This is a genomic window from Actinokineospora sp. NPDC004072 (assembly GCF_053604195.1).
On sequence record NZ_JBSGHB010000001.1, the window covers coordinates 1 to 113,239 of the forward strand.

The 113,239-nt window shown below is 74.4% G+C and carries 104 protein-coding genes and 1 riboswitch (1 of these 105 cut by a window edge); of the genes, 50 read left to right on the forward strand and 54 right to left on the reverse strand.

The window, feature by feature from the left end:
* Window positions 1-48: 48 nt before the first annotated feature.
* The gene (locus ACWEPX_RS00005) at window positions 49-1,335 is read right to left on the reverse strand and encodes a glycosyltransferase (RefSeq protein ID WP_451894808.1); all 1,287 of its coding nucleotides are present in this window, start codon (window positions 1,333-1,335) and stop codon (window positions 49-51) included.
* Window positions 1,336-1,414: 79 nt separating this feature from the next.
* Between ACWEPX_RS00005 and ACWEPX_RS00010 the strand changes: the two genes are divergently transcribed.
* Together ACWEPX_RS00010 and ACWEPX_RS00015 are read left to right on the forward strand one after the other, a co-directional pair.
* Window positions 1,415-2,200 (forward strand): PIG-L deacetylase family protein, encoded by a 786-nt coding sequence (locus ACWEPX_RS00010; protein ID WP_451894809.1) that lies wholly within the window; start codon window positions 1,415-1,417, stop codon window positions 2,198-2,200.
* Entirely contained in the window at window positions 2,197-3,210 is a 1,014-nt protein-coding gene (locus tag ACWEPX_RS00015; RefSeq protein ID WP_451894810.1) for a lysylphosphatidylglycerol synthase transmembrane domain-containing protein, read from the forward strand. The genes ACWEPX_RS00010 and ACWEPX_RS00015 overlap by 4 nt, the downstream gene beginning before the upstream one ends.
* A 7-nt stretch (window positions 3,211-3,217) precedes the next feature.
* Here the strand turns inward: ACWEPX_RS00015 and ACWEPX_RS00020 are convergent, their stop codons facing one another.
* Window positions 3,218-3,532, reverse strand: coding sequence for a DUF1540 domain-containing protein (locus tag ACWEPX_RS00020; RefSeq protein WP_451894811.1), 315 nt, complete (start codon window positions 3,530-3,532; stop codon window positions 3,218-3,220).
* Window positions 3,533-3,721: 189 nt separating this feature from the next.
* On the opposite strand from ACWEPX_RS00020, the gene ACWEPX_RS00025 reads away from it, so the two are divergent.
* On the forward strand, window positions 3,722-4,147 hold the full coding sequence (locus ACWEPX_RS00025) for a Fur family transcriptional regulator (protein WP_451894812.1): 426 nt from the start codon (window positions 3,722-3,724) through the stop codon (window positions 4,145-4,147).
* Window positions 4,148-4,183: 36 nt separating this feature from the next.
* Window positions 4,184-6,397 (forward strand): catalase/peroxidase HPI, encoded by a 2,214-nt coding sequence (gene katG / locus ACWEPX_RS00030; protein WP_451894813.1) that lies wholly within the window; start codon window positions 4,184-4,186, stop codon window positions 6,395-6,397.
* Between the two features lie 56 nt (window positions 6,398-6,453).
* On the opposite strand, the gene ACWEPX_RS00035 is transcribed toward katG, so the two are convergent.
* From ACWEPX_RS00035 to ACWEPX_RS00050, 4 genes are all read right to left on the reverse strand, one after another.
* Window positions 6,454-8,013, reverse strand: a complete 1,560-nt coding sequence (locus tag ACWEPX_RS00035) for a hypothetical protein (RefSeq protein ID WP_451894814.1) — start codon at window positions 8,011-8,013, stop codon at window positions 6,454-6,456.
* Window positions 7,995-8,699 carry a hypothetical protein gene (locus tag ACWEPX_RS00040; protein ID WP_451894815.1) on the reverse strand — a complete coding sequence of 235 codons (705 nt, stop codon included), beginning with the start codon at window positions 8,697-8,699 and terminating at the stop codon, window positions 7,995-7,997. The genes ACWEPX_RS00035 and ACWEPX_RS00040 overlap by 19 nt, the downstream gene beginning before the upstream one ends.
* A gap of 262 nt (window positions 8,700-8,961) precedes the next feature.
* Entirely contained in the window at window positions 8,962-12,897 is a 3,936-nt protein-coding gene (locus ACWEPX_RS00045; RefSeq protein ID WP_451894816.1) for a hypothetical protein, read from the reverse strand.
* Between the two features lie 62 nt (window positions 12,898-12,959).
* The gene (locus ACWEPX_RS00050; protein ID WP_451894817.1) at window positions 12,960-13,388 is read right to left on the reverse strand and encodes a hypothetical protein; all 429 of its coding nucleotides are present in this window, start codon (window positions 13,386-13,388) and stop codon (window positions 12,960-12,962) included.
* A gap of 233 nt (window positions 13,389-13,621) precedes the next feature.
* Between ACWEPX_RS00050 and ACWEPX_RS00055 the strand changes: the two genes are divergently transcribed.
* The 5 genes from ACWEPX_RS00055 to ACWEPX_RS00075 are packed head-to-tail and all read left to right on the forward strand — an operon-like array spanning window position 13,622 to window position 19,734.
* Window positions 13,622-15,841 (forward strand): WD40/YVTN/BNR-like repeat-containing protein, encoded by a 2,220-nt coding sequence (locus tag ACWEPX_RS00055; RefSeq protein ID WP_451894818.1) that lies wholly within the window; start codon window positions 13,622-13,624, stop codon window positions 15,839-15,841.
* 56 nt (window positions 15,842-15,897) lie between these two features.
* The gene (locus tag ACWEPX_RS00060; protein ID WP_451894819.1) at window positions 15,898-16,656 is read left to right on the forward strand and encodes an ABC transporter permease subunit; all 759 of its coding nucleotides are present in this window, start codon (window positions 15,898-15,900) and stop codon (window positions 16,654-16,656) included.
* Window positions 16,653-17,879 carry an ABC transporter substrate-binding protein gene (locus ACWEPX_RS00065; RefSeq protein ID WP_451894820.1) on the forward strand — a complete coding sequence of 409 codons (1,227 nt, stop codon included), beginning with the start codon at window positions 16,653-16,655 and terminating at the stop codon, window positions 17,877-17,879. Before ACWEPX_RS00060 ends, ACWEPX_RS00065 begins: the two co-directional genes overlap by 4 nt.
* Window positions 17,876-18,883: an ABC transporter ATP-binding protein gene (locus ACWEPX_RS00070; RefSeq protein WP_451894821.1), complete on the forward strand. Its 1,008-nt coding sequence runs from the start codon at window positions 17,876-17,878 to the stop codon at window positions 18,881-18,883. Before ACWEPX_RS00065 ends, ACWEPX_RS00070 begins: the two co-directional genes overlap by 4 nt.
* Window positions 18,883-19,734 (forward strand): carbohydrate ABC transporter permease, encoded by an 852-nt coding sequence (locus ACWEPX_RS00075; protein ID WP_451894822.1) that lies wholly within the window; start codon window positions 18,883-18,885, stop codon window positions 19,732-19,734. The genes ACWEPX_RS00070 and ACWEPX_RS00075 overlap by 1 nt, the downstream gene beginning before the upstream one ends.
* A gap of 13 nt (window positions 19,735-19,747) precedes the next feature.
* On the opposite strand, the gene ACWEPX_RS00080 is transcribed toward ACWEPX_RS00075, so the two are convergent.
* Window positions 19,748-20,731: a ketoacyl-ACP synthase III family protein gene (locus ACWEPX_RS00080; RefSeq protein ID WP_451894823.1), complete on the reverse strand. Its 984-nt coding sequence runs from the start codon at window positions 20,729-20,731 to the stop codon at window positions 19,748-19,750.
* A gap of 201 nt (window positions 20,732-20,932) precedes the next feature.
* On the opposite strand from ACWEPX_RS00080, the gene ACWEPX_RS00085 reads away from it, so the two are divergent.
* The 9 genes from ACWEPX_RS00085 to ACWEPX_RS00125 all read left to right on the forward strand — a co-directional run bounded on the left by ACWEPX_RS00085 (window position 20,933) and on the right by ACWEPX_RS00125 (window position 30,456).
* The gene (locus ACWEPX_RS00085) at window positions 20,933-21,766 is read left to right on the forward strand and encodes an AfsA-related hotdog domain-containing protein (protein ID WP_451894824.1); all 834 of its coding nucleotides are present in this window, start codon (window positions 20,933-20,935) and stop codon (window positions 21,764-21,766) included.
* On the forward strand, window positions 21,763-22,422 hold the full coding sequence (locus ACWEPX_RS00090; RefSeq protein WP_451894825.1) for a methyltransferase family protein: 660 nt from the start codon (window positions 21,763-21,765) through the stop codon (window positions 22,420-22,422). Before ACWEPX_RS00085 ends, ACWEPX_RS00090 begins: the two co-directional genes overlap by 4 nt.
* Entirely contained in the window at window positions 22,422-25,019 is a 2,598-nt protein-coding gene (locus ACWEPX_RS00095) for a PEP/pyruvate-binding domain-containing protein (protein ID WP_451894826.1), read from the forward strand. The genes ACWEPX_RS00090 and ACWEPX_RS00095 overlap by 1 nt, the downstream gene beginning before the upstream one ends.
* 50 nt (window positions 25,020-25,069) lie before the next feature.
* Window positions 25,070-25,813, forward strand: a complete 744-nt coding sequence (locus ACWEPX_RS00100) for a hypothetical protein (protein ID WP_451894827.1) — start codon at window positions 25,070-25,072, stop codon at window positions 25,811-25,813.
* Entirely contained in the window at window positions 25,810-26,973 is a 1,164-nt protein-coding gene (locus ACWEPX_RS00105) for a cytochrome P450 (protein ID WP_451894828.1), read from the forward strand. The genes ACWEPX_RS00100 and ACWEPX_RS00105 overlap by 4 nt, the downstream gene beginning before the upstream one ends.
* A 94-nt stretch (window positions 26,974-27,067) precedes the next feature.
* Window positions 27,068-27,655, forward strand: coding sequence for an RNA polymerase sigma factor (locus ACWEPX_RS00110; protein WP_451894829.1), 588 nt, complete (start codon window positions 27,068-27,070; stop codon window positions 27,653-27,655).
* Window positions 27,639-28,694, forward strand: coding sequence for a hypothetical protein (locus ACWEPX_RS00115; protein ID WP_451894830.1), 1,056 nt, complete (start codon window positions 27,639-27,641; stop codon window positions 28,692-28,694). Before ACWEPX_RS00110 ends, ACWEPX_RS00115 begins: the two co-directional genes overlap by 17 nt.
* Entirely contained in the window at window positions 28,691-29,611 is a 921-nt protein-coding gene (locus ACWEPX_RS00120; protein ID WP_451894831.1) for an ABC transporter ATP-binding protein, read from the forward strand. Before ACWEPX_RS00115 ends, ACWEPX_RS00120 begins: the two co-directional genes overlap by 4 nt.
* On the forward strand, window positions 29,608-30,456 hold the full coding sequence (locus tag ACWEPX_RS00125) for an ABC transporter permease subunit (RefSeq protein ID WP_451894832.1): 849 nt from the start codon (window positions 29,608-29,610) through the stop codon (window positions 30,454-30,456). The genes ACWEPX_RS00120 and ACWEPX_RS00125 overlap by 4 nt, the downstream gene beginning before the upstream one ends.
* On the opposite strand, the gene ACWEPX_RS00130 is transcribed toward ACWEPX_RS00125, so the two are convergent.
* Window positions 30,453-31,628, reverse strand: a complete 1,176-nt coding sequence (locus tag ACWEPX_RS00130; RefSeq protein WP_451895250.1) for a PP2C family protein-serine/threonine phosphatase — start codon at window positions 31,626-31,628, stop codon at window positions 30,453-30,455. The two genes, ACWEPX_RS00125 and ACWEPX_RS00130, sit on opposite strands and share 4 nt — an antisense overlap.
* A 198-nt stretch (window positions 31,629-31,826) precedes the next feature.
* Between ACWEPX_RS00130 and ACWEPX_RS00135 the strand changes: the two genes are divergently transcribed.
* From ACWEPX_RS00135 to ACWEPX_RS00145, 3 genes are all read left to right on the forward strand, one after another.
* A complete protein-coding gene (locus ACWEPX_RS00135; RefSeq protein ID WP_451894833.1) occupies window positions 31,827-32,243 on the forward strand; it encodes an ATP-binding protein in 417 nt (138 codons plus the stop codon).
* Between the two features lie 68 nt (window positions 32,244-32,311).
* The gene (locus ACWEPX_RS00140; RefSeq protein ID WP_451894834.1) at window positions 32,312-32,863 is read left to right on the forward strand and encodes an isochorismatase family protein; all 552 of its coding nucleotides are present in this window, start codon (window positions 32,312-32,314) and stop codon (window positions 32,861-32,863) included.
* 7 nt (window positions 32,864-32,870) lie between these two features.
* A complete protein-coding gene (locus ACWEPX_RS00145; RefSeq protein ID WP_451894835.1) occupies window positions 32,871-33,764 on the forward strand; it encodes a GlxA family transcriptional regulator in 894 nt (297 codons plus the stop codon).
* A gap of 1 nt (window position 33,765) precedes the next feature.
* Here ACWEPX_RS00145 and ACWEPX_RS00150 read toward each other — a convergent pair whose 3' ends face one another.
* Entirely contained in the window at window positions 33,766-34,164 is a 399-nt protein-coding gene (locus ACWEPX_RS00150; RefSeq protein WP_451894836.1) for a DUF6463 family protein, read from the reverse strand.
* Between the two features lie 81 nt (window positions 34,165-34,245).
* Between ACWEPX_RS00150 and ACWEPX_RS00155 the strand changes: the two genes are divergently transcribed.
* Window positions 34,246-34,833, forward strand: a complete 588-nt coding sequence (locus ACWEPX_RS00155) for a TetR/AcrR family transcriptional regulator (RefSeq protein WP_451894837.1) — start codon at window positions 34,246-34,248, stop codon at window positions 34,831-34,833.
* Here ACWEPX_RS00155 and gdhA read toward each other — a convergent pair.
* Entirely contained in the window at window positions 34,826-36,166 is a 1,341-nt protein-coding gene (gdhA, locus tag ACWEPX_RS00160) for an NADP-specific glutamate dehydrogenase (protein WP_451895251.1), read from the reverse strand. The genes ACWEPX_RS00155 and gdhA overlap by 8 nt on opposite strands.
* Window positions 36,167-36,409: 243 nt before the next feature.
* On the opposite strand from gdhA, the gene ACWEPX_RS00165 reads away from it, so the two are divergent.
* The 4 genes from ACWEPX_RS00165 to ACWEPX_RS00180 all read left to right on the forward strand — a co-directional run bounded on the left by ACWEPX_RS00165 (window position 36,410) and on the right by ACWEPX_RS00180 (window position 43,019).
* Entirely contained in the window at window positions 36,410-39,400 is a 2,991-nt protein-coding gene (locus ACWEPX_RS00165; RefSeq protein WP_451894838.1) for a S8 family peptidase, read from the forward strand.
* 124 nt (window positions 39,401-39,524) lie between these two features.
* A complete protein-coding gene (locus ACWEPX_RS00170) occupies window positions 39,525-40,460 on the forward strand; it encodes a hypothetical protein (protein WP_451894839.1) in 936 nt (311 codons plus the stop codon).
* A gap of 70 nt (window positions 40,461-40,530) precedes the next feature.
* Window positions 40,531-41,709 carry a serine/threonine-protein kinase gene (locus ACWEPX_RS00175; protein WP_451894840.1) on the forward strand — a complete coding sequence of 393 codons (1,179 nt, stop codon included), beginning with the start codon at window positions 40,531-40,533 and terminating at the stop codon, window positions 41,707-41,709.
* A 362-nt stretch (window positions 41,710-42,071) separates the two neighbouring features.
* Window positions 42,072-43,019, forward strand: a complete 948-nt coding sequence (locus ACWEPX_RS00180) for a metallophosphoesterase (RefSeq protein ID WP_451894841.1) — start codon at window positions 42,072-42,074, stop codon at window positions 43,017-43,019.
* Here the strand turns inward: ACWEPX_RS00180 and ACWEPX_RS00185 are convergent.
* The 4 genes from ACWEPX_RS00185 to ACWEPX_RS00200 are packed head-to-tail and all read right to left on the reverse strand — an operon-like array spanning window position 42,979 to window position 46,936.
* Window positions 42,979-44,367: a serine hydrolase domain-containing protein gene (locus ACWEPX_RS00185; protein WP_451894842.1), complete on the reverse strand. Its 1,389-nt coding sequence runs from the start codon at window positions 44,365-44,367 to the stop codon at window positions 42,979-42,981. The genes ACWEPX_RS00180 and ACWEPX_RS00185 overlap by 41 nt on opposite strands.
* A complete protein-coding gene (locus tag ACWEPX_RS00190) occupies window positions 44,364-45,287 on the reverse strand; it encodes a hypothetical protein (protein WP_451894843.1) in 924 nt (307 codons plus the stop codon). The genes ACWEPX_RS00185 and ACWEPX_RS00190 overlap by 4 nt, the downstream gene beginning before the upstream one ends.
* A 54-nt stretch (window positions 45,288-45,341) precedes the next feature.
* On the reverse strand, window positions 45,342-45,986 hold the full coding sequence (locus tag ACWEPX_RS00195) for a response regulator (RefSeq protein ID WP_451894844.1): 645 nt from the start codon (window positions 45,984-45,986) through the stop codon (window positions 45,342-45,344).
* Window positions 45,983-46,936: a histidine kinase gene (locus ACWEPX_RS00200; protein WP_451894845.1), complete on the reverse strand. Its 954-nt coding sequence runs from the start codon at window positions 46,934-46,936 to the stop codon at window positions 45,983-45,985. The genes ACWEPX_RS00195 and ACWEPX_RS00200 overlap by 4 nt, the downstream gene beginning before the upstream one ends.
* 159 nt (window positions 46,937-47,095) lie before the next feature.
* On the opposite strand from ACWEPX_RS00200, the gene ACWEPX_RS00205 reads away from it, so the two are divergent.
* The 3 genes from ACWEPX_RS00205 (at window position 47,096) to ACWEPX_RS00215 (ending at window position 49,213) form a co-directional block, all read left to right on the forward strand.
* Entirely contained in the window at window positions 47,096-47,359 is a 264-nt protein-coding gene (locus tag ACWEPX_RS00205) for a hypothetical protein (RefSeq protein ID WP_451894846.1), read from the forward strand.
* A 26-nt stretch (window positions 47,360-47,385) separates the two neighbouring features.
* Complete coding sequence (locus ACWEPX_RS00210; RefSeq protein ID WP_451894847.1) at window positions 47,386-47,844, forward strand: CBS domain-containing protein; 459 nt, start codon at window positions 47,386-47,388, stop codon at window positions 47,842-47,844.
* Between the two features lie 85 nt (window positions 47,845-47,929).
* Window positions 47,930-49,213 (forward strand): SLC13 family permease, encoded by a 1,284-nt coding sequence (locus tag ACWEPX_RS00215; RefSeq protein ID WP_451894848.1) that lies wholly within the window; start codon window positions 47,930-47,932, stop codon window positions 49,211-49,213.
* 11 nt (window positions 49,214-49,224) lie between these two features.
* Here the strand turns inward: ACWEPX_RS00215 and ACWEPX_RS00220 are convergent, their stop codons facing one another.
* The 4 genes from ACWEPX_RS00220 to ACWEPX_RS00235 all read right to left on the reverse strand — a co-directional run bounded on the left by ACWEPX_RS00220 (window position 49,225) and on the right by ACWEPX_RS00235 (window position 53,062).
* Entirely contained in the window at window positions 49,225-50,241 is a 1,017-nt protein-coding gene (locus tag ACWEPX_RS00220; protein WP_451894849.1) for an AAA family ATPase, read from the reverse strand.
* Between the two features lie 2 nt (window positions 50,242-50,243).
* The gene (locus ACWEPX_RS00225; protein ID WP_451894850.1) at window positions 50,244-51,281 is read right to left on the reverse strand and encodes an aliphatic amidase; all 1,038 of its coding nucleotides are present in this window, start codon (window positions 51,279-51,281) and stop codon (window positions 50,244-50,246) included.
* Complete coding sequence (locus ACWEPX_RS00230; protein ID WP_451894851.1) at window positions 51,281-51,907, reverse strand: AmiS/UreI family transporter; 627 nt, start codon at window positions 51,905-51,907, stop codon at window positions 51,281-51,283. The genes ACWEPX_RS00225 and ACWEPX_RS00230 overlap by 1 nt, the downstream gene beginning before the upstream one ends.
* Before the next feature lie 87 nt (window positions 51,908-51,994).
* On the reverse strand, window positions 51,995-53,062 hold the full coding sequence (locus tag ACWEPX_RS00235; protein WP_451894852.1) for a substrate-binding domain-containing protein: 1,068 nt from the start codon (window positions 53,060-53,062) through the stop codon (window positions 51,995-51,997).
* Between the two features lie 79 nt (window positions 53,063-53,141).
* Here ACWEPX_RS00235 and ACWEPX_RS00240 point away from each other — a divergent pair, with 79 nt between their 5' ends.
* The 3 genes from ACWEPX_RS00240 to ACWEPX_RS00250 all read left to right on the forward strand — a co-directional run bounded on the left by ACWEPX_RS00240 (window position 53,142) and on the right by ACWEPX_RS00250 (window position 55,884).
* Entirely contained in the window at window positions 53,142-53,555 is a 414-nt protein-coding gene (locus ACWEPX_RS00240) for a MarR family winged helix-turn-helix transcriptional regulator (protein WP_451894853.1), read from the forward strand.
* Between the two features lie 75 nt (window positions 53,556-53,630).
* Window positions 53,631-54,908: a DUF6801 domain-containing protein gene (locus tag ACWEPX_RS00245; RefSeq protein ID WP_451894854.1), complete on the forward strand. Its 1,278-nt coding sequence runs from the start codon at window positions 53,631-53,633 to the stop codon at window positions 54,906-54,908.
* 133 nt (window positions 54,909-55,041) lie between these two features.
* Window positions 55,042-55,884 carry a hypothetical protein gene (locus tag ACWEPX_RS00250; protein WP_451894855.1) on the forward strand — a complete coding sequence of 281 codons (843 nt, stop codon included), beginning with the start codon at window positions 55,042-55,044 and terminating at the stop codon, window positions 55,882-55,884.
* On the opposite strand, the gene ACWEPX_RS00255 is transcribed toward ACWEPX_RS00250, so the two are convergent.
* Genes ACWEPX_RS00255 through ACWEPX_RS00275 form a run of 5 tightly spaced genes read right to left on the reverse strand, consistent with a single transcriptional unit; the run spans window position 55,862 to window position 60,660 of the window.
* The gene (locus tag ACWEPX_RS00255; RefSeq protein WP_451894856.1) at window positions 55,862-56,473 is read right to left on the reverse strand and encodes an ABC transporter ATP-binding protein; all 612 of its coding nucleotides are present in this window, start codon (window positions 56,471-56,473) and stop codon (window positions 55,862-55,864) included. The two genes, ACWEPX_RS00250 and ACWEPX_RS00255, sit on opposite strands and share 23 nt — an antisense overlap.
* The gene (locus tag ACWEPX_RS00260) at window positions 56,473-57,264 is read right to left on the reverse strand and encodes an ATP-binding cassette domain-containing protein (RefSeq protein ID WP_451894857.1); all 792 of its coding nucleotides are present in this window, start codon (window positions 57,262-57,264) and stop codon (window positions 56,473-56,475) included. Before ACWEPX_RS00260 ends, ACWEPX_RS00255 begins: the two co-directional genes overlap by 1 nt.
* Window positions 57,261-58,091 (reverse strand): ABC transporter permease, encoded by an 831-nt coding sequence (locus tag ACWEPX_RS00265; protein WP_451894858.1) that lies wholly within the window; start codon window positions 58,089-58,091, stop codon window positions 57,261-57,263. Before ACWEPX_RS00265 ends, ACWEPX_RS00260 begins: the two co-directional genes overlap by 4 nt.
* Complete coding sequence (locus ACWEPX_RS00270) at window positions 58,088-59,065, reverse strand: ABC transporter permease (protein WP_451894859.1); 978 nt, start codon at window positions 59,063-59,065, stop codon at window positions 58,088-58,090. The genes ACWEPX_RS00265 and ACWEPX_RS00270 overlap by 4 nt, the downstream gene beginning before the upstream one ends.
* Complete coding sequence (locus ACWEPX_RS00275; protein ID WP_451894860.1) at window positions 59,059-60,660, reverse strand: ABC transporter substrate-binding protein; 1,602 nt, start codon at window positions 60,658-60,660, stop codon at window positions 59,059-59,061. Before ACWEPX_RS00275 ends, ACWEPX_RS00270 begins: the two co-directional genes overlap by 7 nt.
* 214 nt (window positions 60,661-60,874) lie before the next feature.
* On the opposite strand from ACWEPX_RS00275, the gene ACWEPX_RS00280 reads away from it, so the two are divergent.
* From ACWEPX_RS00280 to ACWEPX_RS00335, 12 genes are all read left to right on the forward strand, one after another.
* Window positions 60,875-61,261, forward strand: coding sequence for a cupin domain-containing protein (locus ACWEPX_RS00280; protein WP_451894861.1), 387 nt, complete (start codon window positions 60,875-60,877; stop codon window positions 61,259-61,261).
* A complete protein-coding gene (locus ACWEPX_RS00285) occupies window positions 61,258-61,581 on the forward strand; it encodes a hypothetical protein (RefSeq protein ID WP_451894862.1) in 324 nt (107 codons plus the stop codon). The genes ACWEPX_RS00280 and ACWEPX_RS00285 overlap by 4 nt, the downstream gene beginning before the upstream one ends.
* Window positions 61,581-62,948, forward strand: a complete 1,368-nt coding sequence (locus ACWEPX_RS00290; RefSeq protein WP_451894863.1) for an FAD-binding oxidoreductase — start codon at window positions 61,581-61,583, stop codon at window positions 62,946-62,948. The genes ACWEPX_RS00285 and ACWEPX_RS00290 overlap by 1 nt, the downstream gene beginning before the upstream one ends.
* 61 nt (window positions 62,949-63,009) lie before the next feature.
* Window positions 63,010-64,251 carry a hypothetical protein gene (locus tag ACWEPX_RS00295; RefSeq protein ID WP_451894864.1) on the forward strand — a complete coding sequence of 414 codons (1,242 nt, stop codon included), beginning with the start codon at window positions 63,010-63,012 and terminating at the stop codon, window positions 64,249-64,251.
* Window positions 64,252-64,909: 658 nt separating this feature from the next.
* On the forward strand, window positions 64,910-65,623 hold the full coding sequence (locus tag ACWEPX_RS00300; protein WP_451894865.1) for a LuxR C-terminal-related transcriptional regulator: 714 nt from the start codon (window positions 64,910-64,912) through the stop codon (window positions 65,621-65,623).
* A gap of 330 nt (window positions 65,624-65,953) precedes the next feature.
* Window positions 65,954-67,234 (forward strand): lysine N(6)-hydroxylase/L-ornithine N(5)-oxygenase family protein, encoded by a 1,281-nt coding sequence (locus ACWEPX_RS00305; RefSeq protein WP_451894866.1) that lies wholly within the window; start codon window positions 65,954-65,956, stop codon window positions 67,232-67,234.
* Entirely contained in the window at window positions 67,234-68,778 is a 1,545-nt protein-coding gene (locus tag ACWEPX_RS00310; protein WP_451894867.1) for a class I tRNA ligase family protein, read from the forward strand. Before ACWEPX_RS00305 ends, ACWEPX_RS00310 begins: the two co-directional genes overlap by 1 nt.
* Entirely contained in the window at window positions 68,778-69,803 is a 1,026-nt protein-coding gene (locus ACWEPX_RS00315) for an NAD(P)/FAD-dependent oxidoreductase (RefSeq protein ID WP_451894868.1), read from the forward strand. Before ACWEPX_RS00310 ends, ACWEPX_RS00315 begins: the two co-directional genes overlap by 1 nt.
* Window positions 69,800-71,071, forward strand: a complete 1,272-nt coding sequence (locus tag ACWEPX_RS00320; protein WP_451894869.1) for an MFS transporter — start codon at window positions 69,800-69,802, stop codon at window positions 71,069-71,071. Before ACWEPX_RS00315 ends, ACWEPX_RS00320 begins: the two co-directional genes overlap by 4 nt.
* Entirely contained in the window at window positions 71,068-72,384 is a 1,317-nt protein-coding gene (locus ACWEPX_RS00325; protein WP_451894870.1) for an ATP-grasp domain-containing protein, read from the forward strand. The genes ACWEPX_RS00320 and ACWEPX_RS00325 overlap by 4 nt, the downstream gene beginning before the upstream one ends.
* On the forward strand, window positions 72,381-73,604 hold the full coding sequence (locus ACWEPX_RS00330) for an acyl-CoA dehydrogenase family protein (RefSeq protein ID WP_451894871.1): 1,224 nt from the start codon (window positions 72,381-72,383) through the stop codon (window positions 73,602-73,604). Before ACWEPX_RS00325 ends, ACWEPX_RS00330 begins: the two co-directional genes overlap by 4 nt.
* Before the next feature lie 62 nt (window positions 73,605-73,666).
* Window positions 73,667-74,917 (forward strand): ATP-grasp domain-containing protein, encoded by a 1,251-nt coding sequence (locus tag ACWEPX_RS00335; RefSeq protein WP_451894872.1) that lies wholly within the window; start codon window positions 73,667-73,669, stop codon window positions 74,915-74,917.
* Here the strand turns inward: ACWEPX_RS00335 and ACWEPX_RS00340 are convergent, their stop codons facing one another.
* From ACWEPX_RS00340 to ACWEPX_RS00405, 14 genes are all read right to left on the reverse strand, one after another.
* Entirely contained in the window at window positions 74,918-76,276 is a 1,359-nt protein-coding gene (locus ACWEPX_RS00340) for a DHA2 family efflux MFS transporter permease subunit (protein WP_451894873.1), read from the reverse strand. It lies immediately after the preceding gene.
* Complete coding sequence (locus ACWEPX_RS00345) at window positions 76,273-77,046, reverse strand: ABC transporter ATP-binding protein (RefSeq protein WP_451894874.1); 774 nt, start codon at window positions 77,044-77,046, stop codon at window positions 76,273-76,275. Before ACWEPX_RS00345 ends, ACWEPX_RS00340 begins: the two co-directional genes overlap by 4 nt.
* A complete protein-coding gene (locus tag ACWEPX_RS00350) occupies window positions 77,043-78,059 on the reverse strand; it encodes a FecCD family ABC transporter permease (protein ID WP_451895252.1) in 1,017 nt (338 codons plus the stop codon). Before ACWEPX_RS00350 ends, ACWEPX_RS00345 begins: the two co-directional genes overlap by 4 nt.
* Window positions 78,041-79,039: a FecCD family ABC transporter permease gene (locus tag ACWEPX_RS00355; protein ID WP_451894875.1), complete on the reverse strand. Its 999-nt coding sequence runs from the start codon at window positions 79,037-79,039 to the stop codon at window positions 78,041-78,043. The genes ACWEPX_RS00350 and ACWEPX_RS00355 overlap by 19 nt, the downstream gene beginning before the upstream one ends.
* On the reverse strand, window positions 79,036-80,031 hold the full coding sequence (locus ACWEPX_RS00360) for an ABC transporter substrate-binding protein (RefSeq protein ID WP_451894876.1): 996 nt from the start codon (window positions 80,029-80,031) through the stop codon (window positions 79,036-79,038). Before ACWEPX_RS00360 ends, ACWEPX_RS00355 begins: the two co-directional genes overlap by 4 nt.
* A 96-nt stretch (window positions 80,032-80,127) precedes the next feature.
* Window positions 80,128-80,979 (reverse strand): siderophore-interacting protein, encoded by an 852-nt coding sequence (locus ACWEPX_RS00365; protein ID WP_451894877.1) that lies wholly within the window; start codon window positions 80,977-80,979, stop codon window positions 80,128-80,130.
* Window positions 80,980-81,154: 175 nt separating this feature from the next.
* Complete coding sequence (locus ACWEPX_RS00370; protein ID WP_451894878.1) at window positions 81,155-81,928, reverse strand: ABC transporter ATP-binding protein; 774 nt, start codon at window positions 81,926-81,928, stop codon at window positions 81,155-81,157.
* Window positions 81,925-82,146: a hypothetical protein gene (locus ACWEPX_RS00375; RefSeq protein ID WP_451894879.1), complete on the reverse strand. Its 222-nt coding sequence runs from the start codon at window positions 82,144-82,146 to the stop codon at window positions 81,925-81,927. Before ACWEPX_RS00375 ends, ACWEPX_RS00370 begins: the two co-directional genes overlap by 4 nt.
* Window positions 82,143-83,186, reverse strand: coding sequence for a FecCD family ABC transporter permease (locus ACWEPX_RS00380; RefSeq protein WP_451894880.1), 1,044 nt, complete (start codon window positions 83,184-83,186; stop codon window positions 82,143-82,145). Before ACWEPX_RS00380 ends, ACWEPX_RS00375 begins: the two co-directional genes overlap by 4 nt.
* On the reverse strand, window positions 83,183-84,136 hold the full coding sequence (locus ACWEPX_RS00385) for an ABC transporter substrate-binding protein (RefSeq protein WP_451894881.1): 954 nt from the start codon (window positions 84,134-84,136) through the stop codon (window positions 83,183-83,185). The genes ACWEPX_RS00380 and ACWEPX_RS00385 overlap by 4 nt, the downstream gene beginning before the upstream one ends.
* Window positions 84,137-84,168: 32 nt before the next feature.
* A riboswitch (cobalamin riboswitch) is annotated at window positions 84,169-84,322 on the reverse strand.
* Between the two features lie 68 nt (window positions 84,323-84,390).
* Window positions 84,391-85,338: a TAXI family TRAP transporter solute-binding subunit gene (locus tag ACWEPX_RS00390; RefSeq protein WP_451894882.1), complete on the reverse strand. Its 948-nt coding sequence runs from the start codon at window positions 85,336-85,338 to the stop codon at window positions 84,391-84,393.
* Window positions 85,335-86,693 (reverse strand): sensor histidine kinase, encoded by a 1,359-nt coding sequence (locus tag ACWEPX_RS00395; RefSeq protein WP_451894883.1) that lies wholly within the window; start codon window positions 86,691-86,693, stop codon window positions 85,335-85,337. Before ACWEPX_RS00395 ends, ACWEPX_RS00390 begins: the two co-directional genes overlap by 4 nt.
* A 10-nt stretch (window positions 86,694-86,703) precedes the next feature.
* On the reverse strand, window positions 86,704-87,999 hold the full coding sequence (locus ACWEPX_RS00400) for an Nramp family divalent metal transporter (protein WP_451894884.1): 1,296 nt from the start codon (window positions 87,997-87,999) through the stop codon (window positions 86,704-86,706).
* 93 nt (window positions 88,000-88,092) lie between these two features.
* Complete coding sequence (locus tag ACWEPX_RS00405) at window positions 88,093-88,737, reverse strand: response regulator transcription factor (protein WP_451894885.1); 645 nt, start codon at window positions 88,735-88,737, stop codon at window positions 88,093-88,095.
* An 83-nt stretch (window positions 88,738-88,820) separates the two neighbouring features.
* On the opposite strand from ACWEPX_RS00405, the gene ACWEPX_RS00410 reads away from it, so the two are divergent.
* Genes ACWEPX_RS00410 through ACWEPX_RS00420 form a run of 3 tightly spaced genes read left to right on the forward strand, consistent with a single transcriptional unit; the run spans window position 88,821 to window position 89,973 of the window.
* Window positions 88,821-89,231, forward strand: coding sequence for a VOC family protein (locus ACWEPX_RS00410; RefSeq protein ID WP_451894886.1), 411 nt, complete (start codon window positions 88,821-88,823; stop codon window positions 89,229-89,231).
* A gap of 20 nt (window positions 89,232-89,251) precedes the next feature.
* The gene (locus ACWEPX_RS00415) at window positions 89,252-89,506 is read left to right on the forward strand and encodes a hypothetical protein (RefSeq protein ID WP_451894887.1); all 255 of its coding nucleotides are present in this window, start codon (window positions 89,252-89,254) and stop codon (window positions 89,504-89,506) included.
* Window positions 89,507-89,520: 14 nt separating this feature from the next.
* Window positions 89,521-89,973 carry a pyridoxamine 5'-phosphate oxidase family protein gene (locus ACWEPX_RS00420; RefSeq protein WP_451894888.1) on the forward strand — a complete coding sequence of 151 codons (453 nt, stop codon included), beginning with the start codon at window positions 89,521-89,523 and terminating at the stop codon, window positions 89,971-89,973.
* A 7-nt stretch (window positions 89,974-89,980) separates the two neighbouring features.
* Here the strand turns inward: ACWEPX_RS00420 and ACWEPX_RS00425 are convergent, their stop codons facing one another.
* The 14 genes from ACWEPX_RS00425 to ACWEPX_RS00490 form a co-directional block, all read right to left on the reverse strand.
* Complete coding sequence (locus ACWEPX_RS00425) at window positions 89,981-91,213, reverse strand: ATP-grasp domain-containing protein (protein WP_451894889.1); 1,233 nt, start codon at window positions 91,211-91,213, stop codon at window positions 89,981-89,983.
* A 12-nt stretch (window positions 91,214-91,225) separates the two neighbouring features.
* Complete coding sequence (locus ACWEPX_RS00430) at window positions 91,226-92,581, reverse strand: FAD-binding oxidoreductase (RefSeq protein WP_451894890.1); 1,356 nt, start codon at window positions 92,579-92,581, stop codon at window positions 91,226-91,228.
* 43 nt (window positions 92,582-92,624) lie between these two features.
* Window positions 92,625-92,948 (reverse strand): hypothetical protein, encoded by a 324-nt coding sequence (locus ACWEPX_RS00435; protein WP_451894891.1) that lies wholly within the window; start codon window positions 92,946-92,948, stop codon window positions 92,625-92,627.
* Window positions 92,945-94,237, reverse strand: coding sequence for an ATP-grasp domain-containing protein (locus ACWEPX_RS00440; protein ID WP_451894892.1), 1,293 nt, complete (start codon window positions 94,235-94,237; stop codon window positions 92,945-92,947). Before ACWEPX_RS00440 ends, ACWEPX_RS00435 begins: the two co-directional genes overlap by 4 nt.
* 38 nt (window positions 94,238-94,275) lie before the next feature.
* Complete coding sequence (locus ACWEPX_RS00445) at window positions 94,276-95,250, reverse strand: NAD(P)/FAD-dependent oxidoreductase (RefSeq protein ID WP_451894893.1); 975 nt, start codon at window positions 95,248-95,250, stop codon at window positions 94,276-94,278.
* Between the two features lies 1 nt (window position 95,251).
* The gene (locus tag ACWEPX_RS00450) at window positions 95,252-96,769 is read right to left on the reverse strand and encodes a class I tRNA ligase family protein (RefSeq protein WP_451895253.1); all 1,518 of its coding nucleotides are present in this window, start codon (window positions 96,767-96,769) and stop codon (window positions 95,252-95,254) included.
* Window positions 96,770-96,774: 5 nt separating this feature from the next.
* Entirely contained in the window at window positions 96,775-97,137 is a 363-nt protein-coding gene (locus tag ACWEPX_RS00455; protein ID WP_451894894.1) for a cupin domain-containing protein, read from the reverse strand.
* Entirely contained in the window at window positions 97,137-98,411 is a 1,275-nt protein-coding gene (locus ACWEPX_RS00460) for a lysine N(6)-hydroxylase/L-ornithine N(5)-oxygenase family protein (protein ID WP_451894895.1), read from the reverse strand. Before ACWEPX_RS00460 ends, ACWEPX_RS00455 begins: the two co-directional genes overlap by 1 nt.
* Before the next feature lie 125 nt (window positions 98,412-98,536).
* On the reverse strand, window positions 98,537-99,829 hold the full coding sequence (locus tag ACWEPX_RS00465) for an NB-ARC domain-containing protein (RefSeq protein ID WP_451894896.1): 1,293 nt from the start codon (window positions 99,827-99,829) through the stop codon (window positions 98,537-98,539).
* Window positions 99,830-99,964: 135 nt separating this feature from the next.
* Window positions 99,965-101,182: an MFS transporter gene (locus tag ACWEPX_RS00470; protein WP_451894897.1), complete on the reverse strand. Its 1,218-nt coding sequence runs from the start codon at window positions 101,180-101,182 to the stop codon at window positions 99,965-99,967.
* Between the two features lie 66 nt (window positions 101,183-101,248).
* Window positions 101,249-102,079: an isocitrate lyase/PEP mutase family protein gene (locus ACWEPX_RS00475; RefSeq protein WP_451894898.1), complete on the reverse strand. Its 831-nt coding sequence runs from the start codon at window positions 102,077-102,079 to the stop codon at window positions 101,249-101,251.
* A 3-nt stretch (window positions 102,080-102,082) separates the two neighbouring features.
* Window positions 102,083-102,562: an acyl-CoA thioesterase gene (locus ACWEPX_RS00480; RefSeq protein ID WP_451894899.1), complete on the reverse strand. Its 480-nt coding sequence runs from the start codon at window positions 102,560-102,562 to the stop codon at window positions 102,083-102,085.
* A gap of 53 nt (window positions 102,563-102,615) precedes the next feature.
* The gene (locus tag ACWEPX_RS00485) at window positions 102,616-103,350 is read right to left on the reverse strand and encodes a thioesterase II family protein (RefSeq protein ID WP_451894900.1); all 735 of its coding nucleotides are present in this window, start codon (window positions 103,348-103,350) and stop codon (window positions 102,616-102,618) included.
* A gap of 5 nt (window positions 103,351-103,355) precedes the next feature.
* Window positions 103,356-109,505 (reverse strand): SDR family NAD(P)-dependent oxidoreductase, encoded by a 6,150-nt coding sequence (locus ACWEPX_RS00490; RefSeq protein WP_451894901.1) that lies wholly within the window; start codon window positions 109,503-109,505, stop codon window positions 103,356-103,358.
* A 154-nt stretch (window positions 109,506-109,659) separates the two neighbouring features.
* Between ACWEPX_RS00490 and ACWEPX_RS00495 the strand changes: the two genes are divergently transcribed.
* On the forward strand, window positions 109,660-110,079 hold the full coding sequence (locus ACWEPX_RS00495) for a CBS domain-containing protein (RefSeq protein WP_451894902.1): 420 nt from the start codon (window positions 109,660-109,662) through the stop codon (window positions 110,077-110,079).
* A gap of 15 nt (window positions 110,080-110,094) precedes the next feature.
* Here ACWEPX_RS00495 and ACWEPX_RS00500 read toward each other — a convergent pair whose 3' ends face one another.
* The 3 genes from ACWEPX_RS00500 to ACWEPX_RS00510 all read right to left on the reverse strand — a co-directional run bounded on the left by ACWEPX_RS00500 (window position 110,095) and on the right by ACWEPX_RS00510 (window position 112,699).
* Window positions 110,095-110,787 (reverse strand): hypothetical protein, encoded by a 693-nt coding sequence (locus tag ACWEPX_RS00500; RefSeq protein ID WP_451894903.1) that lies wholly within the window; start codon window positions 110,785-110,787, stop codon window positions 110,095-110,097.
* Window positions 110,788-110,864: 77 nt separating this feature from the next.
* Complete coding sequence (locus ACWEPX_RS00505; protein ID WP_451894904.1) at window positions 110,865-111,533, reverse strand: Crp/Fnr family transcriptional regulator; 669 nt, start codon at window positions 111,531-111,533, stop codon at window positions 110,865-110,867.
* A gap of 104 nt (window positions 111,534-111,637) precedes the next feature.
* Complete coding sequence (locus ACWEPX_RS00510) at window positions 111,638-112,699, reverse strand: hypothetical protein (protein WP_451894905.1); 1,062 nt, start codon at window positions 112,697-112,699, stop codon at window positions 111,638-111,640.
* A 169-nt stretch (window positions 112,700-112,868) separates the two neighbouring features.
* On the opposite strand from ACWEPX_RS00510, the gene ACWEPX_RS00515 reads away from it, so the two are divergent.
* The gene (locus tag ACWEPX_RS00515) at window positions 112,869-112,994 is read left to right on the forward strand and encodes a hypothetical protein (protein ID WP_451894906.1); all 126 of its coding nucleotides are present in this window, start codon (window positions 112,869-112,871) and stop codon (window positions 112,992-112,994) included.
* A protein-coding gene (locus tag ACWEPX_RS00520; protein ID WP_451894907.1) for a Crp/Fnr family transcriptional regulator crosses the window boundary here: on the forward strand, window positions 112,991-113,239 show its start. 423 nt of this gene lie beyond the right edge of the window; the window shows 249 of its 672 coding nt (coding positions 1-249); it begins with the start codon at window positions 112,991-112,993; its stop codon lies beyond the right edge, outside the window. Before ACWEPX_RS00515 ends, ACWEPX_RS00520 begins: the two co-directional genes overlap by 4 nt.

The following is a 113,239-nucleotide window of genomic DNA, read 5'->3' on the forward strand; positions in this document are numbered from 1 at the left end:
GCGTGAAGGCGGTGAAGGCGGGCGGAGCCCGTTCACGCCCTGGCCAGTTTAGCGGCGTTTCGCTCCCCGCGAATGCGAGTCCACCCCATCGGACAGGCTTCGGGCGCGCGTTCCTGTTGAGTGGGTGGGCGCGTCGCTGTTGGTGGGTGGGGCGGTTGCTGTTTGGTGGGTGGGCGCGTCGCTGTTGGTGGGTGGGGCGGTTGCTGTTTGGTGGGTGGGCGCGTCGCTGTTGGTGGGTGGGGCGGTTGCCCTTGTGTAGCAGTCTTCGTAGGCGGCTAGGACGTTGGGCCAGGTGCAGTGGGAGGGTTCGGTGGCGTGGTTGTGGTGGGCGATGCGGTGTCTGCGGGGGTGGTCTGTGGAGAGGGTTACTAGTGCGTCGACTAGGTCGCAGGTGCTTGCGCAGAGCAAGCCTTCGCGGTCGTGGTGGATGAAGTCGGCTATGCCGTTGCCCGATCGGGCGATTACGGGGACGCCTGCGGTGCGGGCTTCCAGGGCGGCGATGCCGAAGGCTTCCAAGGGGGCCGGGGCGAGGAAGAGGTGGGCGGTGGCCAGCAGGTCCCTGATCCGGGGGCGGTCGAGTCGTCCGGTTAGGCGGATGGCGTCGGTTAGGCCGCAGCGGTCGATGTAGCGGCGGAGGAGGGGGAGGGTGGGGCCGTCGCCGACGATGGTGGCGCGGAGTCGGCCGCTGAGGCGGGTGTTGGCGGCGGCGAGCAGGCGCACCAGTTGCAGCGGCTTCTTGCGCGGGGCCAGCCTGCCGACGGCCAGGGCGCGGATCGAGCCGTCCTGGTCGGTGTCGGGGCGGGTGGTGGGGCGCCAGGTGGCCGGGTCGATGCCGTTGGGGATGACGGCGATCTCCCGGTGCGGCAGCGCCGCGCGGACGAGTCCGCCTGCGGCGCGGCTCACCGCGGTGACGACCACCCGGGCGCGGTCGTGCGGCGCAAGGCGCTGGGCGACGCGGTAGGACGCCTGGGTGAGCGGGTCCCACATGCTGTGCACGGTGACCACCAGCGGCAGGCTCCAGCGCAGGCAGGCGTGCACGGCCTGCCACGCGAACGGCGACACCGCGCCGACGTGCACGTGCACCACGCGCGGGCGCAGCTCGGCGAACAGCTGGCGCAGCCGCGCGCCCGGCCACGGGTGCACGGGCAGCTCGAACGGCAGCGGCGCGCACACCCGGTGCACCGGGGGGAGTCCGGAAGGGACACCCGACCCGGGGGTCGCGGTGATGACGGCGACCTCGTGCCCCGCCCCGAGCTGGCGGCAGGCCAGGTCGCCGACCTGCACCTCGATCCCGCCGAGCCGCGGGTGGAAGCAGTCGCTCACGTGCACGATCATCCGGGCACCTCGCGTCGGGACTCGCCGCTGATCGGGTTACCAGCGCCTGAGTATGTCGAGCGCTGGGAGACTCGACGCCGTGCGACACACCTGCGTGTTCTTTCATGCCCATCCGGATGACGAGGCGCTGCTGACGGCGGGGACGATGGCCCGGCTGGCGGCGGAGGGGCACCGGGTGGTGCTCGTCGTCGCCACCGCGGGCGAGCGCGGGCTGTCCGGGTGCGACGGTGGCGACCTCGGGCGGGCGCGCCTGGCCGAGCTGCACGCCTCGGCCCGGGTGCTCGGCTGCGCTCGCGTGGAGTCGTTGGGCTACCGCGACTCCGGGACGACCGGGGACCACCCGGACGGGTTCGCCGCGGTCGACCCGCACGCGGCCGCGGCGCGGCTCGCCGACCTGCTCCGCGACGAGGGCGCCGACCTGCTGACCGGGTACGACCCCGCGGGCGGCTACGGCCACCCCGACCACGTGCAGGTGCACCGGGTCGGCGCGCTCGCGGCCGGGCTGGCGGGCACGCCCCGGTACCTGGAGGCCACTGTGGACCGCGACGCGCTGCTGCTGGCGCTGCGCCTGGCCGGGCTGTGCCACCGCTTCCCGCCCGAGTTCGACATCCGCCGCTTCGAGACCGCCTACAGCCCCCGCTCGGCCATCACCCACCGGGTGCGGGTGGGCGCCTTCGCCGAGGCCAAGCGGGCCAGCCTGGCCGCGCACGCCAGCCAGGCGGGCGGCGGGGACGCCGAGCGGACGGTCGCCGCGCTGCTGCGCCTGCCCCGCCCGCTGTTCCGGCTGGCGCTGGGCACCGAGTGGTACGTGCAGCCCGGCCTGCCGCGGCGGCGCGTGCGCGATCACCCGCTGGCCGACCGGTGACGGTCACGACGCCGCGCGTGGTCGTCGCGGTGTGCTCGACCATCGGCGCGGTGGTGCTGCTGGTGGTGGCGCTGCCCGCGGTCGCCGGGACGGACTGGGCGGCCATCGGCCGTGTGCTCGGGATGGTGTCCGCGCCCGCGGCGGTGGGGCTGGTCGCGGTCTGGCTGGCGGGGCTGTGGTCCTACACCTACGTGCTCACCGGGTCGCTGCCCGGGCTGGGCAACGCCCAGGCGCTCGTGCTGAACCTCGCGGGCAGCGCGGTGAGCAACGTGCTGCCGCTGGGCGGGGCCGCCGGGGTCGCGGTGACCTTCGCGCTGACCCGCAGCTGGGGGCACGCCCGCGGGCCGGTGGTCGTCTCCACGCTGGTCACCGGCCTGTGGAACATCCTGTCGCGGCTCGTGCTCGGCGTGGTCGGGGTCGGCGCGCTGCTGGCCGCGGGGCCGACGTCGAACTGGGTCGGCCTGGCCACCGCCGTGGTCCCGCTGCTCGCGGTCGTCGTCGCGGTCGCGGTGCTGGGGCGGCGGCGCGTGCTGGATGCCGTCGTCGCCGGGGTGGGGCGGGTGCTGCCCCGGCGCTGGCGGCGGTCGCTGCCGGAGATGGTCGGCCGGTTCCGGCAGGACGCGGGCCGGGTGGTCGCGGCCGGGTGGCGGCGGATGAGCGCGGGCATGGCCGCCGCGACCGCGCTGCAGGGGGTGCTGTTCGCCGCCTGCCTGGCCGCCACCGGCGTGCGCCCGGGCGCGGCCCTGCTGATCGCGGCGTTCGCGCTGAGCCGGGTGCTGACCGCGGTGGCGGTGACCCCCAACGGCTTCGGCATCACCGAGCCCGCCACCGTCGGCCTGCTGATCGCCTACGGCGCGCCGCCTGCGGAGACGGCGGCGGCGGTCGTGCTGTTCACCTTCTTCACCTACCTGGTGGAGATCCCGCTGGGCGCGGTCGGCTTCCTGGTCTGGGCGCTGCTGCGGCGCTGGCGGGAGCAGGCCCCCGGGGCCGACCGCGTCCGCGGCGGGTGAGCGCCCGCTAGCCCAGCGCCGCGTCGGCGGGCCGGTAGGTCAGGCAGTTGGCCGCGTGCGAGCCCTGGCCGGGGCCGACGCGCACGCCGGACGCGGTGCACTCCAGGTCGGCGTTGTGCACGCAGTCCACGCGCGAGCAGGCGCCCACCTGGGCGATGACCTTCGGCAGGCCGCCCTTCTCCTGCAGGGGGACGAACGTGCCGCAGTCGGCGGAGCCGTCGATGCCGTTGACGGTGATCGCGTAGGCGTGGCAGCCGTCGTGGTTGTAGGAGCAGTTGGTGACCGTGCATTCGTTGACGGCGGGCATCTCCATCGTTGTCATGATCGCTCCAGGGTCCTCGGATCGCCGGTACCCAACGGACGGTTGCACCGGTCGAACAGGGCCGCAACCTGGAGATAAGCGTTGCCTAACCTTGGCTGCCAAGGGTTTCACCCGCCCGTTGCGATCGCGTCAGCGGGCGGTCAGCGGCTAAACTTGACTCATTCAAGTATGTCCGGCAGACTCCGCGGCGTGCCAGCGACCTCGGACCTCGAACGCCTGCTGCGCGGGGCGAACCTCCGCGTGACGCGCCCGCGTGTCGCGGTGCTGTCCGCCGTGCACGCCCACCCGCACGCCGACACCGACTCGATCATCGGGGTCGTCCGGGCGGCGTTGGGGGAGGTGTCCCACCAAGCCGTCTACGACGTGCTGCGCGCGTTGACTTCGGCCGGGCTCCTGCGCCGCATCCAGCCGCAGGGGTCCGTCGCGCGCTACGAGGCGCGCGTGGGGGACAACCACCACCACGTGGTGTGCCGGTCGTGCGGTGTGATCGCGGATGTCGACTGCGCGGTCGGGGAGGCCCCCTGCCTGACCGCGGCGCAGAGCCACGGCTTCGAGATCGACGAGGCCGAGGTCGTCTACTGGGGCCGCTGCCCCGAGTGCTCGGCCAGTTCCTGAGCGCCCCACCCCCCGTTGAACCCGGAGAGGATGTTCGTGTCTGACAGCCCAGACGCCGTTGTTGGAGAGTTGAACGTCGAGGAGACCGGCCAGTGCCCGGTTTCGGCGGGGCGCCGCAAGCACCCGACCGAGGGCGCGGGCAACCGCGACTGGTGGCCCAACCAGCTCAACCTCAAAATCCTGCGCAAGCACGCGCCCGCGTCCAACCCGATGGACCCCGACTTCGACTACGCCGCGGAGTTCCAGACCCTCGACCTCGACGCGCTGCGCGCGGACATCTTCGAGGTCATGACCACCTCGCAGGACTGGTGGCCCGCCGACTACGGCCACTACGGCCCGCTGTTCATCCGGATGGCGTGGCACAGCGCGGGCACCTACCGCGTGACCGACGGCCGCGGCGGCGCGGGCGCGGGCATGCAGCGCTTCGCCCCGCTCAACAGCTGGCCGGACAACGGCAACCTGGACAAGGCCCGCAGGCTGCTCTGGCCGATCAAGCAGAAGTACGGCCGCAAGATCTCCTGGGCCGACCTGATGATCTTCGCGGGCAACTGCGCGCTGGAGTCGATGGGCGCCAAGACCTTCGGCTTCGCCGGTGGGCGCGCCGACGTCTTCGAGCCCGACGAGGACGTCTACTGGGGCCCGGAGACCACCTGGCTCGGCGACGAGCGCTACACCGGCGACCGGGAGTTGGAGAACCCGCTGGCCGCGGTGCAGATGGGCCTGATCTACGTCAACCCCGAGGGCCCCAACGGCTCCGGCGACCCGCTGGCCTCCGCGCGCGACATCCGGGAGACCTTCGCCCGGATGGCGATGAACGACGAGGAGACCGTCGCGCTGATCGCGGGCGGCCACACCTTCGGCAAGACCCACGGCGCCGGTGACCCGGCCAACGTGGGCCCGGAGCCGGAGGGCGCGCCGCTGGAGGAGCAGGGCCTGGGCTGGAAGAACAGCCTCGGCACCGGCAAGGGCGGCGACACGATCACCAGCGGCCTGGAGGGCGCCTGGACGCCCACCCCGACCACCTGGGACAACAGCTTCTTCGAGACGCTGTTCGGCTACGAGTGGGAGCTGACCTACAGCCCCGCGGGCGCCAAGCAGTGGAAGCCCAAGGACGGCGCGGGCGCGGGCACGGTGCCCGACGCGCACGACCCGTCGGTCACCCACGCCCCGACGATGACCACCGCGGACATCGCCCTGCGCGTGGACCCGGTCTACGAGCAGATCTCCCGGCGCTTCCTGGCGAACCCCGACGAGTTCGCCGACGCCTTCGCCCGCGCGTGGTTCAAGCTGACCCACCGCGACATGGGCCCGGTCTCGCGCTACCTCGGCCCGCTGGTGCCGCAGGAGACGATGATCTGGCAGGACCCGATCCCGCCGGTGACCCACGAGCTGGTCGACGCGGCCGACATCGCCGCGCTCAAGGAGCGGATCCTCGCCTCCGGCCTGTCGGTGTCGCAGCTGGTCACCACCGCGTGGGCGTCGGCGTCGACCTTCCGCGGCAGCGACAAGCGCGGCGGGGCCAACGGCGCCCGCATCCGGCTGGAGCCGCAGCGCGGCTGGGAGGTCAACGAGCCCGACGCGCTGGCCGAGGTGCTGGCCGTGCTGGAGGGCGTCAAGGCGGGCTTCGGCAAGCCGGTCTCGCTGGCCGACCTGATCGTCCTCGGCGGCTGCGCCGCGGTGGAGAAGGCGGCCAGGGACGCGGGCTTCGACATCGAGGTCCCGTTCACCCCGGGCCGGGCCGACGCCAGCCAGGAGGAGACCGACGTCGAGTCCTTCGCGGTGCTGGAGCCGACCGCGGACGGCTTCCGCAACTACCTCGGCAAGGGCAACCGCCTGCCCGCCGAGTACCTGCTGGTCGACCGGGCGAACCTGCTCACCCTGACCGCGCCGGAGATGACCGTCCTGGTCGGCGGCCTGCGCGTGCTGGGCGCCAACCACCAGCGCTCGCCGCTGGGCGTGCTCACCGGCACGCCGGGCACGCTGACCAACGACTTCTTCGTCAACCTGCTCGACATGGGCACGACGTGGAAGCCGACCTCGGCGGACGCGCAGTCCTTCCACGGCTACGACCCGGTCACCGGGGAGCTGAAGTGGACCGCCAGCCGCGTCGACCTGCTCTTCGGCTCGAACTCCGAGCTGCGGGCGGTGGCCGAGGTGTACGCCAGCGACGACGCGCGGGAGAAGTTCGTCCGCGACTTCGTCGCCGCGTGGGACAAGGTCATGAACCTCGACCGGTTCGACCTCGCCTGATCCGGTAGCGCGCTGCCCAGGTCCGCCCCGTCGGGGCTGGCCTGGGCAGCGCCGTTTCAGCGGTACTGGGCGACCACTTCCGTGGTGGTCAGCTCGCCGTCGACGGTCATGGAGGTCTGGATGCTGTCCTCCGTCACCCACGACCACACGTAGCGCGCGCCCTTGCCCGGCTGGCAGACCATCCAGAGCGGTTCGACGCCGTTGCGGATCAGCTCTCCGGTGTGGACGGTGCAGACGTCCCCGGTGGCCAGGTCCATGCGCCAGGTGAGCGCGCTCTCGACGTCCTCGTAGCGCAGCGGCTCCGGCACGGCGAACACGGTCGTGGCGCGGCCGGTCCAGCAGGCGACCAGCCCGCCGCCCGGGTGCAGGAAGCACGGGTCGTAGGTCTTGCCGCCCGCCGAGCACTCCCAGGCGTCGCCCCGGTCGGTGACGGCGGACTCGAACTCGCAGTCGGCCGTGCCCTCGGCGGGCGCCACGGGCTCGGTCCACGGGTCGAACACCGGCAGGTCGGTGGCGTGCCTGGCCGGTCCGGTGGTGGTCGAGGTCGGCGGCTCGTGCGGATCGGGCGGGTCGGGGTCGAACGCGGGCTCGGCGTGGCTCAGCCAGGCGTCCACCTTCCCGGTGAGCAGCGTCCGCCCGCCCGCCACGGCGACGTCGGCGACCCCGCCGACCTCGGGCAGCCGGGTCCAGCCCGAGCCGGTGGCCGAGGTCCAGACGTAGCTGGCGCCGCTGTCGGCCGCGTGGCCCACCGCGAGGAACCCCGGGCCCCAGTCGCGCAGGTCGTCCAGGACGCGCAGGCTGTCTGCCACGACGGCCGGGTCGCCGAGCCTGCCCGGGTCGATCCCCGCCTGCCGCCACACCCCGTCCCGGCGGAACCAGAACTGCTGGCCGCTGTCGCCCGCGAACGGCGTGGTGACCACCACGACGGTGCCGCGGTTGCCCGCCATCCCCTCGACCATGCCCTCCGGCAGCCCCGGCCCGATGTCCGCCCAGGTGCGGCCGTCGGGGGAGGCGTAAATGCGCGGCGGCAGGATCCGGTGGCCCACCGGGTTGGTCGCGCTGCCCAGCCCCCAGCCGGGGTCGACCAGGAAGCCGTCCGGGGTGGCGGCCGCGGTCGGGAAGCTGTGCGCGGTGACCTCCTCGGCCCCGGGCAGGGTCCGCTGCCTGCCGAACGCGCGGCCGTCGGGGGCGTGCCAGTAGGTGAGCCCGAGGCGTTCGGGGTCGCTGGCCACCACGAGCACCCCGCGGGCCCCGGCCGCCAGGACGAGTTCCGGCTTGGCCTCGGGCACCCGGTCGAGCAGCACCGACGGCTGCCAGTGCTCGCCGTCCTCGGTGCGCCACACGATCAGCGCGGTCGCGGTCCAGCCCAGCAGGTAGGCGGCGGGGCCGTGGGCGGCGGTGTCGACCCGGGCCCGCAGCCGCGGCGGGCTCGTCGGGCGCCAGTCGCGCGCGTTCGCCGAGAACATCAGGCTCGTGCCCGCGGCGAGGAAGCCGCCGTCCCAACCGTCCACACCGGTCTGCGGGCCCGCGTCGATGCGCTGCCACGCCTGCTGCTGCGGCGGCGGGGACGCGCAGGCGGCGAGCAGGAGCAGGGGGATCAGCAGTCGGTGCGCCATACCATCATTCCGTCCAGGCACATCTCGCGCGAGCCGGTCACCGCCGCGGTGCGGAACGGCTTGCCGCCGTCGTCGAGCACGAGTTCGCCGCCCAGCGATCCGGACGTCCACCGCAGGCGCAGCCGCCACTCCGCGGTCCCGGCGGTGAGCGCGGTGATGATCAGGTGCTCCGGCTCGGACCGGTCGATGCGGTAGGGGAACCCGCGCGTCCCCCGCGCGGCGGCGACCGCGGGCCGGGGCCGGTCGAGGTCAACCTCGAACAGCCGCGGCTGCACCTCGCCGCCGCAGGTCGTGCGCAGGAACAGCGCATCAGGCGGCGGCGCGCGGCGGACGACCTCGACCTCGATCGAGTGCAGGACCACGGCGTCGTCGCCGGTGCCCTGCACGGTCACCGCCACCGCCGAGCCCGACGGCTGGATCGTGCCCGCGGGCGGGGTGAACCCCTCCTGCGGGAGGACCTGCTGGCCCTCGTCGGGGACGATCAGCCCGTAGTCGCAGTCGAAGTCGTACTCCACCGCCGCGGCGATGGGGGACTCCGGCGCAGGCGCAGGCGACGACGGCGCAGGCGGCTGCGGCAGCGGGTCGTCGCGGCTGATGACGACCGCGACCAGCCCGGCGGTCAGCAGGACGGCGACAACCGCCAGCGCGACCACGCCGCGGCGGTCGTGGGCGTCACCGATGTGCACATCGCGGGTCGAGCCGGTCTGGATGGCCGAGCCGACCTGGCCATCGATCCGGTTCCGCGTCCTGTCGTGGCTGATGGGACCAGGATAGGGCCGAACAGCCCACCTGATCTTCCCCCGATCGGGGCTTGATCACGGTCACCAGCGGGTGAAGTCGGCGCGGCGGCAGCGAACGCGGTGGGGCAGCTCGGGTCGGGCTAGGCCGGGGAGCAGGTCAAGGGCCAGCACGGCGGTGGCTGGGGTGGCGCGGCGGTCGCCCGCCGAATCATGGCCACCAGCGGGTGACGTCGTTGACTGCCGTGGCGCACTCGGCCGTGGCGCGTAGTCCGCCGTGGGTGCTGATGAGTGGTGTGGCGGCGGTGAGTGCGGTGAGCAGTTCGGGGCGGGCTAGGCCGGGGAGGAGGTGGCGGGTGTCTGTCCAGGATGCGGCTGGGTCGGCGGCTAGTACGGCGGTGACTGCGGCGGCGCGGCGGTCGCCTGGCGAGTGGGCGAGCAGGGCGCGGTGGAAGGCTGGGCTGGTGTGGCGGGCGATGGTGGCCAGGTCGCCGCTGGGGTCGGGGATGTGGGTGGGCAGCAGGTCGATCGCGGCGCGTTCCAGCCGTTCGCGCTCGGTGGGGTCGAGTCGGGGGAGCAGGCGGGCGAGCAACCGCCACGGCCAGCGGGTGGTGCCGATGTTCGGCAGCACGGCGTCGAGCAGGGCGGAGTGGTCGGGCAGGGCGTCGGCCAGCAGCGCGACCGCGTGGGCGTCGAGGCCGACCGGGACGCTGGCCGGGCCGTGCGGGTCGGGGCGGTCCACCCGGCACATGTGGGTCAGCGCCACCTGGGCCGCCCAGTCCCGGCGGTCCGGGGGCAGCCGGTGCGCCAGCGCGGCCAGCGGCAGGTGCCGGACCTGCTCGGGCAGCGCGACCGCCGCGGCGACGTGGGTGTCCACTTCGGACTGACTGAGGTGCTGGGCGAGCATGGCGATCCACTGCGCGGTCTCGTGCCCGCCCGAGATCCGGTTGCGCACCGCCTTGCGCGCCGCGGCGACGTGCTCGGGCCCGGGCCGCAGCACGGCCCAGACGTCCAGGCCGGGCCACCCCGGAACCGGACGCCACCGCGCGGCGGCCACCAGCCGGTCCACCACCTCCCGCGCCCCCAGCACCGGCCGCACCGCGGCGAGGCGGTCGAAGTAGCCGGGGTCGCCGACGGGTGGGACCGTCGGCAGCGCGGCAGCCGCGCGTCGCAGCAGGTCGACGCGCTCGGCGGGCGGCAGGACGTCGGCCAGCTCGATCACCGGCTCGGACGCGCGCTCCTCGGCGGCGGCGCGCACCCGCGGCAGGTCGGCCGACCCGACGTGGCAGGCCAGCGCCGCCAACGCCGCGACCTGCTGGCGCTGGTCGCCCACCACCTGGGCGGTGCGCAGGGCGGCGACGAGGTCCTCCTCGCCCGCGGCGGCGGTGAGCGCGTCGAGCGCCTCGGTGCGGTGCCTGCCGTCCGCCACGCCGCCGACCAGCCCCAGCGCCACCGCCCGGCTGTGCCGGTCCAGATGCGGTGCGACCGCGATCAGCGCGACGGCGCGCGCCGGGCCCGACAGCCGCTCGATGATCGCCAGCGCCTCGCCGCGGAGGTCGTCCCGCCCGTGGTGGGACAGCGCGGCCAGCGGCCCCACCTGGTCGGCCGGGGGCAACCACCGCACGACCTCCTCGACGCGCCCGACCCGGCCGCCGGGGTGCTCGGCCAGCAGCGCGACCGTCTCCGCGAGGCCGAGGGCCAGCGCGGGGCTGCGGCGCCTGAGGCCGGGGCCGGCGGGCGTCTTCGCGTCGAGCAGGTCGGCCAGCGCCTCGTCCAGCGCGATGGACCGGGCCGGTGGCGGGAGGGCGGGGAGGAGGGCGGCCAGCGCGCGGGCGCGCATGGCGGGGAGGGTGTTGAGGGATCGGGCCATGCGCAGGGCACGGGTCAGCGCGGGGCCGTCGAGGTAGCGGCCGATGGGGGTCAGGCGCACGGGGAGGGCGTCGGCGGGGATGCGGTCCAGGACCCGGTTGAGGGTGTGGGACCGGCGAGCGGGGTCGAGGGCGGCGAGGAGGCGGCCGATCGGGGGATCAGCGCCGAAGACCAGGCCGATGCCGTCGGCGGCGAGGGCGGACAGCTCCGCGGCGGCGTGGTCGGCGACCCAGTCCGGGTTCGCGCCGGACTCGGCCCAGCGCAGCGCCAAGGCGCGGCGGGCCGCCGACCACTCGTGCGTGCGGGTCATGCGCGGCTGGACGCGGGCGAGGGCCTGGTCCGAGAGGTGCGGGATCAGGTCGGCCACGGCGTTGGCGGTCGAGCGCTCCTCGTCGCCGCCGCCCAGCACGGCGTCGAGCAGCGCGTCGGCGTCGCCGCACCCGCCCAGCACCCCCAGGATGCGGGCGCGCAGCGGAATGTCCGGGATGCGGCTCATGCGGTGGAACTCGGCGGTGATCCGGCTGCGGTCGGGCTCGGCCAGCATCGGCAGCAGCCGCGCGCCCAGGGTGAACGCGCCGATGTCCCGCAGCGGGAACAGCAGGTTCCAGGCATCCGCCGCGTCCAGCGGGGCCAGCCTGCCCGCGCCGTCGACCAGGGCGGTCAGCAGGGCGACCACGCGCGCGGGGTCCTCGACCGCGGCGATCCGCCGCAGCGCGTCCACCGGCGCCCACACCCGCCGCGCCACCAGCGCCCGCACGACGGCCGGGGCGACCGGGGCCGCGCCCAGCGCCATGGCGGACGAGACGCTGGCGTCCATCAGCGCGTACCGCAGCTCCAGGCCGATGGCGGGGGCCAGCCGCGGCGCGGCCAGGTCGGCGTCCGCCGCCGCGGCCGCGATCTGCTGAGCCACGGCCAGATCGGCGCGGTACTCCCGCGGCGGGCGCAGCCCGAACCACAGGTTCGCCCCGTCGTCGGTCTCCGCCCGCAGCAGCGCGTGCAGCTCGTCGTGCTTGCCCGCGGCGGCGAGGTGCCCGACCAGGTGCCGCGTGCCGTAGCCGTCGTCCAGCCGGGGATCGGCCAGGTAGCGGGCGGTGATCCGCTCGCGCGCGGACGCGGCGGCGCTGCCGAGGCGGTGCAGCTGCAACCGGTCGCCGCTGTGCGCGTCCTGGTGCACCTGCCCGGTGAAGTAGTCGCGCACGGTGTCGTGCCAGACCGACAGCCGCAGGTCCCGGTGGTAGCCGGTGACCACGACGAGGTTCTGCAGGCTGGTCAGCGCCAGCTCGGTGACCAGCCCGGCATCGTCCACCCCGGACAGCGCGCACAGGGCGGCCAGGCCGATCGGCTCGTCGGCGCAGGCCAGGGCGCTCAGCAGCGGCACGGCGAGCGCGCCTGCCGGGTGGTCGCGCTCCAGCTCGCGCAGCCACCAGCTGTAGTACGCCCACAGGTCGCCGGGCAGCCGCGCCACCTCGCGCCCCGCGGCGACCTCGGCGAGCAGGTACCGCAGGAGCAGGAAGTCACCGGCGCACCGGTCCACCAGGCGTTCCCGGAAGCCGTCCGGATCGCCGACCCGATCGCGCAGCACCGGGTCGGCCAACGCGGTGTCGATGTGCGCGCGCAGGTCGTCGGCGGCGGTGTCCGCCCCGATGGTCGCGCCCGCGCTGCCGCCCCACCGCTCGAACAGCTCGCTGCCCTCACGCAGCGTGGCGACGACGTGCACGTTGGCGGGCAGCTCGATCGGCAAGCCGAGCGGCGCGCACCCGCGCACCGGCTCGCCGTCATCGATGCCGTCCACGAGCACGACGACCGACGTGCCCTCCCGCGCGGCGGACGCGGCGGCGTCGGCCAGCAGCTCGGCGAAGGCCGCGGGCGTCTCCGGCCCGCCGCCCAGCGGGCCGAAGCGGTCGGTGAGCTGGTCGGCCAGGGCGCGCCGGGCGCTGCGGGCCAGCCGCCGCGCGGGGTCGTGGGCGGTGAAGTGGTGGGGCCACCGCCGCTGCCGGGCGAGGTGGGCGAGCAGGGTCGTCTTGCCGACGCCCGCCTTGCCCTCGATGAGGAAGTACCCCTGGCCCGCGGTGGCGAGGAACCGGTCGAGCCGGTCGGTCAGCCACCCGCGCGGGGTGAAGGGGACGCGGTCGAGCCGGGCGAACACGTCGGCGTAGCGGTCGGGGCCGGGGTCCGGCCCGCCGGGCGCGCCGACGTTGACCACGGCGGCCTGGATGACGGTGCCCGCCACGCTGCCTGCGTGGAAGGCGTTGGACAGGGGGATGTCGTTCCCGGTCACCCGGCGAACGTAGCAGCGGATTCGGCCGAACGGGCGGCCCCGCGGCGAACGGGAAACCCCGGTCAGCCGGGAGGAGCAGTGGTCGGCACGGCGCTGGGCTCGATGAGCACCAGCTCGACCTCCCACTGGCCCTCGCACCCGCCCCGCCGCACGATCGCCTGCCCGGCCGCGTAGGACCCGGCGGTGAAGAACACCTCGGCCTCGAAGCCCTCGTTGTCCATCCCGGCAGGCCGGTAGCCCGCGGCGGTCACCGCGTCCTGGATGAGGATGGTCAGCTCGTCGATGCGGCGGTCGGACACCGCCTGGGCGCTGAGGTGGCCGTCGGCGCGCTCGACGCGGGTCACCGTCCCCACCTCGGCCAGGGACAGCCCCGCGGGCAGCAGCGCGGTCTGGTCCGGGGGAGCGGGCGTGGGCGCGGCGCAGGTCGCCGTCACCCCGGTGGAGCAACCCGTCAGCAGGACCGCAGCCGCGATCAACGCCCGTCCGATCATGGCGGCCACTGTATGTAATTCTGTGAATGTCCGCAGCTTCTCAGAAGGGTCAAATCGGATGATCGGGTGTTACCGTTTGCCATCGGCGCGTGGGCGCCCCCGTGATCTCGGAGGCAGATGTGGCCAAAGCTCGGCGAGCCCCTGTCTGGATTCTGTCCACAACGGCCGTGATGGCCTTGGTGGGCGGCAGTGCAGTCTCGATCCCCCAACAGGTGACACCCGATCTTGAACCGGTGGCCGGCCCGGTAGGCGCTGAGGAGTGGATGTTCGCCCAGCGGGCCAACCCGGACGGCACCATCCCCGACGCCGCCGTCAAGCAGGCGATCGCCCAGGCGGGCCAGATGCCCGTGGTGACCGGCGGAACCGACCAGGTGTGGCGGGAGCTGGGCCCGGGCAACATCGGCGGCCGCATCCGCGACATCGCCGCCGACCCGACGACCCGGGGCGTGGTCTACATCGCCACCGGCACCGGCGGCCTGTGGCGCACCGACAACGGCGGTGAGACCTTCACACCCTCCTGGCACGACCAGTTACCCCCATCGATGGGCGCGGTGGCCGTCGACTCCAAGGGGGTCGTGTGGGCGGGCACCGGCGAGCCCGACCACGGCGGCGGCTCGGCCTACTACGGCCGCGGCGTCTACAAGTCGACCGACCGCGGCGCGACCTGGACCGGCATGGGCCTGGCCGACGGCGACACCATCGGCCAGATCGTCATCGACCCGCGCAACGACGACCGCGTCTTCGTCGCGGTCATGGGCGCGCTGCACGACACCGAGCCCACGCGCGGGCTGTTCATGACCGAGAACGGCGGCCGGTCCTGGACCCGCGTGATCGCCCCGCCCAGCGCGTCCACCGGCGTGATCGACGTGACGATCAACCAGTCCAACCCGGACATCATGCTGGCGACCACCTGGGACAAGATCCGCGACGAGAAGTCGCGCCTCTACGGCAAGAACTCCTTCCTCTACCGCTCGACCGACGGCGGTCGCACCTGGACGAACGTCCACCAGCCCCCGCTGCCGCAGAGCAGGGACGTGGCAGGCCAGCCCGACTCGGCGACCTACGTCGGCCGCATGGGCGTGGACTTCAGCGACAGCGACCCCAACCGCGCCTACCTCATCTCCAGCACCGCGGGCGGCAACTTCAACGGCTTCTTCACCAGCACCGACGCCGGGGCGACCTGGACGCCCGTCGGCCCGACCTCCGGCGGCACGCTCCAGTCGATCAGCGGCGGGTTCGCCTGGTGGTTCGGCCGCGTCTACGTCGACCCGGTCGACCCGCTGCACGTGTTCGTCGCGGGCGTCAGCCTCGCCGAGAGCCGCGACGGCGGCCGCACCTGGACCACCTCGCGCACCCCGCACGCCGACCAGCACGGCCTGGAGTGGGACCCGTTCACCCCCGGCCGGGTGTACCTGGGCAACGACGGCGGCTTCTACTGGTCGACGGAGAACGGCGCGGCGCAGGGCCTGTGGGCCAAGACCCCGCACCTGCCGATCACCCAGTTCTACGAGATGGACGTCTCCCACCAGGACCCGTCGCGGATCAACGCGGGCGCCCAGGACAACGGCTCCATCAAGTCGTGGGGCCCGGACAACACCGTCACCGGTGACTGGTACGGCTTCGTCGGCGGCGACGGCATGATGAACCGCATCGACCCGACCGACGACCGCAAGTACTACGGGTGCTCGCAGAACGGCGGCTGCCGCGGCTTCGTCGACCGCACCGGCTTCAACATGACGATCCCCGGCGCCCGCAAGAACTGGGTGGCCCCGCTGGAGTTCAGCGGCGCCGACCCGCGCATCATGTTCGGCGCGAGCGAGTACGTCAGCCGGATCAACACCGACGCGGGCCAGCGGGTCTGGCAGCGGATCAGCCCCGACCTGACCGAGGGCACCGAGCCGCGCGCCCCGGGCTTCGGCACCATCACCGCGCTCGGCGTGACCAAGGCCGACCCGAACCTGCTCTACGCGGGCACCGACACCGGCCTGATGTGGGTCAGCCGCAACGCGATGGCCGACCCCGCGCAGGTCACCTGGGAGCGGCTGAGCAGCCCGGTGTTCCCCGGCCGCTGGGTCACCCGGATCACCGTCGACCCGCAGAACCCGAAGGTCGCGTGGGCCAGCTTCTCCGGCTGGCGCTCCGGCGACGGCTACCCGCACCTGGTGATGACCAGCGACGGCGGCCGCACCTGGGCCGACATCGCGGGCAAGAAGATCCCGCAGGCCCCGATCAACGACGTGATCCGGCACCCGTCGAAGCCGCGCTGGCTGTTCATCGCCACCGACGTCGGCGTGTACCGCACGACCAACCTCGGCAAGACCTGGGTGAAGGTGGGGCGGAACCTGCCGCTGGTGCCCGTCCTGGACATCGACATGCCCGCGACCGGCCAGGTGCTCTACGCCGCGACCTACGGGCGCAGCATCTGGACGACGTCCCTGGCCGACGCGCCCTGAGCGGGCGGCAGGACCGGACGCCCTGGCGCACCGCCGGGGCGTTCGGTCTGACCGCGTTGTTCCTGGCGCCGCTGGCGGTGATGGTGCTGGGGTCGCTGCAGCGGCCGCTGCAGGCGCCGCCGGACGGGCTGGACCTGTGGCCGGACCCGGCCGAGTGGTCCAACTACGCCGTCGTGCCGCGGTTCCTGCCGCTGGGCCCGCTGCTGCTCAACTCGCTGCTGCTGGTGGTGGTCGCGGTCCCGGTGACCGTGGTCGTGACCTCGATGGCCGGGCTGGCCATCGCCACCGCGCGCGGGAGGGCCCGGCGGTGGCTGGTCGGGATCTCGGTGGTGATGCTGCTGGTGCCCGCCGCGGCGCTGTGGGTGCCGCGGGTCGTGCTGCTGCGCGGCGCGGGCCTGGCCGACACCCCGCTGACGGTCGCCCTGCTCGCGCTCGCGGGCACCACCCCGTTCTACGTCCTGCTGTTCGCCCTGGCCTGCTCGCGCATCCCGGCGCACCTGGTCGAGGCGGCGGCGCTGGAGGGCATGAGCCCGCTGGCCGTGTGGTGGCGGGTGGCGCTGCCCATGACCCGGCCCGCGGTGGTGGCCGTCGCCGCCCTCTCCGGGTTGTACTACTGGTCCACGTTCATGGATCCGCTGACCCTGGTGTCCTCGCCTGCGAACTGGCCGGTGGCGCTGGGGCTGCGGGGGCTCAGCGAGATGGAGGCCGCCCTGTACCCGATCTACCTCGCCGCCGCGGTCGTGGTGACCGCGCCGGCGCTGCTCGCCTTCGGCATCGGCCAGCGCTCGTTCTTCTCGTCGGTGGGGCGCTCATGAGGGCCCGCGTGCTGGCGCTGGCGGTGCTGCTGGCGGCGGCGGGCTGCGCCGAGCCCGTCGACGACGCCCCGGTGCGGATCACCTTGCAGGTCCGGGCGGAGCCGGAGGAGGCCGCGGTCTACCGCAGCCTCGTCTCGGCCTACACCGGCGGGGAGGTCGAGCTGGTCGCGGTGGGCCGGTCGGACCACCTGACCCGGCTGTCGACCGCCTTCGCCTCCGGCGACGCGCCCGACGTCTTCCTCATCAACTACCGCGACTACGCGCCGTTCGTCGAGCGCGGCGCGGTGCGGCCGATCGGCCCGATGCTCGCCGACCAGGGGGTCGACCTGGGCGGGTACTACGAGCAGCCGCTGCGGGCGTTCACCATCGGCGGCGAGCTGCAGTGCATGCCGCAGAACATCTCCTCGCTGGTCGTGTACTGGAACCGGGCGCTGTTCGCGCAGGCAGGCGCCGAGCCGCCGCGGGACGGGTGGACGTGGGCGGACTTCACCGCCACCGCGCGCAAGCTGACCTCCGGTGGGGTGAAGGGGGTCGGCATCGACCCGTCGATCACCCGGGTGGCGCCGTTCATCTGGAGCAGCGGCGGCGCGATCGTCGACGACGACGCGGCCCCGACCAGGACCACGCTGCACGAGCCCGGGGCGCGGGCGGCGCTGCAGGCGATCATCGACCTGATCGGCAGCGGGGTGACGCCGACGAAGGAGGAGATGGCCGCCCAGGGGCTGGAAGAGCAGTTCATGACCGGCAAGGTGGCCATGTTCCTGAGCTCGCGGGTCGAGGTCCCGGCGCTGCGCGAGCAGCGCGGCCTCGACTTCGACGTGGCCGCGCTGCCGGTCATGGGCCAGCCCGCTTCGGTGCTGCACTCCGACGCCTACTGCATCGCGTCGTCGTCGCCGAACGCCGAGGCCGCCGCCCGGTTCATCGCCTACGCGACCGGGGAGCAGGGGCAGACGATCACCGCGCTGGGCGGGCGGACGGTGCCGTCGCTGCGCTCGGTGGCGACCTCGCCCGCGTTCCTCAGCCCGACCCGCGCGCCCGCGTCGTCGCAGGTGTTCCTGGACGCGATCCCGCACCTGCGGCACACCCCGGTCACGCCTGCGTGGCCGGAGGTGGAGGACGTGATCGGCGACCAGCTGGAGCGCGCGTTCACCGAGGGCGTCCCGCTGGACGAGGTGCTGGCCGAGATCCAGGCCCAGGCCGACCCGCTGCTAGGGCGCAGATGACGCTGCGGGTCGAGGGCGCCAGGAAGGTCTACCGGTCGCGGGGCGGGAGCCGGGTCGAGGCGCTGGCCGGGGTCGACCTGGTCGTCGAGGACGAACTGCTGGTGATCGTCGGGCCGTCAGGCTCGGGGAAGTCGACGCTGCTGCGGGCCATCGCGGGCCTGGAGCCGCTGGACGGCGGCCGGGTGCTGGTCGGCGAGCGGGACGTGACGGACGTGCCCGCCGGTCGCCGGGACGTCGCCATGGTGTTCCAGGAGGCGGCGGTGTTCCCGCACCTGACCGTGGCGGCGAACATCGGCATCGGCGAACGCGCGCGGGGCGCGGGCAAGCGCGCGGTGCGGCAGCGGGTCGCCGAGGTGGCCGAGGCCCTCGACCTCGGCCACCTGCTCGACCGGATGCCCGGCGAGCTCAGCGGCGGCGAGCGGCAGCGGGTCGCCCTGGCCAGGGCCATGCTCCGCGTCCCGGCCGCCTGCCTGCTCGACGAACCGCTGGCCTCGGTCGACGCCGAGTCGCGGTTGCGCCTGCGCGGCGAGATCCGCGCGGTGCAGCGCTCCCTGGGCGTGCCGGTGGTGCACGTGACCCACGACCAGCACGAGGCGATGGCGATGGGCGACCGGGTCGCGGTGATGCACCAGGGCCACCTCCTGCAGTGCGACACCCCGGCGGCCATCTACGCCCGCCCGGCGACGACCGCCGTGGCCCGCATCGTCGGCCCCCTGCCGATGAACCTCATCCCGTCGGCCGACACCACCATCGGCATCCGCCCGGAACGCCTCCGCCTCGGCGGCGACGGGCTCGCCTGCGTCGTGGCGGCGGTCGAGCCAGCGGGGGAGGAGTGCTTGGTCCGCGCGCAGCTGACCGACCCGCCGCAGACCGAGCTCCTGGTCCGGGTCCCCGCGTCCGCGGCCCCCGGCGCGGGTGAGCGGACGACGGTCTCGTGGCGCGCGGAGGACGAGCACCACTTCGACGCGACGACCGGCGAGCGCCGCCCCGCGGGCGGTCGATGATGCGGCGATGGCCCCTGGCGGCGCCCTACCTGGTGGGGTCCGCGTTGCTGGTGGTGGTTCCGCTGGCGGTGGCGGCCGTGCTGGCCTTCACCGACTACTTCGGCTTCACCGCGCCGGAGTTCACCGGCGCGGACAACCTCGTGCGGTTGGCCGGGGACTCGGCGTTCTGGCAGGCGGTCGGGGTCAGCGGGCTCATCGCGCTGGTCGTGGTGCCGCTGCGGATGGCGCTGGCGGTCGGGGCCGCGCTGCTGCTGGCCCGGCGCGGGTACGGGGCGGGGCGGGCGGCGGCCTACCTGCCCTCGGCGATCCCGGACGCGGCGTGGGCGCTGCTGTGGCTGTGGATCCTCAACCCGCTCTACGGGCCGCTGCCCGCGCTGCTGGGCGCGCTCGGGGTGCCCGACCCCGGGTTCCTCACCACGCCCTGGGGGGCGCGGCTCGGCCTGGCGCTGGTCATGGTGTTCCAGGTGGGCGAGGCGTTCACCGTCGCGCTCGCCGCCCGGCTGGCGATCCCGGCGCGCCTGCACGACGCGATCGCGGTGGAGGGCGGGTCGGCCTGGTTCGCCATGACCCGGGTGACCCTGCCGCTGATGGCCCCCATCGTGCTCGTCCTCGCGGTGCGCGACCTGGTGGTCGTGGTGCAGAACGCCTTCGTCCCCGCGCTGCTGGTCACCGGGGGCGGGCCGGTCAACGCGACGGTGACCGCGCCGCTGCTGATCTACCGCCGCGCCTTCGAGTACGGCGAACTCGGCTACGCCAGCACCCTCGCCATCGCCCTGCTGGCGCTGACCGGCGTCGCCGCCGCGCTCCCGCTCTGGCTCGCCGCCCGGCTGGCCGCCCGCCAGCGCGCCTGACCCAGCACATCCGTCAGCACATCCGCAGCACCACGCACGCCAGCGAGATCCCCACCCCGTTGCCCATCATCAGCACGTGGTCGCCCGGCCCGACGGCCCCGGTGTCCACCAGGTGCCGCAGGCCCGCCACGTGGTCGCACACACCCAGGTGGCCGACCGACCGGCCGTAGTCCAGCAGGCCCCTGGCCGGGTCGATGCCCAGCGGGTCGAGCAGGCCGCGCAGGTAGCCCTCCGCGCCCGCGAAGACGTGCGTGACGCGGGTGACCTCCGCGGCGGTGATGCCCGCCTCGGCTAGGGCCCGCTGCGCCAGCTCGACGCGGGTGCGCCGCAGCAGGTCGCGCGCGGCGGGCAGGAACTCCGGGTTCCGGGCGGTGAACTCGGCGATCCGCGCCCCCATCCGCATCGGCGCGCCGACCGTGCAGGCGGGCGGGAACAGCGCGGCGTCGCCGCGGTACATCGGCTCGAACTCCGGCAGGGAGGCCGCGGCCACGCCGCGCACCTCGGCGAACCCGCCGCGCCGGGACAGCACCAGGGCGCACCCGGCGTCGCCGAAGACCGACCCGCGGTCGGTCTCGGCGCCGTCGAGGTAGCGCAGGCGGTCCACCAGCGGGGTGCCGAAGTTGTCGGCCCCGGTGATCAGCGCGCCCGAGCGCCCCGGCCGGGCCAGGTAGTCGCGGGCCAGGTCGATCGCGCCGAGCACCCCGTTGCACGCCTGGCGCACCTCCAGCGCCGGGGCCGTCCCGCCGATGGTGTTGCGCTGGATGTACTGCGCCGCAGGCCAACCGTCGGGGCCCTGGTGCAGGAACGCCGCGTGCAGCACGATGTCTATTCCGGACGGGTCGAGGCCCGCCAGCGCCGCGCGCGCGGCGATGACCGCCATCTCCGGGGCGGACAGCTCGCCTGCCACGGCGACGCCGGTCCACCCGCCGCCGTCGACGGGGACGGTCGCGGGCACGTGGGCGCCGATGCCCGCGATGAACAACTCTGAACTGGACACTGTAGACCCCTCCACCGGGCGCAGGCGGCCATCCTGGGAGACCGGGCCGCAGCCGATCACCTTCCACAATGCGCAGACCGCCGAAAGTGAATACGACTCGATAGTAGTCGGAACAATTGCGCCGGGCGCACGTTGAAAGATGCGTCCACTCGCCACCCGCCGTCAGGATCGCCCCCACTTCCGATGGTGAAGGTGAGGACTGTGACAGCACTTCCCCAGGAATCGGACGCCACCGCCCCATTGCTCCGGGGTCCACAGCGGACCGACGACGTGGCGACCGCCGAACTCGCCCTGTCCCCGTACGACCCGTACTTCTACGACCACCCGCTCGACCACGTGCCGGGAATGGCGCTGATCTGCGCGCTCTTCGACCTGACCCGGTTTCCGCACGCCGATCCCGCCCCCGCCCGATTGGCGCTGCGGATGGATTTCCCGTCCTTCTGTGAATCGGGCGCGCGGGTGGAGCTGATCCACAAGGGAGCCGAACTCGCCGCCGAGCAGGACGGCCGAATTGTCTGCTCTGGAGAATTGAGCACCACTCCACTTTCTTCGCACCCGCTGCCGCCCGCGCCGCCCGCATTGCGGCGATTACCCGCCGACCCGGCGCTGGTCCACCGCTGCGACGTGGAGAACGTGCTGGTCACCGGGATGGCCGACGTGGACGGTGACCGGGTGGTCGCCTTCCGCGAGCCCGCGCCCGAGCACCGCCTCGGCGTGCCGCCCGGCGCGCCCGCCCGGCCCGAGGCGCTGCTCGACGCGGCCCGCCAGTTCGGCACCATGCTGTGCCACACCGAGTTCCGCAAGCCCGAGGACACCCGGTTCGTCCTGCTCGGACTCGACGCGGAGCTGACCGTCGGCGTGCCCGGCGGGGTGCACCTGCGCTGGTCGCCCACCGCCGCCCCGCGCGGGCGCTCGCGCATGGAGTTCACCGCGGCCACCGCCGACGGCGAGCCCCTGGGCCGCATCGGGTTCGACTACCACGCCGCAAGCCCGGGGGCCTACCGGCGGCTGCGCGGGGAGGTGCGGACCGCATGAGCGCACCGGCTGCCACCCGCTCGGCGAGCGCGGTCACCGCGCTGACCCGGGTGCTGTTCGTCGCGGGCACGGCGCTGCTCGTCGTCGGCACGGTCCGGCACCTGGCCGCAGGCGGGGCCGTGCACCTGCAGGCGGGCCTGATGACCGCCGCCTACCTCGCGTGGGTGGCGATGGAGATCCCGGTGACCTTCCGCGCCTCCGGCCACCCCGCCGCCGAGACCCGCACGCTCACCGCCTACGTCTGCGCCCGGATGTCGGTGGTCATCACCGCCGTGCTCACCCCGGCGCCCTGGGGGGAGTGGTCGCCGTGGCTGCTGCTGGCCCCCGCGGCCTTCCTCGGCGGCGTGCTGCTGCGGCGCAGCGCTGTGCGCGCGCTGGCCAGCCAGTACACCCACCACGTCGTGCGCAGGTCGGACCACGTTCTGGTCACCCACGGCCCGTACCGGCGGCTGCGCCACCCCGCCTACTCCGGGATGCTCGCCGCGAACGCCGCGTTCGTCGCCTTCTTCCCCGGCCCGGCCTCGGTCACCGCGCTGGTCGCGCTGGCCGCCGCGCTGGCCTGGCGGATCCGCACCGAGGAGCGGGTGCTGTGGTCGCTGCCCGGCTACCCGGACTTCGCCGCCCGCCGCGCCCGCCTCGTCCCGGGGGTGTGGTGATGGACCAGCTCATCCCGGCAGGCGACCCCCGGCTCGTCGACGCCCGCGTCGTCGGCCACAAGTTCGCCCGCCAAGAGCGGTTGCGGCGCGCGGGGTTCCCCGTGCCCGCGTTCTGCTGCGTGTCCGCGGCGGCCTTCGACGCCGCCGTCGGCGACCGGCTCACCGACCCGCCCGCGGACGAGGCTGAACTCCTGGCCTGGGCCGCCGAGGTCGCCGCGGGCCTCGGCGCGCCCGAGCCCGCGCTGGCCGACGCGCTGGTCGCCGCCGCGACCGAGATCGCCGACGGCGGCCTGCTCGCCGTGCGCGCCTGCGTCGTGGCCGACGAGCGCGGCGTCGGCGAGGACGGGGTGAGCGACGCCTTCGCCGGGCTCACCGACTCCTTCCTCTACGTGCGCCCGGAGGACGTGCCCGAGAAGGTCGCCCGCTGCTGGGCGTCCGGCCTGGCCCCGGCCTCGATCGCCTACCGCGCCCGCCGCGGCCTGTCCGCCGACACCATCCGGGTCGCGGTCGGGGTGCAGCGCATGGTGGCGGGCACGCGGTCGTTCGTCGCCTTCAGCCACGACCCGCGCACCCGCGCCGAGACCGCGGTTGTCGCCGCCGCGCACGGCATCGGCGAGGGCGTCGTGCAGGAGCGCGCCGACGTCGACCACTTCTACCGCGACACCGCGACCGGGGCCATCCGGTCCGATGTGGCGGTCAAGGAGCGCATGCTCGTCCAAGGACCGGACGGACCCGTCCCCGCCGCGGTCCCGGCCGAGGCCGCCGCGCTCCCCGTGCTCGCCGACGCCGAGGTGGCCGCCGTCGCCGACCTGGTGGCCAGGGTGACCGAGCACTTCGGGCTCCCGCAGGACATCGAGGGCGCGTTCACCGCGGACGGCGAGCTGTTCCTCGTGCAGGCCCGGCCGATCGTCTTCGGCGAGCCGGACGTGGAGTGGAGCAACCACAACGTCACCGAGAGCTTCCCCGGGGTCTCCGGCGCGCTGACCTACAGCCAGGCCCGCCAGTTCTACCGGCTGGCCTTCGGCGACGTGTACCGGCGCATGGGCGTGCCGCCGCGGCGGCTGGCCGCGCTGGCCGACCACCTCGACCGGATGGTCGGCCTGCTCGACGGCCGCGTCTACTACCGGCTCGACGCCTGGACCGCCCTGCACGGCCAGATCCCCGGTTTCGCGCTCGTGCGGCCGTGGTGGGAGAAGTCGATGGGCCTGCCGCCGGGGCCGGTGCCCGGCCGCGCCGAGTGGCTGCGGGCCGCGCCGACCCTGCCCGGCCTGGCCTTGCGGCTGCTGCGCCTGCCCGGCCAGGTGCGGGCGTTCCTGCGCTGGTGGGACGCCGAGGTGGCCGCGTGCGGCGACCTGTCCGACCGCTCGCCCCGGGAGCTGATCGCGCTCTACCGCGGGCTGTGGGCGCAGGTGGGCAACCGCTGGGGCGTGACCCTGGTGAACACCTTCTTCCTGCTGGCGGCGACCACCGCCACCGCGGCCCTGCTGCGCCGCTGGACCGACGGCGACGAGCAGCAGCTGCTCGGCGGCCTGCTGGTCGGCGGGGCGGAGAACCGCTCGGTGCTCGGGGTGCGCTCGGCCATCGCGCTGGCCGAGCTGGTGGCCGCCGACCCGCGCGCCGCCGACCGGGTGCTGACCGGCCCGCCCGACCAGGTGTGGGCCGAGCTGGTCGGCGGGGCGCACGGTCCGGCGCTGGCCGCCGCCGCGGCCGAGCACCTGCGCCGCTACGGCGACCGCGCGCTGCACGACCTCAAGCTGGAGGAGCCGTCGCCGCGGCAGCGGCCCGGCATGCTCGTGGACCTGCTCGCCCCGCTGGTGCGCGCGGGCAACACCGTCGCCGACAGCCGCGGCCGCGAGCGGGCCGCGCGCGCCGCCGCCGAGCAGGACCTGCGGCAGCGGTGCCCGAGCCGCCCGCGCAGGCTCGCCGTGCGGGCGCTGGCCGCGGCGCTGCGCTGGTGCGTCAAGACCCGGGAGGACACCCGCTACTGCCGCAGCCAGCTCTACGGCATCTCCCGCGACATCCTCTGGCGCCTCGGCGACCACCTGGCCGAGCAGGGCAGGCTCGACCGCCGCGACGACGTGTTCGACCTGACCGTCGACGAGGTCCTCGGCGCCTACGACGGCACCCTCGTCGAGGCCGACCTGCGCGCCGTCGCCGCCCGCAGGCGCGCCGAGCGGGCCGCGGCCGCCGCCCGGCCGGACCCGCAGCCGCAGCTGAGCACCCCCGCCAACCGGCCCGTCGCGGTCGTGCGCCGCACGGGCGCCGCGGAGGAGGGGGAGCTGCGCGGGCTGCCCTCCAGCGCGGGCGTGGTCCGCGCCCCGGCCCGGGTGGTGCTCGATCCGGCGGTCCCGCCGGAGACCTGCCGGGACCACATCATCGTCGCCAAGGAGACCGATCCCGGATGGCTGTTCCTCATGATGTCGGCGCGGGGGATGGTGGTCGAGCGCGGCACCCTGCTCTCGCACACGGCGATCACCGGCAGGCTGCTGGGCATCCCGACGGTGGTGTCGGTGCCCGGGGCGACCACCCGCATCCCGGACGGGGCGCTGATCGAGGTGGACGGCGCGGCGGGCACCGTTCGGCTGCTGGACGGCTGAGCGCCTACGTCGCGGGCAGCTTCCCGCCCGCGGCGTACCTGCCGCTGGGGGTGGGCTGGGCGCTGGGCGGCTCGGCCGTCACCGCGCTGGCCCACCCCGGCCTGCACTGGGCGCCCGGGCCGCTGGTCGTCGTCAGCGTGGTGCTGAACCTGCTGGTCATGCGCATCCTCGACGACCTGCGCGACCTCGACCACGACCGCGTCCACAACCCGGGCAGGCCGCTGGCCAGGGGGCTGGTGTCGGTGCGGGACGTGGCTTGGCTGGCCGCGGTGTGCTCGGCGCTGATCGTGGCCTTCACCCCGCTGCTGGCCGTCCAGCTCGCCTACGCGGCCGCGGTGTTCGCCGTCGACCGCTTCGCCCGCTGGCCCGCCGGGGAGGCGGTGCTCACCGGCCTGGTGATCGCCCTGCCGGTGCAGCTGCTGCTCACCGGCGCGCTCTACGCGGGCGTGCTGGACGGGGCCGCGCCGACTTGGCGGGGCGTGCTCGCCTGCGCGGTGCCGACGCTGGCGATGCTGCACTTGGAGTTCGCGCGCAAGACCGCGCGCGGGGGAGGGGCGCGGACCTACGTGCCCGTGCTCGGGTTCGGCGGGTCGGCGGCCGCGGCCGCGCTCGCCGCCCTGGCCGCGGTCGCCCTGGCCGCGGTGCTCACCGGGAGCCCGCTGCCGCTGCTGGCCGCCGCTGTGCCCGCGCTGGCGGTCGCCCGGCTGCGGCAGCGCTGGCCGCTGGGCCTGGCCGGGCTGTTCCCGCTGCTGCTGTTCGGTGTTCTCGTGCTGGAGGGGCTGATCTCGTCGTGACCGATGTCGCCGCGTTCCCGTTCGCCATCTGCCCGGGGGTCGGGTCGCCGCCGGAGTACGCCGCGGCCCGGCAGCGGGCGGAGCTGACCGAGGTGCTGCTGTCCTCGGGCAGGCGGGCCCGGATCGCCACCCGCTACGCCGACGTGCGGTTCGTGCTCGCCGACCGGCGGTTCAGCCGCTCGGCCTACGCGGGCACGCTCTTCGCCCGCAGCACCGACTCCCTCCCGCTGATCACCACCGACGCCCCCGTGCACAGCAGGCGCCGCGCCGCCGTCGCGCACGCCTTCACCGCGCGCAGCGTGCGGGCCATGCGGCCGATGGTGCGGGAGCTGGCCGAGAAGCAGATCGCCGACCTCGCGCCGGGCGCCGACCTCGTCGCCGAGTTCAGCGTCCCGTTCACCCTGCGGGTGATGTGCCGCGTCCTGGGCGTGCCCGACGAGGACATGGCGCTGTTCAAGCCCTGGGTCGACCCGATGATGTCGATCTCCCGCTACCCGGCCGACGAGGTGGCCCGCTGCCACCGGGAGTTCCACGACTACTTCGCCCGGCTGGTCGACCAGGTGGCCCGCGACCCGCGGCCCGGGCTGGTCGGCGACCTGCTCGCGCCGCGCAACCCGGAGCGGGTGCTCAGCCGCGAGGAGGTGGTGATCCTCTCCGCCGGGCTGCTCGTCGCCGGGTACGAGACCACCAGCAACGTGCTGGCGGTGGTGCTCCTGCAGCTCCTGCGCGACCCGGAGCTGCTGCGGCGGGCCGCGACGGGGTTCGACGACCTGCTGGAGGAGATCCTGCGGTACCTGTGCGGCAACGGCACCGGCGGCGTCCCGCACGTGGCCACCGAGCAGGTCCGGCTGCCCAGCGGCGCGGTCGTGCCTGCGGGGGCGGTCGTGGTGCCGATCCCGGACGCGGCCAACCACGACCCGGCCGTCTTCGCCGACCCGGAGCGGCTGGACCCCGACCGGGTGGACAACCCGCACATCGCCTTCGGCTTCGGCGCGCACTACTGCCTGGGCGCCGAGCTGGCCCGCATGGAGCTGCGGGTGGCCATCCCCGCGCTGCTGACCGCGCTGCCCGGCCTGCGCCTGGCGGTCGACGAGGCCGACCTGCGGTGGCGGACCGACATGTTCGTCCGGGGGGTGTGGGAGCTGCCGGTGACCTGGTGACCGCGCCCGGGGCGCGGTGCCGCATCCTGGTCGGCGGATTCCGGTCGGCGGAATCCGGATGTCACATCCGCGCGGTCGGCGGTGCTGTACGGGTATGGACCTGGTTCAGCACGGGGCGGCGGCCCTGGCCGCCCCCGGCCCGGCGGTGGCCCGGGAGGGGAGGGGGCGGCGCGTGGCCGGTGCCCAGCGCGTGCGCGCCGACCTGGACGTGCTCTTCCGGGAGGAGTACCAGCGGGTCGTCGGCGTCGCCGCCCGGGTGCTCGGCACCCGCGAGCAGGCCGAGGACGTGGCCCAGGAGGTCTTCCTGGCCATCGGCCGCTCGACCGTCCCCGCCGCGCAGGCGCGGGGCTGGCTCGCGGTGGCCGCCGCGCACACCGCGCTGAACCAGCTGCGCGCTCGGCGCCGCCGCGCCGCCCGGGAGGAGGCCGCCGCCGAGCCGGGCGCCGCGGTGTCCGATGTGGCCGACGCGGTGGTGACCGCCGACGAGCGCCGCCGGGTGCGCGCCGCGCTGGCCCGGCTGCCCCGCAAGCAGGCCACGGCCCTGGTGCTGCGGCACAGCGGCCTGAGCTACGCCGAGGTCGCCGCGGCGCTCGGCCTGTCCCCCGGCAGCGTCGGCACCACCGTGCGGCGCGCCGAATCCGCTCTGCGCGAGGAGTTGAACCGTCATGCGTCATCTGGGTGAGGGCGTGCTGCGCAGGCTGGTCGACGAGCCCGCCGCGGTGGCCGACGCCGACCGCGCGCACGCCGCGGACTGCCCGCGGTGCCGGGCGGCGCTGGCCGCCGTGGGGGCCGACGCCGCCCGGGTCGGCGCCGCGCTGGCCGTGCCGTCCGATGTGGACGTCGAGGCCGGGTGGCGCAGGCTGCTCGCCGCGGGCCCCGGCGCGGCCGCCCCGCCGCGGGTCGGCCGGGTCCGGTCGGTGCTGCGCCGCCCGGCCGCCGCCGCGGTCGCGGTGGCCGTCGTCCTGGCCGGGGCGGGCACCGCCGCGGCCAACGACTGGTTGCAGATCTTCCGCACCGAGCAGGTCGCGCCGATCGGCTTCCGCACCGCCGACGTGCTGGCCCTGCCCGACCTCAGCGCCTACGGCGAGGTCGAGGTGACCCGCGACGGCGCGGTGCACGAGGTGCCCGACGCGGCCGCCGCGGCGGCCGAGACCGGGATCGCCGTGCCCGAGGTGACGACCCTGCCCCGCGGGGTCTCCGGCGCGCCGGTCCACCAGGTGGTCGGCAAGGTCGGCCTCACCTTCACCTTCTCCGCCGAGCGCGCCGCCGCGGCCGCGGGCGGTGCCGCGCCGCCGCCCCCGCCCGGCCTCGACGGCACCCGCGTCGAGCTGGTCGCAGGCCCCGGGGCCGCGCTGGCCTGGCCCGGGCCGGGGGGCCCGCCGTCGCTGCTGGTGGCCCGCGCGGTCGCGCCGACGGCGTTCTCCTCCGGGGCGCCGTTCCCCGCCCTCCGCGACTACCTGCTGTCGCTGCCCGGCCTGCCCGCCGACGTGGCCGCCCAGCTGCGGGCGTTCACCGCGGACGGCTCGACCCTGCCGCTGCCCGTGCCCGCCGACTACGTGACCGCGACGCAGGCTGCGGTCGGCGGCAAGCCCGCCACCCTGTTGTCCACAAAGGACGAGACGATGGCGGCCGTGCTGTGGGTGGACGGCGGCATCGTCACCGTCGTCGCGGGCGCGCTCGACGCCGCCGAGGTGCTGGCCACCGCGGAGGGCGTGCGGTGACGGCAGCCCAGGGGCCCGCAGCCTGGTGCTCCGGCCTGCGCAAGCGGTACCGCAAGCGGCAGGCCGTCGACGAGGTGTCCTTCGAGGTCGGCCGCGGCGAGGTCGTCGGGCTGCTCGGCCCCAACGGCGCGGGCAAGACCACCGTGATCAAGATGCTGCTCGGCCTGGTCCACCCGGACGCGGGCGAGGCGATGCTGCTGGGCAGGCCCGCGACCGAGCCCGCGGCGCGCGCGGGCGTGGGCTACCTGCCGGAGCTGTTCCGGTACCAGCCGTGGCTCACCGCGGCCGAGGTGCTGGCCCTGCACGTGCGGCTGGCCGGGGTCGACGTCCCCGCCGCCCAGCGGCGCGAGCGGCTGGCGCTGGTGGGGCTGGCCGAGCGCGCCGAGGACCGGGTGGGCGGGTTCTCCAAGGGCATGCAGCAGCGGCTCGGCCTCGCCGTGGCCCTGGTCGCCCGGCCCGAGCTGGTCGTGCTGGACGAGCCGACCAGCGCGCTGGACCCCTTGGGGCGCGCCGACGTGCGCGACATCGTCACCGCGCTGCGGGACGACGGCGTCGCCGTGCTGCTCAACTCGCACCTGATCGGCGAGGTCGAGCGGGTCTGCGACCGGGTGGTCATCCTCGACCGCGGCCGCGTTGCCGCCGCGGGCACGCTCGCCGAGCTGCTGGGCAGGCGCGCGGTGCGGCTGCACCTGACCGGGCTCCCGCAGGCCGCCGCCGCGCGGCTGGCCGAGACCGGGCCGGTCGAGCAGGAGGGCGAGTGGTTCACCGTGTCGCTGCCAGCCGATGACGACGGGGCCGCCGTCCCCGACCTGGTGCGGGACCTGGCCGCCGCGGGCGTGCGGGTGCACGCCGTCGAACCCGCCCGGATCAGCCTGGAGGAGCGGCTGCTGGGCATCCTGCGGGGAGGCGGGCGATGAGGACGGTCCTGGCGATCGCGGGCCTGACGCTGCGCGAGGCCTCCCGCAGGCGGGTGCTGTGGGCGCTGGCGGGCCTGACCCTCGCCCTGCTCGCGCTGAGCGCCTGGGGCTTCTCCCGGCTGGCCGCCGAGTCCGGCTTCGACACCCTCACCAGCGGGCAGGCCCGGCTGGTCGCCTCCCAGCTGCTGAACCTGGTCATGTTCGGGATGAGCCTGATCGCCGCGCTGGGCACGGCGTTCCTCACCGGGCCGACGCTGGCGGGGGAGACCGAGTCGGGCATCGCGCTGGCCGTGCTGGCCCGGCCGATCCGCCGCTCGGCGCTGCTGCTGGGCAAGTGGCTGGGGCTGGTGGCCTTCGGCACCGGCTTCATCGTCGTCGCGGGGCTGGCCCAGTGCCTGGTGGTGCTGGCGACGGTCGACTACTGGCCGCCCCAGCCCGCCGCCGCGCTGGCGCTGCTGGCCGGGCAGACGGTCGTGCTGCTCACCCTCGGGCTGCTGCTGTCGACGGTGATCTCCCCGATGGCCTCCGGCGTGGTCGCCGTCGGCCTGTTCGGCGCCACCTGGATCGCCGGCGTGGTGGGCGGTGTCGGCGAGGCGCTGGGCAACGACGCCGTGGCCAGGGTCGGCGCGGTCTCGCGGATGCTGCTGCCGACCGACGGGCTCTGGCGCGGGGCCATGCACGCCTTCCAGGACCCGACCGGGTTCGCCGAGTTCGGCCCGGGCATGGAGGGCTTCCCGTTCCTGAGCCAGGCCCCGCTCACCGCCGCCTACCTCGTCTGGGCCGCGGTCTGGGTGGCCATGATCTGGGCGCTGGCGGCGGTCTCCTTCCAGCGCCGCGACCTCTAGCCCGCCGCCCGGCGGGCGATCAGCAGCGCGACGTCGTCGCCCGCCGGGCTGGTGCCCAGCAGCGCGGCCATCACCTGCGAGCAGACCTGCTCGGCGGGCCCGGCCGTCACGGTGGCGGCGAGCTTGGCCAGACCGTCGTCGATGATGGCGTCGCGGCGCTCGACGAGGCCGTCGGTGTAGAAGGCGATCAGCGCGCCTGCCGGTAACTCCACGCGCGTGGTGCGCCGGGGGACGGGCGACTCCGCAGGGCCGATCGGCAGGTCGACGGCGACCGGCAGCAGGGCGCCCGGCCCGCCGGGGGTGGCCAGCACCGGCGGGAGGTGCCCGGCCAGCGAGATGTCGAGGTGGCGCTGGTCGGCGTCCACCACCGCGTAGCTCACCGTGGCCATCGCGCCCGGCTCGAAGTGGCAGACCTTGTGGTCGAGCTTGGCCAGCACCAGCGCCGGGTCGTCGTGGTCGACGGCGTAGGCGCGCAGCGCGCTGCGCAGCCTGCCCATGATCACCGCGGCGGCGAGGCCGCGGCCGGTCACGTCGCCGATCACGATGCCGAGCCTGCCGCCGGGCAGGGTGAACACGTCGTACCAGTCCCCGCCGACGCCGATGTGGGAGTCGGGCACGTAGCGGCTGGCGAACTCCAGCCCGCCGACGGTGGGCAGGATGCTGGGCAGCAGGCTGCGCTGCAGCGCCTCGGCCGCCGAGCGCTCGGCGGCCACCCGGTCCAGCCGCACCGCGATGGCCAGCCGGTCGGCGACCACCTGCAGCAGCCGGATGTCGACGTCGGTGAACCCGCGCTCGGCGAGGGAGCCGATGTGCAGGACCCCGATGAGGTCGTCGCGCGCGAGCATCGGCACGCCCAGCATCGTGTGCAGGCCGTGCTCCCACAGCAGCGGGTTGACCACGGTGGTCTGGTCCACGTGGTCGATGAAGACCGGCTCGCGGCTCGCGGCGACCTTCCCGGCGAAGCCCGCGCCCATCGGCACGCTGACGCCTTGGACGACCTCCTCCTCCAACCCAGACGTCGCGGTGGCCACCAGCCGGTCGCTCACCGGGTCGTGCAGCAGCACGGTCGCGGTGTCGACGCCGAGGAGCAGCCGGACCCGCTCCAGGATCGTGCGCAGCACCTTCTCCAGGTCCATGTGGCCCAGCGCGGCGTCGGAGATGGCCTCCAGCATCAGCAGGCGGTCATCGGTCCCGGGTTCGTCGGCCACCCGAGCACACTACCGAACCGGGTGGTCGGCGGCGTTCGCGGTATACCGGACAGCTGGACAAACGCGCAGGTGGCGAGCGCTCTCCGGGCGCGTCCGGCCGACCGGTACCGTCTGTGGGGATCAGGGGGTGCTGTCGACGACAGGCAGGAGCAAGTGGGTGCGGTGAGCGGTCGCGGTGATCCACTCGGTGCCGAGCACGTGTCGGTGTGGGAGTTCGGGCAGAGCGTCGAGCAGGTGGCCGAGGTCCGGCGGTGGGTGGTGGGGGAGCTGCCCGAGCTGGTCGGGACCGAGCTGCTCGGCGACATCCAGCTGGTGGTGACCGAGCTGGTGGGCAACGCCTACGAGCACGCCCAGCGCCCGTCCCGGCTGCGCCTGGTCCGCCTGGGCCCGGTCCCGGGCCCGCTGCGCGTGGAGGTCGACGACGCCTCCGCGGCCCAGCCCGCCATCGGCCGCTCCCGCTTCGGCGACATCCGCGGCCGGGGGCTCAACATCGTCGACGCGCTGTCGGTCGCCTGGGGCGTGGACCGCAAGCCGCCGGGCAAGACGGTGTGGGCCACCTTCGACACCGGCTCGGCCTGACCGGATCGGTCCGGGTCCGGGCCAGGCCGTGCCTGTCCGCCCGGCCCGGCGGCGGCCAGGCTGGGGGCATGGCCGAAGCGCTGATCGTGATCGACGTCCAGGAGTCCTTCCGCGTCCGGGCGGACTGGGCCCGCAGCTCCCAGCCCGACATCGCCACCCCCGTCGGCGCCCTCGTGGAGCACGCCCGCGCCCAGGGCGACCTGGTGGTGTGGGTGCTGCACAGCGAGCCGGGCACCGGGACCCCGTTCGACCCGGCGACCGGGCACGTGCGGCTCATCGAGGGGCTGGCGCCCGCCGAGGGGGAGCCCCAGCTCACCAAGACCGCGCACAACGCCTTCACCACCACCGAGCTGCAGCGGCTGCTCACCGTCCGCGGCGTGCGGGGTCTGCGGATCTGCGGCATCCGGACCGAGCAGTGCTGCGAGACCACCGCCCGGGTCGGCTCGGACCTCGGCTTCGCCGTCACCTTCGTCACCGACGCCACCGCGACGACGCCGATCACGCACTGGCGCACCGGCGCGGTGCTGCCCACCGCGGACATCATCGAGCGGACGGAGTACGCCCTCGCGGGCCGGTTCGCAACCGTGGCCACGGTCGCGGAGGTCACCGGCGTAGGGTGACCGGATCGTGCCGACCGTCGTCTTCCTGCTCGTCCCCGGGCTGCACCTGCTCGACCTGGCCGGGCCCGCCCAGGTGTTCTCCGGGGCGCGCGACCTCGGCCTGCCCTACGAGCTGGCGTACCTCGCCGACAGCACCGACGTGCCCAGCGCGCAGGGGACCTCCCTGCGCGCCGGGACCGAGCCGCCCGCGCCCGCCCCGGACGACCTGGTCGTCGTGCCGGGCTGGCGCGCGCCCCGGCTGGCCGGGACCGGGCCGCTGAGCCCGGCCCTGCTCGACTGGCTGCGCGCCCACCCGGGCACCGTGGCCAGCGTGTGCGCGGGCGCCGACCTCCTCGGCCGCGCGGGCCTGCTCGACGGGCGGCGCTGCACGACCCACCACGACGTGCAGGACGAGCTGGCCCGGCGGTACCCGGCGGCGACGGTCGTGCGGGACGTGCTGTACGTCGCCGACGGGCGCGTGGTCACCTCGGCGGGGATCGCCAGCGGCATCGACCTCGCCCTGCACCTGGTCGCCACCCGCCACGGCCCGGCGACGGCGGCGCGGATCGCCCGCTCGATGGTCGTCTACGCCCGGCGCAACGGCGGCGACCAGCAGATCAGCGCCCTGCTCCGCCACCGCTCCCACGTCGACGACGCGGTTCACCGCATGCAGGACGTCATCGAGTCCCGCTTCCACGAACGCCTGACCCTCGCCGACCTGGCCCGCATCGCAGGCTGCGGCGAACGCACCGTCACCCGCCAGTTCACCCGCGCCACCGGCGTGACCCCGCTGCGCTACCAACAGGCCCTCCGCCTCGAACGCGCCGAGCACCTCATCGGCCACGGCGCCACCATCGAAAGCGCAGCCCGCGCCGTCGGCTTCCAAGACGCCCGCATGCTCCGCCGCCTCCGCGCCCGCTGAGCTACGCCGGGGCCCGCCGCCGTCCGCCTGCCAGCACGATGAGCGCGCTCGGGATGACGCCGACGAAGAACGGCGACGGAACGAGCAGCAGCCCGCCGACCGCCCACCAGGCCATCAGCGCCCAGCCGACCCACCCGGGCACGGCCACGCCGCGTCCGGCGAGGTGCCAGATCAGGCAGCCCAGGATGATCGCAGGCGCCGCGAAGCTCCCCACGCCCGCCCAGAACGCCACGGCGTCCGCCGCGTCGGCCCCGGTGAACGGCACCGCGCCCCACCCGCCCCGACCGATCCATCCGGCGAAGCGGGACCACTCCACCACGGCCAGGATCACCAGGTGCCCGGCCCCCAGCACCACCATGATCGCGCCCGCCCACCGCAGCAGCGCCCTCGTGCGACCCATCGCCACTCCCCATGTTGGTCAACATAGGGAATATCGCATAGCCAATGGGCTGCTGTTCAGCCAGGGATAGACTCGCCAGCCGTGACGACTCCACGGGCGACGCGGCGGGCGCAGACCACGCAGGAGAGCCGCAGGCTGCTGATCACCGCGGCCGCCGAGCTGTTCGCCGAGCGCGGCTACCGGCAGACGACGTTCGAGGACATCGCCGCCCGCTCCGGGGTGAGCCGCGGGTCCATCCCGTGGCACTTCGGGAACAAGGAGGGCCTGCTGGCCGCGGTGGTCGACGACGCCACCGCGGCCCTGCGCGCGGAGGCGGACAACCCGGTCGCCGCGCTGGACCAGGTGCTGGCCCGCATCGCCGAGCTGACGAGCAGGCCGTCGACCCGGCTGTTCACCACGTTGGCCGCCGAGGCGGCCGAGCCGGGATCACCCCTGGGCAAGTGGTGCCGCGAGCTGCACGCCGCGCTGCGCGAGCTGGTCCGCGCCTGGGTCGCGCGGGCCGAGCTGGCCGACGGGCTCGGCGCCGACGAGCTGAGCGCGATCGTGCTCGGCGTCGTGATGGGGGTGCACCAGCAGTGGCGGACCGACCCGGCCGCGGTGGACCTCGACCGCACCTACGCCGCGTTCGGGGTCCTGCTGCGGGCGGTTGGGCGTTGGGGCGTCAGATGATGCCGAGGGCGAGCATCGCGTCGGCGACCTGGATGAAGCCCGCGATGTTGGCGCCTGCCAGGTAGTTGCCCGGGGTGCCGTAGGTGTCGGCCGCGGCCAGGCAGCGGTCGTGGATGCCGCGCATGATGTCGGCCAGCCTGCGCTCGGTGTGCTCGAAGGTCCACGAGTCGCGGGAGGCGTTCTGCTGCATCTCCAGGGCGCTGGTGGCGACACCGCCCGCGTTGGCGGCCTTGCCGGGGGCGAAGAGGACCCCCGCCTCGGCGAAGAGGCGGACCGCGTCGGGGGTGCAGGGCATGTTGGCGCCCTCGGCGACGATGCGGCAGCCGTTGCCGATCAGCGCGGTGGCGGCGCGGGCGTCCAGCTCGTTCTGGGTCGCGCAGGGCAGGGCGATGTCGCAGGCGACGTCCCACACCGAGCCGCCGAGGACGTGCTCGGCGTGCGGGCGGGCGTCGGCGTAGGCCGACAGGCGCTCCCTGCGGGTCTCCTTGACCTGCTTGAGCAGGTCGAGGTCGATGCCCTTCTCGTCGACGACGTAGCCGTTGGAGTCCGAGCAGGCCACCACGACCCCGCCGAGCTGCTGGATCTTCTCCACCGCGTAGATCGCGACGTTGCCGGACCCGGAGACCACCACGCGCTTGCCGTCGAAGGAGTCGCCGCGGGTCTTGAGCATCTCGTCGACGAAGAACACCGTGCCGTAGCCGGTGGCCTCGGTGCGCACCTGCGAGCCGCCCCAGGTGATCCCCTTGCCGGTGAGCACGCCGGACTCGTAGCGGTTGGTGATCCGCTTGTACTGGCCGAACAGGTAGCCGATCTCCCGGCCGCCGACGCCGATGTCGCCTGCGGGCACGTCGGTGTACTCGCCGATGTGGCGGTACAGCTCGGTCATGAACGCCTGGCAGAACCGCATGACCTCGCCGTCGGAGCGGCCCTTGGGGTCGAAGTCCGACCCGCCCTTGCCGCCGCCGATCGGCATGCCGGTCAGCGAGTTCTTGAAGATCTGCTCGAACCCGAGGAACTTGACGATGCCCAGGTAGACCGACGGGTGGAAGCGCAGGCCGCCCTTGTACGGGCCCAGCGCGGAGTTGAACTCCACCCGGAAGCCGCGGTTGATCCGCACCGCGCCGGAGTCGTCCACCCACGGCACCCGGAAGATGATCTGCCGCTCCGGCTCGCACAGCCTGCTGATCACCGCGGCGTCGGCGTAGTGCGGGTGCTTGGCCAGCACCGGGCCGAGGGTGTCGAGCACCTCGTGCACGGCCTGGTGGAACTCGGTCTCGCCGGGGTTGCGGCGCAGCACCTCGTCGTAGATCTCACCAAGCTTCCCGTCAAGGATCGGCACGCCAGCGCTCCCGGTCTTCCCGCAACGTCGTCCGCTTGTCGGACAACCGGCCCATTCGTACCAGGTGAAGCCGCCTGAGCCACTTCCCGTCGCGGCCCTCGTGGTGAGCATCACGCTGCGGCGCTCACGGCGTTCACGCCCCCTTGGGCCGCATGGGTGAACGGCGCGTCCTTGAACGCCCGACCGCGCCGCGGTTGAGATGGCCGCATCCCCATCCCCCCTGGAAGGACCCCTGCATTGGCTCCCTCATCGCGCAGGCGCGGCAGAGCCCTGGCCCTGCTCGCGCTGACCTCGCTCGGCGTCGGGGTCGGCGCCCCCGGCGGCGCGCTGGCCGACCCCCCGGCCGAGCCCGCGCTCGCGGCCTCGCCCAACGGCATCTACCTGGTGGAGCTGGCCGACGCGCCGGTCGTGGAGTACGGCGGCGGGGTGGCGGGCCTGGCGGCCACCGCGCCCGAGCCCGGCGGCAAGCTGGACCGCGACGACCCCGACGTGCGCAGCTACGTCGCCCACCTGGACCGGCGCCGCGCGCAGGTGCTCGGCACGGTGCGCGGGGCGCGCAAGGTCTACGACTACAACTACACCAACGCCGGGTTCGCGGCCCGCATGACGCCCGAGCAGGCCGCGAAGCTGGCCAAGGCGCCCGGGGTCAAGCTCGTCGTCCCCGACGGCGAGAGCAAGCTCGACACCGTCTCCACCCCCGAGTTCCTGGGCCTGACCGGCCGCTCGGGCGCCTGGCAGCGCCTCGGCGGCGACGCGAAGGCGGGCGACGGGGTGATCATCGGCGTGATCGACTCCGGGTTCGTGCCGGAGAACCCCAGCTTCGGCCCGATCCGCACCACCGCGGCCGCGGACCGGGCGATCGCGGCGCGCTGGCGCGGCGTCTGCGACCCCGGCGTCGAGGAGCCCAGGGTCACCTGCAACAACAAGGTGATCGGCGCGCGCTACTTCAACGAGGGCGTCGGCACCCGCCCGATCCCGTCGGAGTACACCTCCCCGCGCGACCACGGCGGCCACGGCAGCCACACGGCGAGCACCGCGGCGGGCAAGCACGGCGTGGCGGTCTCGGTCGACGGCCGGTCCTACGGCGCGGCCAGCGGCATCGCCCCCGGCGCCCGGCTGGCGATCTACAAGACCTGCTGGATCGTCACCGAGGCAGGCGACGACACCTGCATCAACAGCGACTCGGTGAAGGCCATCGACACCGCCATCGCCGACGGCGTGGACGTGCTCAACTACTCCATCTCCGGCGCGTCCGGGTACGGCGACCTGGTCACCCTGGCCTTCTACCGGGCGGCCAAGGCGGGGGTGTTCGTGGCCGCGTCGGCGGGCAACGACGGCCCCGGCGCGAGCACGGTCTCGAAGAACACCCCGTGGATGACCTCGGTCGCGGCGGGCACCCACCCGCGCCAGTACGCCGCCACCGTCACCACCGGCGACGGCAAGACCTACACCGGGACCGGCGCGGGCGCGGCCGTCCCGGCGGCCCCGCTGGTGCTCTCCACCGCCGTCGGCCTGCCCGGCGCGAACGCCGAGGACGCGCGCCTGTGCTACGAGGGCGCGCTGGACCCGGCCAAGGCGGCGGGCAAGATCGTGGTCTGCGACCGCGGGGTGAACGACCGCACCGCCAAGAGCCGCGCGGTCAAGCAGGCGGGCGGCATCGGCATGGTGCTGGTCAACCCGACGGCGAACTCGCTCAACGGCGACATCCACGTCGTGCCCACCGTGCACGTCGACCACGTGGCGGGCGCGGCCATCAAGGCCTACGCCGCGGGCGCCGCGCCCACGGCCGCGCTGTCGGCGGGCACCGTGGTGAAGGGCGTGCGCGCCCCCGCCGTCGCGGCGTTCTCCTCCCGTGGCCCGGCGCTGACCGGCGGCGGCGACTTCCTCAAGCCGGACATCCTCGCCCCCGGCGTCGACGTGCTCGCCGCGGTGACCCCCGAGCGGCACGGCGGGCGCAATTGGGACCTGATGTCGGGCACCTCGATGGCCGCCCCGCACATCGCCGGGATGGCCGCCCTGCTGATCCAGCGGCACCCGGGCTGGTCGCCGATGGCGGTGAAGTCCGCCCTGATGACCTCGGCGAAGACCACCGACAACCAGCGCAAGCCGATCCCGACCGACGCCGGGGCCGCCGCGACGCCGCTGGACTACGGCGCGGGCCACGTGTCCATCGCCGACGCCATCGACACCGACCTCGTCTACGACAGCGGCGCCCAGCAGTGGGACCGGCTGCTGTGCGGGGTGGCCGTGACGCCGCCGGGCGGCAGCTGCCAGGGCGTCACCCCGATCGACGCCAGCGACGTGAACCTGGCGTCGATCGCGATCGGCGATCTCGCGGGCAAGCAGACCGTGACGCGCACGCTGACCAACACCGGCCGCCACGCCCACGTGCTGCACCCGAAGGTCACCGGCCTGGCCGGGCTGTCCGCGTCGGTCTCGCCGCGCGTCCTGGTGATCCCGCCGGGGCAGTCGCGCTCCTACAAGGTCACCTTCACCCGCACGTCGGCCCCGCTGGGCGCCTACGTCTTCGGCGACCTCACCTGGACGCCGGTGCGCGGTGCGCCGGTGCGCAGCGTGATCGCGGTCAAGCCGGTGTTCGCCGCGGTGAGCGCCGAGCTGCGCGGCACGGGCTCGGCGGGCAGCGCCGAGGCCGCCGTCCAGCCGGGCTTCACCGGCACGCTGACGGCCTCGGTCGTCGGCCTGGCCAAGGCGGCGGAGAACACCGCCGAGCTGAGGAACCCGACCGGCGCGAACTTCGACACCGCCAACCCGACGGCGGGCGAGCACACCGCGAAGTTCACCGTCACCGTCCCCGCGGGGACGACCTACGTCCGGTGGTCGACCTTCGACGCCGATGTCGCCGCGGGCACCGACCTCGACGTGTTCGTCTACCGCGCGGGCACGACGACGCTGGTCAACAGCAGCGCGGGCAGCACGGCGGAGGAGTGGGTCTCGGTGAACAACCCGACCGCGGGCTCCTACGACGTCTACGTCGACCTGTACGACGGGCCTGCCCAGCAGGTGAAGCAGTTCACCTTCCTGCTGGGCTCGGCGGCCGCGGGCAACCTGACCGCGACCCCGGCGAGCCAGCAGGCCACCGCGGGCGCCCCGACCAAGGTCACCGCGGCCTGGTCGGGCCTGCCCGCGGGCGGCCGCTGGGTCGGCCGCGTCCTCTACGGCGACGGCACGACCACGGGGGCGTCGACCCTGGTGTGGGTCAACTCCTGAGCCGGTAGGGCGGGTGGGGGCCGGTGCGCGACACCGGCCCCACCCGCCGATCTGGCGACCGCGCGTGTCATTCCGGCTCCACCGCCGTCATTCACGGTGTAGCGATGAGCTGGAGGTGATGGGTGTGGTCAACGCCGTTGAGGACGCCGAGCTGGCCGACGCGCTGCGCAACGGGCCGTTCCACCGGGCGCTGCGGGTGGCGATCACCGAGCGGGGGCTGCCGCTGGCCCGGCTGTGCGCGCACCTGGAGCGGCGCGGCCTGCGGGTCGGCGGCTCGACCATCAGCTACTGGCAGCGGGGCCTGCGGGTGCCGGACGGGCCGCAGTCCGCGGCCGTGGTCCACGCGCTTGAGGAGATCCTCAACCTGCCCGAGCACGCGCTCGTCGGCCTGATCCAGCCCCGCCGCCGCCCGCTGGGCGACGCGGGCGGCGCGCCGCGGCGGTGGGTGGAGCTGTGCGGGCAGTGGAGCTCGGCCGCCGACCTGCTGCGGGAGCTGGACGTGCCGGAATCGCGGTGCAACGCCGATCTCGAAGTGCTCTCGGCGCACCAGAGCATCGACGTCGGCGCGAACCGGGTCATGCGCACCAGCACCACCCGCGTCGTGCTGCGGGCCCGCCGGGACGGCCCGGACCGCTACCACGTCGTCTACCGCGGCGACCCCGGCTGCGACATCGAGGCCGCCGACGTGCGCGAGGGCGAGGGCTGCCGCCGCGGTCGGGTGCGCAGGCACGCGCCCAGCGGGTCGATGGTGGTCGAGCTGGCGTTCGACCGGCGGCTCGGGGCGGGGGAGGTGCACGTGCTGAGCTACACCGTCACCGACAGCAGCGGCGGGCCGGTGGTCGGCTACCACCAGCTGGCCCGGGTCCACGGCGGCTCGCTGCTGGTCCAGTTCCACTTCGACCCGGCCACGCGGCCCGTGCGCTGCGTGCAGGAGTCCCGGCCGAGCGCGCACGAGCCCCGCTCGGCGGTCACCGAGCTGTTCTGCAGCCACGACACGGTCAGCGCCTACTTCCCGACCACGCCGCCGGGGGTGCACGGCATCGCCGTCGAATGGGAGTGACGCCCGGGGGTGTTTGATCTTGGTCGGCAGCGGGTAGGTGCGCGCGAGGACCAGAGGACGGGGTGCCACGGTGACGGGTGAACTGATCGCGCAGCGCTACCAGCTCGGCGAGCTGATCGGCTCCGGCGGCGCGGCGCGGGTGCACCGGGCGTGGGACACCCGCCTGGCCAGACCGGTCGCGGTGAAGATCTTCCGCGGCGCCCCCGACGGCATCGACCTGGCCCGCTTCGGCAACGAGGCCCGCACCCTGGCGGCGCTGTCGCACCCGGGGCTGGTCGACGTCTACGACGCGGGCGCCGACGACCCGCCGTACGTGGTCCTGCAGCTGATCGAGGGCCGCACGCTGCGCGAGCGCATCGCCGAAGGCCCGCTCGGCACCGCCGAGACCCGGCGGCTGGGCGCCCGCCTGGCCGACGTGCTGGCGTACGTGCACGGGCAGGGGGTGATCCACCGCGACATCAAGCCGTCCAACATCCTGCTGGACGCGGCGGACACCCCGTACCTGGCCGACTTCGGCGTCGCGCGGATCACCGGGGCCGAGCGGATCACCGCGTCGAACCAGATGGTCGGCACCGCCGCCTACCTGGCCCCCGAGCAGGTCCGCGGCGCCGAGGTCGGCCCCGGCGCCGACATCTACGCCCTGGGCCTGGTCCTGCTGGAGTGCCTGACCGGCGTCCCGGAGTACCAGGGCACCGACGTGGAGAGCGCGGTCGCCCGCCTGCACCGCCCGCCCGCCATCCCCCCGACCCTCCCGGACGAGCTGGTCCACCTCCTGTCCCGGATGACCTCCCTCGTCCCGCACCGCCGCCCGACCGCAGCCGAGTGCGCCGCCGCCCTGTCCGATTCCCCGACCGAGCCCTTGGCGCTGCCCTGGTCGACCGAGCCAGAGACCCCCACCCGCCGCACCACCCTCGCCACCCTCGGCGCCCTCGCCGTCGCCGCGGGCTTGGTCGGCCTCCTCCTCATCCCGACCGACCACCCCAACACCCCCACCGCAGGCGTCCCACCCACCACAGCCCCGTCCGAAGTCGTGGAAGCAGCCGACATCCCCACCACCACACCGACCACGGACGCACCCACCACCGCAGCACCCAAACCCAAGCCCGTCGAGGCGGTGACCGCCCCACGGCAGACGGCCACCCAACCCCAGCCGCAGCCCGCCAAACCACCGAAGACCCGCCGCCCCGGCCCTCCGGACCATGCGGGCGTGCCGAAGGCCGGCCGCGGCAAGGGCGGCCCCAACCGGTAGCGAACACCCCGACGACAAGAGTGCGGGGATCTGCGCGCGGTTCAGCGGGGTTGGGCGGCCAGGGGGCGCACTTGTCGTCGTCCGTTCGGGTCTGTGCTCCTTAGACTGGCTGGGTGGGAGGCGGGATGGTGGAGACCGAGGTTCGGAAGCGGCCGGTGGGGCGGGCGGTGCGGTTCGCCGGGGTGCTTGTGGTTGTTCTGGGGTTGTTGTTCGGCGTGCCGTGGTGGCTGCTGGTGGTTGGTGGGCAGGCGTGGCCGGGGTGGGTGGTTGCGCTGGGGACCATCGGGTTTGCGGCTGGGGCGGTGGCGTTGCCGTGGGGGATGGGGGTGGGGCACGGGCGAGGGAAGGACCGTGCAGCCATCGTGGGGGACACGGTGCTCGGTGTCGCGTGGGTGGTGTTCACCTGGACCGTGATCGGGGCGGTTGTCGAGGGTGGGTTGGCGTTGGCGGGGGTGGCTGATCCGCTGCGCTCGCGGGCTGTGGCGGTGGGGACGGTGGTCGTGGTGGGCGTGGTCCTGGCCTACGGGCACTGGGAAGCGATGCGCGTGCCGCGGGTGCGGCGGACCGACGTGTGGTTGGAGCGGTTGGGGCCGGGGCTGGACGGGCTGCGGGTCGTCGTGCTGGCGGATACGCACTTCGGGCCCATCGACCGCGCGGAGTGGTCGCGGCGGGTGTGCGCGGTGGTGGGAGAGCTTGCGCCGGATGTGCTGGTGCACGCGGGCGACATCGCCGATGGGCCGGTGGAGCGCAGGCGGGCGCAGTCGGCGCACATGGGGGCGTTGCGGGCCGAGTACGCCAAGGTGTACGTCACCGGCAACCACGAGTACTACAGCGGCGCGCCGTCCTGGGTGGACCACATGGCCGAGCTGGGCTGGACCCACCTGCACAACACCCACACCGTCATCGAGCGCGGCGGGGACCGCATCGCCATCGCGGGCGTCGACGACCGCACCGCGCGGCACGCGGGCATCGACGGCCACGGCGAGGACCTGGACGCCGCGCTGGACGGCGTCGGCGATCTGCCGGTGCTCCTGGTCGCCCACCAGCCCAAGCAGGTCGCCGCGGCCGTCGCGCGCGGGGTCGACCTGCAGGTGTCCGGGCACACCCACGGCGGCCAGATCTGGCCGTTCCACTGGCTCGTGCGCGCCGACCAGCCGCACCTGAGCGGGCTGGAGCGGGCCGGTGGCCGCACCTGGATCTACACCAGCCGCGGCGCCGGCTTCTGGGGGCCGCCGCTGCGGGTGTTCGCCCCCAGCGAGATCGCCGTGCTCACCCTGCGCTCGGGCCGACCCGCCGGAACAGCCGGTTGAGGAAGAGGTACTCCGCGTCCCCGTCCACCACGTGGGTGATCTCCCTCGGCCCGCTGCCCATGTCGACGGTGAACCGGCCCGGCCCGCTGGGGCGCACCGGCCGGGGCGGGTCGGGTGGGCCGTCGTCGGGGGTGGGGTCGATGGCGACCACCTCCAGCCGGACCTGCCCGTCGTCGCCGCGGGCGAGGGTGCAGCGCGTCATCGCGGTCTCGTAGACGCCGAGCAGCGGGGTCAGGTCGCCGCCCGCCTGGACCAGCGGGCGCGGCGGGGTGAGGCCCAGCTCCGCGCCGATCAGCGCCTCCACCTCGTCGGCGAGCGCGGGGCCGCCCGCGGCGTTGGTCAGCACGCAGAAGGCGAAGCCCAGGTCGGGGAACGCGGTCAGCCGCGCGTTCTGGCCGATGGTCTGCCCGCCGTGCTCGACGCACCGCACCGGGCCGCCCTCGCCGGTCCACTCGGCGATGCGCCAGCCCAGCCCCCACGCCTTGTGCACTGTGGACACCCCGGTCAGGTCGACCTGCGGGGTGCGCATGGCCCGCGCGGAGCGGGCGGAGAGGACGTCGTCGCCGTCCCGCAGGTGCATCGCGGTGAACCGCAGCAGGTCGCCCGCGCTGCCGGTGATCAGGCCGGCGGGGCCCGTCGACCGGGGCAGCACCCAGCGCGAGGCGGGCACGACCGCGCGGTCGGCGTCGAGCACGTGCCCCACGGCGGTGCGGAACAGCGGCGCTTCCTTGGTCCGGGTGATGACGTGGCGCAGGCCCAGCGGCCGGGCCAGGTGCGCGGCCACGGCGTCGTCCCACGCCATCCCGCGCAGCACCTCCACGATCCGCCCCGCCACGACGAACCCGGCGTTGCAGTAGCTCAGCGGCCCGCCCGGCGCCGTGGTGCTCGGCGCATCGGCGAGCGCGTCGACGTAGCGCTGCAGGCACTCGTCGCCGTCGCCGGTGTCGGTGAACAGGTCGCCGGTGATGCCGCTGGTGTGGGTCAGCAGGTGCCGGACGGTGATCGCGTCCCCGTGCCCGGGGTCGGCGATGCGGAAGTCCGGCAGCACCTCGACGACCGGCGTGTCGAGGGTGATCTCGCCGTCGTCGACCAGCTGCATGACCAGCGTCGTCGTCCACACCTTGGTGATGGACCCGTACTGGAACAGGGTGTCCGGGGTGACCTCGACGCCGGTGGCCAGGCTGGTGATGCCGGACGCGGCGACGCGCACGTCGGCGTCGCCCGCGTCGCCGCCCAGCGCCAGCACGCCCACCTGCGCGCCGGGCACGCGGTGGCGCTCGCGCAACCCGTCCAGCCGCTGCCGCCAGTCCTCGGGGTCGAAGAAGCCCGCTGCGAGGGGACCGATCACCGGCAGCGCCAGATGCCGCTGCGGGTGACGCCCGAGACTCGGTAGTCGCTCACGATGGCATTATCGTCGGTGATGTCCAGCAGGTAGCTGCGCGCGGGCGCGGGCGAGGCCACGACCTCCACGCCGCCGTCGCGCCAGACCGCCACGGAACCGTCGCCGCGCACCCCGACCAGCGCACCCGCCGCGTTCACCCCAGACGGCACGCCATCGGGGATCCGCCGCACGATCCGGCCCGTGAGGTCCCACTCGACGATCGTGTAGGGCGCGGCGCTGCCCTGGTAGCCGACGAGGCGCCCGTCCTGGTAGGCCGACGGCGTCCCGCCCGCCAGCGCGAGGGCGCTGCCGTCGGGGTGCACCAGCTGTCCGGTGGACAGCGCGACCCGCCGCGCGTCGTCCACGCCGACGGGGTAGGCCGCACCCAGGTCGACCATGCCGCCGCCGACCGGCCACACCAGGGTGTTCACCTGCGCGCCGCCGACGAAGACCCGGCTGAAGCCCACCACGTCGCCTGCGGTGTTGATGTCGGTGGGCACCGAGACCCACGTGCCCCGCCCGGGCAGCAGCTCGTAGCGCCCGTCCCGGTACCGCCAGGCCGTGTGGCTGCCGTCCGTGCCCGCCCACCGGCCGGTGATCACGCCCGCCGCGTTGACCGCGGCCGGGTAGTTCGACCCCGCGCCCGTGCCCGGCGGGTTCGGCAGCAGCCGCGGCACGCCGTCGCGCCAGACGACGCCCTCGCGGTGGTCGGTGCGCCACACCGTGCCCACGACGAGCCCGGCCCCCGCGTGCCCGGTCGCCGTGGCGTGCGAGTACCCCGAGGGGGCGGGCAGCTCGGCCACCCGCCACGCGCACGCCGCGGCCGCAGCCGGGCGCGGGACCAGGACCAGGCCGAACACCAGCGCCAGCACCGTCAGCAGCTTCATGGTCCCCGACCCTGGCACCGCCCGTTGACGCGGCCGGGACAGCGGGCTGACGCCTCAGGGCTCGACCAGGCCGGTCCGGATCGCGTAGCGGGCGATGTCGAGGCGGTCGCGCAGGCCGAGCTTGTGCAGGATGTTGGCGCGGTGGCGGTCGACCGTCTTCACGCTGATCACCAGCTGCTCGGCGATGTCCTTGGCCGAGTGGCCCTCGGCGATGAGCTTGACCACCTCCTCCTCGCGCGGGGTGAGGATGGTCTCCGGCAGGCCGGGGCGCTCGCCGCGCAGGTACTGGCGGATCAGCGTGGTCACCGCGCCCGGGTACAGGAACGGCTCGCCGCGCATCGCCGCCCGGCACGCCTCGATGAGGTCGCGGTCGGCCAGGGACTTGAGCACGTACCCGGACGCGCCCGCCTTCAGCGCCTCGAACAGGTACTGCTCGTTGTCGTACATCGACAGGATCAGCACGCGGATGCCCGGCGCCCTGCGGGTGATCTCGCGGGTGGCCTGCAACCCCGTCATGCGCGGCATGGCGATGTCGAGGACCACCAGGTCCACCTCGCCGGGCACCGCCCGGGTGACCGCCTCGGCCCCGTCGGCGGCCTCGGCGACCACCCGCAGGTCGGGTTCGGCGTCGAGGATGAGCCGCAGGCCGCGGCGCACCAGGGCGTGGTCGTCGGCGAGCAGGATGCGGGTCTGGGTCACCACGACCCCTCCAGGTCGAGCCGGACGGCGGTGCCGCCGCCGGGGGGCGAGTCGATGGTCAGCCGGGCGCCGATGAGCAGCGCCCGCTCGCGCATGCCGCGGATGCCCGCGCCCTCGGTGGTCACCCCGCCCCGGCCGTCGTCGGCGATGCGCAGCGTCGTGGCGGTCAGGCGCACCTCGACGCGGGTCGCGTCGGCGTGGCGGGCGATGTTGGTCAGGCTCTCCTGGGCGATCCGGTAGACCACCAGGTCGGTGTCGGCGCCGCGGTCGGGCACCGGGCCGATGGCCCGGTCCACGGTGATGCCGGTGGCCTCGGCGAACTCCCCGCACAGGGCGCTGAGCGCGCTGTGCAGGCCGAGGTCGGCGAGCACGCCCGGCCGCAGCCTGCGCGCGACCTGGCGCACCTCGTCCAGGCTGCCGCGCACGGTCTCCTGCACCGCCAGCAGGTCGTCGCGCAGCTCGGCGGGGGCGCGGTCGACGGCGCGCTTGAGGCCGAGCAGCACCACGGTCAGGCTCTGGCCGATCTCGTCGTGCAGCTCGCGGGCGATGCGCTCGCGCTCGGCCTCCTGGGCGGCCAGCGCGTGCGCGCTGCTGGCGCTGCGCTCGGCGGCCAGCCGGTCGAGCATCGCGTTGAAGGTGGCGATGAGGTGGCCGAGGTCGCCCTGGCCGCGCTCGGTGTAGCGGGCGTGCGGGGCGAGCAGGTCGACCCGCTGCATGAGCCGGGTCAGGCCGTTGAGCGGGGCGAGGCTGCGGCGCACCAGCCAGGCGTTGATGCCCAGGATCACCCCGAGGCCGATGGCGAGCACGGCGATCTCGGTCTGCAGCACGGTGCGGGAGACGGTGGCGGGGGACAGCGCGAGCGCGAGGGTGCCCGCGGTGAAGACCAGGCCGTTGATCAGCGACAGCCTGCGGAACAGGGACCGGGTGGGCATCGGCGGCAGTGCGCCCATTGGCTCAGCGTGACCACCGCCCGCACCGGTGTCCATCGGCGACGTCCCCCAATCCGTGGCTGCTCCGCAGGCGGTGACCCGCGGAAATGGGTGTCAGCCCCCATAGTGCCCGGCGCTCCCGGAACGGACACTGGGAGCAGGCGGCGGAAGGAGGACGACATGCAGGTCAGCCACACCACGGTGCCCGGCACCGGGCGGGTCCACCACTTCGTCGCCCGCGCCGGGCACCGGTTCGCGGTGGTCAGCGGGCCGGGCGACCGCCGGGACCTGCTGGTCTACGACGGCGGCGACGAGCCCGCGCTCACCGTGGAGCTCGACGCCGACGAGGCCGACCAGGTGGCCGACACGCTGCGCACCACACCGCTGGCCGACCGGGTGGCCGCGCTCGAACAGCGGCTCGCCGCGCTGGACGGCGCGCCGTGACCGCCGCGGCCCGAAGGGGTGTGGACATGCGAGCCGCCGAGATCGCCATCTCCGTGCCGACGGTCACCCGGAGGGATCCGGTGGCCAAGGCCCTGCGGGTGATGGCGGTGAGCAGGCTGCCCGGCCTGATCGTGGTCGACGATTTCGGCAGGCCGAGCATCGTGCTGCCCGGCACCCAGGTGCTGCGCCTGGCCGTGCCGGACTCCTTCCGCGACGACCCGGCGCTGGCCAGGGCCGTCGACGAGGAGCACGCGGACACCTTCTGGGAGGAGCTGGCGGGGCTGACCGTCGGCGACTGCCTGCCGGACAAACCGGCCAAGCCCGTCACGGTGGCCGCCGACGCGACGCTGCTGGAGATCGCCGCCCTGATGGGCAGGCTCCGCAGCCCGCTGGTGGCCGTCGTCGGCGCCGACGGCGCGCTCGTCGGGGCCATCACCCTGGAACGCCTGCTCACCAGCCTGGCCGTCTTCGGCCCGGGCGAGTAGCCCCCAAGCCCTGCCAGCCCCGCCACCCCGCGCACCCCGCGGGTGGCTCAGCCGTGCCCGGAGGACGCCGCATGGAGCCCGACTCGTGAGTGCGGCGCTGGCGCTGGGGATCTTCCTGGTGGCCTTCTTCTTCATCGCGACGGAGAAGGCCGACAAGGTCAAAGTGGTGCTCATCGCCGCCGGGCTGATGGCGGTGCTCGGCCTGGTGCCGGGGTCGGACGTGTTCTTCTCCGAGCACGAGGGCATCGACTGGAACGTCATCTTCCTGCTGTTCGGGATGATGGTGATCGTCGCGGTGGTCCGCCAGACCGGCGTGTTCGACTACCTGGGCATCTGGGCGGCGAAGAAGTCCAAGGGCAAGCCGTACCGGCTGATGGTCCTGCTCATGGTCATCACCGCGGTCGCGTCGCCCCTGCTGGACAACGTGACCATCATCATGCTCGTCGTGCCGGTGACGGTGGTGGTGTGCAACCGGCTGCGCATGCCCGCGCAGCCCTACATCATCGCCGAGGTGCTGGCGTCGAACATCGGTGGCGCGGCCACCCTGATCGGCGACCCGCCCAACATCATCATCGGCAGCCGGGCCGGGTTGAGCTTCACCGACTTCCTGGTCCACATGGCCCCGCCGGTGATCGTCATCTTCGCGGTGTTCACGCTGTTCACCAAGGTGCTGTTCCGCAAGGAGTTCCAGTACAACCCCGAGCACGTGGCCGCGGTGATGGCGCTGCAGGAGCGGCGGGCGATCACCGACCCGAAGCTGTTCATCCGCTGCATGGTCGTGCTCGCGGGCGTCGTCATCGCCTTCGGCCTGCACGCGGTGGTGCACATCGAGCCGTCCATCGTGGCCCTGGTGGGCGCGGGCGTGATGCTGCTGGTGTCCCGGGTGGACCCGGTGGAGGCGCTCAGCGACATCGAGTGGCCGACGCTGGTGTTCTTCATGGGCCTGTTCGTCATGGTGGCGGGCCTGGTCCACACCGGGGTCATCGCGGCCATCGGCGGCTGGGCGATCGACGTGGTGGGCGACAACTTCTTCGCCGCGGCCACCGCGCTGCTGTTCGGCTCCAGCGTGCTGGGCGCCTTCTTCGACAACATCCCCTACGTGGCCACGATGGCCCCGGTCGTGGAGGGGCTGGTCGCCGAGGCGCCCGATCCGGGGACCGGGCAGGCGCTGTGGTGGGCCTTCGCCCTCGGCGCCGACTTCGGCGGCAACGGCACCGCCGTCGCCGCCAGCGCCAACGTCGTGGCGATCGGCATCGCCGCCCGCACCGGCCACCGGATCAGCTTCTGGCGGTTCACCAAGTACGGCATCCTGGTGACCCTCCTCAGCACGGCCATGGCCTGGGTCTACGTCTGGCTGCGCTACTTCTGAGCCATCCTGCGCTACTTCTGGGCCACCGCGATCGACCCGCCCACCGCGGTCGCCACCAGCGCCAGCGGCTCGGACGCGGTGGTCCGCAGCCGCAGCACGGCGTGGGCGACCGGGTCGGCCAGCAGCGTGCGCAGGGCCCGCCGCAGCCCCCGCGCGCCGTAGACCGGGTCGAACCCGACCTCGGTCAGCAGGGCGACGGCCGCGTCGTCGACCTCGACGGCCACCTCCCGCCGCCGCATCCTGGCCTGGAACTCGGCCACCTCCGCGCGGGTCACCTCGTGCGCGGTCGCGGCGTCGAACTCGCCGAAGACGACGGTCTCGTCCAGCCGGTTGAGGAACTCCACGTCGAAGAAGTCCCGCACCGCGTCGCGGACGATGGCCTCCCCGTCGCGCCTGCGCCGCCTGCGCGAGCGCTCCCGCGACAGCTTCGTCGACCCGAGGTTGGAGGTCAGGAACACGTAGCTGTTGCGGAAGGAGATCGTCTGCTGCCCGTTGGCCAGCCGCAGCGAGCCGTTGTCCAGCACGTGCAGCAGCGCCCGCAGCACCGTCGGGTGCGCCTTCTCCACCTCGTCGAAGAGCACCACGCCGGGGGTGTACGGATCGCCCTCGACGGTGGTGCGGTCGAAGACGGTGAACGCCTCCTTGCTGCCCGCGTAGCCCGGCGGCGCGCCGGTGAACGAGGCGGCGTAGTGCTCCTGGGCCAGCGAGCTCATGTCGACCCGGCACAGGTCGTCCGGCCCGGACCGCACCACCGCGGCCACCTGCCGGACCAGTTCGGTCTTGCCGACCCCGGTCGGCCCGACGAGCAGCAGGTTGGCCAGCGGCCTGCGCGGGTCGTTCGCGCCCGCGGCGGCCAGGGTCATCGCCCTGACCACCGCGGCCACCGCGGCTTCCTGGCCGATCACCCTTGCGCGCAGCCGCTCGGCGGCCGCGGCCGGGTCGAACAGCGCCGGGGGCCGCCGCCCCGGGGCCTGCTCGGCCCCGGAGCGGCGGTTCTGCTCGTGGTACATGTCGGTCAGGAAGGGCATGCCTACGCCTGCATCGTCTTCTCGACGGGCAGCTCGCCCACCCGGCAGTCGGCGACCCCGACGGTGCTGCGGGTGATCGCCTCGACGTTCTCCTGGGCCTTGCGCGCGTCGGTGACCCAGGTCTTGTAGAAGTCGAACGGGCAGTCGGCGACGCCCTTGTCGCCGTCGCCCGCGGCGTGCACGCCGGAGTAGCCGCGGTGCAGCAGCTTGAACAGGTGGTTCTGCGACTGGTCGAACTCGCGGGCGTCGCGGATCGCCGACAGCGACAGCTGGGCGTACTGGATGCCGTACTCCTCCTCGCCGGTCTCGCCGAGCGTGCGCCCGTCGAAGCCGATGATCGCCGAGTGGCCGAAGTAGGAGTACACCCCGTCGAACCCGGCGGCGTTGGCCACCGCGACGTAGCAGTTGTTGGCCCACGCCATCGCCTTGGCCATCAGCACCTGCTGGTCCTTGGCCGGGTACATGTAGCCCTGGCAGCGCACGATCAGCTCGGCGCCCTTCATCGCGCAGTCGCGCCAGATCTCCGGGTAGTTGCCGTCGTCGCAGATGATCAGCGAGATCTTCATGCCCTTGGGGCCCTCGGTGACGTAGGTGCTGTCGCCGGGGTACCAGCCCTCGATCGGGCACCACGGCAGGATCTTGCGGTACTTCTGCACGATCTCGCCGTTGTTGTTGATCAGGACCAGGGTGTTGTACGGCGGCTTGTTGGGGTGGTCCTCGTGCCGCTCGCCGGTGATGGAGAACACGCCCCAGGTGTTGGCCTCGCGGCAGGCGGCGGAGAAGATCTCGGTCTCCTCGCCCGGCACGCTCGCGGCGGTGTCGTACATCTCCGCCGGGTCGTACATGATGCCCTGCGTGGAGTACTCGGGGAAGACCACCAGGTCCATGCCCGGCAGGCCGGACTTCATGCCGATGAGCATGTCCGCGATCTTGCGCGCGTTGTCGAGCACCTCGGCCTTGGTGTGCAGCCGGGGCATCTTGTAGTTGACCACCGCGACGCCGACGGTGTCGGGGCTGGCGGAGATGTCACCGTGTCGCATCAGTTCTCCTTGGCTAGCGCGGGTTGCGGGACGATGGGGAGCGGTCGGGCCGCCAGCCAGGCGGCCAGCGCGACCAGGACGACGGCCAGGCCTGCGGCGAGCAGGCCAGCGCCCGCGCCGGACGGCGCGGCCCCGGTCATGGACAGGAATGCGGGCAGGGTGCACGTCGGCTGGCTCAGCAGCACCACGGCCCACCCGGTGAACCGGGTCAGCTCGGTCCTGCCCAGGCCGAGCACGAGGAAGAACAGCGCCCAGAGCAGGGCCCAGGACAGCCAGATCACGCCGAAGACGGGATCGCCGTTGCGCCAGAAGGAGATCCCGGCGTAGACCACCGCGGCCCCGGCGACGAACAGCGAGAACCAGCCGATGCCCTCGGGTTCGAGCCCGGCCAGGTTGGCGATCCCGACGTAGAGGTAGGTGAAGCCGAACAGGTACAGGCCCGACGCGCCGAGGACGGCGTCGGGGTTCCCGTCGGCCTGGATGAGCAGCACCGTGGGCGTGACGACCTGCAGTGCCCCGACGAACAGGTTCAACGCCGCGGCCGAGCGGGCGGGCACCCTCCCGAGCAGCATCAAGCCGTTGACCAGCAGCACCGCACCCACGTAGAGCAGTCCGACGTCGCCCACCACGCCTCCAAAGGCTTCGATCGGAATAATTTCGGGTGAAACTAATGGGCCGCGCGCCAGCGCGTCAAGAGTCCGATCGAGACGGTTCTACAGCCGGGTGATGACCTCGAAGTCGAGGCTGTCGGCGCGGGCGAGGTGCACGCTCTGCGCGGCCTGCTGCCCGTGGAACTCCACCGTCCCGCGTGGACCGTGGTAGGCGACGCCGTCGATGGCGGAGTTCAGCTCGGTCAGCCCCGTGGTGCCCGCCCTGCGCACCAGGGTGGCCAGCGTGCGCAGGCCCTCGTAGCAGGACTCCGCGGCGTTGTTGAGCGCGGGCGCGTCCGGGCCGTGCACGCCGACGTAGCGGCCCAGCAGGTCCATCGCGTCGGCGTTGACCATCGAGCGGAAGTACGCCGCGGAGACGAACAGGTCGCGCGTGGCCGAGCCCCCGCTGGCCAGCAGCATGTTCTCCTCCATCAGCGGGCTGAACCGCAGCAGCCGCTCGTGCAGCCCGCGCGCGGCGAAGCGCCGGTTGAACTCCACGGCGTCCTGGCCGACCAGCAGCATCAGCACCCCGTCGCACGGCGTGCGCTCCACCTGCTGGATCAGCCGGGTCATGTCGCCGCTGCCCAGGCCGACGAACGCCTCGCCGACGATGCGCAGGTCGAGCTCGTGGGCGTAGCGGCGCACGGCGGCGGTGGAGGCGTGCGGCCAGACGTAGTCGTCGCCGACGACGAACCAGCGCCGCGCGCCCAGGTTGTCCCGCAGCCACCGCAGCGCGGGCGCGATCTGCGCGCGCGGCGTCTCACCGGTGCAGAAGATGCCCGGACGGCGTTCGCCGCCCTCGTACAGCGAGGTGTACACATACGGCACCCGACCGGACACGACCGGCGCCAGGGCGTTGCGCACCGAGGAGATGTGCCAGCCGGTCACGGCGTCGATGCGGTGCTCGGCCAAGAGGTCGCGCACCTGCTCGGCGACGCTGGTGGGCGGGGCGCCGCCGTCGACCACCTCGAAGGTCACCTCGCGGCCCAGGATCCCGCCCTCGGCGTTGAGCTCGCGCGCGGCGAGTTCGGCGATCGCCTCGCAGGAGGGCCCGAACAGACCGGCCGGACCCTGCAGGGGGATCACCAGCGCGACGCGCCACTCGGTGTCCCGCGCGGCGACCTGTGCCATCCGGACACCCTCGGACCTCGGGGGAGTTGCTTCCACCTGGAAGTCTTACAATCGGAGCCGTCTCGCGCAAGGGAGGATTATGGCCGAGCCGCTGACCAGGGCGCTCACCAGGGCGGTGCGGACGGTGACCGCCCAGGTGGAGAACGTGCTGCGACCCGACGGGCTCAGCCTGGACCAGTGGCTGGTGCTGGAGGCGCTGGCCGAGCAGCGCGGCCTGGCGATGGCCGAGCTGGCGAACCGGACCTCGGCCACCGGGCCGACCCTGACCAGGGTGGTGGACAAGCTGGTCAGCACGGCGCTGGTCTACCGCGAGGTGGACCCGGCCGATCGCCGCCGGGTCCGGGTGTACCTGAGCCCGCGCGGGCGGGCGCTGCACAAGCGCCTGGCGGTCAAGGTCGCCGACGTCGAGCGCGACCTGCTCGCCGGGGCCGGGACGCCGACGCTGGACCTGCTGCACCGGCTGGCCGATTCCCGGGACCGCCCACTTGCCTGACGGCCGAGGGGGAGGACGCGGCAGGCGGCCGTTCAGCGGTGTCCGCGCGCCCGGGTCGAACCTGATCATGCTGCTATGCGGAAGCTTCTTGTCGCGGCGCTGGTGCTGGGGGCGGGCTGGGCCGGGGTGCAGCCCGCCGCGGCGGACACCGGCGCGCTGACCTACGACTGCGCCGTGCCCGGTGTCGGGGAAGCGGCGCTCGGCGTCGTCGTGCGCGAACAGCTCCCGGTGCGGGCCTGGCCGCGGGTGCAGACCGCGCCGTTCCTGGTGTCCGCCGAGGTGTCGGTCCCGGCCGAGGTGACCGCGGCGCTGCGGGCAGGCGGGGTACGGGCGATGCGGGGGCACCTGGAGCTGTCGGTCGCCTTCGCGGGGGAGGCGCGCGGGGTCGGCGCGGCCATCCCGGAGACGCCGGTGCCCGCGCAGGGGCCATTCTCCTTCACCGCGCACGGGGTGTTCCCCCGGCACGTGTTCCCCGAGGCGCTGGGCGTGGTCACCTTCTCCGCCGCCGACGCCGCCGTGCAGGTGTCGGTGTCCGACGGGCAGCAGTGGTCCGCGCCGGTGGAGTTCGGCTGCGCCCCCGAGCCCGGGCAGGACACCGCGCTGGGGCAGCTCCGGGTCGAGAACGTCATCGACGAGCGCCCGCCCCGCCCGGTCATCACGACCACCGACGCCGGGCCGGGCAGCCTGACCGTGGCGTGGACGGCGTCGAGCACGCTGCTGCCGCTGCGCGACTACGCCGTCTACCTCGGGCACGACCTCGTGGCCACGGTCCCGGTGCCGAGCGCGACCATCACCGGGCTCAAGCCGGACACCGAGTACCCGGTGACGATCCGCTCCCGCGACACCATCGGCCAGGAGAGCGACGCCAGCGTCCCGGTGTTCGTGCGCACCGACCCCGGCAGGCTCGCCTACGGCGTCACGGGCGCGGCCGTGCTCGGCCCGTGGCGCGCCGACCTGGCGGTCTCCGGCACGGCCACCGCCGCCTTCGACGGCGACGGGCTCGCCGCCACCGGCTCGCTCGACCCGAGCACCGCGACGGTGTGGGGCGGCTTCGGCGTCGACCTCGTCTTCGGCCCCGCCGAGATCACCGGCAGCCTCGCCGACGGCGACCTGACCGGCAGGCTGACGACCACGTTGACCGCCCCCACCCTCCGCTGGTTCGGCCAGACCCACCCGACGCCGGACTGCCGCGCCGACGGGCCCGTCGAGGTCGCCCTGACCGGCGCGCTCGGCGAGCTGACCGGGACGTTCACCATGCCGCAGTTCACCGGCTGCGGCTGGCTGACGCCCTACCTGAACACCGCCTTCACCGGCGCCAGCTCGCTGCGGCTGGGGCTCGCGCCCGCGGCCTGAGCGCTCAGGGCTGGTGGATCGCCAGCGTCGTCGGCCCGGCGACGCTGGCGATCCCCGCAGTGGCGCACTGGAGCAGGTTCGGCGTCAGCAGCGTGACGACCCCGACGCCGGTGCCGGGGGCGAAGGCCCCTCGGTGATCACGAGGCAGGACGCGGGGATGGTGAACGCCTCGGTGGAGGAGCCGGAGGGCGCGGCCGGGTTCGTGCAGCTGGCGTGGATCCCGGAGACGGTGAAGCGGGTCGGTCGCAGAGCCAGCGTCAGCGGCGGCTGGTACGTGGTCACCTCGGTGCCCGCGCACGCCTGCACCTCCGCGGCGGCCTGCGCGGACGACCCGACGAGCGCGCAACCGCCCGCCAGCAAGGGCAACCGAATCGGACCCGTTACCCACGGCGATACGTATCAACGGCGGCGCATCCCCATCCGTGCGTGCATGAGAATGCGAAGCGCGATCACCGCGATCCTGACCACGACCGCCCTGGCGGTCCCGACCACCGCCCACGCCGAGCAGGCGCGGCACTGCGTGGTGTCCCTCGCCGACGGCACGACCACCTGCCACGCCAGCTTCCGCGCCGCCATCACCGCGGCCACCGGCGGGCGGGTGACCTCCGCGCCGCGCGGGCCCGCGATCGACCCGGCGTTCACCGACGCGGTCAACCGGGCCGCGGGCACGATGGCCGACCCGGGCTCGACCGTCATCGGCATCGAGTACTCCAGCGACGACTACGAGGGCTCCAGCCTCATCTACTCCGCGCCGTGGGGCTGCGACCCGGACAAGGAGTTCGACTACCCGGACTGGATCGCGGCCTCGCTGCCCTCGGGCTGGAACGACGAGATCGAGTCCTTCCGCACCTACGCGGGCTGCGCCGCCCTGCACTTCCTGCACGCCAACCGCGGCGGCCCCGCGCTGGGCTACTGGTACAGCTGGGGCGACCTGTACTGGCTCAACGACGAGGTCAGCTCGATCGCCTGGAGCTAGCCGCTGGCTCGGCCGCCCCGGCGCGCACCTGCTCCCAGGTGAGCGTGCGGTCGGCGACGGCGCCCAGCAGCGGCAGGTCGTGGGAGATCACCAGCAGCCCGATGCCCTCGGCCCGGGCGCGGGCCAGCAGCAGCCGCCACACCCGCGCCTGGGTCAGGGCGTCGAGGCTGGTGCTGATCTCGTCGGCCACCAGGTAGCCGGGCCGGGCCAGCAGGGCCCGGGCGAGGTTGACCCGCTGGAGCTCGCCGCCGCTGAGCTCGTGCGGGTAGCGGTCGAGCCAGGCGGGCGCCACCAGCTCCGGGTCGGCGGCCGCCGGGCTCGCCTCGGCCAGCACCTCGCGGATCGTCCAGCGCGGGTCCATCGCCCGGTCGGCGTGCTGCAGGGCGAGCTGGACCGGGCGGTCGGCCTCGACGCGGCCGGACTCCGGCCGCAGCAGCCCGGCGAGCAGCCTGCCGAAGGTGCTCTTGCCCGCGCCGCTGGGCCCGTGCAGCCCGACGACCTCGCCGGGGGCGATGTCGACGCCCGCGCCGTCGACGATCCAGGGCAGCCGCCTGCCGTAGCGGAAGCGCAGGTCCCGGGCGCGCAGCATCAGATCTCCCAGCGGAAGCCGTTGGCGGGCAGGGCGTGCCAGAGGGCGCGGGTGTAGGGGTGGGCCAGCTCGTCGCGGGCGAAGGCCGCGGGCTCCACCTCGTCGACCGTGCGGCCGTCCTGGCAGATCACCACCCGGTCGGCCACGTCCAGCGCGCCCACCAGGTCGTGGGTGATGAGGACGACCGCGCAGCCGCCGTCGGCCAGCGCGCGCAGCTCGTCCAGCACGGCGGTCGCGCCGTCGCGCTGCAGGCCCGGGGTCGGCTCGTCGGCGATGACCAGCCGCGGGGTGCGCAAGGTGGCCATCGCCACCAGCACCCGGCGGGCCATGCCGCCGGACAACTCGTGCGGGTAGCGGCGCAGCACCTCAGGGCCGAGGCCGCGGGCGGCCAGCGCGGCCTCGGCCGCGGCGCGCGGGTCGGGCAGCCCGGCCAGCCGCGCCGAGCGGCGCACCTGGCGGCCCACCGGGGTCACCGGGTCGAGGAAGGACACCGACTGCGGCAGCAGGCCGATCTCCCGCCCGGCCAGCCGCCTGCGCGCGGCGGGCGGCACGGCGACCCCGTCGAAGCGCACCTCGCCGCCCTCGCTCGCGTTGGGCGGCAGCAGGCCGAGCACGGCGTGGGCGAGCAGGCTCTTGCCCGCCCCGCTGGCCCCCACCAGCGCGACCACCTCGCCTTCGGCGGCCCGCAGGTCCATCCCGGACAGCGCGGTCACCACCCGCCTGCGCAGCCCGCGCTCGTACTGGGTGAAGGACACCGTCAGCTGGTCGACTTCCAGCAGGGCCCGGCTCACAGGTGCGCGCTCCTCGGGTCGACCAGCGCCCGGGTGTTCTCGCCGATGGTGTCGACGAGCTTGACCACCACGAGCAGGCACAGCCCCGGCAGCACGGCCAGCCACCACGCCCCCGCGGTCAGGTGGCGCATCGACTCGGCCAGCAGCACGCCGATCGACGGCTCGCCGGGGTCGACGCCGAGGCCGAGGAAGGACAGCGCCGCCTCGTGCAGGATCGCGTGCGGGAACAGCAGGACCGTCCCCACCACGAAGTGCCCGAGCAGGTGCCGGGCCAGGTGCCGGGTGGCGATCCAGGCCCGCCCGCGGCCGAGCCCGCGGGCCACGGCCACGTAGTCCGCGGTGACCACCTGGCGGGCGTGCCCGCGCAGCACCCGGGTCAGCGTCGGCCAGTGGGTCACCGCGACCGCGATGACCACCGCCTGCGTCCCGCCGCCGAGGGCGAAGGCCAGCAGGATGAGCAGCACCAGGTGCGGCAGCGCCAGGAACAGGTCGACCAGCCACCCGACCACCCGGTCGACCACCCCGCCGAACACCGCGGCCGCGCACGCGAGCACGACCGCGATCAGCGCCGAGATCAGCGCGGCCGCGGTGCCCACCAGCAGCGACAGCCGCAGCCCGGCCAGCGTCCTGGCCAGCATGTCCCGGCCGAGCCGGTCGGTGCCGAACAGGTGCTCGGCCGACGGGCCGAGGTTGCGGTCTTCCAGGTGGGTCGTCTGCGCGGTGGCGGCGCTGAGCGTGCCCGCGATGAGCACCGCGAGCACCACCGCCACGGCGAGCCCGATCCAGAGCAGGGTGCGCCGCCTGCGGTCGGCCAGCAGCGCGGTCATCGCTTGCCCCCCACGGCGACGCGGGGGTCCACTTTGGCGTGCACGAAGTCGCCGATCGCGTTGCCCACGAAGACGAACACCGTGGTGAACAAGGCGATCCCCAGCAGCAGCGGCACGTCCTGGCCCAGGGCGGCCTTGGTCGTCGCCGCGCCGAGGCCGGGGTAGGAGAAGACCTGCTCGGCCAGCACCGACCCGCCGAACAGCTCGCCCAGGGAGCTGAACTGCAGCAGCAGGGCCGGGGCGGCGGCGTTGCGCAGCACCCGGTGCACGACCAGGCCGAAGGTGGTCTCGCCCTGCGCGCGGGCGAAGGTGACGAAGTCGCTCTCCATCGCCTCCACCACGGCTTGGCGGGTGTGCAGCACGACCGGGGCCACCCCGACGATCGACAGGGTCACCGCGGGCAGCACCAGGTGGTGCACCCGGTCCAGGAAGGTCACGTCCTCGGCCAGCACCCCGACCGGCGCCGCGCAGCACAGCGGCGCCCAGCCCAGCGACACCGCGAAGACGTAGAGCAGCAGCAGGCCGACCCAGAACGTCGGGGCCGAGGCCAGGGTGTAGGCCCACCAGGTCACCAGCCGGTCGGCGAGCCCGCCGCGGCGCACGCCCGCGAGCACGCCGAGGCCGAAGCCGATGACCCCGGAGAGCAGCCACGCCGCCGCCATCAGCGCCAGGCTGGCGAGGAACCGCTCGCCGATCACCTGGGCCACCGGCTGGTTGAACGTCAGCGACCAGCCGAGGTCGCCTTGGACGATGTTGCCGAACCAGGCCGCGAAGCGCTCCAGCGGCGGGTCGTCGAGCCCCCAGCGCTCGGCGATCTGCGCGCGCTGCTCCGGCCCGACCGCCGCGATGTCCGCGCCGACGTAGGCGTCGACCGGGTCGACCGGGGAATTGACCATCAGCGCGAACGACGCCGCCGCCACCGCGGCGAGCAGCACCGCCAGCCGGGCGGCGCGGCCCGCGAGCGCGCCTAGCAAGTCCAGCGCCAGGAGGTGATGCCCGCGGTCATCGGCCAGCCGTGCCCGTGCGGCTCGATCCGCCGCGGCCCGAGGTCCAGGCACTCGTCGACGTAGTAGGTGTGCTTGAGGTTCACCAGCCACGCCCAGGCCGCGTCCGCGCCGGGCCCGAACCCGCCGCCCGCGCCGTCGGACTGGGCTGCGCGCCAGTGCTTGTTCGCCGCCTCCTGGTCGGTCGCGGCCATCGCCGCCTCCAGGTGCGCGTCGACCGAGGGGTTGGCGTAGTAGCCGGGGTTCCAGTACTCGACGCCCGCCTGCTTCGAGGAGTACAGGTTGTACATCTCGGTGGGGTCGTGGCTGCCCCAGCCGAAGAGCACCGCGTCGGCGTGCAGCCGGTTGTCGATCTCGTCCCAGGCCACGCCGCGGGCGGTGACCTCGATCCCGACCGGCCGGAGCATGTCGACCACGGCCAGCGCCAGGCCCTGGCGCAGCGAGTCCGCGGCCGGGTACAGCAGGTCGAAGGCCGCCTTCTGGCCGCCGCGCTCGCGGATGCCGTCGCCGTCGCCGTCGACCCAGCCCGCGGCGTCGAGGATCGAGCGCGCCCGCTGCTGGTCGGTGCCGGGCAGCGCCGAGGCGGGCTCGTACCACGGCAGGCCGTCCACCGGGCCGGTCGCCGGGGTGCCGAAGCCTTCGAGCACGCCGTCGACCAGCGCCTGCCGGTCCACCGCCCAGTTGACCGCCTGGCGGATCGCCCGGTCGGCGGTGACGTCGTTGCCGATGGGCTGGCCGTCCGGGGTGCGCTTGCCGGTGTCGGGGACGTAGGGGAAGACGATCCCGCGGTTGTCGACCGACTCGACGGCCTCCAGCCGCATGCCCGGCACCGTCGCCGTGGCCATCGCGGAGGGGACCGCCGCCATGTCGACCTGGCCCGCGCCCGCCGCGGCCATCGTGGCGTCCTCGCCGGTGAAGACGAAGACCACCCTGCGGAAGGCGGGCTTGGTCCCGTAGTAGTCCTCGTTGCGCTCGACGATCAGCTGCTGCCCCTGGTCCCACTGCACGAACCGGAAGGGCCCGGAGCCGATGGGCTTGCGGGCGTAGTCCGGCCCGTGCGCGTGCTTCGGCACGATTCCCAGGGACACCAGCCGGTTGATGAACGTGCTGCGCGGCTGCTTGAGCCGCAGCTCCACGGTGTCCGGGGCGACCGCGACGGCCTCGCGCAGCGCGGTGACGTCGGTCAGGCCGCCGCTGCGGCTGGCGGTGGTGAAGGTGTAGACGACGTCCTCGGCGGTCACCGGCCGCCCGTCGGTGAACCTGGCGTCGGTGCGCAGCTTCACCGTCCACACCAGACCGTCCGGGCTTACCGAGTGCTCGGTGGCGAGGTCGCCGACGATGTTGAGGTCGGCGTCGCGGGCCAGCAGCGTCGACTGGAACAGCGGCGAGCCGTAGCGGCCCCAGCCGAGGGTGGGGTCGTAGCCGTCCTCGGACTCCCCGCCGATGGCCAGCCGCAGCTCGTCGGGGACGCCCCCCGGCGCGGCCCGGCCGCCGGAGCCGCAGCCCGCCGCCATGAGCACCAGCGCCAGCGCGGCGGCCACCCGCCGCGCACCCCGTCGACCCATGACCGTCCCTCCGCCCGGTGGACCTACCAGATCGCATCTAACTTGCTAATGCATCGAGTTGGCAAGAAGCCGGACGGTGCTGATGGTCATAGCCGCGGGCGCGAACATTCCCCGCCGGACGGGATGGCTTCCTCTACTGGCGGGGAAACGCCCGAACCTACCCTGGCAAGCACTCGCGTCCAGCAGTGGGACCGTTGCCGATCGGAGTGGGAACGTGACTGAGCAAGCGACCGCGTCCGTGGACATCCGCCGGGGGGAGCACGAGCGGGTCTCCCGCAACTTCGGGCTCGACTTCAAGCTCCTGCACCCGTGGCCGGGGATGAACGCGCCGTTCCGGGGGGCGTGGTGCATCGTGCGCCCCGGCGACGTCTCCGAGCCGCACGCGCACGGCGAGCGGGAGATCATGATCGCGATGGCGGGCAGCGGCGTGGTGGTCAGCGACGAGGGCAGGCTGGAGTTCAACGCGGGCGACATCGTTTACATGCCCGCCCACATCGGCCACTCGGTGCACAACGAGCGCGACGAGGACTTCTCGTACTACTCGATCTGGTGGGACCGCGACATGACCACCGAGTTCCTGGCCGCGGAGCCCGGCGCGTGATCGACTACGACGGCCGCCGGTTCCGCAAGTCCGGCGACGACAGCGGCGCGGTCGCCGCCTACCACCAGGACGGCGACCTCGTCTGGGCGGAGGTCGCGGGCGGCCAGGTGCGGCGCGGCGCGCTGACCGGCACGCGCAGCGCGGACGGCACCCTCCACCTGGGCTACACCATCGTGCTCGCCAGCGGCGACCTGGTCTGCGGGCGCACGGTCAACACCCCGGAGGTGGCCGACGACGGCCGCGTCCGGCTGCGCGAGAACTGGGAGCGCTACGCGCCGCAGGCGGCGTCGGGCCACGGCTACCTCGACGAGGTGGGCTGATGCCTGCGGAGTCCGATTGGGACCGCCTGGCCAAGGCGGTCGGCTGCCCGGTGCGCCGCCCCGGCGACGCGGGCTTCCGGGAGCGCAGCGCCCCGTTCAACACCCGGTTCGCCGCCAACACCCCGCTCGGGGTGGTCTCGGCGGCGTCGGTCGCCGACGTCCAGGCGGCCGTCCGGTGGGCGCGGGAGACGGGGGTGCCGGTCGCCGCGCGCAGCGGCGGGCACAGCTACGGCGGGTTCTCCGCGACCAGCGGCCTCGTCGTGGACATGAGCGGGCTGGACACCGTGCGCGCCAACGGGTCCGACGGCGTCGTCACCGCGGCGGGCGGGGCGCGCATGGCCCAGGTGTACGCCGCGATCGAGCCGGAGAGCATGGCCTTCGCGCTCGGCAACGGCTCCACCGTGGGCATCGCGGGCTTGGTGCTCGGCGGCGGCTCCGCGCCGACCTCGCGCGTCTACGGGCTCACCGCGGACGCCTTGGTGCGCACCGAGATCGTCACCGCCGACGGCGAGCTGCTCAGCTGCGACGCCACCGAGAACGCCGACCTGTTCTGGGCCTGCCGGGGCGGTGGCGGCGGCAACTTCGGCATCAACGTCTCCTTCGAGTTCCAGGCCCGGCCGGTGGTGGACTGCTCCACCTACCTGCTGCTGTGGGAGCGGGCGGACGCGCCGAAGGTGTTCTCGGTGCTGCAGGAGACGCTGGCCAAGGCGCCGCGGGAGTTCGCCACCCGCATCGGCATCGCCACCACGGGGGACAGCACGACCGTCTCCGCCATCGGGATGCACATGGGACCGGCGCGCGAGCTGCGGGACCTGCTCGACCCGGTGCTGTCGGTGGCCCGGCCGTTCCGCCAGCACATCGCCGACGAGACCTTCTGGGGGGCCAAGGACTTCATCCTGCACGACACCTCCGCCGGGGCGTTCGCCGCCAAGACCAACTTCATCGCCGAGCCGCTGCCCGACGAGGCGGTCGCCACCCTGCTGGCGCAGGTGGACCGGTGGCCGGGCGGCGGCAACCCCGACGGCGGCGGCGCGGCCCTGTTCTCCTGGGGCGGCGCGGTCGGCGACGTGGCCCCCGACGCCACCGCCTTCCCGCACCGCGACGCGCTGTTCATGCTCAACATCGACACGTCGTGGGCCGATGGCGACGAACCAGCCGTGGTCGAGGCGAACCTGCGCTGGCTGGCCGAGACCCACCAGGCGCTGGCGCCCCACGTCGGTGACGGGGCGTACGTGAACTTCATCGACCCGGACCTGACCGACTGGAGAACCGCCTACTACGGCGCGAACTACCCGCGGCTGCTCGACATCAAGCGGAAGCGGGATCCAGACGGCGTCTTCACCTTCGACCAGGGCGTCGGGGCGTAGGCAGCAGGCCACTGGCGTGCCCGCCCCGCCGTCACCGGTCACGATCCGAGCGGCAGGTTCCATGTTCACAGCTGAAGTCCGGTCGTGGCTGCACGACCCGGATCCGCACACCTTCCCCTTCGACGCCGTGGTTCGGCACTTCCACAGCACCGGCAAGCACTTCGTGCCCCCCGAGCTGCTCAAAGCCCTGGCCGAGGTCCGCGACCTCCTGCCGACGCTGCGCGGGCCGTGGGCCGACATCCAGCCGCTGGCCGACTTCCTCGGCACCGCGCTGGACAAGCCGGACCAGCGCTACGACTACCCCACGTACCTGGCGCTGGCGCAGCTGCGCCTGCCCACCGTGGACGACCCGCTCACCCAGGCCCCGTTCGCCCGGTCCCGCTGCGACCGGCTCACCGTGCAGCTGGTGGCCGACGCGCTCGCCTTCGAGATCGCCGCGCTGGACGGGCGCACCACCCTGCTGCCGGGGATGCGGCCGGACCCCGCGCTGGTGACCAAGCGCTGCAAGCACGGCCTGCGGGCGATCCGGCCTGCGCTGCGGCGCATGTCGCTGGACAGCGGGCTCTCCGAGATCGAGCCGGTGACCCTGGCCCGCCAGGTCAGCTCGGTGGTGCGGGCGGACACCTCCTTCGCCGAGCGCCGGGCGCTGGAGCTGACCATCCTGCCGGTCTACACCGTGCACGACGAGTACCTCTTCCTCCGGGTGCTCCAGACCTTCGAGACGGTGTTCGCGCTGCTGGCGGTGCAGCTGCGGGCGGCGGTCGCGGCGATCGCGGAGCGCGACGTCGACCGGGCGGTGCACTTCGTGGACGGCTCGCGCGCGGCCCTGGGGGACGCCGGGCCGCTGTTCTCCATGCTGGCGACCATGCAGGTGGAGTCGTTCCGGCTGTTCCGCCAGTTCACCGAGGGCGCCAGCGCGATCCAGTCGCGCAACTACAAGCTGGTGGAGTCGCTGTGCCGGACGCCGGACCGCGGGCGGGTGGACTCCTCGGCGTACCTCTCGGTGCCCGAGGTGCGGCTGCGGATCGGGCAGCTCACCACCCTGGACGACGCCTTCCAGGAGGTCAGCGCCTCCGGCAGCCTCTCCGATGTGGACCTGGGGCGGCTGGCCGAGGCGATGCGCGGCTTCGCCAAGGCGGTGCTGCGGTGGCGCAACACACACTACCGGCTGGCCGTGCGCATGCTCGGTGACGCTTCCGGCACCGGTTACACCGAGGGGACGCCGTACCTGGACGCCGTCCGGTCGATCTCGGTCTTCCGCACGGTCCAGGTAGCGGGCGACGAGGCCGCGAAGACGGGCTGACCAGCACCGGGGGCTGCCTGCAGGCGGGTGCCTGCGGGCAGCCCCTTCGCCATTTCGCGCACCCGCGGGCCGCACCGGGTGAGACCGAACGGGTGATCCCGGGCTGCTGCGGGCAGCCGGGCCGCCGGTGTCAAGGCAGGTTGGGGGAAGTCGCGCGCAGGATATTGGTCTTGCGGTCGTCCATTCGGGCGGACGGGGTGGTAAGAAGGAACCGGAATCGCCAAATCCGGTTGCGGATGGTGATTTCGCGGCAACTGGCAGGCAGGCGTCACCCGAGAGGAGTGGACCGCGGTGGAGGTGCCATCGGAGCTATCCGGTCGGCGTTGGCCTATAGGCGGCGGTGGTCGGGTTCGACGGCGCAGAACACCTCGGGCGGCGCGGCCGCGCGCGGCCGGTTGGGCGCGTGACCAGCAGGCTCGTGCCCCTGCGGGCAGCCGGTCGGCGCAATCGGCCGGAACTTCGCGGCAGCGCTGAACACCGGCGGCCGCTTTCGGCGTACATTCTGGTGCCCGGCATCCGTTGATCTGTTTATTCCGCGCGGTGCGCGCGCGGGGCGCAGATTGTGGCCGGTTAATTGGTAATCACGTTTGCACTGCTTATGGTAAGGATGGCTATGGGCGTTATGGCAAACACTGATGGAGTTGTACCGTTACGTTCATTGGGGGAAAGCCCGCTCCGGCCGGTGGGCCTGCGGCCGTCGGGGGTGGAGATCCTGCCCAGCGCGACCGCCGCGCTGTCGGTGGTGGTCGCCGACGCCCAGCTGGTCACCCGCGACGGGGTGCGCAGCGTGCTGGAGCGCTCGGGTGGGATCGCGGTGGTCGCCGAGGCGGCCACCGCCGAGCAGGCCGTCGCCGCGGTGGCCAGGCACCGCCCGGACGTGCTGGTCATCGACATCGACTCGGGCAACCTGCCGCGCAGCGCGCTGGTCAGCCGCATCGCCAGCGCGTCCCCGCGCACCGGGGTGCTGGTGTTCAGCGCCTTCGACGACGACGGATCGATCACCACCGCCATCCAGCTCGGCGCCCGCGGCTACGTCGTCAAGAGCGCGGGCGCCCGGCAGATCCTGCGCGCGGTCCAGGCCGTCGCCGCGGGCGACGTGATCGTCGGCAACACCATCGCGAGCCGGTTCATCGCCACCCTGCGGCTGATGCGCGGCACCAGCCCCTACCCCTTCCCCCAGCTGACCGGGCGCGAGCGCGACGTGCTGGAGCTGATCGCGGCGGGCAAGTCCAACTCGGCCATCTCCAAGGAGCTCGCGCTCTCCCCGAAGACCATCAGCAACCGGGTGTCCGGTGTGTTCGGCAAGCTCGGCGTCGCCGACCGCGCCCAGGCGATCGTGCTCGCCCGCGAGGCGGGCCTCGGCCGCGGCTGACCCACCGCGGTCCACACCGCACGCGCGCCCCTGCCGCGCAACCCTGCTCCGGCGACGGGCGCTTCCCCCGCCGTCGCGGAGCAGGCGAGTCCTCCCTGCCCCCCTCCGGCACCCCCGCATGCCCTCCTGCCGGTGCGTTTGCGCTGGTGCGGGCCGCCCCGGCGAGATTCCCCGATCGAGGGGAACCCGGCCCCTATCACCGGGGAAGCGGGCGAACCTAGCCTCGGATGCACCGGCCGGATGGCCGTGAACACCCCCAGTCCAGCGGGCCCCGAGCCCGCTTCCGCTGCCCGTGAATCTCTCGCGAGCACGTGACAATCGAGGTGGGATGTGACTGACCTAGAAGTCGGTGTGCTGGCGATCGGCGCGGGACCGGCGAACCTCGCCCTGGCCGTGGCCATCGAGGAGTCCGGCTCCGACGAGCTCGCGCACGGCACCCTCCTGCTCGAACAGAGCCCGGACATCAAGTGGCAGCGCAATCTGCTGATGCCCTGGGCCCGCAGCCAGGTCTCCTTCCTGAAGGACCTGGTGACCCTGCGCAACCCGCGCAGCCGGTTCTCGTTCCTGAACTTCCTGCACGACCAGAACCGGCTCGACGAGTTCGTGAACCTCGGCACCTTCAACCCGTTCCGCTGGGAGCTCTCCGACTACTTCCAGTGGGTGGCGGCCAACCTGGAGCGCGTGCGCATCCGCTACAGCTCCCGGGCGGAGTCCATCGAGGCCACCCGCGACCCCGACGGCCAGATCTCGGGCTGGGAGGTCAAGCTCACCGACGGCACCACGATCCGCTGCCGCGACCTGGTGGTCGGCGGCGGGCGCGACCCGCGGGTGCCCGAGGTGTTCGCCGAGCTGCCCAAGGAGCGGGTGGTCCACAGCGCCCAGTACAACACCCGCATCGCCGAGCTGCCCAAGGACCGGCCGATCCGGCCGGTCGTGGTGGGCGGCGCGCAGAGCGCGGCGGAGATGTTCATGGCGCTGCACGAGAACCTGCCGCTGAGCGAGCCCACCATCATCGTGCGGTCGGTGGGCTTCCAGAACTACCAGACCAGCAAGTTCGTCAACGAGCTGTTCTACCCGTCCTTTGTGGACGAGTTCTACGACACCGCGCCGGAGGTGCGGGCGCAGATCCTCGACGAGATGCGGCTGACCAACTACGCCGGTCTCGCCCCGCCGTTCCTCGACGAGCTGTACCTGATGCTCTACCAGCAGCGGCGCCTGGGCCAGCAGCGCTCCAGCGTCCGGTCGATGACCGAGGTCGTCGGGGCCAGGATGGACGGCGATGAGGTCGTGCTCAACCTGCGCGACCGGATGACCGGCAAGGTCGAGCCGCTGCGCTGCGACCTGGTCCTGCTCGGCACCGGCTACGACCCGGGCATCCCGCGGCTGACCAGGATGCTGGCCGACAAGGCCGGGCTGGAAGAGATCTCGGTGAGCCGCTTCTACCGGGTGGACATGGGCGACTCCGCCTGGGGCGCGCTGTACCTGCAGGGCATCAACGAGGAGACGCACGGCATCGCCGACTCGCTGATCAGCGTCCTGGCCCACCGCTCCCACGACATCCTCACCGACATGCTCGCCCGCCGGGCGGTCCCGTCGAAGGTGAGGGCGTGATGGCCGAGCCCAAGCGGACGGTGGTGATCTCCCCGGCGCCGACCGCCAACGGCGACCTGCACGTCGGGCACCTGGCGGGCCCGTTCCTGGCCGCCGACGTGTGCGTGCGCTTCGCCCGCGCCCTCAACCGCGAGGCGCTGCTGGCCACCGGCATGCACTTCACCCAGAACTACGTGGTCACAACGGCCCGGCGGCTGGGCGTCGACCCGGAGGAGCTGCGGCTGCGCTCGGCCGGGCAGGTCGCCGAGACGCTGGCCGCGCTCGGCATCGACATCGACGGCTACGGCTGCGTCGACGACCGGTTCATCAAGATGGTCGTCAACTTCTACGACCGGCTGCGCGCCAAGGGAAAGCTGGTCCTGAAGCCGGTCAAGCTGCCGTACTCCACCGCGACGGGGGAGTTCCTGACCGACTCCTACGTGCGCGGCACCTGCCCGCACTGCCTGGCGGAGAACTGCGCCGGGCTGTGCGAGAGCTGCGCGCACCCCATCCTGCCCGGCGACCTGATCAACCCCCGGTCGACGCTGGACCCCGACGACCCGGTCACCTACCGGGAGGCCGAGGTGCTGGTGTTCCCGGTCGAGGACTACCGCGCCGAGTTGGAGGAGTACTTCGCCCGCATGCGGCCGCGGATGCGGCCCCGGATGCGGCTGCTGATCGACGACCTGCTGTCCAAGCCGCTGGTCGACGCGATCATCACCCAGCCGATCACCTGGGGCATCCCGGCGCCGTTCCCGGACACCGTCGGCCAGGTCGTCTACGCCGACCTGGAAGGCATGCCGTGGAGCATGTACTGCACGGCGCTGGCCGCCGAGGCGCGCGGGGCGGTGCTGTCGGCCGATGACGAGCTGTGGCTGGAGGACTCCGGCACGCGGGTCGTCTACTTCCTCGGCATGGACGCGCTCTACCCGTTCGCGGTGGTCGGCACGGCCATGCTGATCGCCATGGGCGGCTACGTGCTGGCCGACCAGTGGATCACCAACGAGTTCTACGAGCTCAACAGCGAGAAGTTCTCGACCAGCCGCGGGCACGTGATCACCGGCCGGGAGCTGGTGGCCGAGGTGCCGCGCGACCTGATCCGCTTCCACCTGGCCGTGACCGGCCCGGAGTTCCAGCGCACCGACTTCACCCGCGAGGCGCTGGCCAGGGTCACCACGCTGCGGCTGGTCGACCCGTGGAACCGGGTGGCGGACAAGGTGCAGGAGTGGGTCGGCAAGGGGGCGTTCCCGGTGTCGGCGGCCTCGCGGGCGGCGGCCTACCGGATGTTCGAGCGCTTCCGGGACGGCTTCGACCTGGCGCACTTCAGCCTCACCCACGCCGCGCACACCATCACCGAGCAGCTGGCCCGGCTGGACCGCTGGGCGGTGACCGCCGACGACGCGGGCGACTTCTGCCACGAGGTCGAGGTGTTCCTGCGCTGCGCCGCGCCGATCCTGATCGACCTGGCCGCCGCCGCGCTGCCGGACACGATGCTGGCCGAGCCCAACGGCACGACCCAGTACACCCCCGCCGCGCTGCCCCGGCTGACCCCGGTCGGCCGCTGATGGCGGCGGTCGTCATCGTCGGCGCGGGCGTCACCGGGCTGGTGACCGCGGTCGAGTGCGCGCTGGCGGGCCACCAGGTGACCGTGCTCGACCGCGGCGCCATCCCGAACCCGGCGTCCACATCGCACGACCAGCACCGCGCGGTGCACGCGCTCGTCCCGGGCGACGTCGGGGCGAGCAGCCGGATGGCGGCCGCCCAGCAGCGGTGGCTGGCGCTGGAGCCGGTGCTGGCGACGCGGTTCTACCGCCGCGTCGGCATCGTCTCCGCGGTCGCCGAGGAGCAGGTCCCGGCCGCGGTCGCCACGGCGGCCGCGGCGGGGATCGCCCTGTCCACAGCGGACCCGTCGGCGCTGCCGCACGTGCGCTTCCCCGAGGGCGCGGTCGGCGTGGTCGAGACCGACGCCGGGGTGCTGCTGGCCGACCGGGTGCTGCGCGGGGCCGCCGGGTGGCTGGCGGGCCGGGAGGGCGTGCGGCTGCGGCCGCACTGCCCGGTCACCGCCGTCGACAGCGGGCGCGTGCGGGCGGGCGGGGAGACCTTCGGGGCCGACCTCGTGCTGGTCGCGGGCGGGCCGTGGACCCGCGACCTGCTCGGCCCTGCCGTGCGGCTGCACCGGCAGACCATGGTGTACCTGCGCCCGCCGGAGCACCTGGCGGCCTGGTGGGAGCAGGCGCCCGGGGTCGGGCGCATCGGCCGCGACGGGCGCGGCTGGCTGGTGCCGCCCGGCGACGGCGCGCTGCTGAAGATCAGCACCGACGCCGCGTGCCGGGAGGTGCCCAGCGTCGACGCGGTGGACGGGTTCGACTGGGCCCAGCGCGTCGTGGAGGACCAGATCTTGTCCGATGTGGACGCCTATCAGGTGGTGGGCGTCAAGGAGTGCCACTACGCGACGGGCGCGGACGGCGCCGTGCTGAGCGAGGTCCTGCCGCGGGTGTGGGCGCGGTCGGCCTGCGGCGGCAACGGCTTCGCCGCGGCCCCGCTGGTGGCCGGGAGGATCGCCGAGGCGATGGTGGAGGTGGCGGCATGACCCAGGCGCGGACCGGGGTGCTCGCGGTGCTGCGGGCGACCCCGACCCCGGTCGCCTACCTGCTCGGCGGCATGCTCATCAACCAGCTGGGCGCGTTCGTCCAGACGTTCCTGATCCTGTACCTGACGGCGCAGGGCACGCCGATCGGCGTCGCGGGCGTCTGCCTGGCCGCCTACAGCGTCGGGGCGATCTTCGGCGGGATGCTGGGCGGGGAGCTGACCCACCGGCTGGGCTCGCGGCTGACGATCGTGGCCGCGATGGGCGCGACCGCGCCGCTGGTGGCCACGATCCCCGCCGTCGCAGGCGCCGAGCTGCCGTGGGCGCTGTTCGCGGTGGTCGGGCTCTGCGGGTTGTCCACCCAGGCGTACCGGCCTGCGGCGGCGGTGCTCATCGCCGACCTGATGCCCGAGGAGCACCGCGTCATGGGCTTCTCGATGATGCGCATCGCGCTCAACATCGGCGCCGCCGTGGCCCCGATGGTGGCGGCGGTGCTCATCCTGGTCGACTGGAACCTGCTGTTCTGGGTGGACGCCGCCACGGCCGCGGCGTGGGCGGTGCTGGCGTTCGCGGTGCTGCCGCGCGACGTCGGGCACGGCAAGCCGGAGTCCGGGGCGCCCAGCGCGCCCGCCATGAGCGCCAGAGCGGTGTACGCCACGATGGTCAGGGACCACCGGTTCCTGTGCTTCCTGGTGGCCAGCATGTGCGGGATGCTCGTCTACGGCGCGTCGATGGCCGTGCTGCCGCTGAACATCATCGACAGCGGCTACCCGACCAGCCTCTACAGCACGGTGCTGATGATCTCCTCGATCGTGCTGATCACGTGCGAGCTGAAGATCACCACCTACATCGTGCGGATCCCCAAGCGCTTCGCCGGGTTCTCCGGGAACCTCGTCAGCGGCGTCGGCTACCTGCTCTACGGCATGATGGCCGAGCACCCCGCGTTCGTGATCGTCGGCGTGCTGCTGGTGACCAGCGGGGTGATGATCCACGGCCCGAGCACCTCGGCGCACTCGGCGACGTTCCCGGCCCCGCTGCGCGGGCGCTACCTGGGCACCCGCGAGACGCTGATGGGCACCGGCGCCGCCCTGGGCCCGGTGCTGGGCCTGGCCATCTGGACCTCCTTGGGCGGCACCGCGTTCTGGGGCTTCTGCGCCCTGCTGTCGCTCATCGCGGGGTCGCTGCACCTGCACGGCCTCAAGCAGGCCCCGGCCCCCGCACCGGAGTCCACCCCCGATCTGGAACCGGACGTGGTGGGAGAGAAGTCATGACCGAGTCCACCGGCGCGCTGCTGGTCATCGGCAGCGGCCTGAAGCTCTACCGCGAGTACCTGGTCGAGTCCATCCACCGCCGCGCCAGGGCGGCGGGCCTGCGGCTGGTGCTGCTGAACAACCTGCGGCCCACCTGGCAGCGGGCCTACTTCGACGAGATCGTCCTGACCAACGTGTTCGACCCCGACGAGATGCTGGCCAGCGCCCGCGAGGTCGCGCAGCGCCAGCGGATCGCGGGCCTGATGTGCTGGGACGAACCGGTGGTGCTCGCCGCCGGGGAGCTGGCCGCCGAGCTGGGCGTGCCCGGCCTGGGCGTCGACGGCGTGCGCGGCTGCCGCGACAAGCACCGCACCCGCGCCGCGCTCACCGCGGAAGGGCTGCTCCAGCCCGGGTACGCGCTGACGTCCACCCTGGAGGAGGCGCGGGCGGCGGCCCGGCGCATCGGCTACCCGGTGGTGCTCAAGCCGCGGTCGATGGGCGCGAGCATCGGCGTGGTCTGCGCCGCCGACGAGTCCGAGCTCGACGCCGCGTTCGGCGTCGCCATGGGCGCGGCCACCGTCGACCAGAGCCGCTACCGGGCGGAGGCGATCGTCGAGGGCTACGCCGAGGGGCCGGAGATCAGCGTCGACGGCGCGGTCCACGACGGCGAGTACCTGCCGATGTTCGTGGCCCGCAAGCAGACCGGCGAGCCGCCGTACTTCGAGGAGGTCGGCCACGTCGTGGCCGCCGACGACCCGCTGCTGCGCGACCCGGTGCTGCTCGACGTGCTGACCAGGGCGCACCGCGCGCTCGGCGTGGAGAACGGCATCACCCACACCGAGGTCCGGCTCACCGCCCGCGGCCCGCTGATCATCGAGGTCAACGGCAGGCTCGGCGGCGACCTGATCCCGTTCCTGGGCCGCACCGCCACCGGCATCGACCCCGGCGAGGTGCTGTTCGACGTGACCACCGGGCGGCGGCCCGACGTGGCCATGACCCGCACCGGGGTCGCGGGCATCCGGTTCGGCTACCCGGCCGCCGACTGCCTGGTCCGGTCGGTGACCGTGCCGACCGAGGCCCCCGGCCTGGTCACCGCGTCGCCGATGGTGGACCCGGGCACGACCCTGCGGCTGCCCCCCGGCGGCTACCTGGCCCGCCACTCGTTCGTGGTGTGCGCGGCCGAGGACAGCCGCACCTGCGCCGAGCGGCTGGCCGCGGCCGCCGCCCTGGTGCGGGTCGACGCCGACCCGGTCGACCCGCCCGCGCCCGGCTCCGCGTTCGAGATGCCTGCCGGACTGCTCGACATCGACGAAGAAGAGGGAGTTCCCGCATGACGATCACCGAGCCGGTGCGCGCCGAAGTGCCGCTGACCGGCGCCGACATCATCGCCAACGCCAAGGCCCTGGTGCCGGTCCTGCGCGAGCGCGCCGACGAGATCGAGCGCAACCGGCGCCTGCCCGACGACGTGGTGGGGATGCTGCGCGAGGCGGGCGTGTTCCGGATCGGGTTCAGCCGCGAGTGGGGCGGCCCGGGCATGACCTCGATGGAGCAGCTGGAGGTCATCGAGACCATCGCCTACGGCGACGGCTCGACGGGCTGGTGCGCCAAGCTCGGCTCCGACATCGGCCTGCACGCCAACTTCCTCGACCAGGACGAGGCGCGCCGGATGTTCAGCCTGGACATGTGCACCGCGGCGGTCATCATGCCGATCGGGCGCGCCGAGAAGGTGCCCGGCGGCTACCGGCTCAGCGGGCGGTGGCCCTTCGGCAGCGGCTCGACGCACGCCGACTGGATCGGCTCGGGCGCCTTCGTCTACGAGAACGGCGAGCCCTACGCCAGCCCGGACGGCAGCAACCCGCACGAGTCGCGGCTGTTCTTCGTCCCGCGCGAGCAGGTCGAGAGCATCGACAACTGGCACACCATGGGCCTGCGCGGGTCCGGCAGCTGCGACTACCGGATCACCGACGTGTTCGTGCCGGAGAGCCACACGCTGACCTTCGACAGCCCCAAGGTGCCCAACGGCCCGCTGGTGCAGCCGGAGGTCATCCAGCGCACGATGTGCGGGGTCTCCCTCGGCATCGCCCGCGCCGCCCTCGACCACGCCCGCGAGGTCATCGAGGGCCGGGTCGAGCGGATGTCGGGCACCCCGTGGCCGAAGCTGGAGAACGTGCAGATCGCCCTGGCCGAGTGCGAGGCCGAGTACTACGTGGCCAGGGCGGGGGTCTACCGGTCGCTGGAGCGGGTGTGGGAGGTGACCGCCGACGGCATCGGCACGCTCGACGACCTCACCCCCGACGAGCGCGGCGCGCCCGCGCTGGCCGGCTGGGCGGCCTTCGGCATGGCCCGCTCGGTCACCCGCAAGCTCTGCGACCTGCTCGGCGCCTCGACCCTGCGCGACGGCGACCCGATGAACCGCTGGCTGCGCGACGCCGCGGCGATCCGCCAGCACGTGACCGCGGGCGACCGGGTCACCCAGTCCGTCGGGGCGTACCTGCTGGGGGAGAAGCCGTCCCTGCGGATCATGCTCGGCATCGTGGACAAGCCGCCCGCCTGACCCACCCCGTCCGGACCGCGCCCGCTCGCGGGCGGGCGCGGTCCGCTGCCCCTGGAGGAGACATGACGGAGCGACCCCTGCTGGTCGTCGGCTTCGTGACGCCGGTGTTCCGGGAGCTGGCCGCGGCCGCGCCCGCGGGCTCGGTGCTGGTCGTCGAGGAGCCCGACGTGGCGCGCAAGCGCGACCTGGCGGCCAAGGTGGCGGGCAACCCGGCGGTGGCCGGGCTGATCCCGTGGGCCTACGGCGCGGCCGAGTCGGCGGCGGACTTCGTGGCCGCCCACCCGGACCTCGATCCGGTGGGCGTGGTGCCGCTGGTCGAGTACGGCACCCCGTTCGCCGCCCGGCTCGCCGAGCGCTACGGCCTGCCCGGCGCGGGCGTGGCCGCCGCCGACGCCATGCGCGACAAGGCTTTGCTGCGCGAGGTGACCGCGCGGGCCGGCATCGCCAACCCGCAGAGCGTGACCGTGCGCGGCCCGGAGGAGGTCACCGCGTTCATGGCGGGGCTGGGCGGCTCGGCGGTCGTGCTCAAGCCCGCCAACCGGCAGGCGGCGGTCGGCACCCAGGTGATCGGCGACCCGGCCGAGGTCGTCGCGGCGTGGCGGGCGTGCGCCGAGCAGGACGAGGGCATCTTCGTCCCGGACCGGCCGATGGACCGGCGCATGCTGGCCGAGCGCTGCGTCGCAGGCCAGGAGTTCAGCGTGGAGCTGCTGGTCCGGGCGGGCGAGGCGGTGTTCGCCAACGTCACCGGCAAGCAGCTCTACCCGGGCCCGCGCCCGGTGGAGCTGACCCACATCGTGCCCGCCGACATCCCCGCCGACCTCGCCGACCTGCTGGTCGAGCGGACCGGGCGGGTGCTGGCCGCGGTCGGCTTCGGCACCGGCATCGCCCACTGCGAGTGGATCGTCGAGGACGGCGAACCCCACCTGGTGGAGTGCGCGGGCCGCATCCCCGGCGACGGGATCATGGAGGTCATCGACCGCGCGTACGGGATCAACCTGCTGCTGGCCTACTTCGCGCTGATGAAGGGGGAGGAGCTGCCCCCGCTGCCGGGCGAGGCGAGCGGCGGCGCGGTCGTGCGGTTCGTGGAGATGGAACCCGGCGTCATCGAGTCCATCCACGGCGAAGCCGACGCCCGCGAGGTCGACGGGGTGTTCCTGGTGGACATCACCGTCGCCCCCGGCCACCGCTTCGACCGCCTGCGCAGCTCGTGGGACCGGGCAGGCCTGGTGATGGCCACCGCCGACACCGCCGCCGAAGCCCTCCGCCGCGCCGAGAAGGCCGCAGGCCTCGTCCGCATCCAGACGCGGCCGTAGCTAGCGGGGCAGGCGCGTCGCGCTGGCGGCGGCCAGGGCGGCGAAGGCCAGCACCCACCAGAAGGTGTCGGCGTAGGCGGTCGGCAGGTCGGTGGAGGCGAGCCTGGCTTGCAGCACCACCGCGAGCACCGCGGTGCCGACCGCGCCGCCGACGGTGTTGAGCAGGCTCAGCGCGCTCGCGGCGCGGGGGAGTTGGGCCCGCTCGACGCGGCGGTAGACCAGGGTCATGACCGGCGCGCCGACCAGGGCGGCGCCGAAGCCGCGCACCAGCAGGGCCACGGCGACCACCCCGTCCGGCAGCCCCGCGCCGAGTTGGGTGAACGGCGCGGTTCCCAGGGCCACCAGCGCGATGCCCACGAGGACGAGCGTGCGCGGCGCGGTGGTGTCGATGGTGCGGTTGACCAGGACCGAGCCCGCCGCCGCGCCGATGCCCTGTGGCGCCAGCAGGAGGCCGGTGGCGATGGCGGACAGGCCCGCGCCGGTCTGCAGGTACAGCGGCAGCAGGAACATCGTGCCGAAGACCGACGCGCCGAGCACGACCAGCGCCAGCGCCGCGGCCCCGAACGGGGGAGCGGTGAACAGGCGGGGGTCGACCAGCGGGACGCGGGTCGTGCGCAGGCCGTGGACGACGAAGGCGGCGAGCATGGCCGCGCCGATGGCGATGGCCACCACCGCGGTCGTCGCGTCGCCGTCGACCTCGCTGAGCCCGAACACCAGCACGGCGAGCCCGGGGGACAGGAGCAGGGCCCCGCGGACGTCGAACGGCCCGGCGCGGCCCGCGCCCCGGGCGTCGGGGACGAAGCGCAGCGCGAGCCCGATCGCGGCGAGGCCGACCGGCAGGTTGACCAGGAACAGCCACGGCCACGGGGCCGCGGCCAGGATGGCCCCGCCGACCAGCGGCCCGAGCACCGGCGACAGCAGCGGCACCACGCCCACGACGCTGATCAGCCTGCCGATGCGGTCCGGCCCGGCCGCCCGGGCGAGCAGGGCCTGGCCGGTCGGCGGCAGCAGCCCGCCGCCCAGGCCCTGGACGACCCGGAACACCACCAGGCTCTCCACCGACCACGCCGCCGCGCACAGCGCCGAGCCCACCAGGAACAGCCCGATCGCGCCGATCCACGTGGCCCGCCCGCCGAAGCGGTCGGCCAGCCAGCCCGCCGCCGGGACCGCGGCGACCACGGCCAGCAGGTAGGCCGTGGTGGTCCAGTGGATCTCGGTGACCGGGGCGGCGAAGGTCTCGGCGAGGGTGTCGATGCCGACGGCGACGATCGTGGCGTCCAGCGTCGCCATGAAGGTGCCCAGCACCAGGATGAAGGCGACGCCGAGCAGCGACCGGTCGATCGGCGCGGGCGCGCTCACAGGGCGGGCACGACCATCGGCGTGCCGGTGACCGGGTCCGGCACGACGACGCTGGGCAGCTCGAAGACCTCGTCGAGCAGCGCGGCGTCGACGATGTCGGCGGGCGCGCCCTCGGCCACGACCCGGCCGCCCTTCATCGCCACCAGGTGGTCGGCGTACCGGCACGCCTGGTTGATGTCGTGCAGCACCGCGATGATCGTGCGGCCCTCGTCGCGCAGCCGGGCCAGCAGCGCCAGCAGCTGGTACTGGTGGGTGATGTCGAGGAACGACGTGGGCTCGTCCAGCAGCAGGTAGGGCGTGCGCTGGGCGAGCACCATCGCGATCCAGACCCGCTGCCGCTGCCCGCCGGAGAGCTGGTGCACCGGCCGCTCGGCCAGCTCGGCGACCCCGGCCGCGGCCATCGCCTCGGCGACCGCGGCCTCGTCGTCGGCCGACCACAGCGACAGCAGCGACTGGTGCGGGAACCGGCCGCGCCCGACGAGCTGGCGGACCCGGATGTCCTCCGGCGCCACCGGCTCCTGCGGCAGGAAGCCCAGCGACCGGGCCAGCGCCTTGGTCGGGTACTCGCCCACGTCGCGCCCGTCGAAGGCGACCGTGCCCTCCGCGGCGCGCAGCAGCCGGACGAAGGCGTGCAGCAGCGTGGACTTCCCGCAGGCGTTCGGCCCGACGATGGCGGTGAACGCCCCGTCGGGGATCGCCAGGCGCAGGCCCGTCGACACGGTCCGCTCGCCGTAGCGCAGGGTGATGTCCTGGGCGGTCAGGCGGCTCACGCGCGCCGCACCTCCTTGGTGAGAAGCCAGATCAGGTACGCGCCGCCGATCGCGGTGCTGACCACGCCCACGGGCAGCGACACCGGGGCGAGCAGCGCCTGGGCGAGCAGGTCCGCGCCCATCAGCAGCACCGCGCCGGTCAGCGCGGCGGGCAGCAGCGGCACGCCCGGCGCGCGGGCCAGCCGCCTGCCGATCTGCGGGGCGGCCAGCGCGATGAACGCGATCGGCCCGGCCACCGCCGTCACCGTCGCGGTGCAGCCCACGCCCACCAGCACCATCCGCAGCCGCAGCCGGTCCAGCCCGACGCCGGTCGTGGTGGCCACCGCGTCCCCGAGGGCGGCTTGGCCCACCGCGCGCGAGTCCAGCGCGACCAGGGCCAGCAGCACGGCGATCACCGAGACCGGGATGACCAGGTCGGCCCAGTCGACGCCGTTGAGCGAACCGGCGTTCCAGCCCACGGCCGCGATCGCCACGTCCAGCTCGGCGCGCAGCACGATCCAGGAGTTCAGCGCGGTCAGGATCGCGTTGACGGCGATGCCGATGACGACCAGCCGCAGCCCGGACAGGCTGCCGTTGACCGAGAGCCGGTAGATGAGCGCGGCGACCAGGACCCCGCTGACCACCGAGGAGATCGCCAGCTGGGCAGGCGTCCCGGACAGCACGGTGATCGCGATGAGCGCCCCGGTGTAGGCGCCCGCGTCCAAGCCGATGACGTCGGGGCTGCCCATCGGGTTGCGGGTCAGGTTCTGGAACAGCGCCCCGGCCACCCCGAGCGCCGCGCCGAAGACCAGCCCCGCCAGCACCCGCGGCAGCCGCCACTCGGTGATCACGACTGAGCGCTCCGCCCCGGTCAGCGCCGCGAACACCTCGGCGGGGCTGGCCCACCGCGCGCCGTAGCACAGGCCGAGCAGGCCCAGGCCCGCGATCACCGCGACCAGCGCCACCGCCGTCACCAGCGTCCGGCGCTCCACCCGCGGCGTCCTGAGCGCTGCCGTCACCGCTCCCCCGTCCAGTAGCGGCGGACCGCCCAGATCAGGACGGGACCGCCGATGAAGGCCGTCACGATGGCGACGGGCACCTCGCCGGTGGGCAGCAGCACCCGGGAGCCGATGTCGGCCAGCAGCACCAGCGCCGGGCCCAGCACCATGGCGTAGGCCGTCAGCCAGGGCACCGAGCCCTCGGCGAAGCGGCGGGCCAGGTGCGGCACGATCAGGCCGACGAACACGATCGGCCCGGCCACCGCCGTCGCCGCGCCCGCCAGCACGGTGATCAGCACCAGCGCGACCACCCGCACCCGCGCCACGCCCGCGCCCAGGGTCTGGGCGACGGACTCGCCGAGGGCCAGGGCGTTGAGCGCGCGGCTGAGCACCAGCGCGGCCACCAGGGCCGCGCCGATCGCGGCCAGCGGCAGGCCCAGCGGGGCCTGCTCGCGCCCGGCCAGCGACCCCACCGCCCAGAAGCGGTACTGGTCGAACACGTCCGGCAGCAGCAGCCGCATCCCCAGCGAGAGGCCGGTCAGCACCGCGCTCAGCGCGACCCCGGCCAGCACCAGGCGCAGCGGCGAGCGGTTGCCCACCCCGTAGACCAGCAGCGCGGCCAGCACCGCGCCGAGCATCGCCGCGCCCAGCTCGGCGGGCTGCGAGCCCGCCGCGCCGAGCGCCGAGCCCACGGTGACCGCGAACCCGGCGCCCGCGGTGACCCCGAGGATGCCGGGGTCGGCCAGCGGGTTGCGCGAGAGCGTCTGGATCAGCACGCCCGCCACGGCCAGCGCCGCGCCCACCGCGATGGCCAGCACCGCCCGCGGCGCCCGGATGTCCCGGACGACGACGTGGTCCGGCGAGCCGTCGTAGGCGAACAGCGCGCGCAGGACCTCCGCGGGCGGCACCGACCGGGCGCCGATGCCGATGCTGAGCACGGCCACCGCGGCGAGCAGGGCGAGCGCCGCGACCAGCAGCGTGGTCCGGGTCGCCGCCCGCCCCCGCGCCTGGGTCACTTCGCCAGCAGCGGCGCGAACGCCTCGTCGATCGCGTCGAGGGTCAGCATCGCGCCCGCGTACGTGGCGGCCTCGGTGTAGCGGATGGGGAACGCCTTGCCCGCCTTCACCGCGGGCAGGTTCTTCCACAGCTCGGAGTCCAGCACGTACTGCACCGCGGGCGCGGGCGTGCCGTCGGGCTTGACCGAGTAGGTGATCGCGTCCGCCTCGGCGAAGGCCGCGGGCAGCTCCTCGATCGAGGGGTACTCGCTGACGTCGCGCGAGCCGCCGCCCTTGACCTTCACCTCGCCGTAGTAGTCCGCGCCCACGTCCTGGACGATGTTGGTGCCCCACGCGCCGTTGAACTCGCGCTGGAAGTTGCCCTTGGCGACCTCGCCGTAGGAGCCGACGTGCCCGAGCTTCAGACCGGGCAGCACGTCCTCGTACTTGGCAGACAGCTCGGCCGCCTTGGCCTCGTAGGCGGCCTTGGCCGCGTCGAAGGTGGCCAGCGCGCCCGCCGCGTCGGCCTGGCGGCGGGAGAGCTCGCGCCACGCCGAGGGCACCGTCGGGCCGATCGCCACGACCGGGGCCAGGGCCTCCAGCCGGGCCAGGTCGATGTCGGCGAGCGCGGGCTTGGGCACGCCGATGACGATGAGGTCGGGGTCGGCCTCGGCGATGGCCTCGTAGTTGGTCTCCGCGGCGGACTCGCCCGCGACCTTGGGCAGGCCCTCGTAGGTCGCGCGGATCTCGTCGGTCATCAGCGGGATGCCGCGGGCCCAGGTGGAGATCCCGACCAGCGGGGCCTTCGCCTCCAGCAGCGCGGGCACCGCGTACCCGGTCGCCACGACGCGCTTGGGCGCGACCGGGATGGTGATCTCGCCGTTGTCGGCGCTGAAGACGCGGGTGTCGGCGGCGGGCGCGCTCTGCTCGGCGGCGCCGGAGCCGCAGCCCGCGGCCAGGGCCAGCGCGAGCGCCGCTGCGGCGGCGACCCGGAGGGTTCTGCTCGGGGACATGCTCTTCCTTCGTGGGTTGTGCACGGCTGTCAGCGGTCGCGGTCAGTGGCCGCGATCCGCGGTTGCGGTGAGTGGTTTGTGGTGAGTGGCTTGTGCTCAGTGGTCGTGGTCGTCGTAGTCGGCGACGCCGCGCTTCCAGTAGCCGGTGATGTCGTGGTCGGCCCGGTCCAGCCGCAGCTCGTCGCGCACCCAGCGGCGCAGCGGCTTGAGCGTGCCCGCCTCGCCCGCCAGCCAGGCGTAGAGCCGCTCGCCCTCGGGCACGGTGATCGCCCGCACGGCCTTCTCCAGCACGTCGCTGGTGCCCGCGGGCGCGCCGCCGCGGTGCAGCCAGCGCACCTCGACGTCCTCGGGCGCGGACAGCTCGATCTCCTCGCCCGCGTCGGCGACCTCGATGAACGCCCACCCGGCCGCGGTCCTGGGCAGCTCCTCCAGCCACCGGGCGATGGCGGGCAGGGCGGTGATGTCGCCCGCGAGCAGGTAGCGGTCGTAGGCGTGCGGCACGATCAGCCCGCCGGGCGGCCCGGCGACGTGCACGACCGCGCCCGGCTGCACGGACTTGGCCCAGTCCGAGCCCAGCCCGCCGTCGTGCACCGCAATGTCGATGTCGATCTCCAGCGCGTCGGCGTCGTAGCGGCGGACGGTGTACTCGCGGGAGGTCGGCGCGGGCTTCGGCCAGCGCAGCATCAGCCCGTTCGGCTCGGGCAGGCGCAGCGTGCCGTCGGCCTCGGGGAAGATCAGCTTGACGTGCTCGTCGGGGGAGTGGGCCTCGAACCCCGCCGCGCCCGGCCCGCCGAGGGTGACCCGCACCAGCCCGGACCCGACCGCGGTGGTCCGGACCACCGTCGTCTCGCGCACCCGGATCGGGTAGCCGACCTTCGCCGGGACCGTCCCCGCCCGCACCTCGTCGATCACCGCGAGGTGCCGCTCGCGGTCCTCGATACGCCTCATCGGCATCCTCCCTCAGTAAGGCGAGGCTAACCTTAGAGGAGAGGTCGGATTTGTCCATGTCGACATGGGTCAGGTCACACCCGGTTAGTCCACACTGGACGGAACGCGGGCGGCTCGCCACGGACCGTGACGGCACTCGGGCGGCATCCGCGCGGGTCATCGGATCATGGGGAGGTTAGCCCACGGCTCCCGGCGGGTCGAAGGTGATGTGCACGCGCGCGGTCGTCGGATGCGGGGCGACCGACGCGCGCACCCCGTACACCGCGGCGAGGGTCTCGGGGGTGAGCACGTCGGCGGGCGGCCCGGCCCGGTGCAGGCGGCCGCCGTCGAGCAGGACCACCTGGTCGCAGTAGTGCGCGGCGAGGTTGAGGTCGTGCAGCGCGATCACGGCGGTGACCCCGAGCGCCCTGGGCAAGGCCAGCGCCGCGAACTGGTGGCGCAGGTCCAGGTGGTTGGTGGGCTCGTCCATCACCAGCACCCGCGGCCGCTGGGCGATCGCCCGGGCGATGAGCACCCGCTGCCGCTCGCCGCCGGACAGCTGCGCGAACGGGCGGGCCGCGAGGTCGGCGGCGTCCACCGCGGCCAGCGCCGCAGCGACCGCGGCGCGGTCGGCGGCGCTGTCGCGCGCGAACAGCCGCTGGTGGCACGCGCGGCCCATCATCACCACGTCGTGCACGGTGAGGTCGAAGTCGCCGGTGGCATCCTGGAGCACCGCGGCCACCGTCCGGGCCAACTCGGCAGGCCGCAACCCCCGCACGTCGCGCCCGGCCACCCGGATCGACCCGGTGGCGGGCCGCAGGATGCCGATGATCGCCCGCAGCAGACTCGACTTCCCCGACCCGTTCGGCCCGATCACCCCCACCACCGCGCCGCTCCCAGCGGCGAACGTCAGGTCGTGCACCACCCGCCGCCCGGCCAGCTCGACGCTGATCCCGGTCACCTCGATCACCCGGCCACCCCCGCCCGGCGCTTGTCGTGTCTGCGCAGCAGCCACGGCAAGAACAGCCCGCCGCGTAGCGCGGTGAGCACCCTGACCGCCGCGCTGGTTCCGGCGGTGGAGGTCGGGTCGTGCACTCCGACGGCCGAACTGGTCTCGGCGGTGAAGGTCAGGTCGTGCACAACCTGCCGCCCGGCCAGCTCGACGCTGATCCCGGTCACCTCGATCACCCGGCCACCCCCGCCCCGCGCTTGCCGTGTCGGCGTAGCAGCCACAGGAAGAACGGGCCGCCGCACAGTGCGGTGAAGACGCCGACCGGGATCTCCTGCGGGCTGGCCACCGTTCGCGCGACGACGTCGGCGAGCACCAGGAACGACGCGCCCGCCAGGGCTGCGGCGGGCAGGGCGCGGCGGTGGTCGCCGCCGACGACCAGGCGCACCGCGTGCGGGAGGATCAGGCCGACGAAGCCGATCGGTCCGCTGACGGCGACCAGCACCCCGGTCAGCAGGCTGGTGGCGACGAACATCGCCCGGCGGAAGCGCGGCACGTCCAAGCCCAGGCTGATCGCCGCGTCTTCGCCCGCGTAGAGCAGGTTCAGGTGGCGGGCGTGCGCCATCAGCACAGCCAGCCCGGCCAGCACCGCGGCCAGCGGCACCCAGATGCCCGCCCAGGTCGCCCCGCCGAGCCCGCCCAGCAGCCAGGTCAGGATCTGTCTGGCCTGCTGGCCGTTGCTGGCCAGCAGCAGCATCAGGCTGGTGGCCGCGGCGAGCACGTAGGCGACCGCGACGCCCGCCAGCACCAGGCCGACGGTGGTGACCCGGCCGCCCGCCCGCGCCACCAGGTGCACCAGGACCAGCGAGCCGAGCGCCCCGGCGAACGCGGCGACCGGGGTCGTGGCCACCCCGAGCACGGCGACCCCGGACAGGATGGCCGCCACCGCCCCCGCCGACGCGCCGGAGGAGACGCCCAGCAGGTAGGGGTCGGCCAGCGGGTTGTGCACCAGCGCCTGCAGCGCCATCCCGACGACGGCCAGCCCCGCGCCGACCACCGCGCCCAGCACGACCCGCGGGCCGCGCGAGGTGATCACCACCGTCTCCACGTAATCCGGCCCGGTCGGCTCCACCAGCGCGGGCACGATCTGGTGGAGCACCGCGGTGAGCACGTCCTGCGGCGCCACGCCGATCGAGCCGATGCCCACGCCCGCGACCATCGCCACCGGCAGCAGCAGCGCGAGGAACGCCAGGGCGACCGGGTAGGGGACGCGCCTCACCGCATCCGGTCCGGGTGGAGCTGGGCGGCCAGCCGCTCCACGGCGAACGGCGCGCGGACGCCCAGCACGGTGTCCTGCAACGTCAGGGTGGCGAAGCGCCGGTCGCGGATCGCGGGCACGTCGGCCAGCTCCGGCCTGCCGAGCAGGAAGTCGATCTTCTGCTGGACCGAGGGGGTGCCGTAGTAGTCGTAGACCACGATCACCTCCGGCGCCCGGCGCAGCACCTGCTCCCAGGAGACGTCGGCCCAGTCGCGCGCCACGTCGGCGAAGACGTTGCGGCCCCCGGCCAGCGCGATGACCTGGTTGCCGATCCCGGTCCCGCCCGCGGTGTAGGCGCTGGCCTCGCCGCTGTCGAAGACGAACACCTCGACCGGCTCGACGTCGGCCAGGCGGGCCGCAACGCCGTCGACGCTCGCCCGCATCTCCGCGATCAGCGCCTCGGCCCGCTCGGGCACCTGGAACACCTGGCCGATGGTGCGCACCTCGGCGTAGACGTCCTCCATCACCACCGGCTCGTCGGTGCACTCCTCGCTGCTGAGGAAGGTGGCGATCCCGGCCTGCGCGAACGCCTCGCGGGAGCGGCCGGTGTCGGGGGCGAAGGCGCTGTCGTAGCCCGCGTAGACCAGGTCGGGGGACTGGGCGAGGATCTGCTCGAAGGAGGCGTCCTTCGCCGAGATCTGCGGGATGGCGCGGTACTCCGCGGCGTAGCGGGGCAGCGGGTCGTTGTCCGGGTAGGCCATCCCGACGACCTTGTCCCGCAGGCCGAGGGCGAGCAGCAGCTCGGTCGGGTGCTGGTAGTAGCCGACGACGCGCTGCGGCACGCCGTCGAAGGCGAGCTGCTGCCCGCAGTTGTCGATCGCGGTGCTGCTGGTCCCCGCGGGCGGGGCCGGAGCCCCGCAGGCGGCCAGGGCCAGCGCGGTCAGCAGGGGAACAAGGCGCGCACGCGGCATCGCACACTCCGTCCGGGATACCCACGTCCCAGCAGGGGTCATCCGCCCAGGGCAGTTCCTGACTCCCGACCCGGGGACTTCAGGGCGACCACGCGGTCGCCCGACGAGCCCCCGAGGTGCGGTCACAGTGGCGGGACCGTGCCGGATTCGCACCGGCTTCCTGGAGCCTGGACGGAGCCTGCCCGACGGGCAGGCGGGGCCACCCTAGCCCACCGGCGGCCCCGCCGATCTCCGCGTGACGCGCGCCACCCCGCTCAGCGCCGCAGCTCCCGGTAGGCCGCGCCCGCGCCCGGGTGCAGCGGGATCGCGCCGGTGGCGATCAGCGAGCGCAGGTCGAGGTACTGGGTGCCCAGCGCCGAGGGCGGGATGAGCTGCGGCGCGCGCAGCACGAGCGTCCGCGCGACGGCGGCGGCGACGGCGTCGGGCAGCGCCGGGGTGGTCAGCAGCAGGTTCGACACCCCGATCGTCTCCACCGGCCTGCTGGGGCCGTAGCTGTTGGCGGGCACGGTGACCCGCTGGTAGGCGGGGCCGTGGGCGGCGCGCAGGGCGGGCAGGTGGTCGGTGAGGTCGATGAGCCGGATCGGGTGGCGGGCGGCCAGCTCGGTCAGCGCGGGCGTCGGGACGCCGCCGGACCACAGCAGCGCGTCGACCTCCCCCTCCGCCAGCAGCCGCGTCGCCGCGCCGAGCGTGTTGTGCTCGACCACGGCGTCGATGCCCGCGCCGCCCGTCGCCACCAGCAGCCGCTCGCCGAAGACGGCCGCGCCGGAACCGGTGGCGCCCAACGACACCCGCCTGCCCGCGAGGTCGGCGACCGCGGTGACCGGGCTGTCGGCGAGCACGACGAGCTGCATGTAGTTCTCGTACACCCGCCCGATCGCCCGCAGCGGCAGCACCTCGCCGAACGGGGCCCGCCCCGCCGCCGCGGTGTCGGCGGTGTCGGCCAGGGCCAGGCCGAGGTCGGCCTGCCCGTCCCGCAGCAGTTCGAGGTTCTCCGCCGATCCGCTGCTGGGCGCCACCATCGCCCCCAGCGCCGAATCGAGCTGGTCGGCGAGCAGTTCGGCGAACTCCACGTAGAACCCGCCCTGCTCGCCCGCTGCGATGCGCAGCGTCCGGGCCGGACCGGCGTAGCCGCCGCTGCCGCAGCCCGCGACCCCGGCGGCCAGCGCGCCGATGCCCAGCCGCAGGGCCGTCCGCCGGTTCATGCCCCCGCCTCCGGTAGTTCGATGTGGACGGTCAGGCCGTCCGCCGAGGTGATGGTGAAGCGCCCGCCGCGCGCGGTGACCAGGCGTTCGGCGATGGCCAGGCCCAGGCCCGAACCGGGCGTGGGCGAGCGGCCGCGCCAGAACCGGGTGGTCAGCCGGGGGAGGTCGGCGGCGGGGACGCCGGGGCCGTCGTCGCGCAGTGCGAGCGCGACGACACCATCGCGGGTCTGGGCGGACCACCGGACGGTGGCCCCGCGGCCCGCGTGCTTGATGGCGTTGTCGAGCACCACGTCGACCACCTGTGCCAGCTCGCTCTCCGTGCAGCGCACCGGCAGCGCGGGCGGGTCGTCCGGCCAGCGCAGGGTCAGCCCCGCCTCGGTGGCGGCGGCCTGCCAGGCGTCGAAGCGGTCGGCGAGCACGGCGGTGGCGTCGCAGCGGGCGTCCTCGCCCGTGGTGGCCAGGTGGGTCGCGGTGCTGTCGGCCTTGGCCATGGCCAGCATGCCGTCGAGGAGGTCCTCCAGCCGGTCGAACTCGGCCAGCATCGAGCGCTGGGCGGTCCCGTCGGCCAGGCCGTCGACCCGCAGCCGCAGCGCGGCCATCGGGTTGCGCAGCTGGTGGGCGATGTCGGCGACCAGCCCGCGCTGGGCCTGCGCGGACTCGGCGAGGGCGTCGGACATGCGGTTGAACTCCTCGGCCAGCCCGCGCAGCTCCGGCGGACCGGCCACGATGTCGACGTGGGTGCGCTCGCGGCCCTCGGTCATCCGGTGCATGGCCTCGGCGAGCCGGTCGACCGGCAGCAGCACCCACCGCGCCACCCGGACGACGACCACCACGACCCCCGCGGCGGCGACCAGCGTGGCCAGCAGGACCAGCGCCCACCGGACCGCGATGTCCTCGGCGGCCGGGCGCACCGACGTGCGCAGCACGACCGCCCCGGACACCCGCACCCCGGTGCCGACCGCCTGGCTGATCAGCAGGTCCCCGGCCGACCACGGCCGCAGGTCCGCGGGCGCGGGCCGGGGCTGGTTGCGCAGCGCGGCGTCGACCGCGGCCGCCACGTCCGGCTCGTCCGAGCGCATCCCCTCGGCCACCACGACCGCGCGGCGGGCGTCCACCACGACCACGCCGTCGCCGAAGAGCTGCGCGTGGGCCCGCACCTCCGCGCGCAGCTGGTCGGCGGGCCCGCCCGCCAGCGCGGGCTGGGCGAGCGCGGCGATGCGGGCGGCGTCGGCGGTGCGGGCCATTGCGAACTCGTAGGTCCGGTTCGCCGCCGTGCTGCCCAGCAGCGGCACCGCGAACCCGGCGACGGCGAGCACCGAGAACACGAGCAGCACCAGCAGCAGGCGGCGGCGCATCCGGGCGGCCTCAGCCGAACCGCTCGACCAGGTCGGTCACCAGCAGCGCCAGGAACAGCGCCGACGACGCGCCCAGCACCAGGTTCGACAGCCACCCCGACCGGCCCTCGGCGATCCGCTTGGAGTTGAGCAGCAGCATCAGGGTGATCGCCAGGAACGGCATGAACACCGAGCCGAGCACGCCGTAGACCAGGGTCAGGGCGAACGGGCGGTCGAGGAACAGCAGCAGCATCGGCGGGAACGTCAGCCACAGCAGGTAGCCGCGGAACGGCGCCGACCGCTCGGCCGCCCCGGCGTGGTAGCCGCGCCCGCGGCCGACGACGGCCTCCGGGTCGGCCGCCGCGCGCCTGCCGTGCGGGAGGCGGATCGTGCGCGTCCAGTCGGTGAACAGCAGGCTGACCCCGTTCCACACGCCCAGCAGCGACGTCGAGGTGACGGCCAGGAAGCCGATGAGGAACAGCAGCCGCGCCCAGTCGCCGTAGCGCTCGCCGAGCGCCTCGCCCAGCACGAGCAGGCCGCTGTCGGACTGGGTGAGGTTCTGTCCGAACAGGATGGTCGAGCCGACGATCAGCATGGCCACCACGAAGATCCCGGTCATCAGGTAGCCCACCGCGTTGTCCAACCGCATCATCGACAGCCAGCCGGTGCCCTTCCACCCCTTGGCGAACATCCAGTAGCCGTAGGCGGCCATGGTGATCGTGCCGCCGACGCCGCCGATGAGGCCCAGCACGTAGACCGTCGAGCCCTCGGGCAGCCGGAAGGCCAGGCCGCCGAGCACGTCGCCGAGGTCGGGGGCGACCAGCACGGCGATCGAGACGACCGAGACGAACTTGATCAGCACCAGCACCGTCATGAACTTCTCGAACACGTGGTAGCGCTGCGCCCACACCAGGACCAGGCCGACCACGCCCGCGATCATCGCCCAGTGCCGCACCGACATCCCGCCGAACAGCGCGTTCAGCGGCAGCCCGACCGCGGACATGGCGGTCGCGCCGTAGACGAAGCCCCACAGGACGATGTAGACGCCGAAGAAGCCGGTCGCCCAGCGGCCCAGCCGCCGCCAGCCGTCGAGCAGGGTCGTCCCGGAGGCCAGGTGCCAGCGGCCGACCCCCTCGCCGAGGCCGAGCTTGAGCACCGTGCCCAGCAGCGCCGCCCACAGCAGCGCGGTGCCGTACTGCGCGCCCGCCACCATCGTTGCGACCAGATCCCCGGCCCCGACCCCGGTCGCGGCGGCCAGCAGGCCGGGGCCGAGCCCGCGCAGCTTGTCCTTGCCCGTCGGTGGGGTGACCGTTTCCGTGGTGACCATCGCTCCCGCTCCTCGTCGCGCGCCGGAGTTGACTGTGCGGCGACTGTAGGCGGCAGTGACCTGCGTCTCACCGATCCTTAACCGCGCCTTAAGTCATCCGCCCAGCCGGTACCCGTATCCGCGGACGGTGGCGAGCAGCCCGGGCCTGCCGAGCTTGCCGCGCAACGAGGTCAGGTGCACGTCGAGCGAGCGCGCCCCCGAGCGCCCCCACACCTCGTCGACCACCTGCTCGCGGCTCACCGCCACCCCGGCCCGGCGGGCCAGCACCGCGAGGATGTCGAACTCCTTGGCCGTCAGCGCCACCTCGGCCCCGCCGACGGTGACCCGCCGCGCGCCCAGCTCCACCCGCACGTCGCCCACCTCGATCGCGTCGCGCGGCTCGGCCTGGCGCGAGCGGCGGGCCACGGCGTCGATGCGGGCCAGCAGCTCCCGCAGCCGGACCGGCTTCACCAGGTAGTCGTCGGCGCCCAGGTGCAGGCCCCGCACCACGTCCCGCTCGGTGTCGCGGGCGGTCAGCACGACCACCGCGACCTCCGAGGCCCGGCGCAGCTCGCGCAGCACGTCCAGCCCGTCGCCGTCGGGCAGGCCGAGGTCGAGCAGCACGAGGTCGACCTCGGCGCGCAGCTCGGCCACCTCGGCCGCCGTCCCCACCCGCAGCACGCCGTGCCCGCGCGACCGCAGCGCGTCCACGATCGCCGCCGCCATGCCCGGGTCGTCCTCGACCACCAGGATGCGCATCACCCCATCATGCCGCCCCGGGCAAGCCGACCGATCAGGTTTCGAGAAGTGCGCTCCCGGCGCGGGCGTTTACGGTGTCCTCCATGGACATCACCATCAGCGCCTCCTTCCTGCCGCACGTCGACCCCGACGCCTCGGTGGCCTTCTACCGCGATGCCCTCGGCTTCGAGGTCCGCAGCGACGTCGGCCAGGGCAAGATGCGGTGGGTCACCGTCGGCCCGCCCGGGCAGCCGGGCACCGCCATCCTGCTGGCCCCGCCCGCGACCGACCCCGGCGTCACCGAGGACGAGCGGCGCACCATCGCCGAGATGATGGCCAAGGGCACCTACGGCTGGATCCTGCTGGCCACCCCGGACCTCGACGGCACCTTCGAGCGGGTCAAGGCGCACGACGCCGAGATCGTGCAGGAGCCGACCGAGCAGCCCTACGGGGTCCGCGACTGCGCCTTCCGCGACCCCGCGGGCAACCTCGTCCGGATCCAGGAAGCGTGCTGAGGCCACCCGGGGGAGTGCTCATGTGCCACCCGTCCTGGCGCGAAGCCCGCGCCTTCGCCCTGCGCCTGGCCGAGTTCGCCCGCCAGCGCCGCGTCCGCGACCAGCTCGACCGCGACCACGCCCGCCCGCTGGACGTCATCGCCGTCGCCCGCGCCGCGGGCATGACCGCCGCCCACCTCGTCGCCTGGTTCCGCCTGGCCTACGGGGTGTCGCCCTACGAGTACGTGCTCGCCCGCCGGTTACGCTCCGCGGCGATCGACAGCCCCATCCCCTGACTGGAGGAAGCAGCATGACCGCCGCGCCGCCGCGGACCACGCAGGACCGGCTGCGGGACACCCGCGCCCGCCTCGACGGCGACGTCGACCTGTGGGTCGCCACGGCCGGACCGGGTGGCCCCCACCTCGTCCCGCTGTCGTTCCTCTGGGACGGCGCCACCGTCCTCATCTCGACCCCGCTCTCCTCGGTCACCGCCCGCAACCTGCTGGCCGACCCGCGGGTGCGGCTCAGCTTCGGGCCGACGCGCGATGTGGTCATGGTGGCGGGGACGGCCGAGCCGGTCGCCGTGGCCGACCTCGGGGCGGAGGTCGGCGACGCCTTCGCCGCCAAGACCGGCTTCGACCCGCGGACCCTCGCCCAGCCCTACCAGTACTTCCGCATCACCCCGCAGCGCGTGCAGGCCTGGCGGGAGGAGAACGAGTTGCAGGGCCGCGTCCTCATGCGCAAGGGCCGGTGGGTCGGGTGAGGCCCCGCTAGGGCCGCACCTGCACCCGGATGCGCTCCAGCGCCTCCTCGGCGGCCTTGACCGCGTCGTCCGCGGTCGCGGCCAGGGCCATCACCGAGCCCGCCCGGTCCCACGAGCTGCGCAGCTCGGGCACGTGGTCGCCCACGCCCACCGACAGCGACGCGCGGACGACCCCCGGCACGGCGGCGGCCTCCTCGACGCCCGCCACCGCGGTCACCTCGCCCGGGTCCAGCCGCAGGAAGCGCACGGCGGCGGTGTGGCGGGCGCGGGTGGGCAGCGGGTCGGGCCGCTCGCCGCGCATCACCGCGTAGTAGCTCGCCGCCAGCGGCACCGGGTACGCCCGCTCGATCATCTCGGCGATGCCGTCCCCGGGGAAGCGGCCCGCGCACTCCACCAGGTGCGGCTCGCCGTCGACGGCGATCCACTCGCAGTGCACGACGCCGCTGCCGAAGCCGACCGCGCGCAGCACCGCCTCGGTCTGCGCGCGCAGCCGCGCGGCCAGCGCGTCCGGGATGTCGGCAGGCACGGTGTGGCCCAGCTCGACCGGCCGCGGCCCGGGGAACAGCGCCTTGGCGGTGACGTTGGCGAACAGCGTCTCGCCCTCGCGCACCAGCAGCTCCACGCTGAACTCCGGGCCGCGCAGGTAGCCCTCGACCAGCATCTGCAGCGGCACGTGCCGGTCGGGCACCAGCGCGCCCTCGTCCTGGGCGACGCACTGCGCCCAGGACTCCTCGACCTCGGCCACCTCGGACACGACCTTGGTCCCCACCGACGCCTGCCGGTTCGCGGGCTTGAGCACGACCGGCCCCGGGAACTCGGCCATGAACGCCCGCACCTCGTCGGGGGAGCCCACCGGCCGCGACGGCGGGTTGGGGATGCCCGCGGCCCGGGTCACCCGGCGCAGCTGGGCCTTGTCGCGCAGGACCGAGGCGGCCCCGAACCCGGCGCCGGGCAGGCCGTAGCGCTCGGCCAGGCGGGCGGCGAACGGCGTCGCGTACTCCAGCAGCGGCACCACCATCGCCGGGGCGAGGTCCGGGTGCGCGGCGTGGAACTCGTCGGCCGCCGCGGGCATCTGGTACTCCCAGGGGACCAGCTCGCGCAGCATCGGCACGCCCGCCATCGCCTCGGCGACGCCGCGCTTGTGGATCACGTCGGGCTCGTCGACCAGCACCACCGAGCCGGGTGGGAAGTGGTCGAGCACGGGCAGCACGGGCAGGTAGCCGACGATGATCAGGGTCACCGGTCCTCCAGGTCAGACGGCTTGGCCGAAGGTGAACACGCGGTCGGGGTCGTAGCGGCGCTTCACCGCGGCCAGCCGGTCGTGGTTGGGGCCGTGGTAGGCCGCGCGCCAGCCCGGCAGGTCCGGGTCGGTGAAGTTGAGGTAGGACCCCGGCCCGGCGTGCTCGCCCATGTCCTCGTGCAGCGCGGTGAGCCAGGCCAGGTTGTCCCGCTCGACGGCGGGCCCGTCCGCCGCGGTCCACGAGGTGTCCATCGACACCAGGAACAGGGTGTCGCGGTGGGGGAACGCGGTCGCCCCAACCGGCACGCGGGTGACCGCGCCGCCCCAGGTGAACAGCGCGAACCCGCCGCCGTCGGGGTTGCTGCTGCCCGGCCACTTGTCCACAGCGGACAGCGCGGTGGCCACGCCCGCGTCGCTCAGCGGGGTGGGCGTGCACCGGGTGCGCACCGCGAACGACCCGCCCGCGGACTCGTGCCGCAGGTAGTCCTTGGCCGCCCAGTACCCGCGGTCGGCGATCTCCACCCGGGTCGGGCGGGCCGCGGCGAGCGCAGGGGCGAGGAAGCCGCGCAGCTCGTCGGCGGGGCCGAGGTGCTGGCCGACCACGGACACGACCGGCTCGGCCCCCGCCGCCCGGCTCACCCCGATCCGGGCGGCGAACTCGTCCGGCGCGTCCCGCATGACCTCTTGCAGCGCGACCACCACATCGTGGGCGTGCGCCCGCTCCCACAGCGCCAGGCAGGTCGACGCGGGCCGGGTCGGGCGGGCTTGGAAGGTGAAGGAGGTGTTCACCCCGAAGTTGCCCCCGCCGCCGCCCCGGCAGGCCCAGAACAGGTCGGCGGCGTGCTCGGCGTCGCAGCCGACCACCGTCCCGTCGGCCAGCACCACCTCGGTCGCCACCAGCGAGTCGCAGGTCAGCCCGAACGCCCGCGACACCGCGGCGACCCCGCCGCCCAGGGTGAGCCCGCCGACGGCGACGTCGTCGGAGTTGCCCAGCGGGATCGCCAGGTCGTGGGCCTGGAGCGCGGCGTAGAGCGCGCCCATCCGGGTGCCCCCGCCGACGGTGACCAGCCCGCTGCCCGGGTCGACGCTGATGCGGTCGAGCCCGCGCAGGTCCAGGACCAGCCCGGTGGTGGTGGAGTTGCCCGCGTAGCTGTGCCCGCCGCCGCGCGCCACCAGCGGCACCCGGTTCTCCCGGGCCCAGGTGATCCCCCTGGCCACGTCGGCGGCCGAGGCGACCGACAGCACGGCAGCGGGCTGGACGCCTGCGTAGCGCTGGTTGACCGGCCTGCTGCCCTCGGCGAACCCGAGGTCGCCCGGCAGCACCACCCGCCCGTCGACCAGCCCGGCCAAGCCCGTGAAGTCGGTCATCGGACACCTCCGCGGCATATCGAGCCGGTCAGCGCGACGCCCATCACGGCACCTCCTCCAGGTAGGACACGCCGGATGCGGCGTGGTCGCCGAAGCGCTCCCACTCCTCGCGCAGCACCAGCAGGCCGCGGGGGTCGCGGGTGGGGGTGTTGACCGTGCTGCCCGCGATGATCTCGCCGCCCGCCAGCACCATCGTGTACGCCAGCCGCAGCGTGCCGTCGGGGTCGCAGCGGCCGGTGACCGAGCCGCGGCGGACCGCGCCGCCGGTGAACTCGGCCCAGACCAGGTCGCCGTCCTGGTGGTAGCGCGCCTCCGTCCCGTCGCCGCCGCCCGCCTTGCGGAAGCGGCGGCCGTCGTAGTTGATCATACGTCCGCGTCCAGGAGTCCGGCGGGCAGCTCGAAGGCCGCGCCCGCGGGCTTGGCGGCGATCGGCTCGGCGTCGACCTCGACCGCGGCGGCGGCCGCGGCGAGCCGCTGCTCGCAGGTCGCGGTGTCGGCCGCCGAGCACACCACGAACGAGTGCCGGGCGATGTACCCGCCGGGCGGCAGCCGCAGGGTCGTCCCGGGGTCCACCATCGGCGCGGCGGCCACCAGCCCCGGCGCGGACCGCGGGACGCGCACCGACCGCACGACGCAGTCGGTCTCCGGGTAGCCGAACCGGATGCCCGCCACCGCCGCGCGGGTCGGCGCGGTGTCCGGGCGGTTGCCTGTCGCCACGTCGACCAGCACCTCGCCGGGGTCGATGCCGGTGGCCAGCTTGCCCAGGTAGGGGATGAGGTCGCCGCCCAGCCTGCCGTTGACCTCGATGATCACCGGCCCGCGCGCGGTCAGCCGCACCTCGGTGTGCGTCATGCCGTTCTCCACGCCCAGCTCCCGGTGCGCCCGGGCCACGGTGTCGAGCAACTCGGCGTCGGCCAGCAGCGGATCGGCGCCGTCGACGGTGTGGCCGACCTCCTCGAAGTACGGCGCGTGCCCGGTCTGCTTGCGGGCGATGAACATCGGCAGGTACTCGCCCTTGTGGACCGCGCCGTCCACGCTGATCTCCGGCCCGTCGGCGTAGCCCTCCACGATCGCCCCGCCCCGGTAGGGCGCGTCGCCGATCAGGCTGGCCTCGTGCGCGACCTGGTAGGCGCGGTCCAGTTCGGACGGATCGCGCACGAGGACGACGCCCATGCTCGCCCCGAGCGCGCGGGGCTTGACCACCACCGGGTAGCCGATCTCGGCCGCGGCGGCCCTGGCCTGGCCGAGGCTGGCGGCCATGGCGTGACCGGGCTGCGGCAGGCCCGCGTCGGTCAGCAGGGTCCGGGTGCGCTTCTTGTCCCGGCACCCGCGCACCCCGGCGACGCCGAGCCCAGGCACGCCGAACTCGGCGGCCAGCTCGGCGGCGGGCATCACCAGCGGCTCGTCCCAGCACAGCACGCCGACCACCGACCACCGCCGCGCCGCCGCCCTGGCCTCGGCGCGCAGCACGTCGTGGTCGAAGATGTTGGCGACGGTGATCTCGGCGAAGTGGTCGTGCTGCCAGGTCGGGTGCAGGTTGTTGACCAGCACCAGCTCCACCCCGGCCGCCCTCGCCCTGGCCGCGGCCGAGGTGACCAGGTACTCCCGGTAGACCTTGAGCCCGCTGCCGACCACCAGCAGCGCCTGCTTGTCCATCTGCCCTTCCTCTCCGGTTCGACCCCTTCGGGGCGGGGTCACGCGGGCACCGCGGTGAGCGCCTCGGCGATCCGCGCGGCGACCTCGGGCGCGGTGCGGAACCCGTCGCCGCCGGTCGCGGCGCGGACCCAGGCGGCGGGGCCGACCCGGGTCAGCGCCCCAGCTCCGGTCCGCGGGTCGGTGGTGTAGTGGCAGCGGCGGGTGGCCACCACGGTGTAGCGGTCGGCGTCGACCAGCACGCCGGAGCGCAGGACCGCCCGCACCCAGCGCTGCTCGTCCTCCTCGGCGTCGAGCGAGCCCGGCTCCCGGCAGGCCGCGGCTGTGCTGATCTTGAGCAGCGTCCCGGCGCCGGGCGGGACGACCCAGCACCGGCCGTCCGGCCCCGCCTGGCCCATGCACGGGGCCGATTCCCACCAGCGGGCCAGGCCCGCGGGCGGGGCCAGGTAGACCATCGTCTGCCGGTGCAGCACCGCGGGCGCGGCGACCAGCTCCCGCGTCCACGGCCCGGCCGCCACCAGCAGCACGTCCGCGTCGATCCGCTGCCCCCGGGCCGTGGTGACCGCGGGGGCATCGCAGTCCACAGCGGACACCGGCTGCCAGGGCCGCAGGCTGACCAGCGGGTGCCGGGACAGCCAGCGGACCGCGGCGCGCAGCACCCGGTCGGCCAGGAGCACGCCCGCGTCCGGGTCGAAGACCCGCACCGCTCCGCGCGGGAAGCGGACCGGCCGGTGCGCGGCGGGCGCCGCCAGCGGCAGGCCGACCGCCTCCTCCGGCGCCACCGCGGTGATCACCCCGACCCGCCGGAAGAAGCGCTCGCCCAGCTGCGCCTCCAGCTCGACCCAGGGGGCGGGCGCGAGGTCGCGCAGCGCCCGGTGCTGGTCGAACGAGGTCGACGCCGGGTTCGGGATCGGGCCCCGGTCCAGCACCGTGACCCGGTGCCCCGCCGCGGCGCACCGGACGGCGGTCAGCAGCCCCGCCACCCCCGCGCCCACCACCAGCACATGCCGGAACACCTCAGGCCACCGCCGTGCTCAGCCGCGGCAGCGGCCGCACGGTGATCTGCGCCGACCCGGCGGGCAGCCCGGGCTCGACCCCCGCCCGCGCGGCGAGGTCGATCAGGATGGGCGCCGCGCAGCGCAGCAGCGCGTCGACCTCGTGGCAGAAGTCGCCCGCGCGTGCGTCGGTGACCGGCAGGCGGTCGAGCCGGGCCAGCTGCTCGGTGATCGCGCCCGCGGCCCGGTGCAGGCTGAAGGCGTCCAGCTCGTAGCAGGCCGCGAACCGCTCGCCCATCCTGGCCACCGCCGTGCGCGAGCGCGCCGACACCGGCAGGGTCCGGCCCGCGAACGCCGCCGCCTTCGCCACCACCCGGTTCCACGGGTCGACCAGCCGGGAGATGGCGATCCGCTCCAGCACCGCGCGGCTGAAGTCGGTGCGCTGGTGCTCGGGGCTGGTCACCGCCAGGTAGAAGCGGATCAGGTCGCGCGGCACCTCCGCGGCCAGGTCGCACCCCCACACCGCGTGCCCGCGGCTGGTGGAGAACTTCTCGGTCTCCAGCTCGTAGAACTCGTTGGCGACGAACCGCTCCGGCAGCGCGTAGCGGTCGCCGTTGGCCAGCAGCATGGCCACCAGCGCGATCCCGAACGGGAAGGTGTTGTCGAAGCCGTGGAACAGCACCGTCCGCCAGCCGGAGTCGGCAAGGAACGGGTCGTCGTCGCCGGAGAGCACCGCCCCGCCCGCCTCGGCGGCCAGCGCCGCGGCGGCCACCGGCCACGGCCCCGCCTCCGCGTTCGGGTTGACCACCTGCCCGGCGACCTCGGGGTACGGGGCCCGGATGCCCCACCCGGTGGGGTAGGTGATCGGGTAGTCCGGCAGCGGCCGGGCCAGCATCTCCGCGATGGCCTGCGCCATGTGCGGGCGCAGGGTGGCGCGGGTGCGCTCGAAGTACTCGGCCAGCCCCGCGCGGTGCTCCTCCAGCGGGAGCACCAGCACCTCGACCTCGCGCAGCTCCAGCGGGTCGCCGGGGTGCTCGGTGGAGCGCGGCTCGACCAGCTCGCCCGCCGCGCACGGGTGCCCGCAGCTCTCGCAGATCCCGGCGCACCCGTCGGCCAGGCACACCGGGCAGCCGCCCCGCACGTAGCCGTCCACCAGGTACTGGCCGGTGCGCGGGGAGTACGGGAACGGCATCGCCCGCAGCCGCAGCTTCCCGGCCGAGTGCAGCCGGTCGACGAAGTTCAGCACGGTCTTGGTGTAGCGGTCGTCGCCGCGGGTGAACCCGTCGTAGGCGATGCCGATCGCGGCCAGGGTGGCCTCGATCTGCTTGGTCGAGCGCTCGGCCAGCTCGCCCGGGTCGACGCCGAGCCGCTGCGCGGTGGTCACCACGTAGGTCGGGCTGTCCTGGGCGCCGGTGCCCAGGACAGCCTCGTGGCCCGCGGCGCGCGCGTAGCGGGTGAACACGTCGGCGGCCAGGAAGGGGCCTGCGATGTGGCCCAGGTGCAGGTCGCCGTTGGCGGTGGGGGCGGGGGAGAGGACCATCAGCTTCACCGCAGCGCCTCCTCGTCCAGGAAGCGCGCCGACATCGCCGCGTCCCACCAGATGCCGTAGTACTCGAAGTCCGCGACCGAGTCGTTGACCACCCGGTGGGTGCAGCCCGGGGGCAGGTGGGCGATGTCGCCCGCGGCGAACTCGTGCGCCTCGCCGTCGACCACCAGGCGCGCCCGGCCCGCCATCGCGATGAAGATCTCGTGCTCGTGGTGGTCGTGCGCCACCGACTCCCCACCGGGCCGCACCACGCACCACGCGCCCTCGAACGGCGCGGTGAGCGCGGGCCACGGCAGCAGCCGCTCGCCCTCGATGCCGTAGGCCGGGCTCAGCTTCGCCCGGTCCCGCTTGCGGATGCGCATCAGCGGCTCCCCACCGCGGCGCGCCGGTCGAGCAGGTCGGCGAGGATGTCCTGGGACCGGTGGGCCAGCACGCTGATCAGCGAGTCGGCGATGCCGTGGGTGGCCTCGTTGACCCCCTGCAGGTACATCGCGCCCCGGGCGTCGTCGCCGGTCTCCACGCGGTAGCGCCTGCTGACGGCGATGTCGGGCAGCCCGGCCCGCTCGGCGAGGTCGCGGACCATCCTGGGCATGCGCGGGTCGTAGCCGGTGCCCAGCAGCACCAGGTCGCAGCGCAGCGACTCCACCGCCCCGGTCCTGCGGTCGCGCACGTCCAGCACCACCTCGTCACCCTCGGAGCGGGCGGCGACGACCTCGGTCATCGCCCGCACCGCCGAGCGCGGCGTGCCCAGCATGCGCTGCTGGTAGAGCATCGAGTACAGGTCGTCGAGGAACGGCGGGGCCAGGCCCGCGTAGTTGGTCAGGTGCATCTCGTCGAGGATCTGCGCCCGCGCCTGCGGCGGGGAGTGGTAGAAGTCGTCCACAAAGGACGGGTAGAACAGCTCGTTGACGAACTTGCTGGTCTGGTAGTTGCGCAGGCCGATCGAGCGCAGCACCAGCGTCGGCTTGCTCAGCGGCAGGTCCTGGTGCACCGCCATGAACATCTCCGCCGCGCTCTGCGCCCCGCCCACCACCACGACGCGGACGGGCTGGTCGGTCGGCACCTCGGTGATGCGCGAGCAGTACTGCGTGCTGTGGATGACCGAGTTCTTGGGCAGCTCGGCGAAGACGTCGGGCACCCGCGCGTCGCGGCCGGTGCCGACGACCAGGTCGCGGCAGCGCACGGTCTCGCCGTTGCCCAGCGAGACCACCCAGCCCGAGAGCGTGCCGTCGGCCTCGCGCTGCGGGTCGATCCGCTCGACCCGCGCGTTGTAGCGCACCCGCACCTGCTCCAGCGAGTTCGCCACCCACTGCATGTACTCCGACAGCTCCCACCGGTACGGGTTGAAGGTGCCCAGGTTGACGAACTCGTCGAGCTTGCCGCGCTCGTGCAGGAAGCTCAGGAAGGAGAAGCGGCTGCGCGGGTTGCGCAGGGTCACCAGGTCCTTGAGGAAGGACACCTGGCTGCGCGCCCACGGCAGCAGCAGGTTGCGCTGCCAGCGGGTGTCCGGGTGCTGCTCCAGCACCAGCGTGCTCGCCGCGAGCCCGGTCGCGCCGGACTCCTCGATGGCCACCGCCAGGGCCAGGTTCGCGGGCCCGGCTCCGATGGCCAGGACATCCACCTGTTGGTCGGTCACATCCACCCCGATCTGTCGTGGTCTGTGGCGCAAATGCGCGGCCGCCGGGGAAATGCCGGCGGCGCGTTCTGCTCCAATTCAACCGGCCGGTCGGGGTTGACTGCGCGGCCGTCCGCATCGCCGCATCAATGGTGAATCAATTCCCGGGCGCCGACCAGGGCGGCGGCGGTCAATGCAAATGCGCGGACGAACCGGTCGAGCAGAAATGCGCCCGCCAGCCGACCGTGGCGCAGCAATCCGGCGTCGGCGAGGTCGACGACGAGGTCCCCGGCCACCGGTTCCCCGCTGCCGTCGACCCGGCCGCAGGACCACACCGGTTGCTCTGCGGGCAGCCGGGCCAGCCGGGTCAGCAGGTCCCACGCGGGCGCGGACAGGCGGCCGCAGGCGGAGTCCAGCGACTCCCAGACCGACAGGTCGCCCACGCGCAGCCAGCCCAGCGCCGCGACCGGGTCGGCCACCCGGCCCGCCACCAGGTGCAGCGGCTCGTGCGGGCGGGCGGCCAGCTTGCGGGCCAGGATGTCCAGGGCCAGCGGCAGGTCACCGCACGACTCGGCCAGCTGGGCGCAGGTTCGGGGGTCGCCGCCCGCCCGGGCGCCCGCGGCCGCGGCGAGCACGGCGACCGCGTCCGCCCTGCTCAGCACGTCCACCCGCAGCCTGCGCACGCCGTGCAGGCCGGGCAGCGACGAGCGGCTGACCACCACCGTGGCGCTGGTGCGGGACTCGACCAGCAGCGGGCGGACCTGGCGCTCGTCGCGCACGTTGTCCAGCAGCACGACCAGCCGCCGCTCGGCCAGCAGCGACCGGTACAGCGCGGCGCGCTGGTCGGTCGACCCGGGCAGCGCCGAGGCGGGCACGCCCAGCGCGGCCAGGAAGCCCGCCAGCACCGCGCCCGCGCCCGCCTCGCCGTCGGGCAGCGGGTCGAGGTCGGCGTAGAGCTGGCCGTCGGGCATGGCCGCGGCGATGCCGTGGGCGTGGCGCAGGGCGAGCTGGGTCTTGCCGACCCCGACCGGCCCGCAGACCAGCACCGGCGAGGCCGACCGCTCGGCCAGGCAGGCCAGCTCCCGGTCCCGGCCGACCAGCCCGCGCGGGCGCAGCGGGAGCTGCGCGGGGCGGGGGAGCCCGGGCCGCGCGGGCGGCTCGGCCTGCTCGGGCGGCCGGGCGTCGGCGGCGGCCAGCCAGCGCCGCCGCCAGGTCTCCCGGTCGCCGCCGCACGCGGTGGCGAAGGCCAGCGCGACCTTGAGCGTCGGCAGCCGCCGCCCGCTGGCCGCGCTGGAGAGCACCGATGAGGAGTACATCGCCGCCCGGGCCATGTCCCGATAGGTGGGGTTGCCCGCTTGCGCCCGCAAGGCGCGCAGCTCGCTGGCGAACGCCGCAACCGCCCCGCCCGCCGCGTCGACGGGTTTCTCCGGCCTGCCCATTGTCGAAGCCTCCCGGTCGCCTATCGCTTTGCGACAACTGTGCGGGCGGGAGGTGGAAACTTTCCAGCCACCGATCGGCCTATCCTGCGCATTTGTCGGTATTGCGTCAGCGCGGCGTGCGGAATGTGTCAGCGCTTATTCAGCGGCCAGTTCCGCGCGATTGGGCCTGCGCATGCCGACCAGCAGCAGCGCCGCGGCGATGAGGCAGCCGAGCCCGCACAGCGGCCACACCCCGCCGCCCAGCGCCGACCACGCCAGCACCCCGGCGGTCGGCCCGATCGCCATGCCGAGGCCGAAGGCCGCCTGGTGGGCGCCGACGAACCGGGCGCGCACCGCGACCGGGTAGGTGGCGGGGTGGGCGAACATGCTCGGCCCGCTGATCATGATGCCCGCCACGAACACCACCGTCGTGGCCAGCAGCGGGACCACCCCGCCCGCCAGCCAGTACCCGGCCGCGCCCAGCCCCATCACCGCCGTGCCCACCGCGCCCGCCACGTGCGGCGGCCAGTGCCTGACGTAGGAGGTCACCTTCAGCTCGGCCAGGATCAGCACCAGGGACGCGGTGGCCAGCACCGCGCTGTAGACCGCCGTGGAGTGGCCGTCCGCGGTGATCTTCAACGGCAGCGCGACGGTGTACTGCACGTACACCACCGCGCCGACCAGCACGGCGACGAGGAACAGCAGGAACCGGCGGTCGCGCAGCAGGTCGGCGTAGCCCGACCCGCCGACGCGCCCGGCCCGCTCGCCCCGCGGCGCGGCGGTGTCCGGCAGCAGCGCGCGGGCCAGCGCGGCGAACAGCAGGGCGGTGGCGGCGTCGAAGTAGAACAGCAGGTCCCAGTCCAGCAGGATCAGCCCGGCGGCGACGAGCGGACCCGCTGCCGCGCCCGCGTTCATGGCGATGCGCAGCATGGAGAAGCCCATCACCCGGTGCTCGGCGGGCATCAGGTCGGTCAGCAGCACCGCGGCCGCGGGCCGGTACGCCTGGGTGGCCAGCCCGGCCAGCGCCATCGCCGCCAGCAGCGCGGGGAAGCGGACCGGGGTGCTCAGCGCCGGTGCGGCGCCGAGGATGACCGCCGACGCGCCCATCGCGGCGGTGATCGTGGCGCGCGGGCCCAGCCGGTGGGTCAGCTCGCCGCCGAGCAGCGTGCCGCCGACCGCGCCCGCGCTGTAGGCGGTCAGCACCGCGCCCGCCTGCCCGAGCGCGAAACCCCGCTCCGCCAGGTAGAGCACCATGAACGTCTGGACGAACGCGCCGAGCTGGTTGACCAGCACCCCGCCCAGCAGGAACCGGACCGCGACCGGCGTGGCGCGCACGCTGGCCAGGACCCCGCCGTCGGTCTTCGTCGCGCGCATGGCGCCCCCATCTGCGGTCAGCACGCCGGAACGCCCCGGTCGGGGGCGTCCCGGCGCTGGCTCGTCCTACCGGGTGAACACGCTGTTGACGCTGCCGAAGTCGAGCGCCCCCGCCAGCTCGCCGTACGTGCCGTGCTCGACCAGCTCGGCCGCGACCCGCTGCGCCAGGCTGTAGGCGGCCTGGCTGACCGCCGTGCCCAAGCTGACCCGCCGCACGCCCGCGGCCTCGAACTCCGCCACCGTCGGCGCGCCCGGGCCCGCCATCACGTTGACCGGCAGCGGCACCGCCTTCACCAGCGCGGTCAGCACCTCCAGGTCGACCAGGCCGGGCACGAACAGGCAGTCGGCCCCGGCCTCGGCGTAGGCCGCGGCCCGCGCGACCACGTCGTCGAAGCGGCCCTCCGGCTCGCCGACGCCGAAGAGGTAGACGTCGGTGCGGGCGTTGACGACCAGCTCCGGCAGGCCCGCCGAGTCGGCGGCCGCCCGCGCGGCCCGCAGCCTGCGGGACTGCTCGTCCACGGTGAACAGCGGCTGCCCGGGGACGATCGAGTCCTCGATGTTCACCCCGACCGCGCCCGCCTCGATCACCGCGGTGACGGTGGTGGCCACGTCGTCGGGGCCGGGCCCGTAGCCGCCCTCGACGTCGGCGGTCACCGGCACGTCCACCGCCGTGCAGATCCGCCGGACCTGCTCGGCCATCTCGGCGCGGGTCAGCGCCTGGCCGTCCTGCTTGCCCAGCGACCAGGACACCCCGCCGCTGGTGGTGGCCACCGCCCGGGCCCCGCCCCTGGCGATCAGCGCCGCGCTGCCCGCGTCCCAGGCGTTCGCCAGGACGAGCACGCCCTCGGCGTGCATCGCCCGGAACGCGCTGGCCCTGGCGCTCTGCTTGTCGTTCACACGTCACCTTTCCCTGTGGTTGACCGGATTCGCGGGCTCCTGCGCCCGCATCAGCCCGGACGCCGCCGCGCGGGTCTCGTCGGTCCACGGCGCGGACTTGCCCGTGGCCGGGTCCACCTTCACGACCGTGCGGTGGCCCTCCGCGTGGGTCACCGAGCCGTCGAGCGAGTGCACCCGGAAGCCCCAGCGGAGGCTGGAGGTGCCCAGCGCCTCGATCCAGAGGTGCACGGCGACCGCTCCGGTGGAGCGCACCGGGTACTGGTAGGAGATGTGCAGCTCGCGGATGGCGGCGAACATGTCCGGGTGGGTGATCTTACCGTCGCGGTAGCCGAGTCCGATCTTGGCCAGGACGGCCTCGCCCGCCTGCTCGACCAGGTTGATGTAGCGGGCGTTGTGCAGCTGCCCCATCGCGTCCAGGTCGCCGAAGTGGACCGGGAGGACGGCCACGACGCCGTGCTCGGGGTGGTCGGTCAGGTCGGTCATCGCTGGCTCCTTCAGCCGCTGGTCACCGGTCGGGGCCGAGTCTGGCAGGGTGATCATGGGCGGGCCGCCGCGCGCAGCGCGCCCACGAGGTCGGTGACGACGGTCAGGGCGTGGTCGATCAGGTAGAAGTGCCCGCCGGGGAACTCCCGGTGGCCCAGGTGGTCAGCCGTCCGGGTGGTCCACGACGCCATCGCGCCGGGGGCCAGCAGCGGGTCCGACCGCCCGCTGTAGGTCACCACCGGGCAGCTGATCTTGGCGTCGGCATCGGCGTAGCCCGCGCACAGCTCCAGGTCCGCCCGCAGCGCGGGGAGCACCATGGCCAGCGCGCCGGGGTCGGCCATGATCTCCGCGGGCAGCGACCCGGTGGCCTGCAACCACGCGATGAGCCCGGCTTCGGGCTGGCGGGCGTGGGCCACCGTCGGGGTGGCGAACCCGACCGGCGCCCACGCCGAGGCCGCCAGCAGCACCGGCGGCTCGGCCCCGTCGGCGTCGATCGCCTGCGTGAGGGCGTAGGCCAGCATCGCGCCCATGCTGTGCCCGAACAGCGCGTACGGGCGGTCGTCCAGCTCCGGCTCCAGCGCCGCCCACAGCTCGGGGACGAAGGCGTCGAAGTCGGTGCGCGCGGGCTCCCGCCAGCGGTCGAGGCGGCCGGGCAGGGTGACCACCTGGGCGCAGACGCCGCGGGGGAGCAGGCCCGGCCAGTCGCGGAAGACCGCGCCGCCCGCGCCCGCGGGCGGGAACAGCAGCAGGCGCAGGTCGCCGTCGGCGGTGGGGGGCTGCAACCACATGGCCGTCACACCCGCGCCGTCAGCAGGCCGTCGATGAACCCGGCCAGGTCGTGGGCGCTGGGGTGGTCGAAGGCGACGGTGGCGGGCAGCGGGACCCCGAAGGCGACCTCCAGGGCGTTCTTCAGCTCCACCGCGACCAGCGAGTCCAGGCCGAGCTGGGCGAAGCGGGCCCGGGAGTCCACGTCGTCGACGTCGGTGAAGTGCAGGACGTCGGCCACCTTGGCCCGGATGAACCGGTCGATCGCGCCGCGCCGCTCGGCGGGCGCGGCCGAGCGCAGCGCGTCGAGGTCGATGCCCGCGGCCGCCGCCCCGGAATCTCGGGTCAGCTCCTGGTAGAGCGCGTTGGCCAGCGGCTTGGTCGAGACGAACCGGTTCCAGTCGCACTCGCCGACGGCGGCCTGCGGCCGCGGCTCGGCCAGCAGCGACTCCAGCGCCCGCATGGCCTTGGCGGGGCTGAAGAACGCCACGCCGTCGGCCTCGAACGCCTTGGCGTGCTGCTCGTCCAGCCGCGCCGACATGCCCAGCTGGGCGACCGGCCCCCAGTTGAGCGCGGTGGCGGGCAGCCCGGCCGCGGCCCTGCGGTGGGCGAGCCGGTCGAGGAAGGCGTTGGCGGCGGCGTAGTTGGCCTGCCCCGGGCCGCCGACGACCGAGGCAGCGGAGGAGTAGAGCAGGAAGAAGTCCAGTTCGGGCTGGCGCTGGGCGAACTCGTGCAGCAGCCACCCGCCGTACACCTTGGACTGGAACACCGCGTCGAGGCTCTCCCAGGTCTGCGCGGAGACCGGCGCGTCGGCCAGCCCGCCCGCGGCGTGCACGACCCCGCCGACGGGGTGCGGGAGCCCGGCCAGGACGGCCTCGACGCGCCGCAGGTCGGCGCTGTCGCCGACGTCGCCGCGGCAGACGGTGACCTCGGCCGGGCCGAGCCGGTCGAGCAGGTGGGCGGCGTCGGGCCGGGGGATGCCCTGCCTGCCGACCAGCACCAGGTGCCGGGCCCCCAGGTCCACCAGCTTGCGGGCGGTGACCAGGCCCAGCGCGCCGAGCCCGCCGGTGATCAGGTAGGTGCGGTCGGGCCGCACCGCGACCGGTTCGGCCCGCTCGTCGGTGAAGCCGATGACGAGCTTGCCGACGTTCGCGCCGCGGCTGAGCACCCCGAACGCCTCCTCGACCTCGTCGAGGGAGTACCGGGTGGTGGTGATCGGCTCCAGGTCGCCGTCCGCGATGCCCTCGGCGACCTCGGTCAGCACGCGCTTGTTGAGCGCGACCGCGTCGGCCTCGGGCAGCTCGCTGAGGTCGAAGTTGTGGTAGCGCACGTCGGGCCGGGCCGCGGCCACCTCATCGGCTGTCCACACCCCGACCTTGCCCAGCTCCACGAACCGCCCGCCGGGGGCGAGCGCCCGCAGCCCAGCGGGGATGAAGTCCTTGTTCAGGCTGTTGAGGACGATGTCCACCCCGCCCGCCGCCACGATCTCATCGGCGAAGTCGAGCGTGCGCGAGTTCATCAGGTGCTCAACGCCCTGGGCGCGCAGCACGTCCCACTTGTGCGGGCTGGCGGTGGCGAACACCGTCGCGCCCGCCGCTTTGGCCAGCTGCACCGCGGCCTGGCCGACCCCGCCCGCCGCGGCGTGGATGAGCACCCGGTCTCCGGCCTTCATCCCGGCGAGGGTGTGCAGGGCGTAGTGCGCGGTGACGTAGGCCGAGGCCAGGCCCGCGCCCTCGTCGGCGGTGATCCGGGCGGGCCTGCGCACCGCGGCCGCGGACGGCACGGTGGCCAGCCGCCGCATGAGCCCCGCGTAGTTGACGATCACCTCGGCGCCGATCTCGAACTCCGCGTCCGGCCCGGCGGCCACCACGGTCCCCGCGCACTCGAACCCCAGCGGCAGCGGCCGGTACTCCGCGCCGCGGCTCTCGGCGTGCTCCTTGAGCATGCCCAGCGCGTTGAGCACGTCCTTGAAGTTGAGCCCGGCGGCGTGCACCCGGACCTGGATCTGGTCGCCCACCGGGGCGACGTCGTCGGCGGGGACGGGCCGCACGCCCGCGAACCCGCCGTAGTCCTTGATGGACAGCGCCACGTTGCCCGCGTCCTGGCCGGGGCGCAGCGGCAGCAGCCGCCGCACGTGCCGGTGCCCGCCGCGGTAGGCGAGCTGGAACTCCCCGCCGTCGCGGCTGCGCAGCTCGGCCACCAGGTGATCGACGCCGACGCCGGGCAGATCGATGAGCGTGGTCCGGTAGCCGGGGCGCTCGTTGAGCAGCGTGTGCCCGAAGCCCCACAGCGTCGCCGCCGCCGCGCCGCGGTCGTCCGGGGCGTCCCCGGGCAGCACCTGGGCGCGCCGGGTGACCAGCCACAGCCGCTGGTCGCCGCCGAACCCGGCGGCGTCCAGCGCGGCCAGCAGGTCGAGCAGGTCCCGGTAGTTGTCCTCGCACTCGGCGCGCAGCCCGGGCTCGGTGGTGGGGCCCTCGCCGGTGCGCCAGAACCAGCACACGTCGGTGAAGGCGGATTCGCGCACCAGCTCAGCGGCGCGGGCGGCGTTCGCGGCGTGCACGACGACGTCTTCCGAGTCGTCCGGTTCCAGCTCGGGTCCGCCCACGGCCAGGACGCGCCGCGGCTGCTCCAGCAGCGGGCCGCGCTGGGAGCGCTTGAGCCAGGCCGGGCGGTGCAGGAAGGACCGGCCCTGGCCGCCGGTGCCCTCGGCCAGCCGCTTGAGCCCCAGGTCCCGCACCTCGACCACGGGCAGGTCGCCCTGCAGGACCACCAGGTCGGCGGCGAGGTCGACGCCCTCGGCGGCGGTGTCGCGCAGCCGCGCCAGCACGCGCAGCGCCTCCGCCCGGGGCTTGCGCAGCAGCCGGACGCCGCCGAAGCGCACCGGCAGGTAGTGGTCGCCGTCGTCGACCAGGCAGGCGAGGGCGTGCAGGGCGCCGTCGAGGATCGGCGGCGGCAGGTGGTCGGGCCCCGGCTCGCGGGAGCCGCGCAGGTCGGCCGCGGTGAAGCGGCCGTGGCGGGCGTTGGCGTCCAGCCGCTGGAACTGCGGGCCGTAGGCCAGCCCGGCGGCGGCGAACCCGGCGTAGACCTCCGCCGCGGCGCGCACCTCCTCCGGCTCGCCCGCGTCGGCCTCGGCCGCCAGCAGCCCGGCGACCAGCCCGCCGCCCTCCTCCCGGCCCGCGATCGCGGCGGTGGCGTGGCACCGCTCGACGCCCGCGACCCGGCTGGTGATCCGCACCTCGGCGACCCCGTCGGCCCGCTCGGCCAGCCGCACGCGCACCTCGGTCTCGTGCTCGTCGGTCAGGAACAGCGGTTCGTGGATGCGCACGTCGGACACCGTGCGGCCGGTCTCGCCGTACACCGCGTCCTGCAGGGCGAGGACCATCTCGACGTAGCCGGCGCCGGGGAAGACGACCTGCCCGGCGACCACGTGGTCGCCGAGGTAGTCGGGCAGCCGCGGGCCGAGCCGGGTGCGGAACTCGCGCGCGCCGTCCTCGGCGGTGGTCTCCGCGCCGAGCAGCGGGTGGTGCGCGCCGACCGCGGCGCGGGACTTGGACGCGGGCAGCCAGTAGCGCCTGCGGTCGAACCCGTAGGTGGGCAGCGTGATCTTGCGGCGCTCGCGGCCCTGGTGCACCTGCGCCCAGCGGATGCCCACACCCGCTGTGTAGAGCTGGGTGAGGGCGCGCAGGATGGTGCTGCCGTCGTCGGCCTTGTCGGTGCTCTGCGCCCAGCGGTGGTCCTCGGCGGTGACGCAGCGCTTGGCCAGGGCCGAGAGCGCCCCCGAGGGCCCGATCTCGACCACCGCGTGCGGGCCGCGCCGCTCCAGCTCGGCCATGCCCGCGGCGAACTGGACCGGCTCGGCGATGTGGCGCACCCAGTAGTCCGGCGTGCCCAGGTCCTTGAACCGGGCGACCTTGCCGGTGACGTTGGAGATGATCGGGAAGCGCGGCTTCTGGAAGGCGAGGTCGGCGATCGCGGCGCGGAACTCGGCGAACACCTCGGCCATCAGCGGCGAGTGGAAGGCGTGGGAGACCGCGAGCCGGGTCACCTCCACCCCGTCGGCGGCCAACGCGGCGGTCACCGCGTCGAGCGCGGCCGCCCCGCCGGAGAGCACGCACTGGGTGGGGGAGTTGACCGCGGCGATGGCCAGGTCGGGGTGCTCGGCCAGCAGCGGGGCCACCGCGTCGGCCGGGGCGCGCACCGCGGCCATCCCGCCGGGCGCGGAGACCGACTGCATCAGCCGGGCGCGCACGGCGACCAGCCGGACCGCGTCGGGCAGGGTGAGCACCTCGGCGACCGCGGCGGCCACCACCTCGCCGATGCTGTGCCCGATCAGCGCGCTGGGCCGCACGCCCCAGGACAGCCACAGCTGGGCCAGGGCGTACTCCAGGCAGAACAGCGCGGGCTGGGTGTAGCGGGTCTGGTGCACCTCGTCGGGCTCCTCGCCCTCGCCGAAGGCGATCTCGCGCACCGACCGGCCCAGATGCTCGGCGAAGAGGGCGTCGCACTCGTCGAAGGCCGCCCGGAACTGCGGGTAGCGCCGGTAGAGCGCCGCGCCCATGCCCGGGTACTGGGTGCTCTGCCCGCTGAACAGGAACGCCACCTTGCCGATCTCGCCGGGGGCTGGCGCGTCGGTCGCCAGCCGGGCGGCCTGGCGGTCCAGGAAGTCCACCAGCTCGGCCCGGTCGGCCACGACCGCGGCCACCCGCAGGCGGAAGTGCGAGCGGCCGACGTTGCTGGTGTAGCAGAAGTCGGCGGGGTCGGACTCGTCGTCGAGCCGCTCGCGGAACCGCGCGACCTGGTTGCGCAGGGCGCGCTTGTTCTTCGCCGACACCGTGATCACGTGCGGGCCTGCCACCGGCGCCGGCTCGGCGGCCTGCTCGGGCTCCTCGATGACCGCGGCGGCGATCGTCCCGGCGAAGCCGAAGCTGTTGACCAGCGCCCGCCTGCGCCCGGCGGTCCACGGCACGCACTCGGTCGGGACCGAGACCGGGTAGCGCGGCCAGGGGATGCGGCCGGACGGGGTGGTGAGGTTCAGGTGCGGGTAGATGACCCCGTCGCGCATCTGGAGCACGGTCTTGACCACACCGACGATGCCCGCGACCGGTTCGAGGTGCCCGACGTTGGTCTTGACCGAGCCGACCGCGACCGGCGCCTGCGGGGTGTGCGACTCGGCGAACACGTCGCTGATCGCGCCCATCTCGATCGGGTCGCCCAGCGGCGTGCCGGTGCCGTGCGCCTCGACGTAGGAGATCTCGGCGGGGGCGACCCCCGCGTCGGCCAGCGCCGCCCGCATGACCCGCACCTGGGCCGCGCCGTTGGGCACCGACAGGCCGGGGCCGTCGCCGTCCTGGCCGACGGCCGAGCCCCGCACCACCGCGACGACCGTCGCGCCGAGGCGTTCGGCGTCGGGCAGGCGCATCAGGACCAGGGCCCCGCAGCCCTCCGCCCGGACGTAGCCGTTGGCGGCGTCGTCGAAGGTCTTGCACTGCCCGTCGGGGGCGAGCATGCCCGCGTGGGAGAAGATCACCGAGGTGCGCGGGTCGTGCAGCGCGTTGACCCCCGCGCACACCGCGATCTCGCACTCCCCGCGCCGCAGCCCCACCACGGCCTGGTGCAGCGCGGTCAGCGAGGACGCGCACGCGGTGTCGATGGTCATGGACGGGCCGTGCCAGTCGAGGAAGTAGGACAGCCGCCCGGACATGGGGAAGAACGTGATGCCCGCGGCGAGGTGCCCGTCGAGCTCCTCGTTGCCCAGGTTGTTCAGCTCCATCGCGTAATCGATGGAGCCCGCGCCGACGTAGACCCCGCCGTTGCCGCCGCGGAAGGCCGCCGGGTCGAGGTTGGCGTCCTCCAGCGCCTCCCAGGTCGTCTCCAGCAGCAGCCGCTGCTGCGGGTCGGTGTACTGGGCCTCCTTCGGCGAGATGTTGAAGAAGGCCGCGTCGAACTCGTCGATGCGGTCGAGGAAGCCGCCGCCGGGGCTGTGGATGCGGCCCTTCTCGACCCCGGGCTCGGCCTGGTAGGCGGCCACGTCCCAGCGGTCGTCGGGCACCGGCCGGATGCCGGAGCGCCCGGCCTTGAGGAACTCGGCGAACTCGGCGGGCGTGCGGGCGCCGCCGGGGAAGCGCAACCCGATCCCGACGATCGCGATCTGCTCGTCCGGGGAGCCGACGGGGGCCACGGTACCTCCACAAGGCGTGATCAGTTGCGTGCGCAGGGTGCAGATGCCAGGCAAGCACGGGCCCCTGACCGGGGGCTGACTCCCCGCGGCGGGCCGGGTTTCGCTGGGGCCGACCGGGGTATGCGGGACCCATCGAGTAGCCACGGGAGGACCAATGGGCCAGGCACTGCGTGACGTGATGACCCCCAAGCCGGTCGCGCTGCCGGGGAGCACCGCCGTGCGCGACGCCGCGCTGAAGATGCGCGAACGCGACATCGGCAACGTCCTGGTGGTCGACGACGGCGAGTTGGCGGGCATCGTCACCGACCGCGACATCGTCGTCCGGGCCGTCGCCGAGCGCGACAACCTCGCCGACTGCCACTTGAGCGACGTGTGCACCGACCAGATCGTCACCGCGAGCCCCGACGACGACATCGATGCCGCCGTCGAGCGCATGCGCGAGCACGCCGTGCGCCGGATCGTCGTGGTGGACAACGGCAAGCCGGTCGGCATCTTCTCGCTGGGCGACGCCGCCTTGGAGAAGGACTCCGATTCCGCCTTGGGCGACATCAGCTCCGCGACGGCCAACAGCTGACGCGCCGCGCCTGCCCTACCAGGAGTTGTTGATCCCGATCACGCCGCCGCTCATCTGCACCGCTCCGTCGATTCGCGTGTGCACGGTCTGCCCGGGAGGAGCAGCGGCGGGATCGGACGGTGGCGGCTCGGCCGCGGGCGGGGCCATGCCGGGCACGCGGACCCAGGCGCGCCCCTCGAACTCCTTGACCCGCACGGTGATCGGCTGGAACTCCGCGGGGTCGGCGGCGTAGCCGCCCCGCACCACGTCGAGGAACACGCGGTCGGACAGGACCTGCACGAGCGCGGCGTCCGCCCGGGCCAGGACCGCCCGGGCGGCGGGGGCGTCGACCAGCCGGGACACCGCCACCGCGGTCGCCCCCACGAAGCCGTTCGCCCCGGGCTCCACCGGTCCGTGCTCGACGGCCAAGCGCAGCCGCAGGCGCCGGTCGGCGGGGGAGTGGACGTTGCGGGCGAACACCAACCGGGCCAGTTCGAGCGGGAACCGCTGCACCACCGCGATCTCCGACTGGCCGGGTGGGACGATCGACAGCTCGCCGTCGCCCGCCTGCTGCCGCAGCCACGCCGTGCGGTCCAACCCCGCCGCGTCCGCCGCCGCGTCGAGCAGGGCGACCAGCCCGGCCTGCGCGTCGGCCTGGCCGGGGGCGTCGCGGCCGCTGTAGCCCTGGACGTCGACCGCCAGGCAGAGGGAGCGGGAGAAGTGGACCATGGCGGCGTCCTCTCGGGTCGTCGAGCACAGGCTCCCGCACCCAGCCCGCCCGAACTCGGTACTGGTGCGGAATCCGGTCAGCCCGACCGGGTGATGGCGCGCAACCCGTTCAGGTCAAGCACGACGACGCTGCGGTAACCCAGCCGGACCAGGCCACGGCGGGCGAGGTCGCGCAGCGCCTTCTCCGCGGTCGTCAGCCGCACGCCCGCCAGCGAGGCGATGTCCTCCTGGGTCAGCGGCGCGCCGAGGTCGCGGCCGCCGCCGTAGGTCTCGGCCAGCGTGACCAGCACCCGCCGCACGCGCGCGGGCGCGTCGAGGGCGGCGAAGTCCACCCGGCGCTCGTTGGCCCACCGCAGCCGCTCGCTGAGCACCCCGGCCACCTCGATCGCGGCGTCGGGGTGCCCGCGCAGGAACTGCCGGAAGTCCTGGCCGGGCACCACCCGGGCGGTCGTCGCCAAGCACGTGGTCACCGTCGCCGAGCGCGGTTGCCGCAGCAGCACCGCCATCTCGCCCACCACGTCGCCCGCGCGGCGGATCGCCAGCAGCGGCTCGCGGTCGCCGTCGATGCCGGAGACCTTCACCGCCCCGGACAGCAGCACGTACACCGATTCGCCCGGGTCGCCCTGGCGCAGGATCCGCCGCCCGGGCGGCAGCGCGACCTCCACCCCCAGCGCCAGCAGCGCCGCGCGCACCGGCGCGGCGAGTCTGCCGAGCAGCGACGCCGCGGGCCACGCAGGCCGGTCCATCGCCACCCCCTGATCGCCGATACCGCGCCAACGAGCGAGCGGGCCGCACGGGTGTTGCGCCGAACCGGTGACCCGCGGGCGGCGGGCCACCGGTCCGCGGTGGATCAGGCCGCGAACGCGACGTCGAAGTAGGTGTCCACGTAGGCGCCGTCGGGGCGGTAGCAGTCGACCGCCACCCCGTCGGCCGGGGTCCAGTGGGAGACCTTGCACCGCTGGTTCCCTGCCCCGTAGGCGGTCACGTGCGCGACGCCGCGGCTCAAGTCGACCGGGAACCGCACGTGGTACCCGCCGACGGCCCAGCGCTGGGCAGTCGTGGCGGCGGCCGGGTTGGTGTCGAAGGCGTAGTAGGCGCTCAGCGCGCCCAAATCGGACACCCAGCCGTAAGCCGAGGGCAGCGCGGCCGGGCCCAGCAGCAGGTTGGTGTTCTCCACGTAGGTCAGGGTGAACATCGCGTCGGCGGGCACCCCCGCCGCGGTGAAGCACCGGACGGTGATCTGCTGCGCCCCACCGGAGGGACCCCAGCCGCCCACCTTGCACCAGCGCCCGTCCGCGGCGTAGCCGGTCACCTGCACGTGGCCGCCGCTGCCGCCCAGACCGGGCAGCCGGACGGTGTAGACACCCGCCCCGCCGGTCGCGGTCGCCGCCGAGCCGGTCGAGCTGTACTGGTAGGACGGCGAAGGCGAGCCGGTCGTGTTCACCCAGACGTAGGCGCCCGAGCCGACGCCGCGGTAGGTCTGGCTGATGGTGAACTGCGCGTCCGCGGGCGCGCCCGCGCGGGTGAAGCAGCGGACATCGGCGTCGGTGCCGCTGATCCCGTCCGGCGTGCGCCACCACTCGACCGTGCAGTAGTTGTCGCCCGCGCCGTACGCGGTGACGTGGATGGTGCTGCCCACGGCGGGCACGCCCGGGAACCAGACGGTGTACCAACCCGTTCCGTTGTGCTTGGCGTGGTTGGTGCCACCGGTCGAGTTGGCCGAGTACGCGCCCGCGAGCGAGTACCACGTGTTCAGCGGCGCGGCGGCGTCGAAGTTCCAGGCATAGGCGTAGGCGGCGGTCACGGCCGCGGTGGTGGGCGCGGGCGCGGGCCGGGCCTGCGCGGCGGCGGTCGTGCCCGAGGCGGCCGCCAGCGCCACGGCGGCGACCACGGCGAATCGAGTCGTTCTCATGTCTCCCCTTGGGATGCGCCCCGGGCCCCTGCGGCCCGGGTGCCCGCCACGGTCACCGCGTCCGGGCGCGCGGATGCGGTACCGGTAGGGATTCCGCCGATGTCGTACCGGTATCGGATACGCCCGGCCTCGCGGCGGGACCGTGGTGGCGGAGCGAGGGAGGGCTACGATGATCGAGACGCTGGTGGCGGTGCTCAGTCAGGTGGTGGCCGCGGTCGTGACAGCTCTGGTGACGCCGTCGCTGCTGCGGTTGCTCCGCACCGCGCGCGGCAGGCGGGCCAGGAGCAGGCGGTGACCGGGCCGTGGCCGGTCGGGTCGCTGCTGGGCAGGCTCGGCGAGCGCGACCGGGCGGACCTGCTCGCCACCGGCACCGGCGTCCGGTTCCCCGCCGGGCGGGTCCTGCTGCGGCAGAGCGAGGACGGCCGCACCGCCTACCTGCTCGTCCAGGGCTGCGTGAAGGTGGTCGCCAACGACACCGAGCGCGAGGCCCTGCTCGCCATCCGGGTCGGCGGCGACCTGGTGGGCGAGATGTCCGTGCTC

What these genes read in the sequence shown, in the direction of transcription:
- ACWEPX_RS00225 (WP_451894850.1), bottom strand. Translation starts at nt 51,281, where the DNA reads ATGCGACACGGTGACATCTCCGCCAGCCCCGACACCGTCGGCGTCGCG.
- ACWEPX_RS00140 (WP_451894834.1), top strand. Translation starts at nt 32,312, where the DNA reads ATGGCCGAAGCGCTGATCGTGATCGACGTCCAGGAGTCCTTCCGCGTC.
- ACWEPX_RS00485 (WP_451894900.1), bottom strand. Translation starts at nt 103,350, where the DNA reads ATGTGGTTGCAGCCCCCCACCGCCGACGGCGACCTGCGCCTGCTGCTG.
- ACWEPX_RS00410 (WP_451894886.1), top strand. Translation starts at nt 88,821, where the DNA reads ATGGACATCACCATCAGCGCCTCCTTCCTGCCGCACGTCGACCCCGAC.
- ACWEPX_RS00255 (WP_451894856.1), bottom strand. Translation starts at nt 56,473, where the DNA reads ATGCTGCGCGCCCGGGACCTGCGCTTCCGCTACGGCAGGCGGCTGCCC.
- ACWEPX_RS00430 (WP_451894890.1), bottom strand. Translation starts at nt 92,581, where the DNA reads ATGACCGACTTCACGGGCTTGGCCGGGCTGGTCGACGGGCGGGTGGTG.
- ACWEPX_RS00440 (WP_451894892.1), bottom strand. Translation starts at nt 94,237, where the DNA reads ATGGACAAGCAGGCGCTGCTGGTGGTCGGCAGCGGGCTCAAGGTCTAC.
- ACWEPX_RS00480 (WP_451894899.1), bottom strand. Translation starts at nt 102,562, where the DNA reads ATGACCGACCTGACCGACCACCCCGAGCACGGCGTCGTGGCCGTCCTC.
- ACWEPX_RS00365 (WP_451894877.1), bottom strand. Translation starts at nt 80,979, where the DNA reads ATGAGGCGTATCGAGGACCGCGAGCGGCACCTCGCGGTGATCGACGAG.
- ACWEPX_RS00400 (WP_451894884.1), bottom strand. Translation starts at nt 87,999, where the DNA reads ATGGTCACCACGGAAACGGTCACCCCACCGACGGGCAAGGACAAGCTG.
- ACWEPX_RS00035 (WP_451894814.1), bottom strand. Translation starts at nt 8,013, where the DNA reads ATGGCGCACCGACTGCTGATCCCCCTGCTCCTGCTCGCCGCCTGCGCG.
- ACWEPX_RS00450 (WP_451895253.1), bottom strand. Translation starts at nt 96,769, where the DNA reads ATGGTCCTCTCCCCCGCCCCCACCGCCAACGGCGACCTGCACCTGGGC.
- ACWEPX_RS00150 (WP_451894836.1), bottom strand. Translation starts at nt 34,164, where the DNA reads ATGGGTCGCACGAGGGCGCTGCTGCGGTGGGCGGGCGCGATCATGGTG.
- ACWEPX_RS00240 (WP_451894853.1), top strand. Translation starts at nt 53,142, where the DNA reads ATGGCCGAGCCGCTGACCAGGGCGCTCACCAGGGCGGTGCGGACGGTG.
- ACWEPX_RS00265 (WP_451894858.1), bottom strand. Translation starts at nt 58,091, where the DNA reads ATGACCGCGCTGCTGGCCGACCGCAGGCGGCGCACCCTGCTCTGGATC.
- ACWEPX_RS00435 (WP_451894891.1), bottom strand. Translation starts at nt 92,948, where the DNA reads ATGATCAACTACGACGGCCGCCGCTTCCGCAAGGCGGGCGGCGGCGAC.
- ACWEPX_RS00495 (WP_451894902.1), top strand. Translation starts at nt 109,660, where the DNA reads ATGGGCCAGGCACTGCGTGACGTGATGACCCCCAAGCCGGTCGCGCTG.
- ACWEPX_RS00110 (WP_451894829.1), top strand. Translation starts at nt 27,068, where the DNA reads ATGGACCTGGTTCAGCACGGGGCGGCGGCCCTGGCCGCCCCCGGCCCG.
- ACWEPX_RS00235 (WP_451894852.1), bottom strand. Translation starts at nt 53,062, where the DNA reads ATGGCACAGGTCGCCGCGCGGGACACCGAGTGGCGCGTCGCGCTGGTG.
- ACWEPX_RS00075 (WP_451894822.1), top strand. Translation starts at nt 18,883, where the DNA reads ATGCGGCGATGGCCCCTGGCGGCGCCCTACCTGGTGGGGTCCGCGTTG.
- ACWEPX_RS00385 (WP_451894881.1), bottom strand. Translation starts at nt 84,136, where the DNA reads ATGCCGCGTGCGCGCCTTGTTCCCCTGCTGACCGCGCTGGCCCTGGCC.
- ACWEPX_RS00115 (WP_451894830.1), top strand. Translation starts at nt 27,639, where the DNA reads ATGCGTCATCTGGGTGAGGGCGTGCTGCGCAGGCTGGTCGACGAGCCC.
- ACWEPX_RS00470 (WP_451894897.1), bottom strand. Translation starts at nt 101,182, where the DNA reads ATGCGCGCGACGAAGACCGACGGCGGGGTCCTGGCCAGCGTGCGCGCC.
- ACWEPX_RS00295 (WP_451894864.1), top strand. Translation starts at nt 63,010, where the DNA reads ATGTTCACAGCTGAAGTCCGGTCGTGGCTGCACGACCCGGATCCGCAC.
- ACWEPX_RS00200 (WP_451894845.1), bottom strand. Translation starts at nt 46,936, where the DNA reads ATGGGCGCACTGCCGCCGATGCCCACCCGGTCCCTGTTCCGCAGGCTG.
- ACWEPX_RS00130 (WP_451895250.1), bottom strand. Translation starts at nt 31,628, where the DNA reads ATGCTGGAGGCCATCTCCGACGCCGCGCTGGGCCACATGGACCTGGAG.
- ACWEPX_RS00050 (WP_451894817.1), bottom strand. Translation starts at nt 13,388, where the DNA reads ATGATCGGACGGGCGTTGATCGCGGCTGCGGTCCTGCTGACGGGTTGC.
- ACWEPX_RS00020 (WP_451894811.1), bottom strand. Translation starts at nt 3,532, where the DNA reads ATGACAACGATGGAGATGCCCGCCGTCAACGAATGCACGGTCACCAAC.
- ACWEPX_RS00190 (WP_451894843.1), bottom strand. Translation starts at nt 45,287, where the DNA reads ATGAAGCTGCTGACGGTGCTGGCGCTGGTGTTCGGCCTGGTCCTGGTC.
- ACWEPX_RS00065 (WP_451894820.1), top strand. Translation starts at nt 16,653, where the DNA reads ATGAGGGCCCGCGTGCTGGCGCTGGCGGTGCTGCTGGCGGCGGCGGGC.
- ACWEPX_RS00210 (WP_451894847.1), top strand. Translation starts at nt 47,386, where the DNA reads ATGCGAGCCGCCGAGATCGCCATCTCCGTGCCGACGGTCACCCGGAGG.
- ACWEPX_RS00455 (WP_451894894.1), bottom strand. Translation starts at nt 97,137, where the DNA reads ATGCGCATCCGCAAGCGGGACCGGGCGAAGCTGAGCCCGGCCTACGGC.
- ACWEPX_RS00330 (WP_451894871.1), top strand. Translation starts at nt 72,381, where the DNA reads ATGACGATCACCGAGCCGGTGCGCGCCGAAGTGCCGCTGACCGGCGCC.
- ACWEPX_RS00420 (WP_451894888.1), top strand. Translation starts at nt 89,521, where the DNA reads ATGACCGCCGCGCCGCCGCGGACCACGCAGGACCGGCTGCGGGACACC.
- ACWEPX_RS00325 (WP_451894870.1), top strand. Translation starts at nt 71,068, where the DNA reads ATGACCGAGTCCACCGGCGCGCTGCTGGTCATCGGCAGCGGCCTGAAG.
- ACWEPX_RS00390 (WP_451894882.1), bottom strand. Translation starts at nt 85,338, where the DNA reads ATGAACCGGCGGACGGCCCTGCGGCTGGGCATCGGCGCGCTGGCCGCC.
- ACWEPX_RS00290 (WP_451894863.1), top strand. Translation starts at nt 61,581, where the DNA reads ATGCCTGCGGAGTCCGATTGGGACCGCCTGGCCAAGGCGGTCGGCTGC.
- ACWEPX_RS00415 (WP_451894887.1), top strand. Translation starts at nt 89,252, where the DNA reads ATGTGCCACCCGTCCTGGCGCGAAGCCCGCGCCTTCGCCCTGCGCCTG.
- ACWEPX_RS00220 (WP_451894849.1), bottom strand. Translation starts at nt 50,241, where the DNA reads ATGCCCTTCCTGACCGACATGTACCACGAGCAGAACCGCCGCTCCGGG.
- ACWEPX_RS00315 (WP_451894868.1), top strand. Translation starts at nt 68,778, where the DNA reads ATGGCGGCGGTCGTCATCGTCGGCGCGGGCGTCACCGGGCTGGTGACC.
- ACWEPX_RS00245 (WP_451894854.1), top strand. Translation starts at nt 53,631, where the DNA reads ATGCGGAAGCTTCTTGTCGCGGCGCTGGTGCTGGGGGCGGGCTGGGCC.
- ACWEPX_RS00070 (WP_451894821.1), top strand. Translation starts at nt 17,876, where the DNA reads ATGACGCTGCGGGTCGAGGGCGCCAGGAAGGTCTACCGGTCGCGGGGC.
- ACWEPX_RS00275 (WP_451894860.1), bottom strand. Translation starts at nt 60,660, where the DNA reads ATGGGTCGACGGGGTGCGCGGCGGGTGGCCGCCGCGCTGGCGCTGGTG.
- ACWEPX_RS00510 (WP_451894905.1), bottom strand. Translation starts at nt 112,699, where the DNA reads ATGAGAACGACTCGATTCGCCGTGGTCGCCGCCGTGGCGCTGGCGGCC.
- ACWEPX_RS00465 (WP_451894896.1), bottom strand. Translation starts at nt 99,829, where the DNA reads ATGGGCAGGCCGGAGAAACCCGTCGACGCGGCGGGCGGGGCGGTTGCG.
- ACWEPX_RS00205 (WP_451894846.1), top strand. Translation starts at nt 47,096, where the DNA reads ATGCAGGTCAGCCACACCACGGTGCCCGGCACCGGGCGGGTCCACCAC.
- ACWEPX_RS00320 (WP_451894869.1), top strand. Translation starts at nt 69,800, where the DNA reads ATGACCCAGGCGCGGACCGGGGTGCTCGCGGTGCTGCGGGCGACCCCG.
- ACWEPX_RS00360 (WP_451894876.1), bottom strand. Translation starts at nt 80,031, where the DNA reads ATGTCCCCGAGCAGAACCCTCCGGGTCGCCGCCGCAGCGGCGCTCGCG.
- ACWEPX_RS00505 (WP_451894904.1), bottom strand. Translation starts at nt 111,533, where the DNA reads ATGGACCGGCCTGCGTGGCCCGCGGCGTCGCTGCTCGGCAGACTCGCC.
- ACWEPX_RS00125 (WP_451894832.1), top strand. Translation starts at nt 29,608, where the DNA reads ATGAGGACGGTCCTGGCGATCGCGGGCCTGACGCTGCGCGAGGCCTCC.
- ACWEPX_RS00005 (WP_451894808.1), bottom strand. Translation starts at nt 1,335, where the DNA reads ATGATCGTGCACGTGAGCGACTGCTTCCACCCGCGGCTCGGCGGGATC.
- ACWEPX_RS00090 (WP_451894825.1), top strand. Translation starts at nt 21,763, where the DNA reads ATGAGCGCACCGGCTGCCACCCGCTCGGCGAGCGCGGTCACCGCGCTG.
- ACWEPX_RS00515 (WP_451894906.1), top strand. Translation starts at nt 112,869, where the DNA reads ATGATCGAGACGCTGGTGGCGGTGCTCAGTCAGGTGGTGGCCGCGGTC.
- ACWEPX_RS00335 (WP_451894872.1), top strand. Translation starts at nt 73,667, where the DNA reads ATGACGGAGCGACCCCTGCTGGTCGTCGGCTTCGTGACGCCGGTGTTC.
- ACWEPX_RS00095 (WP_451894826.1), top strand. Translation starts at nt 22,422, where the DNA reads ATGGACCAGCTCATCCCGGCAGGCGACCCCCGGCTCGTCGACGCCCGC.
- ACWEPX_RS00310 (WP_451894867.1), top strand. Translation starts at nt 67,234, where the DNA reads ATGGCCGAGCCCAAGCGGACGGTGGTGATCTCCCCGGCGCCGACCGCC.
- ACWEPX_RS00395 (WP_451894883.1), bottom strand. Translation starts at nt 86,693, where the DNA reads ATGCGCCGCCGCCTGCTGCTGGTGCTGCTCGTGTTCTCGGTGCTCGCC.
- ACWEPX_RS00405 (WP_451894885.1), bottom strand. Translation starts at nt 88,737, where the DNA reads ATGCGCATCCTGGTGGTCGAGGACGACCCGGGCATGGCGGCGGCGATC.
- ACWEPX_RS00500 (WP_451894903.1), bottom strand. Translation starts at nt 110,787, where the DNA reads ATGGTCCACTTCTCCCGCTCCCTCTGCCTGGCGGTCGACGTCCAGGGC.